Origin of the sequence: Streptomyces sp. NPDC006314 (assembly GCF_040613075.1) — a bacterium.
Classification (GTDB): Bacteria; Actinomycetota; Actinomycetes; order Streptomycetales; family Streptomycetaceae; genus Streptomyces.
In genome coordinates, this window is sequence record NZ_JBEXRL010000003.1 from 209,584 (window position 1) to 324,132 (window position 114,549).

101 protein-coding genes, 3 tRNA genes and 4 pseudogenes (2 of these 108 cut by a window edge) are annotated in these 114,549 nt (G+C 69.7%); 61 read left to right on the forward strand and 47 right to left on the reverse strand.

Annotated elements, in window-relative coordinates; translation table 11 throughout:
• From ABZ079_RS06625 to ABZ079_RS06635, 3 genes are all read right to left on the reverse strand, one after another.
• Window positions 1-834, reverse strand: the 5' portion of a protein-coding gene (locus tag ABZ079_RS06625) for a helix-turn-helix domain-containing protein (protein ID WP_356938301.1). Its footprint begins 105 nt before the window's first position; 834 of the gene's 939 nt are visible here — the first part of the coding sequence; it begins with the start codon at window positions 832-834; the stop codon falls past the left edge of the window.
• A 193-nt stretch (window positions 835-1,027) separates the two neighbouring features.
• The gene (locus ABZ079_RS06630) at window positions 1,028-1,240 is read right to left on the reverse strand and encodes a DUF5326 family protein (protein ID WP_356938302.1); all 213 of its coding nucleotides are present in this window, start codon (window positions 1,238-1,240) and stop codon (window positions 1,028-1,030) included.
• Window positions 1,241-1,376: 136 nt separating this feature from the next.
• Window positions 1,377-1,694 carry a cupin domain-containing protein gene (locus ABZ079_RS06635; protein WP_023548672.1) on the reverse strand — a complete coding sequence of 106 codons (318 nt, stop codon included), beginning with the start codon at window positions 1,692-1,694 and terminating at the stop codon, window positions 1,377-1,379.
• Window positions 1,695-1,754: 60 nt separating this feature from the next.
• On the opposite strand from ABZ079_RS06635, the gene ABZ079_RS06640 reads away from it, so the two are divergent.
• The 5 genes from ABZ079_RS06640 to ABZ079_RS06660 all read left to right on the forward strand — a co-directional run bounded on the left by ABZ079_RS06640 (window position 1,755) and on the right by ABZ079_RS06660 (window position 5,545).
• Complete coding sequence (locus ABZ079_RS06640; protein ID WP_356938303.1) at window positions 1,755-2,132, forward strand: phage holin family protein; 378 nt, start codon at window positions 1,755-1,757, stop codon at window positions 2,130-2,132.
• A 7-nt stretch (window positions 2,133-2,139) separates the two neighbouring features.
• Entirely contained in the window at window positions 2,140-2,682 is a 543-nt protein-coding gene (locus ABZ079_RS06645; RefSeq protein ID WP_356938304.1) for a low molecular weight protein-tyrosine-phosphatase, read from the forward strand.
• Window positions 2,679-3,827, forward strand: a complete 1,149-nt coding sequence (locus ABZ079_RS06650) for a cystathionine gamma-lyase (protein ID WP_356938305.1) — start codon at window positions 2,679-2,681, stop codon at window positions 3,825-3,827. The genes ABZ079_RS06645 and ABZ079_RS06650 overlap by 4 nt, the downstream gene beginning before the upstream one ends.
• A gap of 241 nt (window positions 3,828-4,068) precedes the next feature.
• A complete protein-coding gene (locus tag ABZ079_RS06655) occupies window positions 4,069-4,974 on the forward strand; it encodes a LysR family transcriptional regulator (protein ID WP_356938306.1) in 906 nt (301 codons plus the stop codon).
• Window positions 4,975-5,062: 88 nt separating this feature from the next.
• The gene (locus ABZ079_RS06660) at window positions 5,063-5,545 is read left to right on the forward strand and encodes an NUDIX hydrolase (protein WP_356938307.1); all 483 of its coding nucleotides are present in this window, start codon (window positions 5,063-5,065) and stop codon (window positions 5,543-5,545) included.
• A 5-nt stretch (window positions 5,546-5,550) separates the two neighbouring features.
• Here ABZ079_RS06660 and ABZ079_RS06665 read toward each other — a convergent pair whose 3' ends face one another.
• Window positions 5,551-6,996 carry a globin domain-containing protein gene (locus ABZ079_RS06665; RefSeq protein WP_356938308.1) on the reverse strand — a complete coding sequence of 482 codons (1,446 nt, stop codon included), beginning with the start codon at window positions 6,994-6,996 and terminating at the stop codon, window positions 5,551-5,553.
• A 243-nt stretch (window positions 6,997-7,239) separates the two neighbouring features.
• A pseudogene (locus ABZ079_RS06670) lies at window positions 7,240-7,874 on the reverse strand (HAD-IB family phosphatase).
• Between the two features lie 150 nt (window positions 7,875-8,024).
• On the opposite strand from ABZ079_RS06670, the gene ABZ079_RS06675 reads away from it, so the two are divergent.
• A complete protein-coding gene (locus ABZ079_RS06675) occupies window positions 8,025-8,891 on the forward strand; it encodes a GNAT family N-acetyltransferase (protein ID WP_356938309.1) in 867 nt (288 codons plus the stop codon).
• Window positions 8,892-9,028: 137 nt separating this feature from the next.
• Here ABZ079_RS06675 and ABZ079_RS06680 read toward each other — a convergent pair whose 3' ends face one another.
• On the reverse strand, window positions 9,029-10,237 hold the full coding sequence (locus ABZ079_RS06680) for an MFS transporter (protein ID WP_356938310.1): 1,209 nt from the start codon (window positions 10,235-10,237) through the stop codon (window positions 9,029-9,031).
• Window positions 10,238-10,378: 141 nt separating this feature from the next.
• On the opposite strand from ABZ079_RS06680, the gene ABZ079_RS06685 reads away from it, so the two are divergent.
• Together ABZ079_RS06685 and ABZ079_RS06690 are read left to right on the forward strand one after the other, a co-directional pair.
• Entirely contained in the window at window positions 10,379-10,837 is a 459-nt protein-coding gene (locus ABZ079_RS06685; protein WP_356938311.1) for a MarR family transcriptional regulator, read from the forward strand.
• 9 nt (window positions 10,838-10,846) lie between these two features.
• Window positions 10,847-11,299 (forward strand): GNAT family N-acetyltransferase, encoded by a 453-nt coding sequence (locus ABZ079_RS06690; RefSeq protein WP_356938312.1) that lies wholly within the window; start codon window positions 10,847-10,849, stop codon window positions 11,297-11,299.
• 70 nt (window positions 11,300-11,369) lie between these two features.
• Here the strand turns inward: ABZ079_RS06690 and ABZ079_RS06695 are convergent, their stop codons facing one another.
• Window positions 11,370-12,755 (reverse strand): serine hydrolase domain-containing protein, encoded by a 1,386-nt coding sequence (locus ABZ079_RS06695; RefSeq protein WP_356938313.1) that lies wholly within the window; start codon window positions 12,753-12,755, stop codon window positions 11,370-11,372.
• A gap of 343 nt (window positions 12,756-13,098) precedes the next feature.
• Between ABZ079_RS06695 and ABZ079_RS06700 the strand changes: the two genes are divergently transcribed.
• The gene (locus tag ABZ079_RS06700; protein WP_356938314.1) at window positions 13,099-13,854 is read left to right on the forward strand and encodes a 2-phosphosulfolactate phosphatase; all 756 of its coding nucleotides are present in this window, start codon (window positions 13,099-13,101) and stop codon (window positions 13,852-13,854) included.
• Between the two features lie 15 nt (window positions 13,855-13,869).
• On the opposite strand, the gene ABZ079_RS06705 is transcribed toward ABZ079_RS06700, so the two are convergent.
• Window positions 13,870-14,022, reverse strand: a complete 153-nt coding sequence (locus ABZ079_RS06705) for a LysR family transcriptional regulator (protein WP_356938584.1) — start codon at window positions 14,020-14,022, stop codon at window positions 13,870-13,872.
• On the opposite strand from ABZ079_RS06705, the gene ABZ079_RS06710 reads away from it, so the two are divergent.
• Window positions 13,963-14,142: a hypothetical protein gene (locus ABZ079_RS06710; RefSeq protein ID WP_356938595.1), complete on the forward strand. Its 180-nt coding sequence runs from the start codon at window positions 13,963-13,965 to the stop codon at window positions 14,140-14,142. The two genes, ABZ079_RS06705 and ABZ079_RS06710, sit on opposite strands and share 60 nt — an antisense overlap.
• 171 nt (window positions 14,143-14,313) lie before the next feature.
• Here ABZ079_RS06710 and dnaB read toward each other — a convergent pair whose 3' ends face one another.
• Window positions 14,314-15,792 carry a replicative DNA helicase gene (dnaB, locus tag ABZ079_RS06715; protein WP_356938315.1) on the reverse strand — a complete coding sequence of 493 codons (1,479 nt, stop codon included), beginning with the start codon at window positions 15,790-15,792 and terminating at the stop codon, window positions 14,314-14,316.
• Window positions 15,793-16,273: 481 nt separating this feature from the next.
• Between dnaB and ABZ079_RS06720 the strand changes: the two genes are divergently transcribed.
• On the forward strand, window positions 16,274-17,611 hold the full coding sequence (locus ABZ079_RS06720) for an MATE family efflux transporter (RefSeq protein ID WP_356938316.1): 1,338 nt from the start codon (window positions 16,274-16,276) through the stop codon (window positions 17,609-17,611).
• A 114-nt stretch (window positions 17,612-17,725) separates the two neighbouring features.
• Here ABZ079_RS06720 and rplI read toward each other — a convergent pair whose 3' ends face one another.
• The 4 genes from rplI to rpsF form a co-directional block, all read right to left on the reverse strand.
• Complete coding sequence (rplI, locus tag ABZ079_RS06725) at window positions 17,726-18,172, reverse strand: 50S ribosomal protein L9 (RefSeq protein WP_356938317.1); 447 nt, start codon at window positions 18,170-18,172, stop codon at window positions 17,726-17,728.
• A gap of 18 nt (window positions 18,173-18,190) precedes the next feature.
• Complete coding sequence (gene rpsR / locus ABZ079_RS06730) at window positions 18,191-18,427, reverse strand: 30S ribosomal protein S18 (protein ID WP_003949403.1); 237 nt, start codon at window positions 18,425-18,427, stop codon at window positions 18,191-18,193.
• A gap of 58 nt (window positions 18,428-18,485) precedes the next feature.
• The gene (locus tag ABZ079_RS06735) at window positions 18,486-19,067 is read right to left on the reverse strand and encodes a single-stranded DNA-binding protein (RefSeq protein WP_356938318.1); all 582 of its coding nucleotides are present in this window, start codon (window positions 19,065-19,067) and stop codon (window positions 18,486-18,488) included.
• 80 nt (window positions 19,068-19,147) lie between these two features.
• Window positions 19,148-19,438, reverse strand: a complete 291-nt coding sequence (gene rpsF / locus ABZ079_RS06740) for a 30S ribosomal protein S6 (RefSeq protein WP_030344396.1) — start codon at window positions 19,436-19,438, stop codon at window positions 19,148-19,150.
• 282 nt (window positions 19,439-19,720) lie between these two features.
• On the opposite strand from rpsF, the gene ABZ079_RS06745 reads away from it, so the two are divergent.
• The 3 genes from ABZ079_RS06745 to ABZ079_RS06755 all read left to right on the forward strand — a co-directional run bounded on the left by ABZ079_RS06745 (window position 19,721) and on the right by ABZ079_RS06755 (window position 22,380).
• On the forward strand, window positions 19,721-20,038 hold the full coding sequence (locus tag ABZ079_RS06745; RefSeq protein WP_356938319.1) for a hypothetical protein: 318 nt from the start codon (window positions 19,721-19,723) through the stop codon (window positions 20,036-20,038).
• 105 nt (window positions 20,039-20,143) lie between these two features.
• Window positions 20,144-21,265: a peptidoglycan bridge formation glycyltransferase FemX gene (femX, locus tag ABZ079_RS06750; protein WP_356938320.1), complete on the forward strand. Its 1,122-nt coding sequence runs from the start codon at window positions 20,144-20,146 to the stop codon at window positions 21,263-21,265.
• A gap of 83 nt (window positions 21,266-21,348) precedes the next feature.
• The gene (locus ABZ079_RS06755) at window positions 21,349-22,380 is read left to right on the forward strand and encodes an alanine racemase (RefSeq protein WP_356938321.1); all 1,032 of its coding nucleotides are present in this window, start codon (window positions 21,349-21,351) and stop codon (window positions 22,378-22,380) included.
• A 95-nt stretch (window positions 22,381-22,475) separates the two neighbouring features.
• On the opposite strand, the gene ABZ079_RS06760 is transcribed toward ABZ079_RS06755, so the two are convergent.
• Both ABZ079_RS06760 and ABZ079_RS06765 read right to left on the reverse strand, forming a co-directional pair.
• Window positions 22,476-24,029, reverse strand: coding sequence for a glycosyltransferase 87 family protein (locus tag ABZ079_RS06760; protein WP_356938322.1), 1,554 nt, complete (start codon window positions 24,027-24,029; stop codon window positions 22,476-22,478).
• 129 nt (window positions 24,030-24,158) lie between these two features.
• Window positions 24,159-26,444, reverse strand: coding sequence for a transglycosylase domain-containing protein (locus ABZ079_RS06765; protein WP_356938323.1), 2,286 nt, complete (start codon window positions 26,442-26,444; stop codon window positions 24,159-24,161).
• 770 nt (window positions 26,445-27,214) lie between these two features.
• Between ABZ079_RS06765 and ABZ079_RS06770 the strand changes: the two genes are divergently transcribed.
• From ABZ079_RS06770 to ABZ079_RS06780, 3 genes are all read left to right on the forward strand, one after another.
• Window positions 27,215-27,898, forward strand: a complete 684-nt coding sequence (locus tag ABZ079_RS06770) for a PadR family transcriptional regulator (RefSeq protein ID WP_356938324.1) — start codon at window positions 27,215-27,217, stop codon at window positions 27,896-27,898.
• Between the two features lie 44 nt (window positions 27,899-27,942).
• A complete protein-coding gene (locus tag ABZ079_RS06775) occupies window positions 27,943-29,025 on the forward strand; it encodes an inositol-3-phosphate synthase (RefSeq protein WP_356938325.1) in 1,083 nt (360 codons plus the stop codon).
• Between the two features lie 102 nt (window positions 29,026-29,127).
• Window positions 29,128-30,390, forward strand: a complete 1,263-nt coding sequence (locus ABZ079_RS06780) for an MFS transporter (RefSeq protein ID WP_356938326.1) — start codon at window positions 29,128-29,130, stop codon at window positions 30,388-30,390.
• 104 nt (window positions 30,391-30,494) lie between these two features.
• On the opposite strand, the gene ABZ079_RS06785 is transcribed toward ABZ079_RS06780, so the two are convergent.
• A complete protein-coding gene (locus ABZ079_RS06785) occupies window positions 30,495-31,961 on the reverse strand; it encodes a CCA tRNA nucleotidyltransferase (protein ID WP_356938327.1) in 1,467 nt (488 codons plus the stop codon).
• Between the two features lie 256 nt (window positions 31,962-32,217).
• Here ABZ079_RS06785 and ABZ079_RS06790 point away from each other — a divergent pair, with 256 nt between their 5' ends.
• The 7 genes from ABZ079_RS06790 to trxA all read left to right on the forward strand — a co-directional run bounded on the left by ABZ079_RS06790 (window position 32,218) and on the right by trxA (window position 42,005).
• Window positions 32,218-34,590, forward strand: a complete 2,373-nt coding sequence (locus ABZ079_RS06790) for a DUF6049 family protein (protein WP_356938328.1) — start codon at window positions 32,218-32,220, stop codon at window positions 34,588-34,590.
• A gap of 45 nt (window positions 34,591-34,635) precedes the next feature.
• Window positions 34,636-37,002 carry a murein biosynthesis integral membrane protein MurJ gene (murJ, locus tag ABZ079_RS06795; RefSeq protein ID WP_356938329.1) on the forward strand — a complete coding sequence of 789 codons (2,367 nt, stop codon included), beginning with the start codon at window positions 34,636-34,638 and terminating at the stop codon, window positions 37,000-37,002.
• 118 nt (window positions 37,003-37,120) lie between these two features.
• Window positions 37,121-38,824, forward strand: coding sequence for a protein kinase family protein (locus ABZ079_RS06800; RefSeq protein WP_356938330.1), 1,704 nt, complete (start codon window positions 37,121-37,123; stop codon window positions 38,822-38,824).
• Window positions 38,825-38,846: 22 nt separating this feature from the next.
• A complete protein-coding gene (sigM, locus tag ABZ079_RS06805) occupies window positions 38,847-39,572 on the forward strand; it encodes an RNA polymerase sigma factor SigM (protein WP_356938331.1) in 726 nt (241 codons plus the stop codon).
• A gap of 5 nt (window positions 39,573-39,577) precedes the next feature.
• Window positions 39,578-40,504, forward strand: coding sequence for a hypothetical protein (locus ABZ079_RS06810; RefSeq protein WP_356938332.1), 927 nt, complete (start codon window positions 39,578-39,580; stop codon window positions 40,502-40,504).
• Window positions 40,505-40,652: 148 nt separating this feature from the next.
• On the forward strand, window positions 40,653-41,624 hold the full coding sequence (gene trxB / locus ABZ079_RS06815) for a thioredoxin-disulfide reductase (RefSeq protein ID WP_356938333.1): 972 nt from the start codon (window positions 40,653-40,655) through the stop codon (window positions 41,622-41,624).
• 48 nt (window positions 41,625-41,672) lie between these two features.
• Window positions 41,673-42,005 (forward strand): thioredoxin, encoded by a 333-nt coding sequence (gene trxA / locus ABZ079_RS06820; protein ID WP_356938334.1) that lies wholly within the window; start codon window positions 41,673-41,675, stop codon window positions 42,003-42,005.
• Between the two features lie 121 nt (window positions 42,006-42,126).
• On the opposite strand, the gene ABZ079_RS06825 is transcribed toward trxA, so the two are convergent.
• The 9 genes from ABZ079_RS06825 to rpmH form a co-directional block, all read right to left on the reverse strand.
• Window positions 42,127-42,744, reverse strand: coding sequence for a GNAT family N-acetyltransferase (locus ABZ079_RS06825; protein WP_356938335.1), 618 nt, complete (start codon window positions 42,742-42,744; stop codon window positions 42,127-42,129).
• 319 nt (window positions 42,745-43,063) lie between these two features.
• Window positions 43,064-44,164 carry a ParB/RepB/Spo0J family partition protein gene (locus tag ABZ079_RS06830; RefSeq protein WP_356938336.1) on the reverse strand — a complete coding sequence of 367 codons (1,101 nt, stop codon included), beginning with the start codon at window positions 44,162-44,164 and terminating at the stop codon, window positions 43,064-43,066.
• Window positions 44,161-45,234 carry a ParA family protein gene (locus ABZ079_RS06835; protein WP_356938585.1) on the reverse strand — a complete coding sequence of 358 codons (1,074 nt, stop codon included), beginning with the start codon at window positions 45,232-45,234 and terminating at the stop codon, window positions 44,161-44,163. The genes ABZ079_RS06830 and ABZ079_RS06835 overlap by 4 nt, the downstream gene beginning before the upstream one ends.
• A gap of 344 nt (window positions 45,235-45,578) precedes the next feature.
• Complete coding sequence (gene rsmG / locus ABZ079_RS06840) at window positions 45,579-46,295, reverse strand: 16S rRNA (guanine(527)-N(7))-methyltransferase RsmG (RefSeq protein WP_356938337.1); 717 nt, start codon at window positions 46,293-46,295, stop codon at window positions 45,579-45,581.
• Between the two features lie 118 nt (window positions 46,296-46,413).
• The gene (locus ABZ079_RS06845; protein ID WP_356938338.1) at window positions 46,414-46,926 is read right to left on the reverse strand and encodes a R3H domain-containing nucleic acid-binding protein; all 513 of its coding nucleotides are present in this window, start codon (window positions 46,924-46,926) and stop codon (window positions 46,414-46,416) included.
• Window positions 46,927-46,941: 15 nt separating this feature from the next.
• On the reverse strand, window positions 46,942-48,210 hold the full coding sequence (gene yidC, locus ABZ079_RS06850; RefSeq protein WP_356938339.1) for a membrane protein insertase YidC: 1,269 nt from the start codon (window positions 48,208-48,210) through the stop codon (window positions 46,942-46,944).
• A 3-nt stretch (window positions 48,211-48,213) separates the two neighbouring features.
• Window positions 48,214-48,579: a membrane protein insertion efficiency factor YidD gene (gene yidD / locus ABZ079_RS06855; RefSeq protein ID WP_356938340.1), complete on the reverse strand. Its 366-nt coding sequence runs from the start codon at window positions 48,577-48,579 to the stop codon at window positions 48,214-48,216.
• Entirely contained in the window at window positions 48,576-48,947 is a 372-nt protein-coding gene (rnpA, locus tag ABZ079_RS06860) for a ribonuclease P protein component (RefSeq protein ID WP_356938341.1), read from the reverse strand. Before rnpA ends, yidD begins: the two co-directional genes overlap by 4 nt.
• Window positions 48,948-48,968: 21 nt before the next feature.
• Complete coding sequence (rpmH, locus tag ABZ079_RS06865) at window positions 48,969-49,106, reverse strand: 50S ribosomal protein L34 (protein ID WP_003956500.1); 138 nt, start codon at window positions 49,104-49,106, stop codon at window positions 48,969-48,971.
• A 395-nt stretch (window positions 49,107-49,501) separates the two neighbouring features.
• Between rpmH and dnaA the strand changes: the two genes are divergently transcribed.
• The 10 genes and pseudogenes from dnaA to ABZ079_RS06915 all read left to right on the forward strand — a co-directional run.
• Window positions 49,502-51,451, forward strand: a complete 1,950-nt coding sequence (dnaA, locus tag ABZ079_RS06870; RefSeq protein WP_356938342.1) for a chromosomal replication initiator protein DnaA — start codon at window positions 49,502-49,504, stop codon at window positions 51,449-51,451.
• A gap of 1,093 nt (window positions 51,452-52,544) precedes the next feature.
• The gene (gene dnaN / locus ABZ079_RS06875) at window positions 52,545-53,675 is read left to right on the forward strand and encodes a DNA polymerase III subunit beta (protein WP_356938343.1); all 1,131 of its coding nucleotides are present in this window, start codon (window positions 52,545-52,547) and stop codon (window positions 53,673-53,675) included.
• Window positions 53,676-53,854: 179 nt separating this feature from the next.
• The gene (gene gnd / locus ABZ079_RS06880; RefSeq protein ID WP_356938344.1) at window positions 53,855-54,730 is read left to right on the forward strand and encodes a phosphogluconate dehydrogenase (NAD(+)-dependent, decarboxylating); all 876 of its coding nucleotides are present in this window, start codon (window positions 53,855-53,857) and stop codon (window positions 54,728-54,730) included.
• 62 nt (window positions 54,731-54,792) lie between these two features.
• Window positions 54,793-55,914 carry a DNA replication/repair protein RecF gene (recF, locus tag ABZ079_RS06885; RefSeq protein WP_356938345.1) on the forward strand — a complete coding sequence of 374 codons (1,122 nt, stop codon included), beginning with the start codon at window positions 54,793-54,795 and terminating at the stop codon, window positions 55,912-55,914.
• Complete coding sequence (locus tag ABZ079_RS06890; RefSeq protein ID WP_356938346.1) at window positions 55,911-56,462, forward strand: DciA family protein; 552 nt, start codon at window positions 55,911-55,913, stop codon at window positions 56,460-56,462. Before recF ends, ABZ079_RS06890 begins: the two co-directional genes overlap by 4 nt.
• A 374-nt stretch (window positions 56,463-56,836) precedes the next feature.
• Window positions 56,837-58,903: a DNA topoisomerase (ATP-hydrolyzing) subunit B gene (gyrB, locus tag ABZ079_RS06895; RefSeq protein ID WP_356938347.1), complete on the forward strand. Its 2,067-nt coding sequence runs from the start codon at window positions 56,837-56,839 to the stop codon at window positions 58,901-58,903.
• Between the two features lie 42 nt (window positions 58,904-58,945).
• Window positions 58,946-61,540 carry a DNA gyrase subunit A gene (gene gyrA, locus ABZ079_RS06900; protein WP_356938348.1) on the forward strand — a complete coding sequence of 865 codons (2,595 nt, stop codon included), beginning with the start codon at window positions 58,946-58,948 and terminating at the stop codon, window positions 61,538-61,540.
• A gap of 18 nt (window positions 61,541-61,558) precedes the next feature.
• On the forward strand, window positions 61,559-62,284 hold the full coding sequence (locus tag ABZ079_RS06905) for a DUF3566 domain-containing protein (protein WP_356938349.1): 726 nt from the start codon (window positions 61,559-61,561) through the stop codon (window positions 62,282-62,284).
• Between the two features lie 112 nt (window positions 62,285-62,396).
• A tRNA-Ile gene (locus ABZ079_RS06910) sits at window positions 62,397-62,473 on the forward strand.
• 250 nt (window positions 62,474-62,723) lie between these two features.
• Window positions 62,724-63,133: pseudogene (locus ABZ079_RS06915) on the forward strand (MarR family transcriptional regulator); the annotation flags it as partial.
• A 165-nt stretch (window positions 63,134-63,298) separates the two neighbouring features.
• Here ABZ079_RS06915 and ABZ079_RS06920 read toward each other — a convergent pair.
• A complete protein-coding gene (locus tag ABZ079_RS06920; RefSeq protein WP_356938350.1) occupies window positions 63,299-67,459 on the reverse strand; it encodes a hypothetical protein in 4,161 nt (1,386 codons plus the stop codon).
• Between the two features lie 764 nt (window positions 67,460-68,223).
• On the opposite strand from ABZ079_RS06920, the gene ABZ079_RS06925 reads away from it, so the two are divergent.
• Window positions 68,224-68,646: a hypothetical protein gene (locus ABZ079_RS06925; RefSeq protein ID WP_356938351.1), complete on the forward strand. Its 423-nt coding sequence runs from the start codon at window positions 68,224-68,226 to the stop codon at window positions 68,644-68,646.
• Between the two features lie 130 nt (window positions 68,647-68,776).
• Window positions 68,777-68,965: a ferredoxin gene (locus ABZ079_RS06930; protein WP_356938352.1), complete on the forward strand. Its 189-nt coding sequence runs from the start codon at window positions 68,777-68,779 to the stop codon at window positions 68,963-68,965.
• Window positions 68,966-69,040: 75 nt separating this feature from the next.
• Here ABZ079_RS06930 and ABZ079_RS06935 read toward each other — a convergent pair whose 3' ends face one another.
• Together ABZ079_RS06935 and ABZ079_RS06940 are read right to left on the reverse strand one after the other, a co-directional pair.
• The gene (locus ABZ079_RS06935; protein WP_356938353.1) at window positions 69,041-69,799 is read right to left on the reverse strand and encodes a glycosyltransferase; all 759 of its coding nucleotides are present in this window, start codon (window positions 69,797-69,799) and stop codon (window positions 69,041-69,043) included.
• Between the two features lie 225 nt (window positions 69,800-70,024).
• Window positions 70,025-70,366, reverse strand: a complete 342-nt coding sequence (locus tag ABZ079_RS06940) for a DUF6344 domain-containing protein (RefSeq protein WP_356938354.1) — start codon at window positions 70,364-70,366, stop codon at window positions 70,025-70,027.
• Between the two features lie 350 nt (window positions 70,367-70,716).
• Between ABZ079_RS06940 and ABZ079_RS06945 the strand changes: the two genes are divergently transcribed.
• Window positions 70,717-70,845, forward strand: a complete 129-nt coding sequence (locus tag ABZ079_RS06945; protein WP_003999697.1) for a DLW-39 family protein — start codon at window positions 70,717-70,719, stop codon at window positions 70,843-70,845.
• Window positions 70,846-71,170: 325 nt separating this feature from the next.
• The gene (locus ABZ079_RS06950) at window positions 71,171-72,562 is read left to right on the forward strand and encodes a hypothetical protein (RefSeq protein ID WP_356938355.1); all 1,392 of its coding nucleotides are present in this window, start codon (window positions 71,171-71,173) and stop codon (window positions 72,560-72,562) included.
• Here ABZ079_RS06950 and ABZ079_RS06955 read toward each other — a convergent pair.
• Both ABZ079_RS06955 and ABZ079_RS06960 read right to left on the reverse strand, forming a co-directional pair.
• On the reverse strand, window positions 72,526-73,992 hold the full coding sequence (locus ABZ079_RS06955; RefSeq protein WP_356938356.1) for a protein kinase: 1,467 nt from the start codon (window positions 73,990-73,992) through the stop codon (window positions 72,526-72,528). The two genes, ABZ079_RS06950 and ABZ079_RS06955, sit on opposite strands and share 37 nt — an antisense overlap.
• Before the next feature lie 233 nt (window positions 73,993-74,225).
• A complete protein-coding gene (locus tag ABZ079_RS06960) occupies window positions 74,226-74,774 on the reverse strand; it encodes a DNA-binding protein (RefSeq protein WP_356938357.1) in 549 nt (182 codons plus the stop codon).
• A 182-nt stretch (window positions 74,775-74,956) separates the two neighbouring features.
• Between ABZ079_RS06960 and ABZ079_RS06965 the strand changes: the two genes are divergently transcribed.
• Window positions 74,957-75,029 (forward strand) — tRNA-Ala (locus ABZ079_RS06965).
• A 429-nt stretch (window positions 75,030-75,458) separates the two neighbouring features.
• Here the strand turns inward: ABZ079_RS06965 and ABZ079_RS06970 are convergent.
• The gene (locus ABZ079_RS06970) at window positions 75,459-76,157 is read right to left on the reverse strand and encodes a DUF5324 family protein (RefSeq protein WP_356938358.1); all 699 of its coding nucleotides are present in this window, start codon (window positions 76,155-76,157) and stop codon (window positions 75,459-75,461) included.
• 270 nt (window positions 76,158-76,427) lie between these two features.
• Here ABZ079_RS06970 and ABZ079_RS06975 point away from each other — a divergent pair, with 270 nt between their 5' ends.
• Both ABZ079_RS06975 and ABZ079_RS06980 read left to right on the forward strand, forming a co-directional pair.
• A complete protein-coding gene (locus ABZ079_RS06975; protein ID WP_356938359.1) occupies window positions 76,428-76,958 on the forward strand; it encodes a peptidylprolyl isomerase in 531 nt (176 codons plus the stop codon).
• Between the two features lie 110 nt (window positions 76,959-77,068).
• Window positions 77,069-77,959 (forward strand): rhomboid family intramembrane serine protease, encoded by an 891-nt coding sequence (locus tag ABZ079_RS06980; protein WP_356938360.1) that lies wholly within the window; start codon window positions 77,069-77,071, stop codon window positions 77,957-77,959.
• 269 nt (window positions 77,960-78,228) lie between these two features.
• Here the strand turns inward: ABZ079_RS06980 and crgA are convergent, their stop codons facing one another.
• Entirely contained in the window at window positions 78,229-78,483 is a 255-nt protein-coding gene (gene crgA, locus ABZ079_RS06985; RefSeq protein ID WP_356938361.1) for a cell division protein CrgA, read from the reverse strand.
• Between the two features lie 151 nt (window positions 78,484-78,634).
• Here crgA and ABZ079_RS06990 point away from each other — a divergent pair, with 151 nt between their 5' ends.
• The 6 genes from ABZ079_RS06990 to ABZ079_RS07015 are packed head-to-tail and all read left to right on the forward strand — an operon-like array spanning window position 78,635 to window position 82,878.
• Complete coding sequence (locus ABZ079_RS06990; RefSeq protein WP_356938362.1) at window positions 78,635-79,423, forward strand: DUF881 domain-containing protein; 789 nt, start codon at window positions 78,635-78,637, stop codon at window positions 79,421-79,423.
• A 25-nt stretch (window positions 79,424-79,448) separates the two neighbouring features.
• Window positions 79,449-80,147 carry a class E sortase gene (locus ABZ079_RS06995; RefSeq protein WP_356938363.1) on the forward strand — a complete coding sequence of 233 codons (699 nt, stop codon included), beginning with the start codon at window positions 79,449-79,451 and terminating at the stop codon, window positions 80,145-80,147.
• Window positions 80,148-80,177: 30 nt separating this feature from the next.
• Window positions 80,178-80,360: a hypothetical protein gene (locus ABZ079_RS07000; protein WP_356938596.1), complete on the forward strand. Its 183-nt coding sequence runs from the start codon at window positions 80,178-80,180 to the stop codon at window positions 80,358-80,360.
• Window positions 80,357-80,995: an aminodeoxychorismate/anthranilate synthase component II gene (locus tag ABZ079_RS07005; protein ID WP_356938364.1), complete on the forward strand. Its 639-nt coding sequence runs from the start codon at window positions 80,357-80,359 to the stop codon at window positions 80,993-80,995. Before ABZ079_RS07000 ends, ABZ079_RS07005 begins: the two co-directional genes overlap by 4 nt.
• The gene (locus ABZ079_RS07010) at window positions 80,992-82,098 is read left to right on the forward strand and encodes a class E sortase (RefSeq protein WP_356938365.1); all 1,107 of its coding nucleotides are present in this window, start codon (window positions 80,992-80,994) and stop codon (window positions 82,096-82,098) included. Before ABZ079_RS07005 ends, ABZ079_RS07010 begins: the two co-directional genes overlap by 4 nt.
• A 27-nt stretch (window positions 82,099-82,125) precedes the next feature.
• A complete protein-coding gene (locus tag ABZ079_RS07015) occupies window positions 82,126-82,878 on the forward strand; it encodes a class E sortase (RefSeq protein ID WP_356938366.1) in 753 nt (250 codons plus the stop codon).
• A 108-nt stretch (window positions 82,879-82,986) separates the two neighbouring features.
• Here ABZ079_RS07015 and pknB read toward each other — a convergent pair whose 3' ends face one another.
• The 7 genes from pknB to ABZ079_RS07050 all read right to left on the reverse strand — a co-directional run bounded on the left by pknB (window position 82,987) and on the right by ABZ079_RS07050 (window position 91,978).
• Window positions 82,987-84,990, reverse strand: coding sequence for a Stk1 family PASTA domain-containing Ser/Thr kinase (gene pknB / locus ABZ079_RS07020; RefSeq protein WP_356938367.1), 2,004 nt, complete (start codon window positions 84,988-84,990; stop codon window positions 82,987-82,989).
• A 213-nt stretch (window positions 84,991-85,203) separates the two neighbouring features.
• A complete protein-coding gene (locus ABZ079_RS07025; protein WP_356938369.1) occupies window positions 85,204-86,682 on the reverse strand; it encodes a penicillin-binding transpeptidase domain-containing protein in 1,479 nt (492 codons plus the stop codon).
• Window positions 86,683-86,931: 249 nt separating this feature from the next.
• Window positions 86,932-87,276 carry a hypothetical protein gene (locus tag ABZ079_RS07030; RefSeq protein WP_356938370.1) on the reverse strand — a complete coding sequence of 115 codons (345 nt, stop codon included), beginning with the start codon at window positions 87,274-87,276 and terminating at the stop codon, window positions 86,932-86,934.
• A gap of 116 nt (window positions 87,277-87,392) precedes the next feature.
• Window positions 87,393-88,865, reverse strand: a complete 1,473-nt coding sequence (locus ABZ079_RS07035; RefSeq protein WP_356938371.1) for an FtsW/RodA/SpoVE family cell cycle protein — start codon at window positions 88,863-88,865, stop codon at window positions 87,393-87,395.
• Between the two features lie 16 nt (window positions 88,866-88,881).
• Window positions 88,882-90,447: a Stp1/IreP family PP2C-type Ser/Thr phosphatase gene (locus ABZ079_RS07040; RefSeq protein WP_356938586.1), complete on the reverse strand. Its 1,566-nt coding sequence runs from the start codon at window positions 90,445-90,447 to the stop codon at window positions 88,882-88,884.
• Window positions 90,448-90,579: 132 nt separating this feature from the next.
• Window positions 90,580-91,113: an FHA domain-containing protein gene (locus ABZ079_RS07045; RefSeq protein WP_356938372.1), complete on the reverse strand. Its 534-nt coding sequence runs from the start codon at window positions 91,111-91,113 to the stop codon at window positions 90,580-90,582.
• A 10-nt stretch (window positions 91,114-91,123) separates the two neighbouring features.
• Entirely contained in the window at window positions 91,124-91,978 is an 855-nt protein-coding gene (locus tag ABZ079_RS07050) for a DUF3662 and FHA domain-containing protein (RefSeq protein WP_356938373.1), read from the reverse strand.
• A gap of 508 nt (window positions 91,979-92,486) precedes the next feature.
• Between ABZ079_RS07050 and ABZ079_RS07055 the strand changes: the two genes are divergently transcribed.
• The 4 genes from ABZ079_RS07055 (at window position 92,487) to ABZ079_RS07070 (ending at window position 95,941) form a co-directional block, all read left to right on the forward strand.
• Window positions 92,487-92,570, forward strand: a tRNA-Leu gene (locus tag ABZ079_RS07055).
• Between the two features lie 451 nt (window positions 92,571-93,021).
• A complete protein-coding gene (locus ABZ079_RS07060; protein ID WP_356938374.1) occupies window positions 93,022-94,452 on the forward strand; it encodes a DUF2252 domain-containing protein in 1,431 nt (476 codons plus the stop codon).
• Between the two features lie 297 nt (window positions 94,453-94,749).
• Window positions 94,750-95,562 carry a hypothetical protein gene (locus tag ABZ079_RS07065; protein WP_356938375.1) on the forward strand — a complete coding sequence of 271 codons (813 nt, stop codon included), beginning with the start codon at window positions 94,750-94,752 and terminating at the stop codon, window positions 95,560-95,562.
• A gap of 49 nt (window positions 95,563-95,611) precedes the next feature.
• Entirely contained in the window at window positions 95,612-95,941 is a 330-nt protein-coding gene (locus ABZ079_RS07070) for a rhodanese-like domain-containing protein (RefSeq protein WP_356938587.1), read from the forward strand.
• An 87-nt stretch (window positions 95,942-96,028) separates the two neighbouring features.
• On the opposite strand, the gene ABZ079_RS07075 is transcribed toward ABZ079_RS07070, so the two are convergent.
• The 6 genes from ABZ079_RS07075 to paaA form a co-directional block, all read right to left on the reverse strand.
• The gene (locus ABZ079_RS07075; RefSeq protein WP_356938376.1) at window positions 96,029-97,171 is read right to left on the reverse strand and encodes an acyl-CoA dehydrogenase family protein; all 1,143 of its coding nucleotides are present in this window, start codon (window positions 97,169-97,171) and stop codon (window positions 96,029-96,031) included.
• Between the two features lie 101 nt (window positions 97,172-97,272).
• Window positions 97,273-98,337, reverse strand: coding sequence for a 2Fe-2S iron-sulfur cluster-binding protein (locus ABZ079_RS07080; protein ID WP_356938377.1), 1,065 nt, complete (start codon window positions 98,335-98,337; stop codon window positions 97,273-97,275).
• Entirely contained in the window at window positions 98,337-98,864 is a 528-nt protein-coding gene (gene paaD / locus ABZ079_RS07085) for a 1,2-phenylacetyl-CoA epoxidase subunit PaaD (protein ID WP_356938378.1), read from the reverse strand. The genes ABZ079_RS07080 and paaD overlap by 1 nt, the downstream gene beginning before the upstream one ends.
• Window positions 98,858-99,577: a 1,2-phenylacetyl-CoA epoxidase subunit PaaC gene (gene paaC, locus ABZ079_RS07090; protein WP_356938379.1), complete on the reverse strand. Its 720-nt coding sequence runs from the start codon at window positions 99,575-99,577 to the stop codon at window positions 98,858-98,860. Before paaC ends, paaD begins: the two co-directional genes overlap by 7 nt.
• Window positions 99,574-99,861: a 1,2-phenylacetyl-CoA epoxidase subunit PaaB gene (paaB, locus tag ABZ079_RS07095; RefSeq protein WP_184967739.1), complete on the reverse strand. Its 288-nt coding sequence runs from the start codon at window positions 99,859-99,861 to the stop codon at window positions 99,574-99,576. Before paaB ends, paaC begins: the two co-directional genes overlap by 4 nt.
• Window positions 99,858-100,874 carry a 1,2-phenylacetyl-CoA epoxidase subunit PaaA gene (paaA, locus tag ABZ079_RS07100; RefSeq protein WP_356938380.1) on the reverse strand — a complete coding sequence of 339 codons (1,017 nt, stop codon included), beginning with the start codon at window positions 100,872-100,874 and terminating at the stop codon, window positions 99,858-99,860. Before paaA ends, paaB begins: the two co-directional genes overlap by 4 nt.
• A 393-nt stretch (window positions 100,875-101,267) precedes the next feature.
• Between paaA and ABZ079_RS07105 the strand changes: the two genes are divergently transcribed.
• The 3 genes from ABZ079_RS07105 to ABZ079_RS07115 are packed head-to-tail and all read left to right on the forward strand — an operon-like array spanning window position 101,268 to window position 104,279.
• Complete coding sequence (locus ABZ079_RS07105; protein WP_356938381.1) at window positions 101,268-102,308, forward strand: DUF5819 family protein; 1,041 nt, start codon at window positions 101,268-101,270, stop codon at window positions 102,306-102,308.
• Window positions 102,305-103,513 (forward strand): HTTM domain-containing protein, encoded by a 1,209-nt coding sequence (locus tag ABZ079_RS07110; RefSeq protein ID WP_356938382.1) that lies wholly within the window; start codon window positions 102,305-102,307, stop codon window positions 103,511-103,513. Before ABZ079_RS07105 ends, ABZ079_RS07110 begins: the two co-directional genes overlap by 4 nt.
• Before the next feature lie 10 nt (window positions 103,514-103,523).
• Window positions 103,524-104,279 carry a TrmH family RNA methyltransferase gene (locus ABZ079_RS07115; protein ID WP_356938383.1) on the forward strand — a complete coding sequence of 252 codons (756 nt, stop codon included), beginning with the start codon at window positions 103,524-103,526 and terminating at the stop codon, window positions 104,277-104,279.
• On the opposite strand, the gene paaN is transcribed toward ABZ079_RS07115, so the two are convergent.
• Window positions 104,276-105,967, reverse strand: a complete 1,692-nt coding sequence (paaN, locus tag ABZ079_RS07120; protein WP_356938384.1) for a phenylacetic acid degradation protein PaaN — start codon at window positions 105,965-105,967, stop codon at window positions 104,276-104,278. The genes ABZ079_RS07115 and paaN overlap by 4 nt on opposite strands.
• A 159-nt stretch (window positions 105,968-106,126) precedes the next feature.
• Between paaN and ABZ079_RS07125 the strand changes: the two genes are divergently transcribed.
• Window positions 106,127-107,641 carry a 3-hydroxyacyl-CoA dehydrogenase gene (locus ABZ079_RS07125; RefSeq protein ID WP_356938385.1) on the forward strand — a complete coding sequence of 505 codons (1,515 nt, stop codon included), beginning with the start codon at window positions 106,127-106,129 and terminating at the stop codon, window positions 107,639-107,641.
• Window positions 107,638-108,225, forward strand: coding sequence for a TetR/AcrR family transcriptional regulator (locus tag ABZ079_RS07130; RefSeq protein WP_356938386.1), 588 nt, complete (start codon window positions 107,638-107,640; stop codon window positions 108,223-108,225). Before ABZ079_RS07125 ends, ABZ079_RS07130 begins: the two co-directional genes overlap by 4 nt.
• A gap of 155 nt (window positions 108,226-108,380) precedes the next feature.
• Here the strand turns inward: ABZ079_RS07130 and ABZ079_RS07135 are convergent, their stop codons facing one another.
• Window positions 108,381-108,866 carry an Lrp/AsnC family transcriptional regulator gene (locus ABZ079_RS07135; RefSeq protein WP_356938387.1) on the reverse strand — a complete coding sequence of 162 codons (486 nt, stop codon included), beginning with the start codon at window positions 108,864-108,866 and terminating at the stop codon, window positions 108,381-108,383.
• Between the two features lie 190 nt (window positions 108,867-109,056).
• On the opposite strand from ABZ079_RS07135, the gene pdhA reads away from it, so the two are divergent.
• From pdhA to ABZ079_RS07160, 5 genes and pseudogenes are all read left to right on the forward strand, one after another.
• Window positions 109,057-110,211: a pyruvate dehydrogenase (acetyl-transferring) E1 component subunit alpha gene (gene pdhA, locus ABZ079_RS07140; RefSeq protein WP_356938388.1), complete on the forward strand. Its 1,155-nt coding sequence runs from the start codon at window positions 109,057-109,059 to the stop codon at window positions 110,209-110,211.
• The gene (locus tag ABZ079_RS07145) at window positions 110,208-111,212 is read left to right on the forward strand and encodes an alpha-ketoacid dehydrogenase subunit beta (RefSeq protein ID WP_356938389.1); all 1,005 of its coding nucleotides are present in this window, start codon (window positions 110,208-110,210) and stop codon (window positions 111,210-111,212) included. The genes pdhA and ABZ079_RS07145 overlap by 4 nt, the downstream gene beginning before the upstream one ends.
• Window positions 111,212-112,555, forward strand: coding sequence for a dihydrolipoamide acetyltransferase family protein (locus ABZ079_RS07150; protein WP_356938390.1), 1,344 nt, complete (start codon window positions 111,212-111,214; stop codon window positions 112,553-112,555). The genes ABZ079_RS07145 and ABZ079_RS07150 overlap by 1 nt, the downstream gene beginning before the upstream one ends.
• A gap of 163 nt (window positions 112,556-112,718) precedes the next feature.
• Window positions 112,719-113,129 (forward strand): annotated as a pseudogene (locus ABZ079_RS07155) (molybdenum cofactor guanylyltransferase); the annotation flags it as partial.
• 167 nt (window positions 113,130-113,296) lie between these two features.
• Window positions 113,297-114,549: pseudogene (locus ABZ079_RS07160) on the forward strand (molybdopterin-binding protein) (its annotated part continues 385 nt past the right edge of the window); the annotation flags it as partial.

Consider the following 114,549-nt stretch of genomic DNA (forward strand, 5'->3'; position numbering starts at 1 on the left):
AAGGGCCATGGTGGCCGCGGTGGTGCCGACCGTGATCGGCACCGCCGCGCAGACCGTGCCGAGCGCGTACTCCTGACGCTCCACCACCGCCTCCATGCGCCCCAGCCGGGTCAGCCGTCGCAGCAGGGCACCGTTGTCCCGCACGGTGTACGGCGTGATGGCCTGCACGGGATAGCGGGCGAGATGGTCGCGTCGGGCGTCCTCGTCCAGCTGGGAGAGCAGGCACTGACCGATCGCGTGCGCATGGCCGGTCTCGCGGAAGTCCGCCCATTCCTCGACCGCGGGGGCCTCCGGGGAGTCGGAGACGCACATGACCTCGATCTCGCCGTCTTGGTACATCGCGTAGTACACGGGCACACCGATGGAATCACGCCAGTGCGCGAGCGTGTCCGCCACCGTGCTGCGACGTTTCTGCTGCGCTCCGCTACTGCTCAGCCGCTCTACCGCGTCGCCGAGGAAGAACAGCCCTTTCTCGCGGCGCAGATAGCCCTCGTGCACCAGGGTGCGCAGCAGGTGGTAGGTCGTGGGCAGCGCCAGGCCGGTCTCGCGGGCGAGTTGCTTGGCGGTTGCCCCGTAGGCGTGCGCGGCGACGCTCTCCAGCAGCCGCATGGCTCGCTGCACGGATCCGATGAGGGTCGCAGTGGCCGGTGGCCCGGGATGCCCGGAGGCCGGTTGCTCCGGGAGGCCCGCTGACCGCTGACGTCCTGGGGGGTCCGCGGCGTGTGGTTGCCCGGGGACGGCCGCGGCGGGCGCCCGCTGGACGAGGGGCGGGCAGGAGCGCGATGGGGTGGGCGGTGCGTGGGGTTCTGCCGGTGCGGTGTCAACCGTGGCCAAGGGTCACTCCCGAAGCGCGAGGAGGCAGCCCGTGCGGGGGTAGAGCACGGAGGGGGATCTGCGCCACCACGGGCCGGATCCCGTGGCGAGTTCCGGACTCTAACCGTCAGCCACCGCACGCAGGTGGTCTCGCGGGGAAACTTCCCTCCCCCGAGGGAATCGGCCCCTCACCGTTCACCGGTCGCCGGACTCCTCACCAGTCGCTGCGCGATGAAGAGTTCGCCATGAACTTGCGTACGAGGTAAATCAGACCGCCGACCAGGGCGACGAAGATCAGCGCCTTGAACAGCAGGTTGATCACGAATCCGACCACGGTCACTATCAGGCCGCCGAACACGACCAGGGCGATGATCGGCACCGCGACCCACTTCACCCACCACGACAACCCCGCGAAGATCTCTCGCATCGCCCTCGTCCTTTGCGTTCTCGTGCCTCGTCGATGTCCTGCACTCGATGCTAGGGCTGCCGAGGCGGTCCGCGGGGACGCCGTGACCCTTGTCGTCCCCTGACCCGTCCCCTAGGGAACCCCGGGGGGGCCGGACTCAGGCCTCGGGCGGGGAGAAGACGACGAGCACCCTCAGGTCCTCGCTGATGTGGTGGAACTTGTGTGCGACCCCGGCGGGCACGTACACGACGCTGCCCCGCGCCACCTCGGTCGTCTCCAGACCGACCGTGATCGACGCCCGGCCGCTGACGACGAAGTACACCTCGTCCTGATTGTGCGGCTTCTGCGGGTCGTGCTCGCCCGCGTTGAGGGCGTACAGGCCGACCGACATGTTCCGCTCCCGCAGGAACTGAAGGTAGGCACCCTCATTGGCGGCACGCTCCGCCTCCAGTTCGTCCAGCCGGAATGCCTTCATCGCCGCTGCCGCCCTCGCATCACTGCCTCGCTTCCCGTCCGGTCTGCCACGATCAGACACATGAAGAATTTCGTAGTCAAGACGATCGCCAACGCGGGCGCCCTCGCGGTCGCCGTCTGGTTGCTCGACAAGATCACCCTGACGGGTGACAACACGGCCAAGAAGGCCGGCACGCTGATCGTCGTCGCGCTGGTCTTCGGCCTGGTGAACTGGCTGGTCAAGCCGATCGTGAAGGTGCTCACCTTCCCGCTGTTCATCCTGACGCTGGGGCTGATCACGCTGGTGGTGAACGCGCTGATGCTGCTGTTGACCTCCTGGGTGTGCGGCAAGCTCGACCTGAGCTTCCACGTGGAGGGCTTCTGGACGGCCGTCTTGGGCGGTCTGATCGTCTCCGTCGTCTCCTGGGCGCTCCACGTCGTCCTGCCCGACGAGGACTGAACGCGCCATGTCCTACCGCGTCTGCTTCGTGTGCACCGGCAACATCTGCCGCTCCCCGATGGCCGAATCCGTCTTCCGCGCGCGCGTGGCGGAGGCCGGGCTCGAGGGCCTGGTCGAGGTCGACAGCGCCGGTACCGGAGGCTGGCACGAGGGCGAGGCCGCCGACCCGCGCGCCGTCTCGGCTCTCGAGGAGCACGGCTACGACACCGAGCACGTCGCCCGCCAGTTCCAGCCGTCGTGGTTCGCCCGGCTCGACCTCGTGATCGCCCTCGACCACGGCCACCTCGAGACCCTGCGCCGGCTCGCCCCCACCGCGGAGGACGCGCGCAAGATCCACCTGCTGCGCTCCTACGTCCGCCCGTCACCGGGCCCCCACCCCTCGACGAGCACTTCGCCCGTACCGTCTGAATCCACCGGTGACGACCTCGACGTCCCGGACCCGTACTACGGGGGCCGGGACGGCTTCGAGGAGTGTCTTGAGATGGTGGAAGCGGCGAGCACCGGCCTGCTCGCCGCCGTACGGCAGCAACTGGAGGGACGGGCCGCATGAGCGACGCCACCGCGGACGAGGCGCGCACCGGCGACGGCACGCGCGCGGTACGGGCCGGGCTGCCCGAGCCGGTCAAGCACGAGCCGACCCTGCCGGGGCCCGTGTTCGCGGCGCACTTCCACCTGCCCGGCGAGGTGACGGGACCGTACTCCTACGGCCGTGACGACAACCCGACCTGGACGCTGCTGGAGCGCGCCATCGCCGAGCTGGAGGCTCCCGGGCAGGAGAACGTCGAGACGCTGGTGTTCGCCTCGGGCATGGCGGCGATCTCCGCGGTGCTCTTCTCCCAGTTGCGCGCCGGGGACGCGGTCGTGCTGCCCTCCGACGGTTACCAGGTGCTGCCGCTCGTCCGTGCCCAGCTGGAGTCCTATGGCATCGAGGTGCGCACCGCGCCCACCGCCGGCGACGCCCAGCTGGAGGTCCTCGAGGGCGCCCGGCTGCTGTGGATCGAGTCCCCGTCGAACCCCGGGCTCGACGTGTGCGACATCCGACGCCTGGTGGAGGCGGCGCACGCGGGCGGCACTCTGGTGGCCGTCGACAACACCCTCGCCACCCCGCTCGGACAGCGCCCACTGGAGCTGGGCGCCGACTTCTCCGTGGCCAGCGGCACCAAGCAGCTCACCGGGCACGGAGACGTCCTCCTGGGCTACGTCACCGGTCGCGACGCCGAGGCGATGGCCGCCGTACGCCGCTGGCGCAAGATCGTCGGGGCGATCTCCGGGCCCATGGAGGCCTGGCTCGCGCACCGGTCCATCGCCACGCTCCAGCTGCGCGTCGACCGGCAGGACACCAGCGCCCTGCGGGTCGCCGAGGCGTTGCGGCAGCGGCCCGAGGTGTCCGGCCTGCGTTACCCCGGCCTGCCCGACGACCCCTCGCACAAGATCGCCGCGCAGCAGATGAGCCGCTACGGCTGTGTGGTCTCCTTCACGCTGCCCACGCGCGCGCGTGCGGAGCGTTTCCTCGAGGCACTGCGCCTGGTGGAGGACGCGACGAGCTTCGGCGGGGTGCGCTCCACGGCCGAACGCCGCCGCCGCTGGGGCGGGGACGCGGTCCCGGAGGGCTTCATCCGCATGTCCGTCGGTGCCGAGGACCCCGAGGACTTGATCGCCGACCTGCTGCGTGCCCTGGGCGAGTCCGCCGAATGAGCCGGGACGCGTCCGCCGAGTGAGCCGGGACGCGTCGACCTGCTGATGCCGGAGGACGGTCCGAGCCTCCCCCCTTCGTGGCTCGGACCGTCTTCGGTTCCGCGCGCGAAGAACCGCGTCCACAAGGCTAGTTGACTCTCTGTCAGTGTCCAATCACGCTAACGACAGCGGCCTATCGACATATTTATAGTTGGTGCCTGCCCCGGGGGCCGGAGGAAGGCAGGGACAGGGGAGGGCATCCATGGATCTGGCCTTGCTGCGAACCTTCGTCACCGTGCACCGGGCCGGTTCCTTCACCCGCGCCGCCGCCCTGCTCGGGCTCTCCCAGCCCGCTGTCACCTCACAGATCCGCACGCTGGAACGCCAGCTGGGCAGACCTCTTTTCCTCCGGCAGGCCCGCGGGGTGACCCCGACGACCATCGGCGATGAGCTGGCGCACAAAGCCGCTCCGCACCTCGACGCCCTGGTGCAGATAGCCGAGAGCGGCCTGGACGACGAGTCGTCGTTACGGACGCTGCATCTCGCCGGCCCGCCTGAGTTCACCGCCGAACGCGCTCTGCCCGCCCTCACCGAGCTGACCGGCGACGACGGCCAGGGCTTCGCGTTGCGCGCCTCCTTCGGCACCGCGGAGGAAACGCTGGAGGGGCTGGCCGCCGGACACCATGATCTGACCATCAGCACGGCCCGGCCGCGCGGAGCACTGCTCACCGCCACACCTCTCTGCGACGAGGAACACGTGCTGGTCGCCGCCCCGCGCTGGGCGGAGCGGATCGGCTCGGACGTGCTGCGGCTGAAGGGACCGCCGGCCCTGGAGAACCTGCCCGTTGTCGAGGTCCACGAGTCGCTGCCCTTCGTCTCGCGCTACTGGGCCTCCGTCTTCGACTCCCGCCCGGCCGCCTCGGGCACGGTCATCGTCCCCGATCTGCGGGCCGTGCTCGCCTGTGCGATCGCGGGCGCCGGGCTGGCGGTCCTACCCCGCTATCTGTGCGCTTCGGCCCTCGACGACAGAACGATCGTCGGCCTGCACGACCCGGCGGTGCCGCCGCTGCGCACGTACTTCCTGGTGGTGCGCACCGGAACCCTCGCCATGCCCCATATCGCCCGGGCCCACGAGTGGCTCCAGCGGGCGGCCGCGGCCTGGTGCTGAAGGCCCCTTCCAGGGAGCGCACACCCTGCGGTCAGGCGGTGGCTCCTTGTGATGTTTCACGTGGAACCAGCCGGGCCACATTTCTCCCATGACCGTCCGACCCGTGGTCAAGCGCACCGCCCGTGCCGTCCTGCTGGACGGTGACGACCTGATCCTGATCAAGCGCACCAAGCCCGGTGTCGATCCCTACTGGATCACGCCCGGTGGCGGGGTCGAGCCCGACGATCCGACCGTCGTCCACGCCCTGCACCGAGAGGTGTACGAGGAACTCGGCGCCAAGATCACCGATGTGGTGCCGTGCTTCGTGGACACCGTGGAGCACATCGGTGAGGACGGCGGCGCCACCGGTGTGAAGGTGCAGCACTTCTTCGTCTGCCGGCTGGAATCCATGGATCCCTCCCTGCGCCACGGCCCCGAAGTGGACGAGCCGGCCGGTGAGTACGAGATCGTCCATGTCCCGTTCACCCGCGTCGGCATCGCCTCCGTCCATCTCGTCCCGCTGTCGCTACGCCACTACCTGGACGGCAATATCGAGGGGGTACGCGCCATGCACGCTCCCGACCTCGGATAGCGCGGTCAGCCCCCGACGGCGAGCAGTTCCTCCACCGCATCGTGCCGTATGCGGCTCGGCGGGATGCCGATGTTCCGGAGCACGTCGACTCCGCTGCGGATCATTCCGGGCGGGCCCGAGAGATAGGCCTCGTACTCGGTCCAGGGGCCGTACTCGCGCATGGCGTCGGGAAGCCGGAGCCGGGCCTGCTGATCTATGACCGCCCGGACCGACAGCCAGGGGTGGCTCTGCTGGAGCCTGAGCATGGTGTCGATGTCATACAGGTCGCGGTCGGTGCGTGCGCCGTAGAACACCTGGACCGATCGGCGCGCGCCGTGTTCCGCGATGTCCTCGACCAGAGCCTTGATGGGCGCGATGCCGGTGCCGCCACCCAGGCAGAGCAGACCCCTGTCGGTGGTGTGGTCGACGGTCATCGAGCCGACCGGAGGACCGAGGCGTATGACGTCTCCGGGGCGGGCGTGGTGAACCAGCGCGTTGGAGACCCAGCCGGCCGGGACGGCCTTCACATGGAATGTCAGCAGCCCGTCCGAGCGGGGCGCGGAGGCGAAGGAGTAGTGCCGCCACACCCGTGGCCACCAGGGCGTCTCGACGCTCGTGTACTGGCCTGCGAGGAAGGGGTAGGGCTGGTCGGGACGGACGGTGAGGACCGCGACATCGGGGGTCCTGAGGTCGTGCGTGACGATCTCGGCCTGCCACCAGGCAGGAGCCCGAAGTTCGTCCGCCGCCGCCGCGTCGATCATGACCTGGGAGAGCGTCGTGTACGCCCGCACCCAGGCCGCCTCGGTCTCCGGGTTCCAGACTGCGGCGGCGTACTTGCTCAACGCGCCGATCAGGCATTCGCCCACGGCCGGATAGTGCTCGGCGCGCGTCCCGTACTTGCGGTGTCCGCGGCCCAGATGCTGCAGGTAGTCAACGAGGAGGGCGGTGTCGTCCAAGTGCTCGGCCGCGGTGAGCAGGGCCTTCAGCAGACGGTCCCGCTGGGCGCCCATCGCAGCCGGGAACAGCGACCGCAGTTCGGGGTGGCGGACGAAGAGAAGTGTGTAGAAGTAGGAGGTGACCTTGTCGGCCACGGTGCCGATCTCGGCCATCGTGCGGCGAATGAGGACCGCGTCCGAAGACCCCTCCTCGACAACCGGCGCCGAGCGCTGCGCGGGCGCGTTCTGTGGGGCCGGAGCATCCGGGTGCCGGATGGGAACGTCCGCGGTGGAGCCGTCAGCGTTGGGCCGAGCGCCGATAGCCGCCGTGGGCCGCTGCGCGGGGACGCCCGTCAGGGGACGGGTGGTGCCTGGCGCGGCCGGGCGGCCCACCGGCCGCAGAACCGCGGGTCGGCGAACCTCGTCCATCTCCTGATCACCGTCCGGCGGAGGAGCCGATGGCGTGTTGCGCGGCATGAACCAGCCGCCCCCACCCGACATGCCGTTCTCCCCCGACGTGGTGGTCGGAGCGTCCATGGTGTGCCCTCGCCTCGAACGTCTTTCGGTCGGTCCCGATCGGATGCCTCGTTCGCGTACTCGGAAACGCGGGTCTGCGATCTCTCCGTCCCGTTCGGCTACTGCCCCTGCCCTCGGTCCCCACGGGATGCGTGCCCGTTCCGGACGTGAACCGGGGTCGACCCTACCGGGCGTTGCCGCGCAGACAAGTCCCTCCTGCCTTTCTCACGACGCAGGCAGAGGGCGAACCGCGAAGTCCGTCAACTACCGCGCGCCGCTAACCAATTCATAGGCATCCCACAGATCCTGCCCCCTGTAGGAATGGGTCGCGAGCCGGGCCAGGTGACCGTCCGCATTCACCGCTACAGAAACCGGTACGACAGCAAACAGCTCTTTGTCCGACGATGAGTCGCCGTACGCCACGCAGTCCGCCCGCGCAACGCCGAACTCGGCGCAGAGCCGGTCCGCGATGGTCACCTTGGCCGCGGCGCTCAGCACCCCGGAAGGGTCGACGGGCTCGGTGAACGGCACGGCCGGGAAACGGGATCCATGAGCCGCGTGAGCCCCCCCCAGTGCAGCAGGCGTTCCACGAAAAAGGAAGGCGAGAGAGACACCACCGCGCAGTATTCACCCGCGCTTCTGATCTGCGCCCACACCTCGCGGATCCGGGTCAGCCAGGGAGCCGCCTCGAAAGCGGCGTCCACATGCGCCTCGGTCAGGCCCGCCCACAGGTCGTACACCTGCGCCGCGTACTCCGGCGGTCCGATCCGTCCCTCCGCGATCGCCCGGTCCAGCGCCACCGTCTCCGCCTCCAGCCCCAACTGACGGGAAATCTCCACCGGTGCCGTGGTGCGGTGCAACAACGTGCCATCGAGATCGAAGAGATGAAGTCTCGCCATGGCCCTGAGGCTAATCGGCTGCCGATGTTTCACGTGAAACACTCCCACCTGTCTGCGGGCTGTACGCAGGGCTACGACATGGCCAAAAGCACGTATGTCTCCTTCGAAACGGGTGGACGCCGGGGGTGTCGGTCGGACAGCCTGACCTGCGTGCCGACTCCATCCCTCGCCGCTCTGCCCATCCGCCGACTGACGCTTCGCGATCTCACCGCCTGCGCCGACCTGTCCGAGAACCGGGGGTGGCCACGCGAAGAGCACAAGTGGGGCTTCCTCCTCACGGCCGGAAAGGGCTTCGGTATCGACGACCCCCAGGGGGGCCTCGTCGCCGCGTGCGTCGTCACCGAGTACGGCTCGTGGGAACGGCTCGAACTCGGTGCCATCGGCATGGTTCTGGTGGCCGAACGCCATGCCCGTCAGGGCGTCGGACGCCGTCTGATGCAGCACGTCGTGTCAGCCATGGGAACCACCCCACTGACCCTGCACGCCACCCCCTCTGGTCGTCCCCTGTATGAGGAACTGGGCTTCAAGGTGACGGGCCGGGCGGAAATGCTGACGGGCCGCTTCATCCCCGGCGAGCCGGAGTCCGGAGTGCTGACCCGTGCCGCGACCGCGGAGGACCTTCCCAGGATCCTGCGTCTCGACGAGGAAGGGTTCGGCGCCGACCGCACGCCCCTCATCACCCGCCTGCCCGCCTTCGCCGACCAGCTGCGGGTCGCCGAGGAGGACGGCCGGATCATCGGTTACGCGGCCGCGTGGCCCAACATGAACACCCATGTCATCGGCCCGCTGATCGCCCGGGACACGCAGACCGCCAAGGCTCTCATCGCCTCCCTGGCGGCCCATACGGACCGTCCGCTGCGCACCGACATCGACGTGCGCCATCAAGAGCTGCTGGAGTGGGCGAAGGAGCGGGGGCTGGCCTCCGTAGCCTTCAACGCCGTGATGACCTACGGCATCACGGACCTTCCGGGGGACTGGACGAAGCGGTTCGCCCCGCTGACGGTGGCTGCGGGCTGAGGCGTCGCACGACGAATGGTGAGCGGCGCGACGACAGTGGTGCTCATGGAGCTTGCTCCTTTTGCTGAAGTGGAGCTTGCCCGGTACCGGGGACCCCCGGGTGCGGGTGTCTGGCGGGTACCGGTAAGCCGGGCGACTCAGTGGTGGACGGGCGCCCGCTGCCCGGCGGACGTACCGGAGGCGGCCACGGCGCCGTGTGCACCGTCGCGGCGTTCCAGGGCCGCCGACAGGACGGCGAGGACCAGAGCGGCCGCGGCGAGGACGGCACCGACCCAGTTGGGGGCGGTGTAACCGAGGTCGGCCGCGATCACCACGCCGCCGAGCCAGGCGGACAGGGCGTTGCCCAGGTTGAAGGCGCCGATGTTCATGGCCGAGGCGAGCGTCGGTGCGCCGTGCGCCTGGTCGAGGACGCGCTTCTGCAACGGCGGGACGGTGGCGAAGCCCAGGGCGCCGATCAGGGCGATGGTCACGGCGGCCGCGATCTTGTTGTGGGCGGTCAGCGTGAAGAGTGCCAGGACGACGGCCAAAGTGCCCAGGGAGACGTACAGCATCGGCATCAGCGCGCGGTCGGCGAACTTGCCGCCGATGAGATTGCCGCCAACCATGCCGAGGCCGAACAGGACCAGCAGCCAGGTGACCGAGCCGTCGGCAAAGCCGGCGATGTGAGTCATCATCGGCGCGATGTAGGTGATGGCCGCGAAGACACCGCCGAAGCCGAGGACGGTCATCGCCATGGCGAGCAGGACCTGGGCGTTCTTGAAGGCGGCCAGCTCGTGCCGTAGGTGCACACCCTCCGGCCGCGGCACTTCGGGCACCAGCTTGGCGATGCCGGCCAGACCGGCCACCCCGAGGGCGGCGACGATGCCGAAGGTGACGCGCCAGCCGACGTTCTGCCCGATGAGCGTGCCCAGCGGAACACCGACCACATTGGCGACAGTCAGACCGGTGAACATCATCGCGATGGCGCCGGCCTTCTTGTCCGGCGCCACCAGCTCGGCCGCGACGACAGAGCCGATGCCGAAGAAGGCTCCGTGGGCGAGTGAGGCGATCACTCGGCCGATCAGCATGATCGCGAAGATCGGAGCCACCGCGGAGAGCAGGTTTCCGGCGATGAAGAGTCCCATCAGCAGCATCAGCATCCGCTTGCGCGGGACCTTGGTGCCGAGCACGGTCATCAGCGGGGCACCGGCGACCACGCCCAGCGCATAGCCGGTCACGAGCAGGCCCGCCGTAGGGATGGAGACCCCGAAGTCGTCCGCGACCTCGGGTAGCAAGCCCATGATCACGAACTCGGTCGTTCCGATTCCGAAGGCCCCGATCGCGAGGGCCAGAAGCGCGAGAGGCATGGGGAGTTACACCTTCTCAAACGATTGCAGGAGCGCTTTAGCTGCGTTCACAATAGTTGCATACGCGGGCTAAATGCAACCGCGCACAATTGCAGTTGTGCTCTACCCTTGTTTCAGCCGCTCCGGAACGGAGGAACGCCCATGACAGCGACGGACCCCGCGCTCACCGGCCTTGCCCAGGGCTGGTGCGCCCTCTCTGCGCTGCACGGAAAGATCGAGGCGCACATCGAGCGCGCTCTGCAGGCGACACACGACCTGAGCGTGCGCGAGTACTCCCTGCTCGACGTGCTCAGCCGACAGCACGACGGTGAGGGCGGACATCTGCAGATGAAACAGGTCGCCGACGCTGTCGTCCTCAGCCAGAGCGCCACCACGCGCCTGGTGACCCGCCTGGAGGACCGCGGTCTGCTGGAGCGCTACCTCTGCCCCACCGACCGGCGCGGCATCTACACCAACGTGACCGAGGCGGGCCTGCGGCTGCTGGAGGAGGCGCGACCCACCAATGACGCCGCCCTGCGCGAGGCCCTGGACGAGGCCTCCAGGAACCCCGAGCTGGCCCCGTTGGTCAGGGTCATCGAGTCACTGAACGTGCCCGCGTAGGGTGCGGGCATGGGAGATCTTGACATACGGCACGCAACCGCCGATGACTTGCCGGCGATCGTCGCGATGCTCGCCGACGATCCACTGGGCGCCCAACGCGAATCGCCTCACGACCTGACCCCGTACAAAGCTGCGCTGGAGCGCCTCGACGCCGACGCGAACCAGCATCTCGTCGTCGCCGTGCGCGAAGGCCGCGTGATCGGAACTCTGCAGCTCACGATCATTCCCGGGCTCTCCCATCAGGGCGCGACGCGCGCGCTCGTCGAGGCCGTGCGCATCCACGCCGATGAGCGGGGCAGCGGGCTCGGCAGCCTGCTTATCGAGTGGGCGATCGACATGTCCCGTCGGCTCGACTGCCGGATGGTGCAGCTGACGTCCGACAAGACACGTACCGACGCCCACCGTTTCTACGAGCGGCTGGGCTTCACGGCGTCACACGAAGGCTTCAAGCTGAAGTTGTGACGGCGCGGCAGGACGAACAGAACGAGGGCGGTGTGTTTCACGTGAAACACACCGCCCTCGTGTCTTGGGACTAGCGGATCCCCCGCCACCCCTCCGGGTCCACTCCGCCAGGTACGAGAGCCTCAGTGTCGTATGGCTGCCGCGTGAACACGAACGACCCCAGGTCGAGGTGGCTCACCGGCCCGTCCGGGCGTCGTACGGGCCGTAGCGACTCCCCGGCGTAATAACCCTCCAGGCCCGTCCAGGTCCCGTCGCCGTTCGAGCGGAAGCGCGCACGGCGTCCGCCGCCGGTCAGCGGCCCCAACGCGATCAGGCCGTCGGCGCTCACCCGCAGTACGAAGGCATGAGTCCCCCAGTACCACTGTCCCGCCAGCTCCAGGACCGCCGGGTCGACCTCGCGCAGCGGCCGCCAGGGCTCAGGGATCCGGGGCTCCGCCTCGGCGACGATCCGTACGAGGTCGGCGCCCAGCGCACCCAGCAGCGGTCCGCTGGTGCAGTTGGTGAGCACTACCGCTGCCACATCGTCCTCCACACTGATGGTGAGGTTCGCCAGGAAGCCCGGCAGTGAACCGGAGTGCCCGACAAGCAGCCTGCCGTCCCGGCGCAGGATCTGCATCCCCAAGCCATAGGTGGTCCCGTCCATCACGTCCGCAGCCTCGGCGGGCGCCGCCGGGGTCCGCATCTCCCGTACCGACTCCGCACTCAGTACCCGGTCGTCACCCCGGGCCAGAAACGCGGCGAACCGCGCCAAGTCCCCGGTGGTCGACCACAACTGCCCGGCTGGTGCCATCCGTCCGAGATCCTCCAGCGGCTCGGGCAGCATGGCGTCGGCCCACGGATGCACGGCCCATCCCTCCGCGTGCGGCGGCTGCGGCTGCGCGCTCGTCCGGTGCAAGCCGAGCGGCTCGAGGATCTCGCTGCGCAGGACCTCCTCCCAGGGTGCGCCGCGCAGCTCCTCCACCAGCGCGCCGAGCACCGTGTAGCCGGGGTTGGAGTAGTGATGCCGTCGACCGACGGGATGCAGAAGGGGCTGCTCACCAAGCACGTCGCTCAGCTCCGGGCGCAGAGAGCCCGGGGTCCGCTCCCACCAGGGCGCGGGTGACTCAGCCGCCAACCCGGCGGTGTGGGCGAGCAGTTCGGCGATCGTCGCCTCCCCCACGCCGGTGCCCGGCAGATGCTTCTCCAGCGGATCACCGAGATCGAGCAGACCCTCGTCGCGCAGCCGCATCACCAGTACGGCGGTGAAGGTCTTGGTGATGGACCCGATCCGATACTGCAGGTTTTCGTCCGGCGCGTGTCCCTGCACCGAGGCGCGCGCCCCGTGCCACACCACCTGTCCGTCCCGAACGACGGCGGCGACCAGCGACGGCGCCCGCCCTTCGGCCTGCGCGACGGCGATCCGGTGCAGCAAGGCACGCCGGGTGCCGGGGAGCAGCGCTCCATGAGATGTCGACATGAGCCCAGTCCACCGGCTGCTGCGGCGGGCGTCGAATCCATTTCCCGGGACACCGCTCCGTTGGTCCGGCAGGACTGCCATCGTCATGACACGGCCATCGTCATGACACGACAGCGGAGAAAATGACACGGAGCCTGAGAACCTACAACCGTGTAGGGAGCCGATTCTTCTGACCAACCTCGATGCTGTGAGCTGGAGTTCCAGCTCTCGTCCAAGTTGATGCCACCGGCAAATCGTCCAAGTGGCTTGACCATTCCGCAGCCGCATCGGGGTTTCCCAGCGTTGATGGAGACAGTCTCCGATCGGGGAGTCCGCCCGGGAGGCTCTGGCATGATCTCCATTCATGGGTGATTGGTTCGTGCAGGCAAACCACGGCGTGCGGTTCGAGTGGGGGCCAGTCGCCGCGGAACTTCTTGCGCAGGACACCGCCTGTCTTGTCGTCGTCGACGTGTTGTCGTTCACGACGTCGGTGACGGTTGCGGTCGAGGAGGGGACTCAGGTTTTCCCCTATCGCTGGCGTGACGAGACCGCTGAGACTTTCGCTGACGAGGTGGGGGCCCATCTGGCCGTGGGGCGGAGCATGGCCAGCGAGACGTCACCGTGGTCGTTGTCACCAGCTGCGCTGCGACGTGCTCCTTTCGCTCCGCGGCTGGTGCTCCCGTCGCCTAATGGATCCACCATCGCCGCCGCGGCCGGGGAGGCGACGGTAGTCGCTGGGGCACTGAGGAACGCAGCTGCTGTCGGCCGATGGCTGGCAGATCGAGGTTATGGAACGGCCGAGCAACCTGTACTGGTGATTGCCTCGGGTGAGCGCTGGCCCGACGGCAGTCTCAGGCCCGCCCTCGAAGACCTCCTCGGCGCTGGATCAGTGATCGCCGCACTGCGCCGATTCGGCCGGAGCAACCTCTCGCCGGAGGCGGCAACCGCGGCCGCGGTTTTCGACAGCGTGACGGACGTGGGCGCCACTGTCGCGGCCTGTGCATCGGGCCAAGAACTCATCAGCAGCGGTTATGCAGACGATGTCGCCATCGCGACAGAGCTAGACGCTTGCGATGTCGTCCCCGTCCTCGTCGAGGGAGCGTTCGTTGCCACTGTCTAGGCGGGGAGTCGTCACCTAGCCTTCCGCAGTCTGCAGTTCGGGCAGGACGTCGGCGAGAGCCTGGATTGCTTCAAGGACCTGTTCGCCGATCTCGGTCAGCCTCATGGCGTGCTTCCTCTGCGCTCGGTGGAAGAGCTGTGCCCCGAGGTCACGCTCAAGCCGATTGATCTGCTCATCAAGGACCCCGTCCGTACGCCGTACCTGCACCAGTACGGTGCCGACCTCACGATCCACGCTGTACCCCCGCGATCCAGGCGGGTCAGCTGTGCCCGCCAGACCTCCGTCTGACGCGAGTACGCTCTCCGGCAGACGGCACGGGATGCAGGAAGAAGCCCCAACCACCGCTTGGGGTGGCTAGGTTGGCGTGGAGTTGTCCAGGTCCGACGACCATTCCGTCAGACGGTGGTCACACCAATCTGGAATATGGCGTCAGAAATTGGACGCTACAAAACCGGGGGATCAGGTCTGGGCCATGTCCACGAAGCGGGAGTAGTGGCCCTGGAACGCGACCGTGATCGTGGCCGTCGGGCCGTTTCGGTGCTTGGCCACGATCAGATCGGCCTCGCCCGCACGCGGGGACTCCTTCTCATAGGCGTCCTCACGGTGCAGCAGGATGACCATGTCGGCGTCCTGCTCGATGGAGCCGGACTCTCGCAGGTCGGAGACCATCGGCTTCTTGTCGGTGCGCTGCTCGGGACCACGGTTGAGCTGGGAGAGCGCGATGACCGGGATCTCCAGCTCCTTCGCGAGCAGCTTGAGGTTACGGGACATGTCCGAGACCTCCTGCTGACGGCTCTCGGCGCGCTTGGAGCCGCCGGACTGCATCAGCTGGAGGTAGTCGATGACGACCAGCTTCAGGTCGTTGCGCTGCTTCAGCCTCCGGCACTTGGCGCGGATCTCCATCATCGACAGGTTCGGGGAGTCGTCGATGTAGAGCGGTGCAGCCGAGACGTCCGGCATGCGGCGGGCGAGCCGGGTCCAGTCCTCGTCGGTCATCGTGCCGGACCGCATGTGGTGCAGGGCGACCCGGGCCTCGGCGGACAGCAGACGCATCGCGATCTCGTTGCGGCCCATTTCGAGCGAGAAGATGACGCTCGGGAGATTGTTCTTGATCGAGGCGGCCCGCGCGAAGTCCAGGGCGAGGGTCGACTTACCCATGGCGGGTCGGGCCGCGATGACGATCATCTGGCCCGGGTGCAGACCGTTCGTCAGCGAGTCGAAGTCGGTGAAGCCCGTGGGCACGCCCGTCATCTCGCCGCTTCGTGAGCCGATCGCCTCGATCTCGTCGAGGGCGCCTTCCATGATGTCGCCGAGCGGCAGATAGTCCTCGCTGGTGCGCTGCTCGGTGACGGCGTAGATCTCGGCCTGGGCGCGGTTGACGATCTCGTCCACATCGCCGTCGGCCGCGTATCCCATCTGCGTAATGCGTGTACCGGCTTCTACCAGGCGACGCAGGACGGCCCGCTCGTGGACGATCTCCGCGTAGTACTCGGCGTTGGCGGCCGTCGGCACGGTCTGGACAAGGCTGTGCAGATACGCGGCGCCGCCGACCTTGTTGATCTCGCCGCGCTTGGTGAGTTCCGCGGCGATGGTGATGGGGTCGGCCGGCTCACCCTTGGCGTAGACGTCCAGGATCGCCTGGTAGATCGTCTCGTGCGCGGGCTTGTAGAAGTCGTGGCCCTTGAGGATCTCGACGACATCGGCGATGGCGTCCTTGGACAGCAGCATGCCGCCCAGCACCGACTGCTCGGCGTCCAGGTCCTGCGGCGGCACCCGCTCGAAGGACGACCCCCCGGCGTCCCAGCCGCCGTTCTCCCGGCCCCGGTCGTGTTGTTCGTCACGACCCCGGCCACCGTCGCTCCGCCGACGGGAGGCCGGCAGACGATCGCTGGGTCCGCTGTCGGCCCACGGATCGTCCAAGGGCTCGGAAATGCTCACCGAGGCACCTCCTCCCGTCCGCACAGCGGACCTCGCCGTGTCCTCTTTTGTACGGCACGACACTGACAAATAAGAGGCCCAACTCCGGTTCGCACGCGTCGGATGTGCGACGGTTCCAAGGCCGCGGGAAAGACGCTTCCCGGGGCCGGGAAAGGAGTGGGCGCCGCACCACGGTAGGCCCGTCGGCACCGTCAGCCAATCTGGTTATCCACAGGCCATGTGGACGACCGCCCCGATGCTGTGGAGAACTCGCCGAAACCTGTGCACGACGCGGTGGACAGCCCTGTGAACAAGCCCTCGATCCACCTCAGGAGACGCCGGTGACCTGCGCTTTTACCGTCCACCGGCTGTGCAGAAGAAAAACTTTCCCAGTCGGACCAAGATCACTTCGAACGGTACCCGAAAGGACACGACCCAAGAAGTGAAGTAAGGGGCAATGCCCAGTTGCATCTCTTACCTGTGGACGGTTAGATTACTGCTCATGACACAGGCTCCCGCGATACCGAAGGCCACCCGTCGGCGGCACGACCGAGAGATCGTCGCGCTGGCCATCCCGGCCTTCGGAGCCCTCATCGCCGAGCCTCTCTTCGTGATGGCGGACAGTGCGATCGTCGGCCACCTCGGCACCGCGCAACTCGCCGGCCTCGGCGTCGCCTCGGCCCTCCTCACCACCGCCGTGAGCGTCTTCGTCTTCCTTGCCTACGCCACCACAGCCGCCGTGGCCCGCCGCGTCGGCGCCGGTGATCTCCAGGCGGCCATCCGGCAGGGCATGGACGGCATCTGGCTGGCACTGCTGCTCGGCATCGCCGTCATCGCCGTCGTCCTTCCGCTGGCCCCCGGCATCGTGGACCTCATCGGCGCCTCCACAACCGCGGCCCCCTATGCCACGACGTATCTGCGCATCTCCTCGCTGGGTATCCCGGCCATGCTCATCGTCCTCGCCGCGACGGGGGTGCTGCGCGGCCTGCAGGACACCCGGACCCCGCTCTACGTCGCCGTCGCCGGCTTCATCGCCAACGGCGTACTCAACGGAGGACTCGTCTACGGTGCCGGACTGGGCATCGCCGGTTCGGCATGGGGCACGGTCATCGCACAGTGCGGCATGGCAGCCGTCTATCTGACCGTCGTCGTGCGCGGTGCCCACCGGCACGGCGCTTCCCTCCGCCCGGACGCCGCCGGAATCCGAGCCTCGGCCCAGGCCGGCGTTCCCCTCCTGGTCCGCACACTGTCCCTGCGGGCGATCCTCATGATCGCCACGGCGGTCGCGGCACGTCTCGGTGACGCCGACATCGCCGCCCACCAGATCATTCTGTCCCTGTGGAGCCTGCTGGCTTTCGCTCTCGACGCGATTGCGATCGCGGGTCAGGCGATCATCGGCCGCTACCTCGGCGCGAACGATACCCGGAGCGCGCGCGAGGCCTGCCGCCGCATGGTTCAGTGGGGCATTGCGACCGGTGTCGCACTCGGCCTGCTCGTGGTGGCCGCCCGACCACTCTTCCTGCCGCTGTTCACCAGCGACTCGGTGGTCAAAGGCGCGGCGCTGCCCGCACTGCTGATGGTGGCGCTGTCGCAGCCCATCTGCGGGATCGTCTTCGTCCTGGACGGCGTCCTGATGGGCGCGGGCGATGGGCCGTACCTTGCCTGGGCCATGGTCGTCACCCTGGCGGTGTTCGCACCCGTGGCTCTGCTCGTCCCCACGTTCGGCGGCGGCCTCACTGCCCTCTGGACAGCGATGACGCTGATGATGACCATCCGCATGCTGTCCCTATGGCTGCGCACTCGCTCCGGCCACTGGATCGTGACGGGCGCGACCCGCTGACCGTTTCACGTGAAACACGCCGCTGCCCCCCGGCCATGGTGCCCCGGCTATAGGGAAAGGGGCCGCATCCTGTACGGGTGCGGCCCCTTTCACCTGCTCAAGCGAGCGCGGCGATCACGCCGAGATGACCTCGATGTTGACCTTGGCGGCAACCTCGGGGTGCAGACGCACGGACGTCTCGTGGGCGCCCAGGGTCTTGATCGGAGCGGACAGCTCGATGCGGCGCTTGTCGACCTCGGGGCCACCGGAAGCCTTGATCGCGGAAGCGATGTCGGCCGGGGTGACGGAACCGAAGAGACGACCGGCGTCGCCGGAGCGGACGGCCAGACGGACCTTCACGCCCTCGAGCTGGCCCTTGACCTGGTTGGCCTGCTCGATGGTCTGGATCTCGTGGATCTTGCGAGCACGACGGATCTGCTCGACGTCCTTCTCGCCACCCTTGGTCCAGCGGATAGCGAACTTCCGCGGGATCAGGTAGTTGCGAGCGTAACCGTCCTTGACGTCGACGACGTCGCCGGCGGCACCGAGGCCAGAGACCTCGTGGGTGAGGATGATCTTCATGAGTCGGTCACCCTTCCCTTAGCGCGCGGTGGACGTGTAGGGCAGCAGCGCCATCTCACGGCTGTTCTTGACGGCCGTGGCGACGTCACGCTGGTGCTGCGTGCAGTTGCCGGTCACGCGGCGGGCACGGATCTTGCCGCGGTCGGAAATGAACTTCCGCAGCATGTTCGTGTCCTTGTAGTCCACGTACGTGACCTTGTCCTTGCAGAAAGCGCAGACCTTCTTCTTCGGCTTGCGCACAGGCGGCTTCGCCATGGTGTATCTCCTGTGTGATCAAGAAGTTGGGGTACGACCCCACCCTCGGCCCGAAGGCTTAGAAGGGGGGCTCGTCCGAGTAGCCGCCACCGCCGCCGGAGCCTCCGCCCCAGCCGCCGGCACCCTGGTTGCCACCGGCGGGAGCGCCGGTCGCCCACGGGTCGTCGGCCGGAGCGCCGCCGCCCTGCTGGCCGCCACCGGGGCTTCCGCCCCAGCCGCCGCCCTGCTGGCCGCCGCCACCGCCGCCGTAACCGCCCTGGCCACCGCGAGCACCACCGGCGGTCTTGGTGACCTTGGCCGTGGCGTTGCGCAGGCTGGGGCCGACTTCCTCGACGTCCAGCTCGTAGACCGTGCGCTTGACGCCCTCACGGTCCTCGTAGGACCGCTGCTTCAGCCGGCCCTGCACGATGACGCGCATGCCTCGCTGGAGCGACTCGGCGACGTTCTCCGCCGCCTGGCGCCAGACCGAGCAGGTCAGAAAGAGGCTCTCGCCGTCCTTCCACTCGTTCGTCTGGCGGTCGAAGGTGCGGGGAGTGGACGCGACGCGGAACTTCGCGACCGCCGCACCGGACGGGGTGAAGCGCAGCTCGGGGTCGTCGACAAGATTGCCGATGACCGTGATGACGGTCTCGCCTGCCATGGGGAACCTCTCGGCGGGTTTGCTGCTCTGGCTGCTTGGTTGCTGCTACTCGAATCCCGGGATCAGCTGAGCGGAAGAGCTCAGTGGGTCTCGGGGCGGAGGACCTTGGTCCGGAGGATCGACTCGTTCAGGTTCATCTGGCGGTCGAGCTCCTTGACGACCGCAGGCTCGGCCTGCAGGTCGATGACCGAGTAGATGCCCTCGGGCTTCTTCTTGATCTCGTAGGCGAGACGACGACGGCCCCAGGTGTCGACCTTCTCAACCTTGCCGCCACCGTCACGGACGACGGACAGGAAGTTCTCGATCAGCGGGGAGACAGCACGCTCCTCGAGATCGGGGTCGAGGATGACCATCACCTCGTAGTGACGCATGTGGAACCCACCTCCTTTGGACTCAGCGGCCACGGTCGTTCCGTGGCAGGAGGGTTGTGATGCGTACGCAACGGTATCGGCCGCCACTGACAATCGGGGTTCCCCTGGGGGTCCCGCAGCATGGCTCCAGTACGACTGGCAGGCCTGGGCAGACACCGGTGCAGAGGGTACAGACTACCCGCACACCCGCTTCCGGTTGAAATCCGGCCCTGAGGGCCGTCAATCTGTACACGTCGGGTGTGTACGGCGCTACGATGCGCCGCCTTCCGCAGGAGGTGCCCTATGGCACAGGCATTGCAGCCCAATACCGCCGGATCTCTCTTCGCCACGGACGGCAAACCCCATCCGCTCCAGGACGCCCTCATGGCGGTGACGCTGTTCCTGGGCCTGCTGTCCTTCATCACGTCGTTCTTCCACAGCCTTCATCTACTGACGTCCTGGGCCGGTCTGGTGGGGCTCGTCGTCGGCGTGTACGGGCAGTGGATCTCGGTGACCACGCGGGAGCGCTTCGGTCTGATCCTGGGTCTCGGTGCCGCGGGGGTCGGTTTCCTGATCGGCATGGCACACGGCGGACTGTTCGGCGGGCTCATCGGGGGCTAAGGCCCGTACGCACAGTCGGGGCGCTCACAAGGCGCAGTAGGCTTCGGCGCGAGAGCCGGAGCCCCTGTACCCATGGGGACACACCAGCCCGAGGAGCGCCCCGACATGAGCCTGACCCTGAGGACCATCAGCCGCGAGCAACATCTGGCCTACATCCAGAGCCTGCCGGCGGCGAGCCACATGCAGGTCCCGGCCTGGGCCGATGTCAAGGCGGAGTGGCGTTCGGAGAGCCTCGGCTGGTTCGACGACCGCACCGGCGAGATGGTCGGCGCGGGCCTGGTCCTCTACCGCCAGCTGCCCAAGATCAAGCGCTATCTCGCCTATCTTCCCGAAGGCCCCGTCATCAACTGGTTCGCGCCGAACCTGGACGACTGGATCCAGCCGATGCTGGCGCATCTGAAGCAGCAGGGTGCCTTCTCGGTGAAGATGGGTCCGCCGGTGATCATCCGGCGCTGGAACGCCGAGACCATCAAGAAGGGCATCCAGGACCCGGACATCAAGCGCCTGCGCGACCTGGAGGCCGACTTCATCGAGCCGCGCGCCTTCGAGGTGGCCGACAAGCTGCGCCGTATGGGCTGGCAGCAGGGTGAGGACGGCGGCGCCGGCTTCGGTGACGTGCAGCCCCGCTATGTCTTCCAGGTGCCGCTCGCCAACCGCTCCCTGGAAGAGGTCCACAAGAACTTCAACCAGCTGTGGCGCCGCAACATCAAGAAGGCCGAGAAGGCGGGCGTCGAGGTCGTCCAGGGCGGCTACCAGGACCTTCCCGAGTGGCAGCGGCTGTACGAGATCACGGCCGTGCGCGACCACTTCCGGCCCCGCCCGCTGTCGTACTTCCAGCGCATGTGGACGGCCCTCAACACCGAGGACCCCAACCGCATGCGGCTGTACTTCGCGCGCCACAATGGCGTGAACCTGTCCGCCGCGACGATGCTGATCGTCGGCGGGCACGTCTGGTACTCCTACGGGGCCTCCGACAACATCGGCCGCGAGGTCCGGCCCTCGAACGCGATGCAGTGGCGGATGCTGCGCGACGCCTACGCGCTCGGCGGCACCGTCTACGACCTGCGCGGCATCTCCGACTCGCTGGACGAGACGGACCACCTGTTCGGCCTGATCCAGTTCAAGGTCGGTACGGGCGGACAGGCCGCCGAATACCTCGGCGAGTGGGACTTCCCGCTGAACAAGTTGCTCCACAAGGCGCTCGACATCTACATGTCGCGCCGCTGAGCAGCGGGTGTTTGATTCCATAGCCTTCGCAGCTTTCCCCCCTCTGATACACCGCAGCCACGAGAAAGGTCCCGGGTCCGGCCATGGCGCTCACGCTTTACGTCGACACCGCGCGCTGGCGGGCGCACCACAAGCACGTGCAGGAGCAGTTCCCGGGTCTCGTCCCGGTCTGCAAGGGCAACGGCTACGGTTTCGGGCACGAGCGGCTGGCGGAGGAGGCCACGCGGCTCGGTGCGGACATGCTCGCCGTCGGCACGACCTACGAGGCCGCGCGCATCAAGGACTTCTTCGGCGGTGACCTGCTGGTGCTGACGCCGTACCGGCGCGGCGAGGAGCCCGTGCCGCTGCCCGACCGGGTGGTCCGCTCGGTGTCGTCGGTCGACGGCGTGTACGGCCTCGTCGGTGCCCGCGTCGTCATCGAGGTGATGTCCTCGATGAAGCGGCACGGGATCAGCGAGCAGGACCTGCCGCAGCTGCACCAGGCCATAGAGAACGTCCGCCTGGAGGGCTTCGCCATCCATCTGCCGCTGGACCGCACCGACGGCTCGGACGCCGTCGAGGAGGTCATCGGCTGGATGGACCGGCTGCGCGCGGCCCGGCTGCCGCTGCACACGATGTTCGTCAGCCACCTCAAGGCCGATGAACTCGCCCGACTCCAGCAGCAGTTCCCGCAGACCCGGTTCCGTGCCCGCATCGGCACGCGGTTGTGGCTGGGGGACCACGAGGCGACCGAGTACCGCGGTGCCGTCCTCGATGTCACGCGTGTGGCCAAGGGCGACCGGTTCGGCTACCGGCAGCAGAAGGCGGCCTCGGACGGCTTCCTGGTGGTCGTGGCGGGCGGTACGTCGCACGGGGTGGGCCTGGAGGCCCCGAAGGCCCTGCACGGCGTCATGCCGCGGGCCAAGGGCGTCGCGCGAGCCGGCCTCGCCACGGTCAACCGGAACCTCTCTCCGTTCGTCTGGGGCGGCAAGCAGCGTTGGTTCGCCGAGCCGCCGCACATGCAGGTGTCGATTCTGTTCGTGCCGTCGGACGCCCCGGAGCCCAAGGTCGGCGACGAGTTGGTGGCCCATCTGCGGCACACCACCACCCAGTTCGACCGCATCGTGGACCGCTAGGCCGGCACAGGCAACGCGGTACCGGGAAAGCGGGAAGGCCGTGCACGCATCACGCGTGTACGGCCTTCTCCATGGCCGGCCCAGGGGCCGTTCGCTCAGAGCGAACGATCGTCGTGAGACAACGGTTCAGGCCTGCCCCAGTCCACCTGAGGGCCGTCGAAGTGGGCGGCATGCCGCGGAGGATGGGCCGCCGCGCCGAGCACGAAGACGTCCTCCGCGCCGTCGAGGACCCCTCCCGAGGGGTCGTCGTCGCCCGAACGGCGCACCACATCGCGCTCCGGCATGAGGACGTCCCGTACGACGACGGCGCACAGGTACAGCGTGCCCACCAGGTGCAGCACGATCGCCCAGTGGTAGCCGTGCGTCGGCAGACCCTTGTGGGCGTCTCCGCTGGTCGTGTAGGCGAGGTACATCCAGATGCCCAGGAAGTACGCCACCTCACACGCCTGCCAGATCAGGAAGTCCCGCCACTTGGGCCGGGCCAGGGCCGCCAGCGGCACCAGCCACAGGACGTACTGCGGGGAGTAGACCTTGTTGGTGAGGATGAAGGCCGCCACCATCAGGAAGGCCAGCTGGGCGAAGCGCGGCCGGCGCGGGGCGGTGAACGTCAGCGCGCCGATGCCGAGGAAGCACAGCACCACCAGCACCGAGGCCATGGTGTTCACGAAGTCGATGGTGGGCGGGTGACTCGAGTTCTGCGCCCAGATCAGCCAGAAGGACCCGAAGTCGACGCCCCGCTCCTTGCTGAAGGTGTAGAACTTCGCCCAGCCCTCACGGATGTGGAAGCCCGTCGCGTCGTGCGTGAGCATCACCGGCAGGTTCACCGCAAGCCAGGCGGCCACCGTGCCGCCCACGGCCTGGAAGAACTCCCGCCATTTGCCGGCCCGCCAGCACAGCAGGAGCAGCGGGCCGAGCAGGAAGACCGGATAGAGCTTGGCGGCCGTGGCCAGACCCAGCAGGATGCCGAAGGCGAGCGCCCGGCCCCGTGACCACATGAGCATCGCGGCGGCGGTGAGGGCGACCGCGAAGAGGTCCCAGTTGATGGTGGCGGTCAGCGCGAAGGCGGGCGCGAGGGCGACCAGCAGGCCGTCCCAGGGGCGTCGGCGGTGGGTGCGGGCCACGCATACGGCGATGACGGCCGCGCACACCATCAGCATCGCGGCGTTGACGAACCAGTACCACTGCTCCTGGTGCTGGATGCTGCCGCTGTGCGGGGTCAGCCAGGAGGCCACCTCCATGAACACTCCGGTCAGCACCGGGTACTCGAGGTAGTCCATGTCGCCCGGGAGCTTGTCGAAGTACGGCACGAGATGGTCGGCGAAACCACGCCCCTGGTAGAGGTGCGGGATGTCCGAATAGCAGGCGTGGGTGTACTGGCTGCTCGCGCCGAAGAACCAGGCGCCGTCGTAGCAGGGCGCCTTCTGGACCAGCCCGAGGGCGAACATGCCGATCGCCACGAGGGCGACGACCCGTACCGGCGTCCACCAGGAGGTCCCGAGCAGGGCACGCCGCCCGAGGGGGCCCCCGATCAGCTCACTGCCGGCCGCGGCGACCTCGTCCTCCCTGGTCGGCTGCACCGGTTCTGCCGGGGCGTGCCGCACGGGCTCGGGCTCGTGCACGCTCGGGGGCGTCATCTCTGCACTGGGCATGGGCCACATCCTGCCGTACCTGTCTAGGAATACACCGAGGGCCGCCGCACCTCATCGGTGCGGCGGCCCATGTTTCACGTGAAACACTCGCGGCGGACCATAAGGCCGCCAATCGGTCAGATCCGGCGTTCAGCCGGTCTGACCTCCGAAGATGCCCCCGTTGCCGTTGCCTCGTGTGTTGCCGGTGTCGGACGTGTCCGTGACTGTGGGTGTCGGAGAGGTGCCTCCGTCGGTGCCGCCCGTATCCAAGCCGCCGTCGCCGTTACCACCGTTGTCACCGTCGCACTTGTTGCCCCACCCGAGCTGGCAGGTCTCGCTCGGTGTCGGGGACGGGGAGGTGGTCGTCACACTGGGCGTCGGGCTGGGCGAGTCGCTGGGCGTCGGGCTCGGCGTAATGGTGACGGACGGAGTCGGGGAGGGGGCCCCCGCCTCGTCCTGGATCTTGCCGATCTCGTTGGCCTCCGGGAAGCCAGGGTCGGACTTCCCCTTGAGTGCGGCCTTCATGTACTCGGTCCACACCAGGGTCGGGATGTCACCACCATGGATGGAGTCCTTGCCCGCCGTGCCGTTCATGGAGAGCAGCTTGTGGTCCTTGGGGTTCTCACGGAACATCGCCACCGAGGTCGACAGCTGCTGGGTGTAGCCGACGAACCAGGCCGACTTGTTCTTGTCGGTGGTACCCGTCTTGCCCGCCGCAGTACGACCGAGGACCTTGGCGTTGTAACCCGTACCGTTCTGGATCACGTTCTGCAGAACATCCGTGACGTTGTTGGCGATGTTCGGGTCCATCGCCTCCTTGGTGGTGCGCTTGGGCTTGATGAAGCTGGGCGCGTCACCGCCATTGACCTTGACGGCGGTCACGGAGTACGGCTCCGCCTGCTTGCCGGACGCGGCGAACGTGGCGTAGGCGTCCGCCATCCGGATCGCACTGGGTGTGGACGTACCGATGGCGAAGGACGGGTTGAGGTCCTGCGACATGCTCTGCTGGAGGATGCCGGCCGACCTGGCCACGTCCCGGACGTGCGTCATACCCACGTCGACACCGAGCTGCACGAACGGCGTGTTGATGGACTGCTCCATCGCCTTGCGCAGCGTGATGTAGCCCCAGGGGCGCGTACTCTCGTTCTTCTGATAGAAGGGCGAGTTGTCCTTGTTGAGGTAGAACGACCCATCCGGCTTGTAGACCTTGAGGTGATCGTTGCCGTTGTACTTGCTCAGCGGCGACACACCCTCGCCGGCCGACTTGTACGTTCCGTACTCCATGGCCGCGGCCAGCACGAAGGGCTTCCACGTCGAACCGACAGGGACACCGGAGGTGTCGGCGTTGTTGGTGAAGTGCCCGTTCTCGTATCCGTCACCGCCGTAGAGGGCGACGATCGCGCCATCGTTGGGCACCACCGAGGCCGCTCCGAACTGGACGTATTTGTCCAGGTCGCGCTTCGGGTCGAGGCGCGACTTCTGGACGTTCTTCACGGCCTTGGCCAGCGCGTTGACCTTGTCCTTCTGGAACGTCGTGTAGATCTGGTAGCCGCCCCGGTCGAACTGCGCCTCCGTGATGTCGGAGTGGGCGAGGACGTACTTCTTCGCCGTGTCGGCCAGATAGCTGATCTGGCCGGTCATTCCCTTGGTCGCCTTGCGGCCGTCGGGCACGGGGTACTTCGCGGTGGCTTCCTGGTACTCGGCGTCGGTGAGGTACTTGTCCTTGTGCATCTCGCCGAGGATCCAGGACCAGCGATCCTTCGAGCGCTTGGTGTTGGCCTCCTGGGTCGCCGACTTGTCGAGGTCCGCGTTTCCGGCCGGGTCGTAGTACGTCGGACCCTTGAGCAGGGCCGCGAGGACGGCGCACTCGCTCGGCTTGAGGTCGACCGCGTTCTTGCCGTAGTAGGTCTGTGCCGCCGCCTGGATGCCGTACGCGCCCCGGCCGAAGTAGGAGGTGTTCAGGTAGCCCTGCAGAATCGTGTTCTTGTCGAGCTTCGTGCCCACCTTTATGGAGATGAACATCTCCTTGAACTTGCGGGTGAGGGTCTGGTCCTGGCTGAGGTACGTGTTCTTCACGTACTGCTGGGTGATCGTCGAGCCGCCCTGCGTCTGACCGCCCCGCGCCATGTTGAGCACCGCACGCGCGATACCCATGGGATCGACACCGGAGTCCTTGTAGAAGGACTTGTTCTCGGCGGAGATCACCGCGTAGCGCATCGCTTCGGGGATCTGGTCGATGTTGACGTTCTGCCGGTTGACGCCCGTGCCCGTGGCCACCATCTGCGTGTGGTCGGCCCAGTAGTAGACGTTGTTCTGGGACTTGGCCGCGATGTTCTCGTTGGGGACCTGCACCATGGCGAAACCGATGCCGGCGATCGCCACCAGGCTGCCGACGAAGCCGATACACAGGCCGGAGACGAGCTTCCAGGAGGGCACCCATCGGCGCCAGCCGTACTTGCCAGCCCGGGGGTAGTCGATGAACCGCTTCCTGGCCGGTACTGCCGCCGCGCGGCCCCTGCCTCGCGGATCGGTCGGGCCGACCGGACCACCGCGACGGCCGCCCGAGCCTGCGTTGTCGGCCACTCTGCGTCGACCGGCCTTCTGCGCCGCCCGGCGGGCCTCGGCACGGCCACCGTAGGAGCGCTCTTCACCTCCCGATCCGTAGGAGTCCGACCCATAGGAGTCGGCAGGAGATCCGGTGGCGCCTCGCGGTGCCGCACGGCGGCCGGAGGACGAGCCGGGCTGGCCGCGTCGGGCCGCGGCACGTCCGCCTCCCTGCGGCTGCGGCGGTTTGCGACGGTGCTCGCTCATCGAACGATTACTCCTCGGGCAGGCGCACCCGTGCGCGCCTGGAACGGCGGCTGTTTTCCGGTCCCCCCGAAGTACGGATGTGGTCGGTTCTGCATTCACCCGTACTGCACCGGGGACGACGACGCTCCCCAGGCGCCACGTGGTTCCCGGTGGTGTGCATGCCGCACAGACTACGCACCACCAAAACCCGCCGAGCACCGAAGTTCACCCCAAAACAGGCAACTTGCCTCCTGCGAATCGGTGATGTGATCCCGTTCACCGCCTTCCCTCTTGTCGCTTACGGAAGGCCGTTCTATCGTCGTGATGTATCGAGTCGATACATCAGCGCGAGATAAGGCCGCTGGAAGGCACTGCGAGGCCTGCGGGATCGCCCTGCGGGACGAGGGGAGGCGACGATGAGCCGGCGCTCCGGCATCCTTGAGTTCGCCGTACTCGGCCTGCTCCGCGAGTCCCCGATGCACGGCTATGAGCTGCGCAAACGACTCAACACGTCACTGGGTGTGTTCCGTGCGTTCAGCTACGGGACCCTGTACCCCTGCCTCAAGACGCTGGTCGCCAACGGCTGGTTGATCGAGGAACCGGGCAGCACCCATGAGGACGCCCTCGCCGCTCCCCTCGCCGGTCGCCGCGCCAAGATCGTCTACCGGCTGACGGCGGAAGGTAAGGAGCACTTCGAGGAGCTGCTCTCGCAGACCGGCCCCGACGCGTACGAGGACGAGCACTTCGCCGCACGTTTCGCCTTCTTCGGGCAGACGTCGCGCGATGTGCGCATGCGCGTCCTGGAGGGCCGGCGCAGCCGCCTGGAGGAGCGCCTGGAGAAGATGCGCGCCTCCCTGGCGCGCACCCGGGAGCGCCTCGACGACTACACACTTGAGCTTCAGCGCCACGGGATGGAGTCCGTGGAGCGCGAAGTGCGCTGGCTGAACGAGCTCATCGAGAGCGAGCGGGCCGGACGGGACCTCAAGGATTCCGCCTCCGGGGAGTCCGCTCAGCAGAACACCACATTTGGAGCGACGGGCGGCCTGCCCCGCCCCGGGGACGCCCCCGGGGCGGATACGCCCGACGACACCGCCACGTGAGCGCCCAGTCAGGGCCTCACTCGTACACACAGGGAGCAACCGGAATGGGTTCGGTTCGCGTAGCCATCGTCGGCGTGGGCAACTGCGCGGCATCGCTGGTGCAGGGAGTCGAGTACTACAAGGACGCCGATGCGGCGGCCAAGGTCCCCGGCCTGATGCACGTGCAGTTCGGTGACTACCACGTGCGCGACATCGAGTTCGTCGCCGCGTTCGACGTCGACGCCAAGAAGGTCGGCCTCGACCTCGCGGACGCGATCGGCGCCTCCGAGAACAACACCATCAAGATCTGCGACGTGCCCAGCACCGGTGTCACCGTGCAGCGCGGCCACACCCTCGACGGTCTGGGTAAGTACTACCGCGAGACCATCGAGGAGTCCGACGCCGAGCCGGTCGACATCGTCCAGATCCTGAAGGACAAGCAGGTCGACGTCCTGGTCTGCTACCTCCCCGTGGGCTCCGAGGACGCCGCGAAGTTCTACGCCCAGGCCGCCATCGACGCCAAGGTCGCCTTCGTCAACGCCCTCCCGGTCTTCATCGCCGGCACCAAGGAGTGGGCGGACAAGTTCACCGAGGCGGGCGTCCCGATCGTCGGCGACGACATCAAGTCCCAGGTCGGCGCCACCATCACGCACCGCGTCATGGCGAAGCTGTTCGAGGACCGCGGTGTCATCCTCGACCGCACGATGCAGCTGAACGTCGGCGGCAACATGGACTTCAAGAACATGCTCGAGCGTGACCGCCTGGAGTCCAAGAAGATCTCCAAGACGCAGGCCGTCACCTCCCAGATCCCCGACCGGGACCTCGGCGAGAAGAACGTCCACATCGGCCCGTCCGACTACGTGGCCTGGCTGGACGACCGCAAGTGGGCCTACGTCCGCCTCGAGGGCCGCGCCTTCGGTGACGTCCCGCTGAACCTGGAGTACAAGCTCGAGGTCTGGGACTCGCCGAACTCCGCGGGTGTCATCATCGATGCCCTGCGCGCCGCGAAGATCGCCAAGGACCGCGGCATCGGTGGCCCGATCCTGTCGGCGTCCTCCTACTTCATGAAGTCCCCGCCGGTCCAGTACTTCGACGACGAGGCCCGCGAGAACGTCGAGAAGTTCATCCGCGGCGAGGTCGAGCGCTAAAGCGCGGAGAGCCGTCGCTCGCACGAGAACGCTCCTGCCAGGGCCGTGAAGATCCCCGGGTTTCTGACCCGGGGATCTTCCGCGTGTGTGAGGGTGTGATCCATGCCCGTCGTCCGTGACCTGCGCGTCCTGTTGGGCCTGCGGAACTTCCGGCGTCTGCTGTCCGTCCGCCTCCTGTCCCAGGGCGCCGACGGCGTCTACCAGGTCGCGCTCGCCGCGTACGTCGTCTTCTCCCCGGAGAAGCAGACATCGGCCACCGCGATCGCCTCGGCGATGGCGGTCCTGCTGCTCCCCTACTCGCTGGTCGGCCCGTTCGCGGGCGTTCTACTGGACCGCTGGCGGCGCCGGCAGGTCTTCGTGTACGGCAATCTCCTGCGCGCCCTGCTGGCCGCGGCCACAGCCGCCCTGATGATCAGCCACGTCCCGGACTGGCTCTTCTACGTCTCCGCGCTGTGCGTCACAGCCGTCAACCGCTTCATCCTCGCCGGTCTGTCCGCCGCCCTGCCCCGGGTGACCGACACCGAACGCCTGGTGCTGGCCAACTCCCTGTCCCCGACGGCCGGAACGCTCGCCGCGACCGCCGGCGGCGGTCTCGCCTTCCTCGTACGGCTCGTGGCATCGGGATCCGACGCCGCGGTGGTGCTCCTGGGCGCGTTCCTGTATCTGTGTGCGGGCCTCGCATCTCTCAGCATGGCTTCCGCGCTCCTCGGCCCCGACCGGCAGCCGTCACGGCCGCACCTGGGCGACGCGCTCGCCGGCACCGCACGCGATCTGCTCGCGGCCGTCCGCCACCTCGCCTCGCCGCGCCGCAGGGAAGCGGCCTGGGCGCTGGCCGCGATGACGTTGATGCGCTTCTGCTACGGCGCGCTCCTCGTCCTGCTGCTCATGCTGTGCCGCTACGCCCTCTCCAGCAGCGCCGAGGAGGGACTCCGGCTACTGGGAACAGCACTGGCATTGTCCGGTGCCGGATTCTTCGCGGCGGCCATGGTGACCCCATGGGCCGCGGGACGTCTCGGGCCCGGCCGCTGGATCCTGGTGTGCTCCGGCATGGCCGCAGTGCTGGAACCCGCCCTCGGCCTCCCGTTCGCCACCGGGCCGCTTCTCGCCGCGGCCTTCGTTCTGGGCCTGATCACCCAGGGCGCCAAGATCGCCACGGACACGATCGTGCAGGCCGCTGTCGATGACGGCTTCCGCGGCCGCATCTTCTCCGTGTACGACGTCCTCTTCAACGTGGCGTTCGTCGGCGCGGCAGGAGTCGCGGCCCTGATGCTTCCGCCGGATGGCCGCTCGGCCCTACTGGTGGTACTGGTCGCCGTGATCTACGGCGGGGTCACCGCGATGCTGACTCACTTCGAGCGACGGTGAGCCGACAAGAAACGAGGGGCGATGTTTCACGTGAAACCTCGCCCCTCGGCGCTGCCGGTACGGGCAGGTGTTTCACGTGAAACATCGCCCGATCCCGGATCGGCTCAGCTCTGCCCGGCCCACCATTCCTTGAGAGCCGCGACCGCACCATCGTGCTCCATGGGACCGTTCTCCAGGCGCAGCTCCAGCATGTACTGGTACGCCTTGCCGACGACTGGTCCCGGGCCAACACCCAGGATCTCCATGATCTGGTTGCCGTCGAGGTCCGGGCGGATCGAGTCCAGCTCCTCCTGCTCCTGAAGCTGGGCGATGCGCTCCTCCAAGCCGTCGTAGGCCCGGGACAGCGCGGCTGCCTTCCGCTTGTTGCGCGTGGTGCAGTCGGAGCGGGTCAGCTTGTGCAGGCGGTCCAGCAGTGGGCCTGCGTCACGGACGTAGCGTCGGACCGCCGAGTCCGTCCACTCTCCGGTGCCGTAACCGTGGAAGCGCAGGTGAAGTTCGACGAGCCGTGAGACGTCCTTCACCAGCTCGTTGGAGTACTTCAAAGCGGTCATGCGCTTCTTGGTCATCTTGGCGCCGACCACCTCGTGGTGATGGAACGAGACCCGGCCGTCCTTCTCGAAGCGGCGCGTGCGCGGCTTGCCGATGTCGTGCAGCAGGGCGGCCAGCCGGAGCGTAAGGTCCGCGCCGGCCTCCTCCAGCGCGATGGCCTGCTCCAGGACGATCAGCGTGTGCTCGTAGACGTCCTTGTGCCGGTGGTGCTCGTCACTTTCCAGACGCAGCGCCGGCAGCTCGGGCAGCACATGATCAGCGAGCCCGGTCTCGACGAGCAGGGTCAGCCCCTTACGCGGCTGCGTGGAGACGATCAGTTTGTTCAGCTCGTCCCGCACCCGCTCAGCAGAAACGATCTCGATACGCCCGGCCATATCCGTCATGGCGGCGACGACCTCGGGCGCGACCTCGAAGTCCAGCTGGGCGGCGAACCGTGCGGCCCGCATCATGCGCAGGGGGTCGTCCGAGAACGACTCCTCGGGCGTGCCCGGCGTGCGCAGGACACGCGCCGCGAGGTCCTCCAGGCCACCGTGGGGGTCGATGAACTCCTTCTCCGGCAGCGCCACGGCCATGGCGTTGACCGTGAAGTCGCGGCGGACCAGGTCCTCCTCGATGGAGTCGCCGTACGACACCTCGGGCTTGCGTGAGGTGCGGTCGTATGCCTCCGACCGGTAGGTGGTGATCTCGATCTGGAAGTGCCAGTCAGTGTCTCCGACACGGGCGCTCTTGTGCGCGCCGACGGTGCCGAAGGCGATCCCCACCTCCCAGACGGCGTCCGCCCAGGGCCGGACGATCTTCAGTACGTCCTCGGGGCGGGCGTCGGTGGTGAAGTCCAGGTCGTTGCCGAGCCGGCCGAGCAGCGCGTCGCGGACCGATCCGCCGACCAGAGCGAGGGAGAACCCGGCCTCCTGGAATCGGCGGGCGAGATCGTCGGCGACGGGGGCCACCCGCAGCAGCTCGGCGACCGCGCGCTGCTGCGCCTGGCTCAGGGCAGAGGGAGTGTCTTCGTTGGGGTTCGGCACAACAGAAGAGGGTACGTGCCCCGCCCGGCCACAGGCGCCTCCATTAGGGGCCGCGGACAGCTCCCGGCATACCCGCGCAAGCAATGCTCTTACGGCGTACTGCCGCTCTCCACTCGATACTGGATATAGAGGACGGGTCACCGTTGTCCTTCGATCTTGTGGAGGAGACCGCGGCACTTCCCCTCAGTGCACATCGTTACCATGCGTGGACGCACATTTCGACGACCACTGACGACGACGAGGGACGGGCGAGCGCGTGGCCGAGGCGGCTGACTTCCAGGGGACCAGTGCCTCACCTGCCCGCCGGTGGCTCCGGCGCACCGGGGCCCTGCTCGCCGGTGCGCCCCTGCTGGCCGGTCTGCTTCAGCTGCCCGCCGCGGGCCCCGCTCAGGCCGCGTCCTCGGACACGGTGTCCGTATCCCTGGACTCGCTCAGCCCCACCGCCCCCAGCGACGGGGACACGCTGACCGTCTCCGGCACGGTGATCAACAACGGCAAGCAGAGCGTCACCGGCGCTCATGTGGGCCTGCGGGTGGGCCCACTGCTGAACACCCGCTCGGCCATCGACGCCGTCGCCAGGCACTCCGACGAGCTGCACGGTGGAATCGGCTCCGAGGTCGGCGGCAAGTACGTGGAGAAGTTCGCCAAGCTGTCCCCGGGCGTCGCCGAGCACTTCACCATCTCGGTCCCCGTCGACAAGCTCGACCTCGACGAGGACGGCGTCTACGAGTTCGGTGTCTCCCTGTCCGGCCAGACCTCGGCCCGGCCCTGGGAGCAGGTCCTCGGCATCCAGCGGACATTCCTGCCGTGGCAGCCCTCCGAGGCCGACACGAAGACCAGGACGACGTTCCTGTGGCCGCTGCTCTCCACGGTCCACATGACGGCCAAGACGGGCGCCGGCGACCTGCAGACGCCGGTGTTCCTCGACGACGACCTGGCCAAGGAACTCGCGCCGGGCGGCCGGCTGGCGCAGATGGTGGACCTGGGTAAGGACCTGGACGTCACGTGGGTGATCGATCCGGACCTGCTGGCCTCCGTGGACGCGATGGCGACGGGAAACTACCGGCTCCAGGGCGACGGAGGCACCACCACGCCCGGATCCCGGGAACATCAGGCGCTCGCCAAGCAGTGGCTGGTGAACCTGCAGAAGGCCGTGACGGGCAAGGAGGTCGTCGCGTTGCCCTTCGCCGACCCGGACCTGGCGTCCCTCGCACACAACGGCACCAGGGTCACCGGTTCGCTCAGCCACCTCAAGGACGCCACCGACGTCGCCGCCACCACCGTCAGGACCGTGCTCCACGTCACTCCGGACACCGACTTCGCCTGGCCCGTGGACGGGGCGGTGGATCCTTCGATCATGAAGGTCGCGACCTCCGCCGGAGCCGACCGGGTGATCGCACGCAGCGACAGCCTCCAGGAGACCGCCGGGTTGTCGTACACGCCCTCCGCCGCACGCCCGGTCGGCGGAGGCACCACCGCGGTGGTTGCGGACGCCCGGCTGTCCACGGCCTTCGAGGGCGATCTGACGAAGGCGGGCTCGGCCACGCTCGCCGTGCAGCAGTTCCTGGCCCAGAGCCTCGAGGTGAACGCTCAGACCGACGAGCAGCGCAGCATCGTCGTGGCCCCCCAGCGCGTGCCCACGGCGAGCCAGGCACAGACGATGGCGGCGGCCCTGAAGACGCTCCAGGCAGGCACCTGGACCCAGTCCCAGACCCTCACCGCGGCGGCCAAGGCCAAGCCCGATCCCAACGCCACCACTCGGGTCCCGTCGACGTCCGCCTACCCCTCCTCATTGCGCAGGCAGGAGCTGCCGACGTCGGCCTTCGGGCAGATCGCGCGCACCCAGGACAAGCTCGACAACTTCCAGGTGATCCTCTCCGACCAGTCCCGCGTGGTCACTCCGTTCGGGCGGGCCATAAACCGCGAGATGTCCACGTCGTGGCGCGGCCGGACCAGGGACGCGGACGGCTACCGGGGCGGCGTGGAGGCGTGGCTCGACGACCTGGCCCACCAGGTGAAGCTGATCGACAAGTCGGAGACCAAGCTCTCCGGCCGCAGCGCCACCATCCCGGTGACCGTCCAGAACAACCTCGTCCAGCCCGTCGGCCATCTGGTCCTGCGCCTCACCTCGACCATGCCGACCCGTCTGAAGATCGGCGGCAAGGCCTACGACGAGCAGCCCGTGGAGGTCTCCGGCGGGCACAGCCAGTCCGTGAAGTTCACCACCTCGGCCAACGCCAACGGCCGGGTCACGGTCATCGCCCAGCTGTACACCGAGGACGGCCAGGAGTACGGCTCACCCGTCAGCTTCGATGTGAAGGTCACCGAGGTCACGCCTACCGTGATGCTGGTCATCGGCGGCGGTGTGCTCCTCCTCGTGCTCGCCGGCTTCCGCATGTACACCCAGCGCAAGCGCGCGGCCGGCCGCAGGGCCGAGGAGGACGGCCCCGACACGGCGGCGGAGGACACCGACGAACCCGGGAACCCCGAGGCACCTGGTGACCGTCTCCCGGAAGAGTCCGACTCCGCCTCCGGGGCAGACGACCCGGAGCAGCCGAGTGACCCTGCACCGGACACCGCACCGGAAAGCACCGACCCGTCCGGGACGGGTGAGAGAGTGGACCGTTGAGCGATGTCGTGGCCGGTGGGCCCGGGACGATGAGGTGGGGTAAGCATGAACGCGCCGTACGACGGTGAACACGGCCAGGGCGCGGCCGGCTCGGGCTACCCCGAGACGCCGCCCGAGCCGGGCCAGGTGCCGCCGCAGCAGGCGGCGGACATGTATCTCCAGGACGCCTACGAGCAGGACCCCTACCGGGCGCACGACCTGACCGCCCAGGACCCGGTCGCCGAGGCGCTCTACGACCGCGCCGCGCACCCGCCACCACCCCCGGGCGCCTATGACCGGCAGCAGCCGCTGTACGCCCCGCCCGCCCAGTCGCCGTACGCCCCGGACCCGCACGTGTGGGCACAGACCCCGGCGCCGGAGCCGGAGGCCGCGACCCAGTACCTGCCCTACGGCGACGACCCGCGCACGACCCAGTTCGTGGGCGTGGACGATCTGGTGACGCACTCCGGCGAGGAGTACCACGAGCCGGACGCCTTCGCCCACCTCTTCAAGGACCAGCAGCAGAGCGGCGGGCACGCGCCCATGGGCCCCCCGGGCGTCCCGGGACCGGCCGCCCCGTCGGGCTATGGACAGGCGAGCGCCGGTCACCACCCGCCGCCGTACGGCCAGGGCACGCAGCAGGGACACCCGTACGCCGAGGCCTCGTACGCGGCCGCTCCCCATGCTGCCGAAAACCCGGCTCAACCCCCGGTGCCCGCCCCCGCCGCGGCCCCGGACCCGACCGGTGTGGGCGTCGCCGAGCCCGAGACGCCCGTGGCTGCCACCGCTCCCCCCAAGAAGGGCGGCAAGGCTGCCGGGCTGCTCAAGTCCAGTGCCGTCATGGCGGCGGGCACGATGGTCTCCCGCCTCACCGGCTTCATCCGCTCCGCGCTGATCGCGGCCGCGCTGGGCCTCGGTTTCCTCGCCGACTCCTTCCAGGTGGCCTACCAGCTGCCGACGATGATCTACATCCTTACGGTCGGTGGCGGCCTCAACTCCGTTTTCGTGCCGCAGCTGGTGCGGTCCATGAAGGAGGACGAGGACGGCGGCGAGGCCTTCGCGAACCGTCTCCTGACCCTGGTGATGGTGGCGCTGGCCGCGCTCACCGGCCTCGCGATGTTCGCGGCGCCGTTCCTGGTGCGGGCACTGTCCCCCACCATCGCCGGCAACCCGGCGGCCAACGACGTCGCGGTCACCTTCACCCGATACTTCCTGCCCTCGATCTTCTTCATGGGCATCCACGTGGTGATGGGCCAGATCCTCAACGCGCGCGGGAAGTTCGGCGCGATGATGTGGACTCCGGTCCTGAACAACATCGTCATCATCATCTCGCTCGGCATGTTCATCTGGGTCTACGGCAACGCCGCCAACTCCCACATGGACGTCACCAACATCCCGCCGGAGGGGCAGCGGCTGCTCGGTGTCGGTGTGCTGCTCGGCCTGGTCGTCCAAGCGCTCGCGATGATCCCCTACCTGCGCGAGACCGGCTTCCGGATCCGGCCGCGGTTCGACTGGAAGGGCCACGGCCTGGGCAAGGCCGCGATGCTCGCCAAGTGGACGGTCCTGTTCGTCCTCGCCAACCAGGCGGGCGCGATGGTCGTCACCCAGCTGTCCACCGCCGCCGGCAAGGACTCCGGCGTCAAGGGCGCCGGCTTCGCCGCTTACGCCAACGCCCAGCTGATCTGGGGCCTTCCGCAGGCCATCATCACGGTGTCCCTCATGGCCGCCCTGCTGCCGCGTCTCTCGCGCTCGGCCGCCGAGGGCGACGCCGGGGCCGTTCGCGACGACATCTCCCAGGGCCTGCGCACCACCGCGGTCGCCATCGTGCCCATCGCCTTCGGCTTCCTCTCGCTCGGCATCCCGATGTGCACGCTGATCTTCGGCTCCGCGGGCACGAGCTCGGCCATCAACATGGGCTACATGCTGATGGCCTTCGGCCTGGGCCTGATCCCCTACTCCGTGCAGTACGTCGTCCTGCGTGCCTTCTACGCCTACGAGGACACCCGCACACCCTTCTACAACACTGTGATCGTGGCGGCGGTCAACGCGGGCGTCTCCGCGCTCTGCTACTTCCTGCTGCCCTCGCGCTGGGCGGTCGCCGGCATGGCCGCCGCTTACGGCCTGGCCTACGCGATCGGTGTGGGCGTCGCCTGGCAGCGGCTGCGCAAGCGGCTCGGCGGCGACCTGGACGGGACGCGGGTGCTGCGCACATACGCGCGGCTGGGCATCGCATCGGTGCCGGCGGCCCTGCTCAGCGGCGCGGCGTGCTACGGCATCGGGCACACCCTCGGCCAGGGCATCGTCGGCTCCTTCGCCGCCCTGATCGTCGGGGGTGCGGTCCTGTTCGGCGTCTTCTTCGTCGCCGCCCGCCGTATGCGGATCGATGAACTCAACTCGCTCGTGGGAATGGTCCGCGGGCGTCTGGGGCGCTGAGGCGGGGGTAGGCGCACAACCATCGTCCGCTGCTGTGTGTCGTGCATTGCGACGGACTGTGGGCACAATTGGTTTCGGCGTCGAACAGCGTGCAACGGATGGGGAGGCAGGGACGACGGTGGCGGAACGGAGCACGGCTGCCGTCGACGTGGCAGACAACAGCGGCGATCAACCGCTGACCGCCAAGGCGGACCAGTCCACGGCCGACGGGGTGGCCAAGAACCCGGAGCGGGACACGGACAGCGAAGAGGCGCAGGGGAGCGGCGGAATCGAGGGTCCCGGGCAGAAGGCCGCCCCACCCGAACTGCACAGCGGTCACAAGCTCGCCAGACGCTACCGGCTGGAGGAGTGCGTCACCCGTCTGGACGGATTCAGCAGTTGGCGTGCGGTCGACGAGAAACTCCGTCGCGCCGTCGGCGTTCACATCCTGCCCGCGGACCACGCGCGGGCCCGTTCCGTCCTGGCCGCCGCCCGTTCCTCCGCGCTGCTCGGCGATCCCCGATTCGTCCAGGTCCTCGACGCCGTCGAGGAGAACGACCTCGTCTACGTCGTGCACGAGTGGCTGCCCGACGCCACCGAGCTGACCACACTTCTCGCGGCCGGCCCGCTGGAGCCGCACGACGCCTACCAGATGGTCACTCAGATCGCCTCCGCCATGGCCGCCGCTCATCGCGAAGGCCTTGCCCATCTGCGGCTCAACCCGAACGCCGTTCTGCGCACGTCCACCGGCCAGTGGCGCATCCGCGGCCTCGCCGTGAACGCCGCGCTGCGGGGCATCAGCTCCGACACCCCACAGCGCACGGACACCGAGGCGATCGGCGCCTTGCTGTACGCGACGCTGACCCAGCGCTGGCCGTACGAGAACGACGCGTACGGTCTGTCCGGCCTTCCCAAGGACATCGGGCTCATCGCACCGGACCAGGTACGGGCGGGCGTCCACCGCGGCCTGTCCGAACTGGCCATGCGCGCACTGGTCAACGACGGGGCTACCGCGTCCCGTCACGAGGCTGCGTGCACCACGCCGGAGGAGCTGGTCAAGGCGATCGGTGAGATGCCGCGCATCCGCCCGCCGGAGCCGGCGTTCACCGCGCCGCCGGAGTACCAGCGCACGACGTACCAGCAGGGAACCTACGGCCGTCCGGCGCCGCACCCTGGCGTCACCCAGCCGATCACGCCTCCACCGCCCCCGCTGCAGAGCCGCACCGGCAAGGCCCTGAAGTGGGCGGTGTCGGCACTCCTCATCGCCGCCCTCGGCCTCGGCAGCTGGCAGTTGGCGGACGCGCTGATGGACCAGAGTGACAAGTCGAACGACACCAACAACACGCAGACGCAGGACGGCGGCGACAAGGGCCCGAAGAAGCCTGCCTCCGGCAAACCGATCGCCATCAAGGGCGCTCGTGACTTCGACCCGTTCAGCAGGGACCAGTCCGAAAAGCCGGGCGACATAGGGAAGGTCTACGACAACAGCACCGCGAGTTACTGGCAGACGGATTTCTATCTGAGCCCGGCGTTCGGCAACCTGAAGTCGGGCGTCGGCGTCATCCTCGATCTCGGCAAAGCCCAGCAGGTCGGGAAGGTGACGGTCACCTTCATGGGCGAGACCTCGGTCGAACTCCGCAGTGCGAGTGCCGACGCCGGATCGGAACCCACATCGTTCGGCGACTACACCAAGGTCGCCCGGGGCTCGGGGTCGAGTGTGGAACTCAAGCCCGGTAAAGCTTTCAAGACCCGGTACCTCCTCGTGTGGCTGACCAAACTGCCCTTGCAGCCGGACGACGGCAAATGGCGCGGCAGAGTGGCCGATATCAAGGTCACCAGCTAGGTTCCCCCCAGGGAGGGGCCCGATGGCAGATGGTGTCGGATACGGCGACGCACGAGACGAGGACCTGCTCGCCCGCCATGTGGAAGGCGACCCCGATGCCTTCGGTGAGATCGTGCGGCGGCATCGGGATCGGCTCTGGGCGGTTGCGCTGCGGACTCTGGGGGACCGTGAGGAGGCCGCTGACGCGGTTCAGGACGCTCTGGTGTCGGCCTACCGGGCCGCTCACACCTTTCGCGGGCAGTCGGCTGTCACCACATGGCTGCACCGCATCACGGTGAACGCCTGCCTGGACCGGGCCCGCAAGGCGGCTACGCGGAAAACCGCGCCGGTCGACGACACCGAGCGACTGGAGCAGCTGCTGGAGCCGCACGAGTCGGCCTCGGCGCCGGCCGAGCGGAACGATGTCCACCGCCAGCTCCTCGAAGCGCTCGGCACCCTCCCGCACGAGCAGCGGGCCGCTCTGGTGCTCGTGGACATGCATGGCTACCCCGTGGCAGAGGCCGCTCGGATCCTCGATGTGCCGACGGGGACGGTGAAGAGCCGCTGCTCCCGGGGCAGAGCCAGGTTGATGCCCCTGCTCACCCATCTACGACCCGAGGGTGCCGGAGGCGGAAAAGAATCCGGCCGGGGACGGAACCGGGCGACGGGGACATCCGTCCCACCGGCAACGGGGTCCCCGAGTGGAAGCCCCGGAGTCACGGGACCGAGCGATTCAGCCGTAGTGAAGGGCGGAGGTGGGCGAGCGTGACTTCCATGACAGACACGGCCGGGCACCCGGACGTCGCGGAGATCTCCGACCTCACCGAAGGCCTGCTCTCGCCGGACCGCAGCACGCACATACGGCGCCACCTGGAGACGTGCGAGCTGTGTGCGGACGTTCATGCCTCGCTGGAAGAGATCCGGGGCCTGCTGGGATCCGTACCGGAGGTGGAGGGCATGCCGGCTGACGTGGCCGGACGTATCGATGCCGCTCTCGCTGCCGAGGCACTGCTCGGTGCCTCGGCGCCGGACAGGGTGAACGCGTCGGTCTCCGGCCTGACCGAGTCGGCTCGCGAGGATGAGAAGGGTCATGTTTCACGTGAAACGCCGGCTCCCTCCGATCGGCCGTCCGGACGTCCGCAGGCGGCGACCGGTCCAGGACGCAAGGGGCGCGACCGCGGTCGGCGTCAGAGGCGCGTGGTCCTAGGTGCCGTCCTCACCGCAGCGGTTCTGGGGGCGGGGTCGCTGGTCCTGCAGTCGTTCGGTGACCACTCCGGCGACACTACTGCGCACGGGCAGCAGACACCTTCCGCTGGGCCCTTCTCGGGCAACAGCATCCAGAGCCAGATGAAGGATCTCCTCTCCGCCAAGAAGGACACTCGACGCGGCGCCGACAGCCAGTCGCCTCGAGGAGACAGCGGAACCGGGCAGAACACCCCGGGGGCAACCGAGAGCGCGAACACCCTCATTCAGACCGACCCCGCGGTCCCCGACTGTGTCCGGCAGTCACTCCGTCGGAGCGACGCTGTCCTCGCGGCCAAGACGGGAACGTACGAGGGGAAGCCCGCGTATCTGGTCGTCGTGCCGGACACTGAGAAGACCACGCGTGTCACTGTCTATGTCATCGACGCGGCCTGCGTCCGCCAGCAGCCCGCCTCCGCCGGCAAGGTTCTCCTGAAGCAGTCCTTCGCCCGGCCTTGATCCGCTGGATCCGTCAGTCGCGTGCGCCCACGCGTGTGCCCGGACACTTCGGGAATGCAGGCCCCGTAGGATCCGTTGGGTGGGGTGAGAGTCCCGAAAGGCGCTCCCACCGGTCGAATGACGCAGACCAGAGACGAGGAATCAAGCCGTGAGCGACGTCCGTAACGTGATCATCATCGGCTCCGGGCCCGCAGGCTACACGGCCGCGCTGTACACCGCGCGCGCGTCGCTGAAGCCCCTGGTGTTCGAGGGCGCTGTCACCGCCGGCGGTGCGCTGATGAACACCACCGAGGTGGAGAACTTCCCGGGCTTCCGCGACGGCATCATGGGCCCCGAGCTCATGGACAACATGCGCGCGCAGGCCGAGCGGTTCGGCGCCGAGCTGGTTCCGGACGACATCGTCTCCGTCGACCTGACCGGTGAGATCAAGACCGTTACCGACACCGCGGGCACGGTCCACCAGGCGAAGGCGGTCATCGTCACCACCGGCTCCCAGCACCGCAAGCTCGGCCTGCCGAACGAGGACGCACTCTCCGGCCGCGGCGTCTCCTGGTGTGCCACCTGCGACGGCTTCTTCTTCAAGGACCAGGACATCGCCGTGATCGGCGGCGGTGACACCGCAATGGAGGAGGCCACCTTCCTCTCGCGGTTCGCCAAGTCCGTGACGATCGTCCACCGCCGGGACACGCTGCGCGCCTCCAAGGCGATGCAGGAGCGCGCCTTTGGCGACCCGAAGATCAAGTTCGTCTGGGACAGCGAGGTCGCCGAGATCCAGGGCGAACAGAAGCTCTCCGGTCTGAAGCTGCGCAACCTCAAGACCGGCGAGCTGTCCGATCTGCCGGTTACCGGTCTGTTCATCGCGATCGGCCATGACCCGCGCACCGAGCTGTTCAAGAGCCAGCTGGACCTGGACGAGGAGGGCTACCTGAAGGTCGACTCCCCGTCCACCCGTACCAATGTGACGGGTGTCTTCGCCGCCGGTGACGTGGTCGACCACACCTACCGGCAGGCGATCACCGCGGCCGGCACCGGCTGCTCCGCCGCCCTGGACGCCGAGCGCTTCCTCGCCGCCCTCGCGGACGAGGACAAGGCGGAGCCCGAGAAGACCGCCGCCGTCTGACCTTCCCCTCCTCCCGCCCCACCACACGAACGAGACAAGGAGCCCGCCGTGGCCGGCACCCTGAAGAATGTGACCGACGATACCTTCGAGCAGGACGTCCTCAAGAGCGACAAGCCCGTCCTGGTGGACTTCTGGGCCGCCTGGTGCGGCCCGTGCCGCCAGATTGCCCCGTCCCTGGAGGCAATCGCGGCCGAGTACGGCGACAAGATCGAGGTCGTCAAGCTCAACATCGACGAGAACCCGGGCACTGCCGCCAAGTACGGCGTCATGTCCATCCCGACCCTGAACGTCTACCAGGGCGGTGAGGTCGCCAAGACCATCGTCGGCGCCAAGCCCAAGGCCGCGATCGTGCGCGACCTGGAGGAGTTCATCACCAAGTAAGGCGAAGAGCCGAACGGTGCCGTCGGCAGTCGGCTGCGCATGTTTCACGTGAAACACGAATGGGCCAACCCACCTAGGGTCGGCCCATTCGCTTGTTGTGGTTCTAGGATGCCGCCGACCGCTACAGCGGTCTCAGCGCCGGCTCCTTCTGAACTGCCCCCAAAAGCCGGTCGAGCGCCATCTCCACGTCTTCCTTCCAGGAGAGCGTCGACCGCAGTTCCAGCCGAAGCCGGGGGTACGTCGGATGCTGCCGCACCGTCTTGAAGCCCACGGCCAGAAGATGGTCGGCGGGCAGCAGGCAGGCGGGTTCCTTCCAGCGAGCGTCTCCGAAGGCCTCGATCGCCTTGAAGCCCCGACGCAGCAGATCCTTGGCAACCGTCTGCACGAGCACCCGGCCCAGCCCCTGCCCCTGATACCCGGGCATGATGAACGCTGTCATCAGCTGCACGGCATCTGGTGAGACCGGGCTCGTGGGAAAGGCCGTCGAGCGCGGGACATAGGCCGGCGGAGCGTAGAGCACGAAACCCACCGGCACATCATCGACGTACGCCACGCGGCCGCACGACCCCCAGTCCAGCAGGACGGCGGAGATCCAGGCCTCCTTCTCCAGCGCGGACGTGCCGGCCTTCACCGCCGCTTCGCCGCTGACGGGGTCCAGCTCCCAGAAGACACACGAACGACAACGCGTGGGAAGGTCCTGAAGGTTGTCCAGCGTGAGCGGCACGAGCCGACGCCCCATGAAGGCTGTTCCTCGCTTCCTTCGCCCGCCGCATCGCGAGCGGCTGTCAGAGCACTGCGTTCCCTGAGCAGGCTGCCGACGAATCCGCCGACCGCTCCAAGGCTCAGGCCCGCGCTCACCAGTCCGGTGCGGCTCATCGATCGCATGGCCCCGCTTCCGACTCAGAGATGCAGATGCTGTCCGGTGGATGCGCCATACCTGATCGCATCGTATCCACGATGCGATTCACTCGATACCGTCTCAAAGCAAAGAAGCGGGCTGTGTCCGGTGTGCACCGGACACAGCCCGCTTCTTTGAACACCTGGGCGGCACCGCCTGATCAGTCGTCCGTCTCCTCCGTGTCGTCCTCCCGTGAGGTCTTCTGAAGGGCCAGCCTCTCACCCGGAGCCAGGGTGCCGAGGATCCGCTCCAGGTCGTCCGGGGAGGCGAATTCGACGGTGATCTTGCCCTTCTTCTGGCCCAGCTCGACCTTCACCCGCGTCTCGAAGCGGTCCGAGAGCCGGGTCGCCAGCTCGCTCAGCGCCGGAGAGAGCACGGAACCGGCCCGCGGACCCTTGGAGCGCGAGGCCCTCTGAGGCCGCGAGCCCATCAGCGTCACGATCTCTTCCACAGACCGCACCGACAACCCCTCGGCCACGATGCGGTGCGCCAGCCGGTCCTGCTCCTCGGAGTCCTCGACGGACAGCAGCGCCCTGGCATGGCCGGCCGACAGCACTCCAGCGGCCACCCGCTTCTGGACGGTCGGCGAGAGCTTGAGCAGACGCAGGGTGTTGGAGACCTGTGGGCGGGAACGCCCGATCCGGTCGGCCAACTGATCATGGGTGCAGTTGAAGTCCTTCAGCAGCTGATCGTAGGCGGCTGCCTCTTCGATCGGGTTCAGCTGCGCGCGGTGCAGGTTCTCCAGCAGCGCGTCCAGGAGGAGCTTCTCGTCCTCGGTGGCCCGGACGATGGCCGGGATGGCCTCCAGACCTGCCTCGCGGCAGGCCCTCCAGCGCCGCTCGCCCATGATCAACTCATAGCGGGCGGGTCCCAGCTGCCGCACGACGACGGGCTGCAGGAGGCCGACTTCCTTGATGGAGGTCACCAGCTCCTGAAGGGCGTCCTCGTCGAACACCTCACGCGGCTGACGCGGGTTCGGCGTGATGGCGTCGAGGGGGATCTCGGCGAAGTGGGCGCCCATTGGAGAAGCGGGCGTCTCCACGACCGGGCCCGCCGAGGGTTCCTCGGTTTCCTGTGAGGCAGGCGGCAGGGTGGCCACCTTTGCCGCGGCCACACCACGGTCGGTCGTCAGCATCGGCACGGCCGCGGGGGAGGTGGACGCTCCGGCCCCCATCGCGGCAGAGGCCGGCGTCTTCTCGGCCGGGGCTGCGGGGATCAGTGCGCCGAGTCCACGGCCCAGCCCCCTCCGTCGCTCGCTCACTGGATCCCCTTCACCATGCTCGGGTCGTTCTGGGCGCCGATATGGGCCTGGCTAGCGTCATAGCCGATGCCGATGCCCTTCAGCGCGATTTCTCGGGCGGCCTCAAGGTAAGAGAGAGCACCACTCGATCCAGGATCGTAAGTCAGCACCGTCTGCCCGTAGCTAGGCGCCTCGGAGATACGGACCGAGCGGGGGATGCTCGTTCGCAGCACCTCGTCACCGAAGTGGGTGCGCACCTCTTCCGCGACCTGCGAGGCGAGACGCGTCCGGCCGTCATACATGGTGAGCAGGATGGTCGACACATGCAACGTGGGGTTGAGGTGCCCGCGCACCAGGTCCACATTGCGCAGCAGCTGACCGAGGCCCTCGAGCGCGTAGTACTCGCACTGGATCGGGATGAGGACCTCCTGCCCCGCGACCAGCGCGTTGACCGTCAACAGGCCCAGCGAGGGCGGACAGTCGATGAGGATGTAGTCCAGCGGCTGCTCGTACGCCTGGATCGCGCGTTGCAACCGGCTCTCCCGGGCCACGAGGGACACCAACTCGATCTCCGCACCGGCAAGATCGATGGTGGCGGGGGCGCAGAAGAGGCCCTCGACATCGGGGACGGGCTGGACGACCTCGGCGAGAGGTCTGCTCTCCACCAACACGTCGTAAACAGAGGGTACTTCGGCGTGATGGTCGATCCCCAGTGCCGTGGATGCGTTGCCCTGCGGGTCGAGGTCGATCACCAGGACACGGCCACCATGCAGAGCCAGTGAAGCGGCAAGGTTGACGGTCGTCGTCGTCTTGCCCACGCCGCCCTTCTGGTTGGCGACAACAATGACTCGGGTCTGCTCCGGCCGCGGCAGACCTTCGCCGGCGCGGCCGAGAGCCTCCACCGCCAGTTGGGCAGCACGACCGATGGGAGTGTCGTCCATCGGGGGCGGTGTTTCACGTGAAACATCCGCTCCCATCGATTCGGTACGGGGACCGGGGACCGGATCGGTCATCGGTCCCGCGATGTTGGCGTCGGACCGCAAGGATTCACTCTCCTCGACTTCAGGCTCGCAATGAACAGAGCCTCCCATGTCTTCGGGGTCGTGAACCAGTGAGGCCTGGTCTTCTGTGGAGAAATCCACCTCTGTGGACAACCCCGCGCCCCTCGCGGGGGCCCGAGTGCCCGGGGAAACGGTGTCCTCTCCGAGTGATCCGAGAGGTTTCCGGTCGCGCGGTTCGGCCGCAGCGCGGCCGCGACTGATGATGCCGTGCAGCAGTGAGCGACGTTTCACGTGAAACACGATGCACAGCGGGCGCGACCGAACCCTTGCGACACTCCGTCCTGCGTAGCTTTGGCAGCTTGTGTGGAGTACGTCTCGTCGTCAGGACGGATCAGTGCGGATGATTAATACGTCCGGCCCGGCACCGGGCCCGCTCAACGACGCCTGCGCGTCCGCCCCGTCCTGGCCGCCTTCGCTCGCTTCGCCGCGAAGCGCACACCACCCGGGCTCTCCCCGACCTCGACGCGAACGACAGTGGACAGCGGGTCCACGACGCCCTCACCCACATGCAGGATGGACGTCTTCACTGCGCCGAGCTTGCTGAGTGCGGTGGCCGCGGCCTTCAGCTCCTCCTCGGCGGTGTCGCCCTTGAGCGCGAGCATCTCGCCGTACGGGCGCAGCAACGGAATGCCCCATGTGGCCAGGCGGTCCAGCGGGGCCACGGCCCGGGCGGTCACCACATGGACGGGCGGCAGCTTGCCCAGAACCTCCTCGGCACGGCCACGCACCACGGTGACGTGGTCCAGGCCCAGCAGCTCGACGACCTCGGTGAGGAAGTTGGTGCGCCGCAGCAGGGGCTCCAGCAAGGTGATGTTCAGGTCCTCCCGGACCAGGGCCAGCGGGATCCCCGGCAGCCCGGCGCCGGAGCCCACGTCACAGACGGTCACTCCCTCGGGGACCGCCTCGGAGAGCACCGCACAGTTGAGCAGGTGCCGCTCCCACAGGCGGGGCACCTCTCGCGGGCCGATCAGCCCCCGCTTCACTCCCGCCTCGGCGAGCAGCTCCGCGTAGCGGACCGCATCGGCGAAGCGCTCACCGAACACTTCCCGCGCCTCTTCGGGCGCGGGGGGAAGCTCCGCTGCCTCCGTCACGGGGACCGTCCTTCCGTACAGCGCCGGTGCTTCGCGCACCGGCCACCAGAACTACCAGGCTGACAAAGTTCGGCCCCGTCTGCTCAACAGACGGGGCCGGTGGCACGTGGGGTGCCGATCAGGCGGGAAGCACGACGACGAAGCGCTGCGGCTCCTCGCCCTCGGACTCGCTGCGCAGTCCCGCGGCCTTGACCGCGTCGTGCACGACCTTGCGCTCGAACGGCGTCATCGGCTTGAGCTTCACGGACTCGCCGGTGCTCTTCACCTCGGCGGCGGCCTTGGCGCCCAGCTCGGACAGCTCGGCCCGCTTCTTGGCCCGGTAGCCCGCGATGTCCAGCATGAGCCGGCTGCGATCGCCGGTCTCCCGGTGCACGGCCAGGCGCGTCAGCTCCTGCAACGCCTCCAGCACCTCGCCGTCCCGGCCGACCAGCTTCTGCAGGTCACGAGTGCCGGTGTCGCTGATGATCGACACGGAGGCGCGATCGGCCTCGACGTCCATGTCGATGTCGCCGTCGAGGTCGGCGATGTCCAGCAGACCCTCCAGGTAGTCCGCCGCGATCTCACCCTCCTGCTCCAGGCGGGTGAGGGTGTCTGCACCCTCGGCAGCGGCGGAGGTGGTGCCTTCCGTCACGGGATGGGCTCCTTCTTACTTCTTGGACGGGGACTTGGGCCGCTGCGGGCCACCCTTGCGCTGGCCGGACTGGGCCTTGCTGCGGGTGCCGGAGCTGGGCTTCTGGGACTGCTTGGCGGCGGGCTTGGCGTCCTGCGGCTCGTCGGACTTCTCCAGCGAAAGGGAGTCGCCCGCCTGCTTGGGCCCGGACTGACGCTGGGCCTTGGACTGACGCTTGGGCTGTTGGCGCCGGGCAGCGGCGGCGGTGGCCGTCGTGGTGGTCGCGCCGTCCTCGGTCTGCACCGCGGCCTGGACCGTGCTCTTCACCACGGTGCCGTCGGCCTGGGCGGCGAGGCCGGCCTTGTTCAGGGCGTTGATGAACTTGCGCTCGAACTCGTTGCGGTCGCGGCCCTTGGCGACGATCGCCTTGACGATGGACTTCTCGCTCCGGCGACGGACCTTGCCGTGGTGCGTGACGTGCTTGGTCAGACGCTCCAGGTAGGCGGCCTGAGCCTTGGAACCCGGGGTCGGGTTGTTGCGGATGACGTACATCTGCTGGCCCATGGTCCACACGTTGGTGGTCAGCCAGTAGACCAGGACACCGACGGGGAAGTTGATGCCGAAGAAGGCGAACATCAGGGGGAAGACGTACATCAGCATCTTCTGCTGCTGCATGAACGGCGTCTTCACCGTCGTGTCGACGTTCTTCGTCATCAGCTGGCGCTGCGTGTAGAACTGCGATGCCGACATCAGGACGATCATGAGCACGGTCACGACGCGCACGTCGGTGACCGAGGCACCGAGCGCCTGGATCGTGTCGGAGCCGTCCCGGAACTTCGCGGCGAGCGGGGCCCCGAAGATGTGCGCCTGACGGGCGCTCTCCAGCAGCGAGTCGTTGATGACGCCGATCTTCTTGCCCGAGGCGATGCCGTTGAGCACGTGGTACAGGGCGAAGAAGAACGGGGACTGCGCCAGGATGGGAAGGCACGAGGAGAGCGGGTTGGTACCCGACTCCTTGTACAGCTTCATCATCTCTTCGGACTGACGCTGCTTGTCGTTCTTGTAGCGCTCCTGGATCTTCTTCATCTCGGGCTGGAGCGTCTGCATGGCCCGGGTCGCCTTGATCTGCTTCACGAAGAGCGGGATCAGGCAGATGCGGATCAGGATCACCAGGGACACGATGGCCAGGCCCCAGGCCCAACCGGTGTTAGGACCGAAGATGGCGCCGTACACCGCGTGGAACTGGACGATGACCCATGAAACGGGTGTCGTGATGAAGCTGAAGAGGCTGGCAATCGTGTCCACTAATCATGCTCCTTGGGCATGGGACGAAGTCTCTGCGGCCGGGCTCGGAGGAAGCTCGGAAGAGAGCTTCTCTTCGGTGGCCGGGTCGGCGGCGGAGGGCCCGCCCCTGCGTGCACGCCAAGCGTTGCGCAGCATTTCGTGCCACCGCGGGCGCTTGCGCGGCGGGACATGGTCCACACCGCCGAGCGACCACGGATTGCACCGGAGGATGCGCCAGGCGGTGAGTGCCGTTCCCTTGATCGCACCGTGCCGGTCGATGGCCGTGTAGCCGTAGTGGGAGCACGACGGGTAGTACTTGCACACCGGCCCGAGCAGTGGACTGATCGTCCACTGGTACAGCTTGATCAGAGCCAGTAGTGGGTACTTCATCGCGCACCCCCTCCCAGCAGCCGCTGAAGGGCGGCATCCAGGTCTCGGGCCAGCTGTGCGTGGTCTGCGTCGCCCGATCCGGGCAGCGCTCGTACGACTACCAGGCTACCGGGGGGAAATAGGGCGACTCGGTCACGCATCAGATGGCGCAGTCTGCGCTTCACTTTGTTGCGCACAACCGCACCACCCACGGCCTTGCTCACGACGAAACCCGCACGCGTCGGGGGAGCGCTCTCCCCTGGCGCGTGCGGGTCCGTGGCACCGCTACGAAGGTGGACAACGAGGGTCGGACGGCCAGTCCGACGACCTCGTCGTACCGCGGTCGCGAAGTCCTCGCGCCGCCTCAGCCGGTTCTCGGTGGGCAGCACGACGTCATGACCTGATCGGGATCAGGCGGACAGGCGGGCGCGACCCTTGCTGCGGCGGGACGCGAGAATCGCGCGGCCGGCACGGGTGCGCATACGCAGCCGGAAGCCGTGGGTCTTGGCGCGACGACGGTTGTTCGGCTGGAAGGTGCGCTTGCTCACTCGGGGGCTCCAGAAAGAATCGGTAGTGGCGGGGTGCCGTCCTGGCTGTCACCGTGCGCCCACGAGTAGCTCGCGTCACGCCCGAGTGCACCGCTTCCCGATCACCTGAAGTGATCTGTGCCCATCGGAGGCAGGCGGCAGCAGCCATCGACAACTCGACCTGGTTACGGTACGCGGGGCTACGCCATCCGGTCAAACCGGGGCTCACTCAGAGACACTATCCACAGGCTGGGGACAACAACTTGAACCGCACCCGCCGCGCTGACTACCGTGGCTGAACTCCGATTCGTTCCTTTGTCCCCGGCCGAGCGGGATCACCCCCGCCCGCCGACCCGGATTCATCCCGACCCGTCCCACTACCACACGTTCGTGGGACCTGTGAGAGAGCGTGCCCTGTGGCTGACGTACCTGCCGATCTTGCCGCAGTGTGGCCACGAGTACTCGAACAGCTCCTCGGTGAGGGCCGCGGACAGGGTGTCGAGGCGAAGGACGAGCACTGGATCCGCCGCTGCCAGCCGCTGGCGCTGGTCGCGGACACCGCCCTGCTCGCCGTACCGAACGAGTTTGCGAAGGGTGTACTCGAGGGCCGTCTCGCTCCGGTCGTCAGCGAGACTCTGAGCCGCGAGTGCGGCCGTCCCATCCGCATCGCGATCACTGTGGACGACTCCGCGGGTGAACCGCCGGCCCCGGCGGCGCCCCCCGTGCAGCAGGCCCCCAAGTCGCGCTACGAGGAGCCGGAGCCGCCTTCCGGACAGTACGAGGGCTACGGCCGTCACCGCGCAGCCGACCCGCTGCCGGGCACCGAGCCCCAGCCGCGCGCCGACCAGCTCCCCACGGCCCGGCCCGCGTACCCCTCCGAGTACCAGCGCCCCGAGCCCGGCGCCTGGCCGCGCCCCGCGCAGGACGAGTACGGCTGGCAGCAGCCGCGGCTCGGCTTCCCGGAGCGGGACCCCTACGCGTCGCCGTCGTCACAGGACACCTACGGCTCCGGACGGGACACCTACGGTTCGCCGTCCCAGGACTACCGCCCGCAGAGCATGGACCGCCCGCCGTACGAGCAGCGCGGCGACTACGACAGCCAGCGGACGGACTACGAACCCTCCCGCCGGGACTACGACTCGGGTCGCTCCGAGTACGAGCCGGCCCGGACCGAGTACGACCAGCGCGACCCCGTCCGCCGTGAGCTGCCCGAGCAGCCGGCGGGCGGCGGCCCGGCGCACCGGGGTGGCCCCGGCCGCCCGGACGTGCCCGCGACCGGCGCCCCCGGTCCGCTGGCCGCGCAGCCCGCCCCGGCGAGCGGCCCCGGTGAGCCGACGGCCCGCCTGAACCCGAAGTACCTCTTCGACACGTTCGTCATCGGCGCCTCCAACCGGTTCGCGCACGCGGCCGCGGTGGCCGTCGCCGAGGCGCCCGCGAAGGCGTACAACCCCCTGTTCATCTATGGGGAGTCGGGCCTCGGCAAGACGCACCTGCTGCACGCGATCGGGCACTACGCGCGCAGCCTCTACCCCGGCACGCGCGTGCGGTACGTCAGCTCGGAGGAGTTCACCAACGAGTTCATCAACTCCATCCGCGACGGCAAGGGCGACAGCTTCCGCAAGCGCTACCGCGAGATGGACATCCTGCTCGTCGACGACATCCAGTTCCTCGCGGACAAGGAGTCGACGCAGGAGGAGTTCTTCCACACCTTCAACACGCTCCACAACGCCAACAAGCAGATCGTGCTCTCCAGCGACCGGCCGCCCAAGCAGCTGGTCACACTGGAGGACCGGCTGCGGAACCGTTTCGAGTGGGGCCTGATCACCGACGTCCAGCCGCCCGAGCTGGAGACGCGCATCGCGATCCTGCGCAAGAAGGCGGTGCAGGAGCAGCTGAACGCGCCGCCGGAGGTGCTGGAGTTCATCGCCTCACGGATCTCGCGCAACATCCGTGAGCTCGAGGGTGCGCTGATCCGGGTGACGGCGTTCGCCTCGCTCAACCGGCAGCCGGTGGATCTGGGCCTCACCGAGATCGTGCTGAAGGACCTGATCCCCGGCGGCGAGGACAGTGCCCCCGAGATCACCGCGCCGGCCATCATGGCGGCCACCGCGGACTACTTCGGGCTCACGGTGGAGGACCTGTGCGGCACCTCACGCGGGCGCGCGCTGGTCACGGCCCGGCAGATCGCCATGTACCTGTGCCGTGAGCTGACCGACCTGTCCCTGCCGAAGATCGGCGCGCAGTTCGGCGGCCGCGACCACACGACCGTCATGCACGCCGACCGCAAGATCCGCGCGCTGATGGCCGAGCGGCGCTCGATCTACAACCAGGTGACCGAGCTGACGAACCGCATCAAGAACGGCTGACGCGGGCCGTACGACAGCGCTGAGGGCGCCCTCGGGAGCGGATCCCGGGGGCGCCTTCCGGCGTCATGGGGGCATTCTGCGACGCCCCGGCGGGATCCGCCCGCCCCCGAGACGACTTCCGCCACACCCGAGACGACTTCCGAAGTCCCGAGGCGTCCTCCGACGTCCCGAGGCGTCCTTCGGCGTTCCAGCGGCGGCCAAGCGGCCCCAGCGGTGCCGCCCGGCACCGGCACGCCCGCGGATGGGTGTGTCGGAACGGCGCTTACAGCTCTGCCCACAGCGCTGTGGAAGGCCCGCGCGGGCTGTGAGGTGTTTCCCGTTCGCCACCGAGTGTTCGATTACGTGCCTGGTTACGGCCACTCTCCACAGATTCGGTGACTTTCTGCCGTCCACATCCTGGGGACTGGGGAGTTGTCCCGAGCTGCGTCCACAGGGAGCCTGTTCATACAGCGTCCGCCCAGCTCAGCTGCCTGTGGAATCGTGGACGAGCGATCCCCACAGGCTGTGGACAGAGCGGAGATCCACAGGCTGTGCACGAAGTTGTCCACCGGCACCCCACAGGCTGGGGGCGGTTGTCCCCAGCGATCCCCGGCTTCTCCACATGCCTGTCCACTGTTCGGCAACCCGACGCTCCTGCTCACCGCGTCGAGTGAAAGGCGTCACACGAAGGTGCCGGGTTGGGGTGTGGGAAACGCGGGTAAACCTGGGGACACAGCTGGGGAGAACTGCCCTCGGGCTGTGGGCGGTGTGTGCAGAACTTTCTGTTCTCCACAGACACCCCTAGTTGTCCACCGCCTCCGCCCACAGGGCCAGTGGACAAAATTTGGGCTGTGAGCTGGGCAAACGAGGTTATCCACGGTATCCACAGGCCCTACTACTACTCCCGACTAGAGAGAGCTGGGAATCCGTTTCGAAGCGGGGCCTGTGCACAACTCGCCGTCTCGAGCCCGGCTGCCCCTCGGAGCGACTTGACCCCGACAGGCACCTACTGTCAGTGCGGTGCGTCAGACTGGTCCCCGGTGTCCTTCCCTTCGCAGTGGGCGGTGACACCGAGTCGGAGGACTCAGTAGCAACAAGCAGGAGGCGGCTTACGGTGAAGATCCGGGTGGAACGCGACGTACTCGCGGAGGCAGTGGCCTGGGCGGCACGCAGCCTCCCGGCCCGTCCGCCGGCGCCTGTCCTCGCCGGCCTTCTGCTCAAGGCCGAGGACGGCCAGCTGAGCCTGTCGAGCTTCGACTACGAGGTCTCCGCGCGCGTCAGCGTCGACGCGGAGGTCGAGGAGGACGGCACCGTCCTCGTCTCCGGCCGCCTGCTCGCCGACATCTCCCGCGCTCTTCCCAACCGGCCGGTGGAGATCTCCACAGACGGTGTACGGGCGACCGTGGTCTGCGGCTCCTCGCGCTTCACCCTCCACACCCTGCCTGTGGAGGAGTACCCGGCGCTGCCGCAGATGCCGAACGCGACCGGCACCGTCCCCGGTGAGGTCTTCGCCGCCGCCGTCTCCCAGGTGGCCATCGCCGCCGGCCGTGACGACACGCTCCCCGTCCTCACGGGTGTGCGCATCGAGATCGAGGGCGACACGGTCACCCTGGCCTCGACCGACCGTTACCGCTTCGCGGTCCGCGAGTTCCTGTGGAAGCCGGAGAACCCGGACGCCTCCGCCGTCGCCCTGGTCCCGGCGAAGACGCTCCTGGACACCGCCAAGTCGCTCGGTGCCGGTGACAGCGTCACGCTGGCGCTGGCCGGCTCGGGCGCGGGCGAGGGCCTGATCGGCTTCGAGGGCGCGGGCCGTCGTACGACCACGCGGCTGCTCGAGGGTGACCTGCCGAAGTACCGCACGCTGTTCCCGACCGAGTTCAACTCCGTCGCCGTGATCGAGACCGCGCCCTTCGTCGAGGCCGTCAAGCGTGTGGCCCTGGTCGCCGAGCGGAACACTCCGGTGCGGCTGAGCTTCGAGCAGGGTGTGCTGATCCTGGAGGCCGGCTCCAGCGACGACGCACAGGCTGTGGAAAGGGTCGACGCCCAGCTGGAGGGCGACGACATCTCGATCGCCTTCAACCCGACGTTCCTGCTGGACGGCCTGAGCGCGATCGACTCCCCGGTGGCCCAGCTGTCGTTCACCACGTCCACCAAGCCCGCGCTGCTCAGCGGCAAGCCGGCGCTGGACGCCGAGGCGGACGACGCGTACAAGTACCTGATCATGCCGGTGCGGCTGAGCGGCTGAGCCGCCGACGGTCGTCCACAGGCCGGTGGAGAACCGCCCCCGGCCTGTGGAGGGAATCCGCAGGTGAAGGGCTACGGATGAGCGCGTATGCCCACAGCTGTGCGTGAGCGTCCGGGTTTAGGCTCGGCTCGGCACGAAGGTGCCTCTCACGCCACACAGCGACCTAAGGAACACAACTGATGGAGCTCGGTCTCGTCGGCCTCGGCAAGATGGGCGGCAACATGCGCGAGCGGATCCGCCGCGCGGGCCACACCGTCATCGGATACGACCGCAACGCGGACCTCGCGGATGTCCACAGCCTGGAAGAGCTTGTGGGCAAGCTCAGCGCTCCGCGCGTGGTCTGGGTGATGGTCCCGGCCGGCGAGCCCACCCAGTCGACGATCGACCAGCTCGCCGAACTGCTGGAACCCGGCGACGTGGTCGTGGACGGCGGCAACTCGCGCTGGACCGACGACGAGAAGCACGCCGAGGAGCTGGCCGCCAAGGGCATAGGCTTCGTCGACTGCGGCGTCTCCGGCGGCGTCTGGGGCCTGGAGAACGGGTACGCGCTGATGTACGGCGGCGACGCCGAGAACGTCGCCAAGGTGCAGCCGGTCTTCGACGCGCTCAAGCCGGAGGGCGGATTCGGCTCGGTGCACGCCGGCAAGGTCGGCGCGGGCCACTTCGCGAAGATGGTCCACAACGGCATCGAGTACGCGATGATGCAGGCCTACGCCGAGGGCTGGGAGCTGCTGGAGAAGGTCGACTCCGTGGAGAACGTCCGCGAGGTCTTCCGCTCCTGGCAGCAGGGCACGGTCATCCGCTCCTGGCTGCTCGACCTCGCGGTCAACGCCCTCGACGACGACGAGCACCTAGAGGGCCTGCGCGGTTATGCACAGGACTCCGGTGAGGGACGCTGGACTGTGGAAGCCGCCATCGACAACGCGGTGCCGCTGCCGGCGATCACCGCGTCGCTGTTCGCGCGGTTCGCCTCCCGCCAGGAGGACTCGCCGCAGATGAAGATGATCGCCGCTCTGCGCAACCAGTTCGGCGGCCACGCCGTAGAGAAGAAGTAGTCCACAGGGTCGCCCCGCGATCCACAGCCATCACCACTCTGGGGGAGGTCGGCGGAACGACCATGCACGTCACGCATCTTTCGCTGGCCGACTTCCGCTCGTACGCCCGGGCCGAGGTCCCGCTCGACCCGGGCGTCACCGCCTTCGTCGGCCCCAACGGCCAGGGCAAGACCAACCTGGTCGAGGCGGTCGACTACCTGGCGACCCTGGGCAGCCACCGCGTGGCCTCCGACGCCCCGCTGGTCCGCATGGGCGCCGAGCGGGCGGTGATCCGGGCGCAGGTCCGGCAGGGCGAGCGGCAGCAGCTGGTCGAGCTGGAACTGAACCCGGGCAGGGCCAACCGCGCCCGCATCAACCGGTCCTCGCAGGTCAGGCCGAGGGACGTGCTGGGCATCGTACGGACCGTGCTGTTCGCGCCCGAGGACCTCGCGCTGGTCAAGGGCGACCCCGGTGAGCGGCGGCGGTTCCTGGACGAGCTGATCACCGCGCGCTCCCCGCGCATGGCGGGCGTGCGCTCCGACTACGAGCGGGTGCTCAAGCAGCGCAACACGCTCCTGAAGACGGCCGCACTGGCCCGTCGGCACGGCGGCCGGTCCATGGACCTGTCCACCCTCGACGTGTGGGACCAGCACCTCGCGGGCGTGGGTGCCGAGCTGCTCGCCCAGCGTCTGGACCTGATCGCCGCGCTGCAACCGCTGGCCGACAAGGCGTACGAGCAGCTGGCCCCCGGCGGCGGGCCCATCGCGCTGGAGTACAAGCCGTCCGCGCCCGGCGAGGCCCACACGCGCGAGGACCTCCACGCCCAGCTGTCGGCGGCTCTGGCGGAGGCGCGCAAGCAGGAGATCGAGCGGGGCGTCACGCTCGTGGGGCCTCACCGAGACGATGTGATGCTGAAACTCGGTCAGCTCCCCGCCAAGGGATACGCCTCGCACGGCGAGTGCTGGTCCTACGCCCTCGCGCTGCGCCTCGCCTCGTACGACCTGCTGCGCGCCGAGGGCAACGAGCCGGTACTGATCCTGGACGACGTGTTCGCCGAGCTGGACGCCCGCCGCCGTGAGCGGCTGGCCGAGCTGGTCGCGCCCGGCGAGCAGGTGCTGGTCACCGCCGCCGTGGACGACGACGTACCGCAGGTGCTGGCCGGTGCCCGGTACGCGGTGGCCGACGGGACGGTGGAGCGCGTATGAGCACCGAGGAACCCACCCCGGACCAGAAGCGACACTCCGGCACGAGGGAACCGTCCGGCGTCGACCTCGCGCGCGTGGCGTTGCGCGCCGCGAGGGAACAGGCGCGCGCGCGTGGGGACGCGGCGCGGCAGAAGAAGCAGGCGCGGCGCGGTGGTGGCCTGCGCTCCGGTGCCCGCGCCGACGGCCGCGATCCCATGGCACTGGGTTCCGCGATCAACCGGCTGATCAACGAGCGCGGTTGGGAGACCCCCGCGGCGGTGGGCGGGGTGATGGGCCGCTGGCCGCAGATCGTCGGCGAGGACCTGGCCAAGCACTGTGTGCCGCAGCGGTACGACGAGGACGAGCGGGTGCTGACCGTGCAGTGCGACTCGACGGCCTGGGCGACCCAGCTGCGGGTGCTCGCACCCACGCTGGTGGCCCGGCTCAACGAGGACCTCGGGCACGGCACCGTGCGGATGATCAAGGTGCTCAATCCGGGCGGCCCGGCCCGCCGCTACGGCCCGCTGCGGGCTCCGGGGAGCACCGGTCCCGGCGATACGTACGGGTGACGAACCTCACGTCCTGTGGTCGCGTCGGCGGGCCGCCGTGCCTCCGTACAACAGGTGCGGAGACCCACCGGATCACCGCCGGATCGCCATCTGACCCCCCAGTAGCCAAGGGTTGACGGCTCGAAGCGCTGAGTGCCGCTGTGAGCCCCTTGGAGCCCCCGTCTGCATATCGGGACCCGGCCGAGACCTGTTGAGGGCGGCACATGGGGGCTCAGGTACCGGCAAACCCCCATCGATGTCAGTGCTACCGGTAGACTGGAAGGCAATCCCGCCCCAACGTGGGGACCGCCCGGGAAACGCTGAGCAACGCTGATCAAGGCTTACCAACGCAACATGCCGCAGCCGCTCCGGCAACCTGCCGACGAGCCCGGCTCGTGCTGTGCCAGAAAGGGCGCTTCGTGGCCGATTCCGGCAACCCCAACGAGAACATCCCGTCCACCGACGCCGGCGTGAACGGCGAGGCCACAGCCTCCTCCTACGACGCCAGCGCCATCACCGTGCTCGAAGGGCTGGACGCGGTCCGCAAGCGGCCCGGCATGTACATCGGTTCCACCGGTGAGCGCGGTCTGCACCACCTGGTGTACGAGGTCGTCGACAACTCGGTCGACGAGGCGCTGGCCGGCTACGCGGACACCATCGACGTGACGGTCCTCGCCGACGGCGGTGTGCGCGTCGTCGACAACGGCCGTGGCATCCCGGTGGGCATCGTGCCCTCCGAGGGCAAGCCGGCCGTCGAGGTCGTGCTGACCGTGCTGCACGCGGGCGGCAAGTTCGGCGGCGGCGGGTACGCCGTCTCCGGTGGTCTGCACGGCGTCGGTGTCTCCGTCGTGAACGCCCTGTCGTCGAAGGTCTCCGTCGAGGTGAAGACCGACGGGCACCGCTGGACGCAGGACTACAAGATGGGCGTTCCGACGGCGCCGCTGGCCAAGCACGAGGCCACGGAGGAGACGGGCACCTCGGTCACCTTCTGGGCCGACACGGAGATCTTCGAGACCACCGAGTACTCCTTCGAGACGCTGTCGCGGCGCTTCCAGGAGATGGCGTTCCTCAACAAGGGTTTGACGATCAAACTCACTGACGAGCGCGAGTCGGCGAAGGCCACGGCCGGGGCGGACGAGGCGGGTGCGGACGAGAAGGACGAGGTCAAGACCGTCACGTACCACTACGAGGGTGGCATCGTCGACTTCGTGAAGTACCTCAACTCCCGCAAGGGAGACGCGGTGCACCCCACCGTCATCGACCTGGAGGCCGAGGACAAGGACAAGAGCCTGTCCCTCGAGGTCGCCATGCAGTGGAACAGCGGCTACAGCGAGGGCGTGTACTCCTTCGCGAACATCATCCACACCCACGAGGGCGGTACCCACGAAGAGGGTTTCCGGGCGGCGCTGACCTCGCTGATCAACAAGTACGCGCGCGACAAGAAGCTGCTGCGCGAGAAGGACGACAACCTCACCGGGGACGACATCCGTGAGGGCCTGACCGCGATCATCTCGGTCAAGCTGAGCGAGCCGCAGTTCGAGGGCCAGACGAAGACCAAGCTGGGCAACACGGAGGCCAAGACCTTCGTGCAGAAGGCGGTCTACGAGCACCTCAACGACTGGCTGGACCGCAACCCGGTCGAGGCGGCGGACATCATCCGCAAGGGCATCCAGGCGGCCACCGCGCGCGTGGCGGCCCGCAAGGCCCGCGACCTGACGCGCCGCAAGGGCCTGCTGGAGTCGGCGTCCCTGCCGGGCAAGCTCTCCGACTGCCAGTCGAACGACCCCACCAAGTGCGAGATCTTCATCGTCGAGGGTGACTCCGCCGGCGGCTCGGCCAAGTCCGGCCGGAACCCGCAGTACCAGGCGATCCTCCCGATCCGCGGCAAGATCCTGAACGTCGAGAAGGCCAGGATCGACAAGATCCTGCAGAACCAGGAGATCCAGGCGCTGATCTCCGCCTTCGGCACGGGCGTGCACGAGGACTTCGACATCGAGAAGCTCCGCTATCACAAGATCATCCTGATGGCGGACGCCGACGTCGACGGCCAGCACATCAGCACCCTGCTGCTCACCTTCCTGTTCCGCTTCATGCGGCCGCTGGTCGAGGCCGGGCACGTGTACCTCTCCCGTCCTCCGCTGTACAAGATCAAGTGGGGCCGGGACGACATCGAGTACGCGTACTCGGACCGCGAGCGCGACGCGCTGATCGAGATGGGCCGGCAGCGCGGCAAGCGCATCCGTGAGGACTCCATCCAGCGCTTCAAGGGTCTCGGCGAGATGAACGCCGAGGAGCTGCGCGTGACCACGATGGACCAGGAGCACCGCGTCCTCGGCCAGGTCACCCTCGACGACGCCGCCCAGGCCGACGACCTGTTCTCGGTCCTCATGGGCGAGGACGTCGAAGCTCGCCGCGCGTTCATCCAGCGCAACGCCAAGGACGTCCGCTTCCTCGACATCTGAGTCGGTCTCAGCTGACCGCACCAGGAAGGATCTTCACCAGCAATGGCCGACGAGAACACTCCCGTGACGCCTGAAGAGGGCGGCGAACTCGTGATGCGCGTCGAACCCGTCGGGCTCGAGACGGAGATGCAGCGCTCGTATCTGGACTACGCGATGTCCGTCATCGTGTCCCGTGCGCTGCCCGACGTCCGGGACGGCCTCAAGCCCGTCCACCGCCGCGTCCTGTACGCCATGTACGACGGCGGCTACCGCCCCGACCGCGGCTTCTACAAGTGCGCCCGTGTCGTCGGCGACGTCATGGGCAACTACCACCCCCACGGTGACTCCTCGATCTACGACGCCCTGGTGCGCCTCGCCCAGCCCTGGTCGATGCGGATGCCGCTGGTGGACTCCAACGGCAACTTCGGCTCCCCGGGTAACGACCCGGCCGCGGCGATGCGCTACACCGAGTGCAAGATGGCGCCGCTGTCGATGGAGATGGTCCGGGACATCGACGAGGAGACCGTCGACTTCACGGACAACTACGACGGCCGCTCCCAGGAGCCGACCGTCCTGCCCGCCCGCTTCCCGAACCTGCTGATCAACGGCTCGGCCGGTATCGCGGTCGGCATGGCGACCAACATTCCGCCGCACAACCTGCGCGAGGTCGCGGCCGGCGCTCAGTGGTATCTGGAGAACCCCGACGCGTCGCACGAGGAGCTGCTGGACGCGCTCATGGAGCGCATCAAGGGCCCCGACTTCCCGACCGGCGCGCTCGTCGTCGGCCGCAAGGGGATCGAGGAGGCGTACCGCACCGGGCGCGGCTCCATCACGATGCGCGCGGTGGTCGAGGTCGAGGAGATCCAGAACCGCCAGTGCCTGGTGGTCACCGAGCTGCCGTACCAGGTGAACCCCGACAACCTGGCGCAGAAGATCGCCGACCTGGTCAAGGACGGCAAGATCGGCGGCATCGCCGACGTCCGCGACGAGACGTCGTCCCGTACGGGCCAGCGCCTGGTGATCGTCCTCAAGCGGGACGCGGTCGCCAAGGTCGTCCTGAACAACCTGTACAAGCACACCGACCTGCAGACGAACTTCGGCGCCAACATGCTGGCGCTGGTCGACGGTGTCCCGCGCACCCTCTCGCTCGATGCCTTCATCCGCCACTGGGTGACGCACCAGATCGAGGTCATCGTGCGCCGGACGCGCTTCCGGCTGCGCAAGGCCGAGGAGCGCGCCCACATCCTGCGTGGTCTGCTGAAGGCCCTGGACGCCATCGACGAGGTCATCGCGCTGATCCGGCGCAGTGAGACCGTCGACGTCGCGCGCACCGGCCTGATGGGCCTGCTGGAGATCGACGAGATCCAGGCCAACGCGATCCTCGAGATGCAGCTGAGGCGTCTGGCCGCCCTGGAGCGGCAGAAGATCGTCCAGGAGCACGACGAACTCCAGACGAAGATCAACGAGTACAACGAGATCCTCGCCTCGCCGGTCCGCCAGCGCGGGATCGTCAGCCAGGAGCTGGCGGCCATCGTCGAGAAGTACGGCGACGACCGCCAGACCAAGCTGATCCCGTACGAGGGCGACATGTCCATCGAGGACCTGATCGCCGAGGAGGACATCGTCGTCACCGTCTCGCGCGGCGGCTACGTCAAGCGGACGAAGACGGACGACTACCGGGCGCAGAAGCGCGGCGGCAAGGGCGTACGCGGTACGAAGCTGAAGGAAGACGACATCGTCGACCACTTCTTCGTCTCCACCACGCACCACTGGCTGCTGTTCTTCACCAACAAGGGCCGGGTGTACCGGGCCAAGGCGTACGAGCTGCCCGAGGCCGGCCGGGAGGCGCGCGGCCAGCACGTGGCGAACCTGCTCGCCTTCCAGCCGGACGAGGCGATCGCCGAGATCCTCGCGATCCGTGACTACGAGGCGGCGCCGTACCTGGTCCTGGCGACCAAGTCCGGCCTGGTGAAGAAGACGCCGCTGAAGGATTACGACTCGCCGCGCTCCGGCGGTGTCATCGCGATCAACCTGCGGGAGCGCGAGGGCGGTTCCGACGACGAACTGATCGGTGCCGAACTCGTCTCGGCCGACGACGATCTCCTTCTGGTCAGCAGGAAGGCGCAGTCGATCCGGTTCACCGCCTCGGACGACACGCTGCGCCCGATGGGCCGCGCCACCTCCGGCGTCAAGGGGATGAGTTTCCGTGAGGGCGACGAGCTTCTCTCGATGAATGTCGTCCGACCCGGTACGTTCGTGTTCACTGCGACGGACGGTGGGTACGCGAAGCGGACCGCCGTCGACGAGTACCGCGTCCAGGGTCGCGGCGGCCTCGGCATCAAGGCCGCCAAGATCGTGGAAGACCGCGGCTCGCTCGTCGGCGCGCTGATTGTCGAGGAGAACGACGAGATCCTCGCCATCACCCTGTCGGGCGGTGTGATTCGTACGCGAGTCAACGAGGTCAGGGAGACGGGCCGTGACACCATGGGCGTCCAACTGATCAACCTGGGCAAGCGCGATGCCGTGGTCGGTATCGCACGTAACGCCGAGGCGGGGCGCGAGGCGGAGGAGGTCGACGGCGGGGACGTCGTCGACGAGACCGCCGAGGGTGCCACGACCACCGGCACGGACGAGGGTGAGGCGCCCTCGGCCGAGTAGCACGAGGAGTGAGTCATCGTGAGCGGAGCCACGGGCGCCGGATCGGCCGGTACCTCCACGGGTACGGAATCGGACGGCGGCGGTCGTGGCTCCGCCGCGCGTGCGGAGGCCGCGAACGACCCGCACACGACCAATCTGAGACCGGTGAAGGCTTCCGTGACGGACTCTGCCGGCACGCAGGAATCCCAAGGGGGAACGGTGACGGACACCCGAGGACCGGCCGCGGCCGGCGAGGCGCAGCCGGCGTCCCCGCTCCCCGGAGAGCGGCGTCAGGAGCAGCCTGCCGGGCCGTACCACCCGCCACAGGCCTATCCGGCGCAGGCCCCCGCCGGTGGCGTACGCCGGCCGCGCACCGGCGCGCGCACCGCGCCCCGCACCCGCAAGGCCCGGCTGCGGGTGGCCAAGGCCGACCCGTGGTCGGTGATGAAGGTCAGCTTCCTGCTCTCCATCGCGCTCGGTATCTGCACGATCGTCGCCTCGGCGGTGCTGTGGATGGTCATGGACGCGATGGGTGTCTTCTCGACGGTCGGTGGCACGATCTCCGAGGCGACCGGTTCCAACGAGGCGAACGGCTTCGACCTCCAGGCGTTCCTGTCGCTCCCCCACGTCCTGATGTTCACGACGATCATCGCGGTCATCGACGTGGTGCTGGCCACAGCGCTCGCGACCCTCGGCGCGTTCATCTACAACCTCTCCGCGGGCTTCGTGGGCGGCGTCGAGCTGACCCTGGCGGAGGACGAGTGACCGCCGACGGCTCCCTGACCTGACGGTCCCCCGACAACCGATTTTGGGACTGGCACGGTCGTGCGCTAATCTTCAGGAGTCAGCGCGCGGGACATACACCGCAGAGCGCGGCGGGGCTATAGCTCAGTTGGTTAGAGCGCATCCCTGATAAGGATGAGGCCACAGGTTCAAATCCTGTTAGCCCCACCAGCGAGAAGACCCCCAAGCCATACCGGCTGGGGGTCTTTTGACACCCACGGTTGACACCGCCAGCGACGGTCAGCCACGGGCGGGTCTTCGAGAAGATCGGCGAGTACCGCGACGGCCTGTCCCGCGCCTTCAGACCGCGGGTACGGGAAGGGCTCAGCCGCTCCTGCGGAAAATGACCTCGTGATCATGAAACCGTTGAGCAGCGGCGTCACCGAACCAGGCCCCGGCGGATCCGGCCGCCACCGACGAGATGCTGGCCAGCCGGCCCATCGGCCATGGGAGTGGCCTGGCGCACGCCACTGTCACCCGGCACCTGCGTGTACGCGATGGCCAGGATCGACGTCACGCAGCCGCGGTACCGGGTACTCGACTGTGTGAACGAGTGGCCCGCGGCGCCGAGCCGTGAGGAGGTGGCCACGCCACTCACGCCACTCGCAGGCGGGCCGCACGAATCCCGCGGGTCATCGACCAGCTCCTCGATCGCGACTGGCTTCACGCCGACGGCGGCAGCGTCTGCACCTCGCCGACGCGGGCGAAGCAGCAAGACTGCGGCTGCGTGATCTGGCCACCGGGCTGCGCGCCGTGGTCGACGGGGGCATCGGCGACGAGGAGTACGTGGCCGCGCTCAGGGCGCTGCGCACGATGATCGCCAACGTCGAAACGCGAGGGGGCTTCCCGCTAGAACGCGAGGAAGTCTTTCAGGGCATGAAAAAAGACCCGACCGCTGGCGACGGGGGATGCACCAGCGATCGGGCCATGGCCAAGGGTAACAAGGTTGGGCGGCTCGTGGGACCAAGTCCCCCGCGAATCAATCAGGTTGGCCGATCAACGTCCGCACGGAGGGTCGTAGGAGAGGCGGGGAAGGTACTCGTGCCACTTCCGCGGAGTCAGTACGCCCCGGGTGACCGAGCAGATGTGCCGGATCGCCGTGCCGGCGTCCAGCCGCCACAGGCGGACCGTGTCGGCACCGCTGGAGACGCCGAGGACATGGCTGTTGGGGCTGAAGGTCAGGAAGTTGCCCGTCTTGGCGTTGGGGCTCATCGACTGGCCGATCGCGGCCGCCCCGGCGGGGTCGGTGATGTTCCAGAGGCGGACCGTGTTGTCGTTGCCGCCGCTGGCCAGGATGTGGCCGCCCGCGCTGAGCGTCAGTGACGTCACCGCCTCGCTGTGGCCGGTGAGCGGTGCGCCCAGCGCGCTCGCCCCGGTGGGGTCGGTGACGTTCCAGAGGCGGACCGTGTCGTCGTCGCTGCCGCTGGCCAGGGTGTGCCCGTCCGGGGTGTAGGCGAGCGCGTTGACGGGACCGGAGTGCTCGTCGAGCGGTGTGCCGGCGTGGACCGCGTGGGCCGGGTCGGTGACGTTCCACAGCCGGATGGTGCTGTCCGCGCCGCCGCTGGCCAGGGTGCGGCCGTCGGGGCTGAAGACGAGGGCGTTGATGTAGCCCCGGTGGCCGGTGAGCGGCTTGCCGAGCGGGACGGGGCGCGAGGGGGAGGAGACGTCCCAGAGCCGGATGGTGCGGTCGTCGTAGGCCGTGGCCAGGGTGCGGCCGTCCGGGCTGTAGGCCAGCGCGTCGGGGCCCATGAAGCGGGTCCGCAGGGGGAGGGGCGGTCCGGCGGAGAGTGGGTGGGAGGGATCGGAGACGTCCCACAGGTACACGGCCCTGGCCCCCGTGAGGACGGCGAGGGTGCGGCCGTCGGGGGAGAACACCAGGGAACGCTGGTCGCCGTCCGCGCGCATGAAGGGTTTCCCCAGCGGCAACGGCCGGCCGGGACGCCCCACGTTCCACAACCGCAGCCTGCCGTCCCGCGCGGCGGTGGCGAGCACCCGCCCGTCCGGCCGGAATGCTCCGCTCCGACCGATCATGTCCGAGGTCGGTATCGACCACAGGCGCACCTTGCTGTCGCCGCTGCCGGTGGCGAGGGTCCGCCCGTCGGGGCTGAAGCCCAGAGCGTACATCTCCCCGCTGCTGCCCGTGAGCGGCTCCCCGACCTGCGAGGGGGACGCCGGATCGCTCACGTTCCACAGGCTCGCCGTGCTGTCCGCGCTCGCGGCGGCCAGCCGGCCGCCGTCGGGGCTGAACGCCACGGACCAGATGGGACCGGTGTGGCCGGTCAGCGGTGCGCCGAGCGCGGCCGGACGGCCGGTATCGGTCACGTCCCACAGCCGGATGGTGTCGTCCGCGCTGCCGCTGGCCAGGGTCCTGCCGTCGGGGCTGAAGGCCAGCGAGTGCACGATGTCCGTGTGGCCCTTGAGCACGGTGCGGATCGGCTCGGGCCGGCGCGGGTCGGCCGTGCGCCACAGCAGGACGGTGGCGTCGTCGCCGCCCGCCGCGAGCGTCCGCCCGTCCGGGCTGAACGCCACGGAGCGCACCGCGGCGGTGTGGCCGCGCAGCGCGGCCCGTGCCTTCGGCCGGCGCGGGTCGGCGACGTCCCACAGACGCACGGTGTGGTCCTCGCCGGCCGAGGCCAGGGTGCGGCCGTCGGGGCTGAAGGCGATCAGGTAGATCGTGCCCGTGTGGACGGTCAGGGGCCGGCCGAGGGGGGCCGGGTGGGCGGGGTCTGTCACGTCCCACAGGCGGACCGTGCCGTCGTCGCCCGCGCTGGCGAGGGTGTGCCCGTCCGGGCTGAAGACCGCGCTGCTCACCCAGCTGGTGTGGCCGGTGAGCGGCTTGCCGAGCGGCTTCGGGTGGCTGGGGTCGGCCACGTTCCACAGCCGGACCGTGCGGTCGTAGCTGGCCGTGGCCAGGGTCCTGCCGTCGGGGCTGAACGAGGTGAGGTACACGGCGCCGGTGTGGCCGGACAGGGCGGTGGCCAGCGGCGCGTTGACGATCGAGATCAGCCGGCTGTAGGTGCCCTCGTCGTCCGGGCGCAGATCGTGGGCGACCAGGTCGAGCTGCGCGGCCAGGGACGGGTCCGTGTGCTGGACCCGGTCGGCCTCGGCGAGCACCTGGGCGAACACGGCGTCGTCCCGCTGCTGCCAGGCGATCACCGCCGTACAGCCGGCGAGCAGGGCCAGCACGACCAGCGCCGCCACCGCGGTCCGGCTGAGCCACACCAAGCGCTTGCGCAGCCGGACGGAGGCGGCCAGGAACTCCACCGCGCTCCGGGTCAGATAGGTGTCCCCGGCCGACCTTGCCCAGTTGCGGGCCTGCTCCAGCCGGGAACCGCGGTACAGCAGCGAGTTGTCCCGGCCGGAGTCCTCCCAGGCCCGGCCGTCCTCCTCCAGCCGCTGCCGCAGCAGGTGGTCGTTGCGGTTGTCGTCTATCCAGTGCCGCAGCCGCGGCCAGGCGTGCAGCAGCGCCTCGTGGGTGATCTCGACGGTGTCCGCGTCCAGCGTCACCAGCCGGGCCCGCACCAGCGCCTCGAGGGACTCCTCGGTCTTGCCGGGGTCCGACGACTCGTCCGCCAGCTGCCGCCGGGTGCCCCGTCGCCGCGTGGCCTGGGTGTCCTCGCCCAGCCGGACCAGCCGCAGCAGGAGCAGCCGGGCCGCCGTACGGGCGGCGGGGTCGAGGCCGGACCAGGCGCGCTCGGCGGTCGCCGCCACGGCCCCCTGGATGCCGCCCGCCGCGCGGTAACCGGCCAGCGTCAGCCGCCCGGCCTTCCGGCGCTGCCAGGTGGCCAGCAGGGCGTGGGACAGCAGCGGCAGTACGCCCGCGTCGTGCGCCCCGCGCGGGCCGTCGGCGCTCACTTCCCGCACGATCAGCTCGGCGAGCCCCGGTTCCAGCTCGAGGCCTACCGCCTTGGCCGGACCGGTCACGGCGTCACGCAGCTCGCCGGTGGTGAGCGGGCCGAGCACCATGTGCCGGTGCTGCAGCGCGTTGGCCAGTTCCCGGTAGCCGAGGCACTGCTCGTAGAAGTCGGCGCGGATGCCGAGGACCACCAGCGCGGGGGCGGCCCCGCCCGAGCGGGCGGGCGGGGTGCAGGCGGCGGCCAGGAGCTGGATGAAGGTACGCCGGTCCGCCTCGTCGGCGCAGAGGGTGAACGCCTCCTCGAACTGGTCCACGATGACGACCGGCCGGGCATCCGGGGGCATCTCGCGGCGCGCCCATGCCGAGACGGCCTCGCGCGCCGCCCGGGCGAGCCGCGGGGCGTCGGAGCCCGGCGCCGCCGGGTTCTCCGTCGCCTCCTGCTCGGCCTTGCGCGCGTCGGCGGCGACGGGGGCGAGATCCGGGATACGGCGGACCAGCTCGCCGAGGGGGTCGGGACCGGGGACGAGCTGCAGCACCGGGCCGCAGGGCGCGGTGCCGTCGGCGGAGGCGTCGTCTTCGGCGGGGACGCCGGTGACGTCGCCGTCGGGAGTGCCGGCGGACGGAGGGGTGGCGGTATCCGAGGAGGTGGTACTCGCGGGGGCCGTGGTTCCGTCGGCCGCCCAGGCACCGAGGGCGCCGTCACGCAGCGCGGGGACCAGGCCTGCGTTCAGCAGGGACGACTTTCCCGCACCCGAGGCGCCCACCAGCATCACCAGGCCGCCCGTCCGCTCCGCGGCACGCAGCTGGGCGACGAGCGCGTTCGTGCTCCGCTCCCGGCCGAAGAACCAGCGCGCGTCCTCGTGCCGGTACGGGGCCAGCCCTCGGTACGGGCACACACCACCGGCGACGGGCGGGGCCTGGGCGGGGGGCCGTTGGTCCTCCTGCGCGGGCGGCGCGGGCCGGTCGCCGACCGGGTCGGCCAGCGCGCGCTCCCACATGCGCTGCCAGTGGGTGAGGTCGTACAGACCGCTGGAGACGGGCGCGGGCCGCAGGCGTCGTGCCTCCGGGATCAGGATGTGCAGGACCGCGGCGAGGGCGGCGAACTGGGCCGGCACGTTCCGGGCCCGGCGCCAGTCACTGATCCGCTGGGCCGAAACCCGTACGGGCCGGCCGCGCTCGTCGACCCGCTGCAACCGCACGACCGCCTCGGCGACGCTCTTGAGGGGAGGGTTTCCGGCCTCCTTGTACAGCAGCGCGAGGCGTTCCGCGAACGCTGTGCGTGCCCCTGAGTCGGAACTCAAGGTCCCACCCCTTACGCATCTGGACGTCCGGACCGGAAAACTCACCTTATAGGGCTGACCTGCGGATAAGGACGGGGGCGCGGACCGGAACCTCCTCGCCGGAGGCCACAGATGGCAGGATCCGGACCGGGTAGCGGACTGGTCACGCACCGTCTGGACAGGCCACCGGCTCAGTGCTCGGAGAGACAGCCCATGGCAGCGAACGTTCTCGGACAACTTCCGCCGCAAGCATGCGAGCGGGTGCCTTCGGAGGAAGAAAGCGGCGACGACGACCACGGCTGAACCCGCGAACGCCTGCGGGAACGGCTCCGTTCTTCGACCCGCGCCGATGCGCCGACGTGGCACGGGTCGACATCCCCTGCACCGTTCGGTACCGGTCCCCACGAGGGGAGGGACCGGTACCGGACGGGCAGGGGCTCTGCTTCGGGTGTGCCGGGCGGTGCCCGGCTCGTGCGGCTGGGTGGGCGGGCTCGCGTGAGCGGCCCCGCGCCGGGGTCCTTCGGCACGGCCGGGGTCCTTCGGCACGGCCTGGGCCGCGCCCCGGCCGACGCCGGCGCACCGGCACGCGGCGCGGTTCCGGCCGCCGCCTCGTCCCGTCCGCTCATTCCCGGCCTCCTCTGCCTCCTTCGTCCGGGCCGGACCCGTCCTGGAAACCTGACGATCCGTCAGCTACGGTCACTCCAATCGGCTGTTCCGAAGGGGTGATTGCCATGGAGAAGCGTCCCCGGTGCCCGCGACCGCCCGGTGCTCCACGCTGGGTCGCGATGTTCCACCAGCCCTCCCAGAGCTCCTGGACGGTGGCTGCCGAGTCCCCGCACCGATCGCCCGTGCTGTACGCCGCCGGGGACATGGCCCAGACCCTGCGGGCGCGCGGAGACGAGGTGACGGTCGCGCTGTGGGGCCCGAAGGACGGTACCTGGCACCTCTACGACGCCCCGGCCGCCCAGGCACCCGCACCCGCCGCCTCGGCGGGGCCGCCCCCGGAAGGCCCCGGCGAACCGGCCAAGCTGGCCGAACGCATGACGGACCGCCGGCACCAGGTGCTCATGGCCGGTCTGAGCAAGGCGGGCCTGTACGAGCTGGGTCCCGAGGACGGCGAGGCGGTCCGGGTACTGGCCGACCGGCTCGACGAGCCCACGGTCCGGCGGGTGGCCCACTGGCTGTCGGCCGCGGGCGGGCAGCGGTAGCGCCGCCGGCACGGCGGCCGCCGGCCGGCCGGTTCAGCGCCCGCCCCGCCGGGCAGTGACGTCCTGGAAGTCACCGAGCCGACCCCTGCCGGACGTCATGGCCGGGGGTCGCTGAACGGCTGGAGGACGTATGAGGGTCTCCGTGGAACGCAGCCTGTGCTACGGCTCCGCCGAGTGCGCGCACCGGGCACCGGCCGTGTTCGCCTTCGAGGACGGCTATGGCGTCGTACGGCCCGGCCGCGAGGAGTCCGCCGACGACCCGCAGGTCGCGGAGGCTGCCGAGAAGTGCCCCTCGCAGGCGATCCGGCTCACGGCATAGCGGTCTCGCGGGCAAGCCCACGCAACAACGGCGCAGCGGGCGGATCCCCGAAGCGCCGGGGCCGGCTGGACGCGCTCAGCGGTCGGCCGGATACGTCCATCCGAACTCCGCCAGCGCGCGGGCCCTGGCCTCCGCGACGGCCATGCGCGCCGCGCGTTCGGCGGGGTCCAGATGGGACGCCTGGCCCGTGGCCTGGCCCTCCCACTTGCGGTACAGCAGGCCGACCTCGGCCGAGAACCAGCCGCGGCTCACCGCGTTCAGCGCCAGCAGCAGGCCCGTGTCCTCGGAGGCCGGCAGGGCCATCCAGCCGCCCAGGGCGGTCAGCAGGTCCCGTCGGACGCACAGGGTCGCCGGGTGGACCGGCGCGCGGAAGTCGTTCCGTTTCCAGTGGCCGAGCACGACACCGCGTTCGACCGGGCCGGCGTCCGGATCGCCGGGGAAGCCGGCCGTGGAGCCGTCGGGCAGCAGATCGAGCACCCGGGACGTGGTCCACCCCACGGTGCGGTCCGCCTCCAGCACGGTCAGGTCGCGGGCCAGTGCGCCCGGGGTGAGCTGGTCGTCGGCGTCGAGGACCTTGACATACGCGCCCTCTGCGCGCGCCAGCGCGATCGTCCGGGCGACACCGGGACCGCCCGGCCGGCCCTGGCGGAAGACCACCCGCTCGTCCTCCGGGACGTAGGGGCGGACGTCGTCCGTCCCGCCGTCCTCCTGGATCAGCCACTGCCAGTCCCAGCCGCCGGGAAGCCGCTGTGCGCACAGGGACGCGTAGGCGTCCGGCAGGAATCGGGCGGACGGGCCGTGGACAGCGGTGACAACGGTGACGCGCCGGCTCACGGCAGCACTCACCACCTTTCCGGGCGAGGTCGTCGTACGAGGATCGTGGGTCGTTGCCGTACGAGGATGACGTATGCGCACACAGCGCGAGACCCCCGGCCGAGCCCGGCCGGGGGTCTTTCCGTGTCGACTGATGCGTACGCAAGTCGCCTGGTGTCGAGACGTCTGCGGTGCTGCGTGCCGTTCCTGCCGCGGGTGGCCGGCGGAGCGGCGGGTCGAGCGGGATCAGCAGTCGAGCGCTGCCGGATCCTGGCCGGGGGCCGTGGCCTCCGCGTTCTCCGCTTGCGTCTCGGTGAGGGGCCGGTGCCGGCAGCTCGGGGACTTTCCGTGGGCCTCGGCCCGGATGCGCTGCTTCATCGTGGGGGGCAGGGCCCCGGCATGGGACCAGAGCCAGCGGTGTGTCGCCGGGATCGTCGGGGACGTGCGGTGCGTGGCGCCGGTGCGGGGGCTCTCGGCCTGGGGAGCGGCCGTCGCGGGGGCCGCGGTGACGAGTCCGAGCGCCGTGCACAGCGCGAGGAAGGCGGTGACGATGGCGGTCCACAGCTTCATGACCTTGTTCTGGGTCATGGCCCCTCACTTTCGGGTTGGGCGATTTGCGTACTTTCCTCATGATGTGTATGAGGGTCGCGAAGTGGTGGACCGACGCCCGTGGCGCGTCGATGTTCAGATGAACACCACCCGGTTGGGTGCAAGAAGGTCGCAAGGCTCCCAAATCGTGGCGAAGACGAGCGAAGGGGGAGCAAAGTAACGCTGTGTGGAGGTGTGATCACCCTCCGATCCGAACGGTGCCCGCTCTTGTGATTGCACTGCCGGAGGCGGGAGTTGAGCCCCGACGCAGGTCACCGATCGATATCGGCCGGTGTGTATAGTCGGGCGCCAGAAAGGTCCCCTACGTCAAGGAAAGACGAGGTCGCGCGGTGAAGAAGCTGCTCCTGGTCGCACTGGCCGCCATCGGCGGGCTCCTCGTGTACCGCCAGATCCAGGCGGATCGCGCCGAGCAGGATCTGTGGACGGAGGCGACTGACTCCGTGCCCACGGGTTCGTGAGTCCCGACACCGGAATCTGAACAGACCCCGGCCGCCCTCGCGGTCGGGGTTTTGCGTTGCCCCGTGTTGCGGGGCCGCGGCGGGTGAGGTACCCGTTCCGGGGCGCCGTACGGGGATCCGACGGGCGTTGCCGGACGTTTCGGACGGCCGTACGCGTTGCCCGGATGGCGCACGGGCGCTCGGGGCAGGATGGGCCACGGTCCGGAGCGGTCGCGCGAAGCGTCCGAGGGGCGCGGGTTGCGGAGCGGCAGGGGGGTGGCACGTGCGGCGGCGGCGAGAGCGTACGGCGTGGTGGCGGGGCGGCCGGTCTGCGCAACCGCGTGCGGTGGTCGTCCGGCCGGGGCTGTGTGCGGCGGTCGTCCTGCCCGGGCCGCGTGCCGTCGTCCGCCCCCCGCGGCCGCGTGCCGGCGTCCGCCTGCTGGGACTGCGCGCCCTCGTCCTCCTGTTGGGGCTGTGTGCCCCGGTCACCGTGCCCGGCGGACTCGCGGTCGCCGCCGACGCGCGGCCGGGGGCGTACGACTTCGCGCCCGGCGCCCGTACGGTCGTGGGTGCGGCGGGCATGGCGGGGGCCGAACCGCTGGAGCCCGGCCGTATGTACCGCAGCTCGCTCCCGAAGAACGGCAGGCTCTACTACCGCCTCCGCCTCACCGCCCCGGACACGGCGTACGTCCCCGTCACCGCCGTACCGCCCCCGAACGCCACGGTCTCCGCCACCGACGGCATCCGCGTGTCCGTCCGGGACGCCGACGGCACTCCCTGCTCCTACGCCGCCGCCCGCTTCGGCGCCGGGCTCAGCCCACGCCCGGTCACGGCCCTGGGGCAGCGCGAGACCGGCAAGGCACTGTGCCAGGGCACGGGGACGTACTACCTGCTCGTCGAACGCCTCGACGCCGGGGGCTCCGGTACGGCGGCCCCGGCACAGGGCTGGGACCTGGAGATCGCGCCTGTCACGGAACCCGGCCCGGCACAGGCCGGTTCCACCACCGCGCCGCGGACCTGGGACTCCGCCACGCCCGAACCGCTCACCGGCGAGCCCCGCGACCGGTCCGGCGGCAGCGGCTTCGCTTCGGCCGAGCCGGTGGGCCAGGGGGTCTGGCGGACCGCCCTCGTGCCCGGCGAGACCCGGTTCTACAAGGTGCCGCTCGACTGGGGCCGCCAGCTGCACGCCTCCGCTGAACTGGTCCCTTCTCCCGGCCACGGCTATGTCGGCGGGGCCCTGAACCTCTCCCTCCACAACCCTGTCCGGGGCCTCGTCGACGACGCGTCCCTCGGTTACACGGGCACCCGGAAGTCCGTCGCCCTCGACCCGCTCCCGCCGGTCGAGTACACCAACCGCCACGCCGTCCCCGCCGGGGTCACCTCCGTCCGCTTCGCCGGCGAGTACTACCTGGTCCTGCACCTCAGCGAGCAGATGGCCGGCACCTTCGGCCGGGGCCCGTTCGGCGTGACACTGCGGATACGGGTGGACGGGCGGGCGCACGCCGGACCGGAGTACGCCGGAAGGCCCGAGCCGGCGGACGTCTTCACCGTCACGGAACAGGACCGGGAGGCCGCGGCGCCGGCCGGGAGCACCGGAGGCCGGAACGGCACGGTGATGAAACTGGTCGCGGTCGGCGGGATCGGCCTGGGCACCGCGCTGCTGCTGGTGCTCGGCGGGTGGACGGCGGCGGCCCGGCGGACTCAGACGCGGGTCAGCGCCCAGAAGCCCACCGCGTAGCAGGCCAGCGCCAGCAACAGGATCGGTACCGCGACCTTGGCTGGGGGCCCGGGGCGGCGGCGGTGCGCGCGCCGCGCCCGACGGCCCTGCCCGGGGGGCGCCGCCGAAATCGGCGGGGCGTGCGGTGGAACCTGCGGGTCCCGAGCGGTGTACGAAGCGGTAGAGGCATCACCGCGATGCGCCGGCACCGAGATCGGGTTCGGGACGGCGCCCCATGGTGCGGATGGCGGGGAGGTGGGGGAGAGGGCGTACGTCGGATCGTGGGAGGGACGCTCCGGGACCTGGGGTGTGTGCTGCGGGCCGTACTCGCTCTGCTCCTCGGCCTGCCGGCGTGCCGGCCGGGGGTGCGGACCGGCGTCCAAGGCGCTCTGGGGCGGAGGGAGTCGGAAACTCCCGGTGTCCGACATGGAGCCGGTGTGTACGTGCGCCCCGGCGCTCGGGCGGGAGGGGGTGCCCGCGGGGGAGTCCGTGCGGGAGGCGGTGTCGGCGCCGGAGGGGATGTCCGTGCCGTAGGAGGTCGTCTTCGCGCCCGAGGACCTCTCGGCCTTCTCGAGGGGCCCGCCGGGGCCGAAGCCGGGTGGCAGTGGGCCGAGTTGGTCGAAGATCTCGATCAGCTCGTCGTCGGGTCCGGGCTCCGGCAGGAGTTCCGCGGCGGAGGCGAGCGCCTTGCGCGCACCCGTGGCGGTGCGGAAACGGGCCGCCGGATCGGGCTGGAGCAGCGTGGCGACGACCTGCCACAGCGGTTCGGGGATGCCCTTGGGCGCCCTCGGGGTGCCGTGCTCCATGAAGTGCCGCACAAGCGCCTTCGCGTCGGGCTTCGCGCCTTCGAGGAGATACAGGGCGACCAGGCCGACGGCGAACAGGTCGGCGGGGTAGTCGGGTTCGGCGCCGAGTATCTGCTCGGGGGCGAGGTAACCGGGCGTACCCACCACGAGGTTGGTCTCGGTCAGCCGCGGTTCGCCGAGCCGCATGGCGATTCCGAAGTCGGAAAGGCGCAGCCGGGGCCGGCCCGTACCGGTGGCTTCGAGGAGCACGTTGGCGGGCTTGATGTCCCGGTGGACGACGCCTTCCGCGTGGACGGCGGCGAGACCGGACAGGAGCTGGTCGAGCAGCGTGCACACGAAGCCCGGAGGGAGGGGGCCGTAGTCGCCGACGAGGTGGACGAGGGAGCCGCCGGCGACCAGATCCATGGTGAACAGGACCTTGTCGTCGTCGGCGGCCCAGCTGGCCGGGGCGAGCACATGGGGGTGGTCGATCCGCAGCGCCTGCTCCCGTACGAAGCGCAGCAGGGAGTGGGCGTCCCGCTGTTGGAGCACCTTGGCGGCCACATAGCGTCGTCGGCGATGGTCCCAGGCACGCCAGACGGCGCCCACACCTCCGCGCCCGATCGGGTCGGCCAGCTCGTACCGGCCGGCGAAGACCTCACCCATGACCGTCCGCCGCTCCTCCCCCTAGCACCGCGTTCCCCCTCGGCCCGTGCTTCCCCTCTACCCCTGCTCCCCCACTTGCTCCCCTCGTGCCTGCTTCCCCCGGGAGGAGTGACACGTCCGTGCCTCGCCTTACTCCCTGCCCGACTCCCTGCCCGCGCCGGCAGCGCGGCCAGTGCCCTCGGACCCTGCCCTTGGCCCGGCCCCCCACCCCCTCCGGGGAACCGGGCCCGGGGTCAGTTCTGGTGGGACTGGTAGTGCGCGACCGCGTCGGAGGTGCGGCCGGCGCCGTAGACCCGGAGGAACTCGGCCAGCTCGGGGTGGGTCGGGGCAAGACTGTCCGCGGCGTCGATGATGTCGCCCGCGGCGGCCACCGAGCGCAGCAGTGACTGGATCTCGCGGACCACCCGCTTGACCGTGGGCGCCCCGGAACCGCTCGTGGTCTGGGTGGTGTTGCTCAGCACGGAACCCCCCTGCGACTTCTTGATCTCGTCCATGCGCTCGGTCGCCTCGGCGGCGCTGACGCTGCCGTCCGCCACCTGGGCCGCCAGGTCCCGCAACAGCTGCACCCGCTGGACCACAGCAGGATTGCCGATCTTCGCGCGCTGGCCGCTCATCAGCTGCGAGAGCATCGGCGCGGACAGGCCCAGGACCCCCGCGAGACGGGCCTGGTTGAGCCCGAGATCGTCGATGAGCTTACGGAAGAGTGCCCCCAGCGGCTCCCCGTACCAGTTCCGCTGCAGCTCCCGCGCTCTGGCGGTGGCTTCCTGCTGTGCGGCGTCCATTGCGTCTCCCCATCGCTTCCCCTGAAAACCGCGGTTCGCTGTAGCGAACCACGTCGAGCATCTTACGGAGAGTGGTCATCCGCGGGGACCCCCAATCTTTTTGCGGGATATGGGGGGTGACCCGGTACTCTGGTCTGCGGCGCCCGCCGGAACGCGTTTCATCCGGCCGGTCGTTCATTCGCGGGGCCTTAGCTCAGTTGGTAGAGCGCCGTCTTTGCATGGCGGATGTCAGGGGTTCGACTCCCCTAGGCTCCACCCCGTACACCCCTTCTCACCTGCGGAAACGCGGTTTGAGGGGGTGTTCTGCGTGGGGGGGGGCGTCACCACGGCGGTGTCGCCGAAGGGCGGCTGGGGCCGTCTGCCCACCGGGCTCCCCGGCGGCTCGTGAACACCGGACTCCACGCCCGCGAAACCGGAAACCGTGGAAGGCCAGGGTCCACCGGGGGCCCCGGAGGGGCGGCTGCGGCCGGTCGGCGACAGCAGGTTCGCTCGGAGACCTCGAAGACCTCGAAGAGCGCTCTGCGTGTCCCCCCTCACAGGAGCCCGTCGGCTCCCTCGTCCTCGCGCTCTGACGCTCCGGAAGGAACGCGGGTGCAGTCGGTTTCACGTGAAACGGGCCGTGGGACCGGTGAGTTGGTGCTCACCGGTCCCACGGCCCGTTCGGCTTGTGCGAACCCGACCGTCTCATCCCTGGTCGTCGCGGTCCGTCTCCTCCTCTGCCTGCTTCGCCTGTACCTCGGGGTCCAGGACCGAGGTGCCGCTGCCGTCCACGGTGCTGAGCCGACCTGTCTCGGGCACCTCCGTCGCGGCGGGCGGCTCGACCAGCCAGTCCGGGTTGGCCTGCTTGTCCCACCACTTCCAGGCCGCGAAGGCACCGCCGGCCAGCGCGGTCAGCAGCGCCACCACCTTCACGGTCCGGCCGGCCTTGGACCGCCGCTGGTTCCTGCGAGCCAGCTTCTGGATCTTCTGCGCCGGGACCTGCCCGCGCAGCGCGACCAGGGCGGCGGCACTCCGGGCCGCGGCCTCGTCGCGTACCGGAGCGGTCGCGGCCACGGCCTGCTCGATCTTCGGACGTGAGTACTCGGCGGCCTGCCGGGCGGCCTTGCGGGTACGGATGGCGGCTTCCTGCGCGGCAAGGTCCACCTTCGGCGGCACATGCGCACGAGCCTGCTCCAGACGCGGGGCGAGCCGGGCGTCGTACTGCTCGCGGGCCTGTTCGGCGGCCTGCGACACCACGGGCGCCAGCCGTACGCGTGCCTCCTGCGCGTAATACGCGGCACGCTCCTTGGCCGTGTCGGCGTAGGGCGCCACCACTTCCGCGGCGTGCAGCACGCTGTCCTTCGCCGAGCCGGTCGCGGCGCGCACGCTGTCGATGCGGGTCACGGGTTCCTCCTCCTCGGTGGCGTACGGTAATCGACTTTCCACCCTTTTACGGATCATGCCTGTCAACGGTCCGTCCGGCATGCGAGGGCGGGCATATGGGTGCTGATCGCTCTCTTCGGCTCGATTGCGGGCAACAGGAGCTTCTTGTCGACCCTGCCAGAAATCGGCGGCGGGCGCTGCTTTCCCGGCACAAGTCGTGGCCGCCGGGCGACGTGGGGCCCCGGCCGTGCGAGGATCGGGGAGTCACAGGAAGACAACGGAAGGCAGATCGTGGCTGAGCAGCTTTACGCCACCCTGAAGACCAACCACGGCGACATCGAGGTCCGGCTGTTCCCGAACCACGCGCCCGTCACGGTCAAGAACTTTGTCGAGCTGGCCCAGGGCGAGCGCGAGTGGACGCACCCCGGCACGGGTGAGAAGAGCACGAACCGGCTCTACGACGGCACGATCTTCCACCGTGTCATCAGCGGTTTCATGATCCAGGGCGGCGACCCGCTGGGCAGCGGCATCGGCGGCCCCGGCTACAAGTTCGAGGACGAGTTCCACCCGGACCTGTCCTTCAACAAGCCGTATCTCCTGGCCATGGCCAACGCCGGCCCCGGCACCAACGGCTCGCAGTTCTTCATCACGGTCGCCCCGACCACGTGGCTGAACCGCAAGCACACCATCTTCGGCGAGGTCACCGACCCGGCCAGCCAGAAGGTCGTCGACGCCATCGCCGGCTTGCCCACCGGCCGCAACGACCGTCCGGCCAAGGACGTCGTCATCGAGTCGGTCGTCATCGAGCAGCGTGAGGGCTGAGCCCACCGCTCTCCACAACCTCCCGCAGGGAACCAAACGCCCCGCTCGTCCGTAAGGATGAGCGGGGCGGGGTATTCGCCGGGCAGTGCCATGACGAGCAAGGGGATCTGATGGACCAGGCCGCAGGCAGCGGCAGCGCGCAGGACGCCCGCAGCGTGCCCGTGTGCTATCGGCACCCGGACCGCGAGACCGGCGTGCGCTGCACCCGCTGTGAACGCCCCATCTGCCCCGAGTGCATGGTCAGCGCCTCGGTCGGCTTCCAGTGCCCCGACTGCGTCCGCGGTGGTTCCGGGACGGGGCACGCTCCCGGCGCGTCCCGGCCGCGTACGGTCGCCGGTGGCACGGTGACGGCCGACCCGCGCCTGCTCACCAAGATCCTCATCGGGATCAACATCGCGGTCTTCATCGCCGTCCAGGCCGACGAACACCTGCTGGAGCACCTGGTCCTGTACGGCGCCTGGCCGCTGAAGCCGTTCGCGCCGACCTCGGGCGTCGCCGGGGGCGAGTGGTACCGCTTCGTGACGTCGATGTTCGCGCACCAGGAGTACTGGCACATCGGCTTCAACATGCTGAGCCTGTGGTGGATCGGCGGTCCTCTTGAGGCGGCCCTCGGCCGGGCCCGCTATCTGGCGGTCTACTTCGTCTCCGGGCTGGCCGGCGGTGCGCTGACCTATCTGATCGCCTCCCCGACGGAGGCCTCGCTCGGTGCCTCCGGGGCGATCTTCGGCCTCTTCGGGGCCACCGCGGTGCTGATGCGCCGCCTCAACTACGACATGCGGCCGGTCATCGCGCTGCTGGTGATCAACCTCATCTTCACCTTCGGATTCAGCAACATCTCGTGGCAGGCCCATATCGGAGGTCTTGTCGCCGGTGTCGTGACCGGCTACGCGATGGTCCACGCCCCGCGCCGGAAGCGGGCGCTGATCCAGTACGGCACCTGTGCGTCGGTCCTGCTCGTCTCGGTGGTCCTCGTGCTCGTCAGGACCGCTCAGCTCACCTGATACCGAACCGTTGTCCACAGCGGGTGGCGGATCTTGTGCATACGGTGCGGGCACACCTGTGTCCCCGGTCGCTCGAATGTGTTTGCCCAGGTCGGCAGGGGCCGAAAAGGTGTACGAGGGCTTGTGCGGCAGTCACACCGGCGTCAACCCTCGATGAGTTATCCACAGATCGTAGTCTTTTCCCCAGGTGGGTGTGGATACCCCTGCGGACCTGTGGATAACTCAGTGGATAGCCGTGGGCAGAGCTGCCACGACGGTGCTGGTGAGGGCTATTTCCACTGCGTGGAGACGGCGAAGCCGGCGGCGATGAAGCCGAAGCCGACGACGATGTTCCAGTTGTCCAGCGCGTCGATGGGCAACGAGCCGTCGGTTACGTAGAAGACGACGATCCAGGCCAGGCCGATGAGGAACATGGCCAGCATCACGGGAGCAACCCACCCGCGGCTGTTCAGCTTGATCGCCTGCGCCTGCTTCGCCGGCGGCGGCGTGAAGTCCGCCTTCTTGCGGATACGTGACTTCGGCACGAGGGTCTCTCCTGTCGATGCGCTGCGTGGCCGCGCAGGGAACTGGGGCAAGCTCGGGGCAGCGTACAAGGGTCAACATCACGACTCTGTGTGCTCCCCCGGGCGTCCGTTAGCGTAGTGCTTCCGTGGCGCCGAAGGAGATAAGGGTACGTTGAGCAATTCTGCCGACTCCCCCGGGACGGGATCAACGGGTCCGGGACCCGGCCGCAGGCTGCGTGTCCGGCCGGTGCGGATGCTCACGGCGGCCGTGTTCGCCCTCGCGGGGCTCATCTTCTTCACCAGCTTCGACACGGCCAAGGGCACCGACATCCGGCAGGACGCCTCCCTGCTCAAGCTGTCGGACCTGATTCAGGAGCGCAGCCGCAAGAACAAGGAGCTGGACGAGTCCAACGCGACCCTGCGCGACAACGTGGAGTCGCTCGCCGAGAGCGACGACGGCAGCACCAAGGCGCAGGACGAGAAGCTCAGCGGGCTGGAGAGGAACGCGGGCACCGAGAAGCTGACCGGCAAGGCGATCACCGTCACCCTGAACGACGCCCCGCCCAACGCCACCGCCAAGCTGCCCGGCTATCCCGAGCCGCAGCCCGACTACCTGGTCATCCACCAGCAGGACCTGCAGGCCGTGGTGAACGCCCTGTGGCAGGGCGGCGCCAAGGGCATCAAGGTCATGGACCAGCGGCTGATCTCCACGAGTGCCGTGCGCTGCGTCGGCAACACCCTGATCCTCCAGGGCCGCGTCTACTCACCGCCGTACAAGATCACCGCGGTCGGCGACCCGGGCAGGCTTCAGCAGGCGCTCGCGCAGAGCAGGGCGATCCAGACCTACATGGTGTACGTCAACGTCTACGGCCTCGGCTGGAAAGTCACCGAGGACGGGGCGGTGACTCTTCCCGGCTACTCCGGCACAGTGGATCTGCACTACGCGAAGCCAGTGGAGTAGGTAGGTCCTCTGTCAGGAGCCGCCGGTGCGCGTGATCGTCAGGACCGTCAGCGAACTGTGCATCACCGTCGGCGCCCTGATCGTGCTCTTCGTCGTCCACGTCCTGTTCTGGACGGGTGTACAGGCCGACAGCGCCATGAGCGACCAGATCGAGCAGCTGCACCGCCAGTGGTCGACGGGGACCATGCGGCCGGCGGACGCCCCGGGTGAGCGGAGGGTGTCCGCCGAGAAGCCGCAGAAGCCGGTGCCGTACCGCTACGGAAAGGCCTTCGCGATCATGTACGTCCCGCGGCTCGGTTCCACGTGGAACAAGCCGGTGCTGGAGGGTACCGGCCGGGACGTGCTGGCGAAGGGCCTCGCCCACTACCCGCGAACCGCCCGGCTCGGCCGGGAGGGCAACGTCGCGGTGGCCGGGCACCGGCGCACCTATGGAGACCCGTTCAAGGACTTCCCGCGGCTGCGGCCGGGGGACGCGGTGGTGCTCACGGACGGAACTACCTGGTTCACGTATCGGATCGACAAAGGGCCTTACAAAACCGTTCCGGCGGACGTTGAGGTGATCGACCCTGTCCCACGTAAGTCCGGGTACACGCGTCCGGGCCGGTATCTGACGCTGACCACGTGCGATCCGGAATGGGGGCACAGTCATCGGCTGATCGTCTGGGCGCACCTGGCCTCCACACAGCCTGTGGAGGCAGGCGAACCGAAGGCTCTGCGCCGCTAGTCTGGTGGCGTACGGCGGGAGTCTGGTGCCGTGGGATACGAAAGGGACGGCATGTACGGCTGGATCTGGCGGCATCTGCCGGGGAACGCGTGGGTGAGGGCACTGATCTCACTCGTACTGGTCCTGGCCTTGGTCTACGTCCTCTTCCAGTACGTCTTCCCGTGGGCCGAACCGCTGCTGCCCTTCAACGATGTGACGGTGGACAACCAGTGAGTGCGCGGATTCTCGTCGTCGACAATTACGACAGCTTCGTCTTCAACCTCGTCCAGTACCTGTACCAGCTGGGCGCCGAGTGCGAGGTGCTCCGCAACGACGAGGTGTCGACGGCGCACGCCCAGGACGGCTTCGACGGGGTACTGCTCTCGCCCGGGCCCGGGACGCCGGAGGAGGCGGGCGTGTGCGTGGACATGGTCCGCCACTGCGCCTCGACCGGGGTGCCGGTCTTCGGCGTGTGCCTCGGGATGCAGTCGATGCAGGTGGCGTACGGCGGCGTGGTCGACCGGGCGCCGGAGCTGCTGCACGGTAAGACCTCGCCGGTCGAGCACGAGGGCAAGGGCGTCTTCGCGGGCCTGCCCTCCCCCTTCACGGCGACCCGCTACCACTCCCTGGCCGCGGAACCGGCCACGGTCCCGGCCGAGCTGGAAGTGACCGCCCGTACACACGACGGCATCATCATGGGCCTGCGCCACCGTGAACTCCCGGTCGAGGGCGTGCAGTTCCACCCCGAGTCGGTGCTGACCGAGCACGGGCACCGGATGCTGGCCAACTGGCTGGCGGAGTGCGGCGACCAGGGTGCCGTGGCGAGGTCGGCGGGGCTCGCCCCGGTGGTGGGCAGGGCCACGGCGTGACCGCGCTGCGCCCCGAGCGTGAGGACTTGTACGGCGAGGGCCCGTACGAGTCCCACGGCGGTGCGCCGAACGCCGGTCGCGGTGCGGGTCGCCATGGCGGCCGCCATGCCGGGCGCCAGGACGATCCGCCGACGGCGCCGATGCCCGCCGTGGGCCCCATGCCTGCCGCCAATGACGAGACGATGGCGCTGCGGAGGATTTCCGGTCCGCTGCCCCCTGGCCCGCGGAACGAGCCCCTGCGCGTCTCTGGAGCCTCCGCAGCCTCCCCTGCCGGTGGAATCACGCCGGGCGGCCGTGCGGCCCGCAGAAAGGCGGCCAAGCGCCGCGGTGGCCGTCATAGCGGGAACCGGGATACGCCACCCCCGTCGACACCACCGTCCGGCCGGCCGCTGTCCCGGGTGGAGGCCCGGCGGCAGGCCCGGCTGCGCAAACCGGGCCCGGCCGTCATCGTGAGCCGGGTGATCGGCGAGGTGTTCATCACCACCGGCGTGCTGATGCTGCTGTTCGTCACCTACCAGCTGTGGTGGACCAACGTCCGCGCGCACGCCCAGGCGGGCAGCGAGACCCACCAGCTGCAGGACGACTGGGCCAGCGGCAAGCGCAACCCGGGCGCCTTCGCGCCGGGACAGGGTTTCGCCATCCTGCACATCCCCGCGCTGGACGTCGTCGCCCCGATCGCGGAGGGCGTCAGCAACAAGAAGGTGCTCGACAAGGGCATGGTCGGGCATTACGGCGAGGGCCCGCTCAAGACGGCGATGCCCGAGGCCAAGACGGGCAACTTCGGTCTCGCGGCGCACCGCAACACGCACGGTGAGCCGTTCCGGTACATCAACAGGCTCACGCGTGGCGACGCGGTCGTGGTCGAGACGCAGGACGAATACTTCGTCTACAAGGTGGCGGCGACGCTCCCGGTGACACCGCCGTCCAACACGAGCGTGCTGGACCCCGTTCCCCCGGGCTCGGGCTTCACCGAGCCCGGCCGTTACATCACCCTCACCACCTGTACGCCGGAGTTCACCAGCAAGTACCGGCTGATCGTCTGGGGCAAGATGGTCGAGGAACGCCCGCGCGGCAAGGGCAAGCCGGACGCGCTCATCGACTAGGGCTCATCGAGTAAGGGCAGAGGAACTGTGGCAGCGACCGCCGACGAGACCGAAGAACACACGGACGCGTCCGCCCCGGAGCCCGGCCCGCGCCGGCGTCCCGGCCCGATCGCCCTGGCGGTCAGCGTCTTCGGGGAACTCCTCATCACGACAGGTGTGTTGCTGGGCCTGTTCGTCGTCTACTCCCTGTGGTGGACGAACGTGATAGCGGACCGCAAGGCCGACCGGCAGGCCGACAGGGTCCGTGATCACTGGGCCCACGCCACGGACTCCGGCCCCGGTGCGCTGGACACCATGGACGGCATCGGCTTCCTGCACGTGCCGGCGATGAAGAACGGCGAGGTGCTGGTCGAGAAGGGCACGGACGAGGACGTCCTGAACAACGGCGTGGCCGGCTATTACACGGACCCGGTCAAGGCCACGCTTCCCACCGCCGGGCGGGACGGCAACTTCACCCTCGCCGCCCACCGCGACGGGCACGGCGCGAAGTTCCACAACATCGACAAGGTGAAGAAGGGCGACCCGATCGTCTTCGAGACGAAGGACGACTGGTACGTCTACAAGGTCTACTCCGTCCTCCCCGAGACCTCGAAGTACAACGTCAAGGTCCTGTCGTCGGTCCCGAAGGAGTCCGGAAAGGACAGGGCCGGCCACTACATCACCCTGACGACCTGCACGCCGGTGTACACGAGCCGCTACCGGTACGTGGTGTGGGGCGAACTGGTCCGGGTGGAGAAGGTGGACGGCGCACGCACACCGCCGAAGGAACTGCGCGGCTGACCCGTGGCCTGCCAGGGGAGCTGGTGGTGGTCTGAAAAAAATGGGTTGCAGTACGAAAAGGGGCCCCCGGCGTCCGGAGAGCCGGGGGCCTTTTTCGTGGGAGATCCGTCAGCCGCCTATGCCGCCGAAGATCCCACCGTTGCCGTTGTCGCCACCGTTGTTGCCGCCGTTGTTGCCGAAGCCCACGGTCGTCAGGGTGATCGTGGTGCTGCCGGGGTCGTCGACCTCCTGGCCCTGCTGCGGGTCCTGGGAGGCGACGAGCGCGTTGTCGCCGCCGTCGCTGCCAGGGGCGAACTGGATGTTGGTGAAGCCCGCCGCAGTCAGTATCTGCTTGGCCACGGCGACCGTCCGGCCGCGGACGTCCGGAACCTTTGTCTTCTGCTGCTGGACCTTGCCGACGTTGACCGCGATGGGCGTGTTCTTGGCGACCTGCTGGCCCGGCGCCGGGTTGGTCGAGAGGACCTTGCCGTTGTCGGCGGGGTTGGTGCTGGGGGTGTCGTTGCAGGTGGCCACCAGACCCAGCCCCTGCAGCTCGGCCTTCGCGTCCTCACAGGACTTGCCGATGACGTCGTCGGGCACGGTGACCTTCTCCTCGGCCTTGGCGACCGTGAGGGTGATCGTGGAGCCCTTCTCGACCTCCGCACCGAGCTTCGGGTTCTGCTTCAGGACGGTGCCCGCCTGTTCCGTGGCCGAGATCTCGTCTTTGCGCACGACCCTGAAGTCGTCCTCCAGCGCAGCCTTGGCCTCGGCGAAGCTCTGGCCGAGAACGCTGGGCACCGCGACCTTCGGCGCGCCGGTCGACACCACCAGGTTGATCGTGTCGCCCTTGTTCACCTCCGAGCCCGCCGGGGGGTTCTGGGAGCACACGCTGCCCCTCGGCTGGTTCTCGCACGGCTTCCGCGTGGGCGGGGCCAGCTTCAGGTCGGAGTTCACCGCCATCTTCTGGGCTTGGGCATAGGTGCGATCGACGAAGTTCGGAGCCTTGAAGGACTCGTCCGGGTTGCCTCCGCCGAAGGCCCACTTCCCGATGAGAATCGCGCCGATCAGGACCAGCACGCCCGCGACCACCAAAAGGATCGTGGAAGTGCTGGACTTCTTCTGCTGGCGGCGGCGGTCGCCGCGGTCGTCGTAGCCGTAGCCGTCGTCCGGGTTCATCGGCGGGAGCATGGTGGTCGCTCCCGCGCCGGCGTCCGAGCGCAGGGCCGTGGTCGGCTGGTCGTCGGGGTAGCCGCCGTAGCCCGCCGCGCCCAGGGCGGCCGTGGCCGCGACCGGCTGGCCGTCGAGGCAGGCCTCGATGTCGGCGCGCATCTCGTCGGCCGACTGGTAGCGGTAGTCCGGGTCCTTGACCAGCGCCTTCAGGACGATGGCGTCCATCTCGGGCGTGATCTCGGGGTCGAAGACCGAAGGAGACTGCGGTTCCTCGCGGACGTGCTGGTAGGCCACCGCCACGGGGGAGTCGCCCACGAAGGGCGGCCGGACCGTCAACAGCTCGTAGAGGAGGCAGCCGGTCGAGTACAGGTCCGAGCGGGCGTCGACCTGCTCGCCCTTGGCCTGCTCCGGCGAGAGGTACTGGGCGGTGCCGATGACCGCCGCCGTCTGCGTCATCGTCATGCCGGAGTCGCCCATCGCGCGGGCGATGCCGAAGTCCATCACCTTGACCTGGCCGTTGCGGGTCAGCATGACGTTGGCCGGCTTGATGTCACGGTGGACGATGCCGTTGCGGTGGGCGTACTCCAGGCCCTGGAGGATGCCGATGGTCATCTCCATCGCGCGCTCGGGCAGCAGCTTGCGGCCGGAGTGCAGCAGCTCACGGAGCGTGGAACCGTCGACGTACTCCATGACGATGTACGGGATGGAGACCCCGTCGATGTAGTCCTCGCCCGTGTCGTAGACCGCGACGATCGCGGGATGGTTGAGCGAGGCGGCCGACTGGGCCTCCCGGCGGAACCGGGCCTGGAAGGACGGATCACGCGCGAGGTCAGCGCGCAGCGTCTTCACCGCCACGGTGCGGCCGAGGCGGGTGTCATGCGCGAGGTAGACCTCCGCCATGCCACCACGGCCGAGCACATGGCCCAGCTCGTACCGGCCGCCGAGGCGACGCGGCTCTTCCATAGCTACCTACCAGCCCTCTCCGTCGTCTCGGCCGTCACATCCGTGTACGTCCGAGGCTGCCGTCCGGGCCTACGGTACCCGGCTCGCTTTGTATGACCTGGCCAAGCCCGGAACCCGATACAGGACCGGTATCGCAACGTGCGTCGATGTGAAGGGGATGTGAGCGGACTCACTGCGGTGAGCCGGTTGTCCCACGTCCATGGGCCGGCGGACTCACTTCTTGGAGTTGATGACCGCCTCCATCACGCTCTTCGCGATCGGCGCGGCCAGGCCGCCGCCGGAGATGTCGTCGCGGTTGGCGTTCTCGTCCTCGACGACGACGGCCACGGCGACCGGCGAGCTGTTGTCGCTGAGCTTGGCGTACGAGATGAACCACGCGTACGGGTTGGCGCTGTTCGCCACGCCGTGCTGGGCGGTACCGGTCTTGCCGCCGACGGTCACCCCGCCGCCGATCAGCGCCTTCTTACCGGTGCCGTCCTTGACGACCGTCTCCATCATCGACTGCAGGATCTGCGCGTTCTCCGGCGACAGCGGCCGGCTCAGCTCCTCCGGCTGGGTCTTGGCGACCGGGTCGACGTTGGAGGACTGCAGCTCATCGACCATGTACGGCTTCATCAGCTTGCCGTCGTTGGCGACCGCCGAGGCGACCATGGCCATCTGCAGCGGGGTGGCCGCGGTGTTGAACTGGCCGATGGAGGACAGCGCGGTCTGCGACGGGTTCATGTTGTCGGAGAACACCGAGGCGTTCGAGCGGACCGGGGTGAACTGCTCGGAGTCGAAGCCGAACTTCTTCGCCTCGGCCAGCATCTTGTCGTTGCCGAGGTCGGCGCCGATCTTGCCGAAGACGGTGTTGCAGGACACGCGCAGCGCCTCACGCATGGTCGCGTTCTCGCAGGGGATGTCGCCCTCGTTCTTCAGCTGGGTCGTGGTACCGGGCATGATCCACGGCAGCGGCGACTTCGTCTTGGCGTCGGCCGACGTGTACAGCCCGTTCTCCAGCGCGGCCGCCGCCGTGACCACCTTGAACGTGGAGCCCGGCGGGTAGGTCTCGCGCAGCGCCCGGTTCAGCATCGGGTCGGCCGGGTTGTTCTTCTTCTGCAGCTTGTTCCAGGCCTTGCCGTCCGCGTCGGTGTTCCCCGCGAAGGACGAGGGATCGTACGACGGGTACGAGGCCAGTGCCAGGATCTTGCCGGTGGACGGCTCCAGGGCCACGACGGCACCCTTGCCGCCACGGGACGTCAGACCGTCCCACGCGGCCTTCTGCGCGGAGGCGTTGAGCGTGGTGACGACGTTGCCGCCCTGCTGCTCCTTGCCGGTGATCATGTCCAGGGTCTTGCGGAAGAACAGCCGGTCGTCGTTGCCGGTGAGGATGCCGTCCTCCACCTTCTCGAGGAAGCTGCCGTCGAAGGCCTGGGAGGAGTAACCGGTGACCGGTGCCCACATGGGACCGTTCTTGTAGGTGCGCTTGTACCGGAAGTCACCGTGCTTGGTCTTCGCCGAGCCGGTTATGGGGTCGCCGTCGACGATGATGTCGCCCCGCGGGTTCGCGTACCGCTCGATGGTCACGCGGCGGTTGTGCGGGTCGGCGCGCAGTCCGTCGGCCTTGACGTACTGCAACCAGTTGTCACGGATCAACAGCGCCAGGACGAGGAGTCCGCAGAAGATCGCGATGCGGCGCAGTGGCTTGTTCACGTCCGGCCTTTCCACAAGCTAACAGGGGCGCCTGTCGCTTCAGTCTCTCGGTGCCGATGGTGCTGGCGCTCATCCTTGGCCGCCCACAGTCTAGAGGCAGTGGCCGTGCCTCCAGGGCGGGGCCGTCGACAAGGACTGATCATTAGACGCATGGCAGGCGTGGCGGGTTCCGGAAAACCGCGGACGGCTTCCGGTTCCGGCGGATGCCGGGGCCGGAAGCCGTCCGTCAGGAGTGCGCCGGGGCGCCGTTCAGCACTTGGGCGGGTTGCCGCTGGCCACGTTGAAGTAGTGCGCGGAGGTGTAGCCCCAGACGTTCTTGCTGGAGTTGACGTTCTTCACGTAGTACCAGGTGTCGTTGCCGTACACGCCCTCACCCCGGACCCAGCACTTCACGGCGGCGCCGTCATGCTTGTAGCCGCGGTCCACGATCGCCATGTCCGTGCTCGGCCCCTTGCGGATCTTCACGTCGTCGGTGTTCCAGTTGCCCCCGTACAGCCCGGCCGCCTGCGCGCTCGTCGCGCTGGTCGCCGTGAGCAGTGCGGCGCCGAGTACGGCGGCCGCCCCCACCACGACGCGCTTGCCGCGCGAGTTCATGCGAAGCATGACATCCCCCAATGTGTCGGTCGTCCCGTGGTCGCGGGACACAGATGGTCGCCTGTGACTCTAGTGGACGACCCGACGTTGAACGATCTTGCTGAGGATGATCCCGGTCACTGGACGACCGGACCGGCGCCGCCGGGGCGGACCACCTGGGTCATCTCGGCGTCGGGGTTGCTGGCAGGCGTGGGCGCCGGGCGGCGGGCGGTGTCGCTGATGCGGATGAGGATGCCGATCAGGGCCCAGTTGGCCAGCACGGAGGAACCGCCGTAGGCCATGAACGGCATGGTCATACCGGTCAGCGGGATGAGGCCCATGACACCGCCGGCCACCACGAAGACCTGCAGCGCGAAGGCGCCGGACAGGCCGATGGCGAGCAGCTTGCCGAACGGGTCGCGGGCGGCGAGGGCGGTGCGCACGCCGCGTTCCACGATCAGGCCGTAGACCAGCAGGATCGCCATGATGCCCGCCAGGCCCAGCTCCTCGCCGAAGGTGGCGAGGATGAAGTCGGAGTTGGCGGCGAACTTGATCAGGTCGGAGTGGCCCTGGCCCCAGCCGGTGCCGAGGGTGCCGCCGGAGCCGAACGCCCAGAGGGCCTGCATGGCCTGCTCGGAGTGGAGGGTGCCGTCATGGACCCCGGCCTGGCTCAGCTTGTACTCGCGCATCGGGTCGAGCCAGGCCTGGACACGGGTCTGGATGTGCGGTTCGAAGCTCGCCACACCGACGGCGCCGACCGCGGACATCAGCAGACCGAAGACGATCCAGCTGGTCCGCTCGGTGGCGACGTACAGCATGATGACGAACATTCCGAAGAACAGCAGCGAGGTGCCCAGGTCGGTCTCGAAGACCAGGATGAGGATCGAGATCGCCCAGACGACCAGGATCGGGCCCAGGTCCCGGCCGCGCGGCAGGTACAGGCCCATGAAGCGGCGGCTGGCGAGGGCCAGGGCGTCACGCTTCACCATCAGGTAGCCGGCGAAGAAGACGGCGAGGACGATCTTCGCGAACTCGCCGGGCTGCAGCGAGCCCAGTCCGGGGACCCGGATCCAGATCTTGGCGCCGTAGATGTCGGCTCCGAGACCGGGTACCAGCGGCAGGATGAGCAGGACCAGGGCGCCGAACATGGAGATATAGGTGTAGCGCTGCAGGACGCGGTGGTCCTTCAGGAAGATCAGCACGACGACGAACAGGGCGATGCCCAGCGCGGTGTACAGCAGCTGGCGTGGCGCGGCCGTGACGAAGTTGGGCAGCGACTGGAGCAGCTTGGACTGGTCCAGCCGCCAGATGCCCACCAGCCCGAGCCCGTTCAGCAGGGTGGCCAGGGGCAGCAGCAGCGGGTCGGCGTACGGGGCGAACTTCCGTACGCCGAGGTGGCCGACGCCGGCCAGCAGGCCGAGACCGAGTCCATAGCTCAGCAGTCCCCTGGGTACCTGGTTGTTGACGGCCAGGCCCACGTTGGCGTACGCGAACACCGGGATGGCCACGGCGAAGACCAGCAGGGCCAGCTCGGTGTTGCGGCGGCTGGGCGCCCCGATCGCGCCGATCGTGGACGTGTGGTGCGTCGGCGAATTGGAAGTACTGCTCATCGTGTGACGGGGCCTCTCACGGCGTGCTCTCCTGCTTGCCGCACTGATCGACGACCTTCTGCTCATCCTCGGAGAGGCTCGGGCCGGGGTGGGGAGTGGTGGTCGTGGACGGGTGCGGAGACTTCGAGGGCGAGCTCGGGGACGTCGTCGACGACGTCGGCTTCGACGGGTTCGGCGTCGGTGATGCCTTGGACGTGAAGGAGATACGGGTGGTTCCCGTGGTGCCTCCGGCCTCGCCCTGGCCCGTCTTGGCGTTCTTCTCGCTCTCGGCGGCCGCGCGTTCCGCCTGCTTCCTGCACGCGGAGGCCTGCACGGACAGTGCCTCGATCTTCGTCTGGGCCTGGTTCAGACCGCCCGCCGCGATCGTGTTCTTGACCTGCTTCTGCTGGTAGGGCGGCAGGTACTTGAGTTCGATCTCGGGGTGGTCCTTCTCCACCTTCGACAGCGAGACCCACGCCAGGTCCTGGCTGATCCCGCGGTACAGCGCGACGTGCTCGCCTTTGGCGCCGACGTAGTACTGCGTCTGTGTCCAGCGGTAACCGCCGTACAGGCCGCCGCCGATGACGGCGAGGGCGAGGCCGCCGTAGAGGGACTTCTTCAGCCACGTGCGCTGTTTGCGCGGCTTGGTGAAGTCGTCGTCGGCGTAGTCGCCGAAGCCGCCGGCCGGGATGTAACCGGTGGTGTCGGCGGAGCCGGGCGGGCCGAACTCGCCGCCCCCGTGGCCCTGGCGGCCCAGGTGGGAGGCGCGGCCGGCCGGGGTCTGCATGATGCCGTTGTCGTGCAGGTGGTGCTGGTTCTCGGCGACGGCGCCGACCACGACCGGCTGGTCGGACAGCTGCCCGGCGAGGGTGTCACCGGTGTCCAGGTCGAGGACGTCGGCGACGATGACGGTGATGTTGTCGGGGCCGCCGCCGCGCAGCGCCAGCTGGATCAGCTCCTGCACGGTCTCCTGCGGGCCCTGGTAGCTGGCGAGGGTCTCCTCCATCGTCTGGTGGGAGACGACACCGGACAGGCCGTCGGAGCAGATCAGGTAGCGGTCACCGGCCCGGACCTCGCGGATGGACAGGTCGGGCTCGACATGCTCGCCGCTGCCGAGCGCACGCATCAGCAGGGAGCGCTGCGGGTGAGTGGTGGCCTCCTCCTCGGTGATCCGGCCCTCGTCCACGAGCCGCTGCACCCAGGTGTGGTCCTGCGTGATCTGAGTCAGCACGCCGTCCCGGAGCAGGTACGCGCGCGAGTCGCCGACGTGCACGAGACCGAGCCGCTGCCCGGTCCACAGCAGGGCGGTGAGGGTCGTCCCCATGCCCTCCAGCTGGGGGTCCTCCTCGACCAGGGCGCGCAGCTGGTCGTTGGCGCGCTGCACGGCCGTGCCGAGGGAGGTGAGGATGTCGGAGCCGGGCACGTCGTCGTCGAGCGTGACCAGGGTGGAGATGACCTCGGAGGAGGCGACCTCGCCGGCCGCCTGGCCGCCCATGCCGTCCGCGATCGCGAGCAGGCGGGGACCGGCGTAACCGGAGTCCTCGTTGCCCTCCCGGATCATGCCTTTGTGCGATCCGGCGGCAAAGCGCAGTGACAGACTCATGCGCACCTCGCCCGTCGGCTCCGGGTACAGCCGGTCGTGTCGAGCCACACTGCCCACCCTCCGGTCGGGAGCGCGCCGGAGACCGGGTGGCGGCCTGCCGCTGCGTGCTCGCTCCGCTCGCTCATTGTCGTACTACTTCCGCAGCTCGATGACGGTCTTGCCGATGCGGATCGGCGCGCCCAGCGGGATCGGCGTGGGAGTCGTCAGCCGGGACCGGTCCAGGTAGGTGCCGTTGGTGGAGCCGAGATCCTCGACGATCCACTGGCCGTCGCGGTCCGGGTAGATCCTGGCATGGCGGCTGGAGGCGTAGTCGTCGTCCAGCACGATCGTGGAGTCGTGCGCCCGGCCCAGCGTGATCGTCTGGCCCTGCAGCGCGACCGTGGTGCCGGTCAGGGTGCCCTCGGTCACGACCAGTTTGGTGGGTGCGTTGCGGCCGCGCCGGCCGCCGCCGGCCTGCTGGCCGCGCTGCTGTGGGGGCGCGGCCTGCTGCCGCGGCGCCTGCTGCCGGGCCGCCTGCTGCTGGCGCCCGGCCTCCCTACGCGACCCGCGCTGGGTGACGCGCGTTCCGAACAGGTCGCTCCGGATGACCTGCACGGCCACGATCACGAACAGCCACAGTACGGCCAGGAAACCCAGCCGCATGACCGTGAGGGTCAGCTCTGACATTGCCCCCGCTTCACCCTTCGGCTTGCCTATAGATAACGGTGGTGCTGCCCACGACGATCCGCGAGCCGTCGCGGAGCGTAGCGCGGGTGGTGTGCTGCCCGTCCACCACGATGCCGTTCGTGGAGCCGAGATCCTGGATCGTCGAGGGCGTTCCGGTCCGGATCTCGCAGTGCCGGCGGGAGACGCCGGGGTCGTCGATCCGCACGTCGGCCTCGGTGCTGCGGCCCAGCACCAGCGTCCCGCGGGAGATCTGATGGCGGGTGCCGTTGATCTCGATCCAGTAGCGGGTGCGCGCGCCGCTCATCGGGGCGGCCGCGGGCCGCTGGGTGGCGGGCTGGGGGTAGCCGTAGCCGCCGGGGCGGGTGCCGGGCGGCGGCGCGGCCGGCATCGGGGGCGCTCCGGCGGGCGCGGCCGGCGGGTAGCCGTAGCCGCCCGGGGCGCCCGGGCCGGGGCGGCCGGCCGCAGGGGCGGCGGGGGCCGGCTGGCTGCTGGAGGAGGCGAGGGTGCGCGAGCGCACCCGGTACAGGCCGGTGTCGAGGTCGTCGGCCTTCTCCAGGTGGACCTTGATCGGACCCATGAAGGTGTAACGCTGCTGCTTGGCGTATTCGCGCACCATCCCGGCCAGCTCGTCGCCGAGCTGCCCGGAGTAGGGGCTGAGGCGCTCGTGGTCCGGCGCGCTCAGCTCCACGATGAAGTCGTTGGGTACGACGGTGCGGTCACGGTTCCAGATGGTGGCGTTGTTGTCGCACTCCCGCTGGAGCGCACCGGCGATCTCCACAGGCTGGACCTCGGACTTGAAGACCTTGGCGAAGGTGCCGTTCACCAGACCTTCGAGACGCTGCTCGAATTTCTTCAGGACTCCCATGGGGCACCTCCTCCGTCGCTGCCGTTGCCTTGCCCTGCTGTGTGCCGCTGCCCTGCCGGGTACTGCCGGTACTGCCGGTACTGCTCACTGATCGTATCTACGCGCCCGGCAATCAGCCGGTTCCCCCTGCGGCTCCCCTTCGAACTCCTGGTGCGCGTCCTGCTGCCATGGATCGTAGAGGCGGGCGAAGTCCAGTGTCCCGCACCTGGCTGTGCACCCGGTCCGCCTCCTGGGGAGATGGCCGGGACCGGTACGAGGTTGATACGTGAACCGTGTCTCCTTGATACGCGTGTTGCCGCGGGGCGAGGGGTGCGCGGGGGCGGATGCCGGGCCGGATACCGGGGCCGGACGCCCGGACCCGAAGGCGCAGGCCTGGGGGTGCGGGTGGGGAGCGGGGCCGGGAGGGGGCGGGCGGGAAGCGATGTGAATCCACCCGCTACGACGTGCTAATGTTCTGCGTGTCGGAAGGGGCCAGCCCGAAGAGGCCGGACCGGAAGACACACCCAATGCGCGGGTGGCGGAATAGGCAGACGCGCTGGATTCAGGTTCCAGTGCCCGCAAGGGCGTGGGGGTTCAACTCCCCCCTCGCGCACAGAGAAACCGATGAAACGGGTCTCGGCCGGTGACGGAAGTCACGGCGGGGCCCGTTTCTCGTTTTCCGGTGGTTGTGAGGCATCCCACAGCCTTGTCGGGACATGCGGTGGATGCGGTGGGTCCCGACTCGTGAGCTATCTCATGGGTGGGGGCCGTCTGAAGACACCGTGAAGTCGCCCTTCCGCGAGATGCTCTGGCCGACGAACAGGTCGGTGACCACCCTCCACAGCAGTAGCGGCGGCATGAGGATGCCGGTCTCCAGGGTGGCGAGGAACTCTGAGGCAGGGGCCCACGGGAGGCGGGGGTGGGGCACCCGTGGGTTTCCACAGGTAGTGAGTCGTCCACAGGGTCTGACGCGTTTCGGCCACCCGCTGTACGGTCTCCCCGAGTTGATGTTCGTGCGGGCGCCTGGTCGGGGGCGTGCGGGGTAGTTCGGGAAGGCGGCCGCGGTGACCGGAACCGGTGGGGGCGTGGTGGACGGGGTGGGCCGGGAGGCCGGCCGGCTGCCCCAGGTGCGCGGATTCGCCCAGTGGCCGGCGCAGGGCTCCCCCAAGAAGGAAGGCAAGGCGCTCCGCGCGAGCGTGCCGCGCAGTGCGCACCGCACCCTCGACCTGGACGCCGCCCGACCCGACGCGGTGAGCGCGGTCGAGGAGTCCAGCGCCGGCCGCATCCCCGAGCTGACGCCGCTGAGGGTGGGCCGGATGGCGGCCACCCCGTTCGCCTTCCTGCGCGGTTCCGCCGGGCTCATGGCATACGACCTGGCCCGCACCCCCATCACCGGGATCGGCGCCCAGATATGCGGTGACGCGCATGCGGCCAACTTCGGCCTGTACGGCGACGCCCGCGGAGACCTGGTCATCGATCTCAACGACTTCGACGAGACCGTGCACGGCCCCTGGGAGTGGGACGTCAAGAGGCTCGCGGCCTCTCTGGTGCTCGCCGGACGGGAGACGGGCGCCGACGAGGACACCTGCCGTGCGGCGGCACGGGACGCGGTCGGCGCCTACCGGCGCACCATGCGCCTGCTGGCCAAGCTGCCCGTGCTGGACGCCTGGAACGCCATCGCCGACGAGGAGCTGGTCTCCCACACCGACGCCCACGACCTGCTGGGCACACTGCAGCGGGTCTCGGAGAAGGCCCGGGCCAACACGAGCGGCCGGTTCGCGGCGAAGTCGACCGAGGCGGTGGAGGACGGCGGACGCCGGTTCGTGGACGCCCCGCCGGTGCTGCGCAGGGTCCCGGACGCCGAGGCCGCCGCGGTCGCCGCCTCCCTGGAGGCGTATGTGCACACCCTCAGCGAGGACCGGCACCCCCTTCTCGCCCGGCACGCGGTGCACGACGTGGCCTTCCGGGTGGTCGGCACCGGCAGCGTCGGCACTCGGTCCTATGTCGTGCTGCTCCTCGACCACCGTGAGCAGCCGCTGGTGCTCCAGGTGAAGGAGGCTCGCCCCTCGGCACTGGTCCCGCACCTGGTCACGGCCGGTTTCGAAGCGCCGCCCGGGGAGCACGAGGGCCGCCGGGTGGTCCTCGGGCAGAAGAGGATGCAGGTGGTCAGCGACATCCTGCTGGGCTGGACCACGGTCGACGGCCGCCCCTTCCAGGTGCGGCAGTTCCGCAACCGCAAGGGCAGCGTCGACCCGGCCGCCCTCGCCGCCGACCAGGTCGACGACTACGGCCGGATGACCGGCGCCCTGCTGGCCCGCGCCCACTCCCACAGCGCCGACCCGCGGCTGATCGCCGGCTACTGCGGCAAGAACGAGGAACTGGACGAGGCGATGGCCGATTTCGCCGTCGCCTACGCCGACCGCACCGAGGCGGACCACGCGGAGCTGGTCGCGGGCGTGCGGGCGGGGCGGATCGCGGCCGAGCCGGGCGTGTGAGGAGGCCGACGGCGGGTGCGAGGGGGCCGACGGTGTGCCCAGCCCTGCGCGGGCCCGCTCCCACGGTGCTACCGGCGGAACCGCAGCTCCCTGACGGCGGCGCGGGCGGGCTGCGGTTCTTCAGGGGCGCGGGGAACTGCGCGACCCGCCACGACGGAGCCGCAGCCGGCGGATGCCCCGGTAACCCCTACGGCGGGACACTGCACCGGTCACCGATGTCCCGGCGCCGATGTCCCGGCTCCCCGGTGTGACCTGGTCCGAGCCGAGCGCAGCGGCTCCGTGGCCTACGCTGGTCGGGTGACGACCCCGGAAGCCGATCAGTCCCAGGCACCGCGGCCCGAGGAACGGCTCGAGCAGGCCGTCCGGGCCGCCGAACAGGCGTTGATCGAGTACGAGATCGCGGTGGAGACCTTCCGCGTCGAAGTCGAGAACTTCTCCCGGCTGCACGAGCAGCGGCTCGGCCCGCTCTATCTCCGCATCGAGGAACTGGACGCCGAGATCGCCGAGGCGAAGGCCGCCCGCACCGGTGACCCCGAGGACATCCGGGCGGCCGAGGAGGCCCGCGCCCGGGTACTGCCGATGCCCGGTGTCGAGGAACTGCTGCATGGCTGGATGGACGGCGACGGCCTGTTCCCGGAGGCCGCCGCCATGCTCACCGACCAGGCGGTACGGCCCCCGCAGCGGGTGCGGCCCAGCGAGGAGGCCCGCAAGCTCTACCGGGACCTGGCCCGCAAGGCCCACCCCGACCTGGCGCAGGAGGAAGAGGAGCGGAAGCGGCGCGAGGAATTCATCACCCGCGTCAACGCCGCCTACGCCCGCGGCGACGAGACGCTGCTCCAGGAACTGGCGGAGGAGTGGGCGGCCGGCCCGGTGCCGCCCCAACGCCGCCCGAGCCCTGCCGAGGAGCTGTACGCCCGCCTCGAATGGCTCTCCCAGCGCAAGGAACTGCTCACCCTCGTCGCCCGGGAACTGGAGGAGAGCGCCATCGCCGGCATGCTCCGCCTCGCCCCCGACGATCCCGACGGGCTGCTCGACGAGATCGCCGACAGGCTGCGCGCCGACGTCGCCCAGCGCGAGGCCGAGCTGGCGGACCTGCTGGGACAGGGCTGAGCTTCATGCTGCTTCGGGTAGCGTCGGAGACATGAATTTCGGAGCTGGTGTGCCCACGGTCGAGGTCACGGACCTCAAGGACGGCGACTTCCTGCTGGACGTCCGCGAGGACGACGAGTGGCAGGCGGGCCACGCCGACGGGGCGCTGCACATCCCCATCAGCGAGTTCGTGGCCCGCTACGGCGAGCTGACCGAGGCCGCCCCGCAGGACGGCCGTGTCCACGTCATCTGCCGCTCGGGCGGCCGTTCGGCCCAGGTCACCATGTATCTGGTCCAGCAGGGCATCGACGCGGTGAACGTCGACGGCGGCATGCAGGTCTGGCAGGCCGCGGGCCGCCCGGTGATCACGGACGAAGGCAAGCCGGGCTTCGTGCTGTAGACCGGCTGCACGCCGGTCGCAGATCCGTACCGACCGGTGGGGACCCACGGGCCGGTCGCCGACCGGTTGCTTTCGCAGGCCGTGCGATCAGCCGAGCGGGTGGGCCGCCAGCAGATCTCCGAGTCTCTCCTCGTACGCCGCAGCCGGGCCGAGGGACAGCTCCAGGTGCTTGGCCCAGGCGTGATACCGGTGCAGCGAGTAGTCGGTGTCGGCGCCGAATCCGCCGTGCAGATGCTGCGCCGTCTGCACCACCCGGCGTACGCCCTCCGCCGCCCAGACCTTCGCCACCGCGACGTCACCGGCGGCGGGCAGTGCCCCCGGTGCCCGCGAGGCGATCCGCCACGCGGCCTGCCACAGGGTGGCCTCCATGGCGCGCAGGTCGATGTACCGGTCCGCGGCCTGCACGGCCACGGCCTGGAAGGTCGCGATCGGATACCCGAACTGCTCGCGTCTGCCGGTGTACTCACTGGTCATCCGCAGCACCCGCTCGCCCAGCCCGAGCGCCAGTGCGCAGGTACCGGTCGCGAGCAGCGCGTGCAGCCATTCCCACGCGCCGTCGGCCTCGATGACATCCGCCGCGTCGATTCGCGCGGACTCCAGCCGCAGCTCGGCGAGCCGCTCCCCGCTGGTGGACACCTGCTCGGCCAGGGCCACCCCGTCCCCCTCGCGCGCCACGAGCGCGAGTACCGTCCGGTCCGGGCCGGTGCCCTGGACGTGTGCCGGCACGAGGACGAGATCCGCGTCGTACGCCCAGGGCACCGCCGTCTGCACCCCGTCCAGCACCCAGGCCGGGCCCTCCCGCCGTGCGGTGACGGCCAGCTCTGCCGGGTCATGGCCGCTCCGTCCGTTCGCCGCCACCGTCAGCACCAGCTCTCCGCGGCCGGCCCGCCCCAGCAGCCGCCCTGCGGACTCCGCCCCGCCATAGGCCTGTACGGCCGCGGCGGCGGCGCTGTGCTCCAGCAGCGGCACCCGCGCGAGAACCTTGGCGGACTCGCGGAGCACCAGGCACAGCGCGATCGCGTCGAGGCCCGCCCCGCCGTGCGCCTCGTCCAGGAGCAGACTCAGCAGGTCGGCGCCGGCGAGCCGGGCCCACAGCTCCCGGTCGAAACCCTCGGCCACGGCCCCGGCGGTGAGCGCCGGGCTGGGTACCGCGTCCGGTACGACGCCGGCGAACACCCCGCGCGCCGCCTCGGCCGCCGCCCGCTGCTCCTCGGTGAAGGTGAAGTCCACGGCCTGTCCTCCCGGCGGATCCGGTCATCTGACGGTTGGTCCGGCAGTTCGCCTGACGGGCCGTCAAGATAGAACAGGTTCTAGAAGAAGGGAACGGTGCGTCAGCGGTCGAAGTCCAGCTCGACCTTCTCCGTCACCGGATGCGACTGGCAGGCCAGCACATACCCGGCCTCCGTCTCCTCCGACTCCAGCGCGAAGTTGCGGTCCATGCGCACCTCGCCCGAGACCAGGAAGGCCCGGCAGGTCCCGCAGACCCCGCCCTTGCAGGCGTAGGGCGCGTCGGAGCGGTTGCGCAGGACGGTCTCCAGCAGCGACTCCCCCTCCCGCACCGGCCAGGTGCCGCCGCGTCCGTCGAGCCGGGCGGTGACGGTGCTGTGCGCAGGCGCCGGGACGACGGCCGCCGGAGGCGACCCCGCGTCCACGTGGAAGATCTCCTGGTGGATCCGGTCCCGGCCCACGCCCAGCCCGCGCAGCGCCTTCTCCGCCCCCTGCACCAGCCCGTACGGACCGCACAGGAACCAGCCCACCACCCGCTCCACCGGCAGCAGCGCGGGCAGTAGCTCCGCAAGCCGCTCCCGGTCGAGCCGGCCGGAGGGCAGGCCCGCCTGCTGCTCCTCCCGGGAGAGCACGGTCACCAGCTGCAGCCGCTCCGGGTAGCGGTCCTTCAGGTCGGCGACCTCCTCCAGGAACATGGTGGAGGCAGCCGTGCGATCGCTGCGTATCAGGCAGAACCGGGCCTCCGGTTCGCGTGCCAGCAGGGTCGACACGATGGACAGCACCGGCGTGATGCCGCTGCCGCCGACGACCGCCGCGTACAGGCCCGGCGCCGGCCGGAGGGTGAAGCGACCGGCCGGGGTCATCACCTCCAGCTCGTCGCCGACGTTGATCTCCTTCAGCGCGTAGGCGGAGAAGGCTCCGCCCTCGACCAGCCGCACACCCACCCGCAGGCTGCTCGGTCCCTCGCCGGCCGGGTCGGGGGCGGGCGAGCAGATCGAGTACGTGCGCCGGATCTCCGTGCCGTCGACGCGGCGGCGCAGCGCGAGGTGCTGGCCGGGTGCGTGCCGGTACTCCTCGCGCAGCTCGGGCGGGACGGTGAGGGTGAGGGCGACGGAGTCGTCGGTGAGCCGGTCGACCGCGGCCACCGGGAGCGGGTGGAAGCGCGCCATCACAACTCCTTGAAGTGGTCGAACGGTTCGCGGCAGGCCAGGCAGCGGCGCAGCGCCTTGCAGGCGGTGGAGGAGAACCGGCTCAGCAGCTCGGTGCCGGCGGAGCCGCAGTGCGGGCAGCGGACCGGCTCGGTCTCCGTGTCCTGCGTCCGGGTCGCGCCGAGGGCCAGCGGGACCGGACCCGCGGCGTGGTGCACGCGCGGGGGAGCGATGCCGAACTCCTGGAGCTTCCGGCGTCCCTCGGGCGTGATGTCGTCGGTCGACCAGGCGGGCGCGAGCACCGTACGGACGGTGACCTCACGCATGCCGTGGGCACGCAGCACCCGTTCTATGTCGAGGGTCATCGCCTCGATGGCCGGGCAGCCGGTGTAGGTGGGTGTCAGGTCGACCTCGACCGTGTCCGGGCCGTCCATGCGCACCGCGCGCACCACGCCCAGCTCCTGGAGGGTGAGCACGGGCAGTTCGGGGTCGGGCACCGAGCCGGCCAGCTCCAGCAGCTGCGCCTCCAGGGCGGTGGCGGTCACCATGACGCCCCCGGGTGACTGCGGTGCAGGTGCTGCATCTCGGCGAGCATCCGCCCGAACGGCTCGGTGTGCAGGCCCTGCCGGCCGGCACCCGCCGACCAGGCCCCGGTGCGCGGCCCCTCGGGGAGGGTGAGGGTGGCACGGCCGAGGACGTCTCGGACGGACTCCAGCCAACGCTCCGCCATGAGCGCCCAGTCGGCCTCCAGGCCCTCCACCGGCTGGAACATCTCCCCGGTGAACCGCCACAGCGCGTCGCAGGCACGCTGCATCCGCTCGTGGCTGGTCCCGGTGCCGTCGCCGAGCCGCAGCGTCCACTGCTCGGCGTGGTCGCGGTGGTAGGCGACCTCCTTGACCGCCTTGGCGGCGAGCGGCGCGAACGGGCCGTCCGTGGCCGCCAGTTCGGTGTAGAGGAGCTGCTGGTAGGTGGAGAAGTACAGCTGGCGGGCGATCGTGTGGGCGAAGTCGCCGTTCGGCTGCTCGACCAGCTGGAGGTTGCGGAAGGCCCGCTCCTCGCGCAGATAGGCCAGTTCGTCCTCGTCGCCGGCCAGGGACAGCAGCACGCGGGCCTGGCCGAGCAGATCGAGGGCGATGTTGGCGAGAGCGACCTCCTCCTCCAGGACGGGGGCGTGTCCGGCCCACTCGCCGAGGCGGTGGGAGAGCACCAGGGCGTCGTCACCGAGGGCGAGCGCGGCGGTCGCGGGAACGGTCGCGGTCACAGGTGCTTCACCCCTTCCGGGATCTCGTAGAAGGTCGGGTGCCGGTAGGGCTTGTCGGCGGACGGCTCGAAGAACGGGTCCTTCTCGTCCGGCGAGGAGGCGGTGATCGCGGCGGCCGGGACGACCCAGATCGAGACGCCCTCGCCGCGCCGGGTGTAGAGGTCGCGGGCGTTGCGCAGGGCCAGCTCCGCGTCGGGTGCGTGCAGGCTGCCGGCGTGGGTGTGGGAGAGGCCCCGCCGGGAGCGTACGAAGACCTCCCACAGGGGCCAGTCGGTGGTGCTCATGCTCGCTCCGCTCCCGTCTCACCGGCGCCGCCGGTGTGCTTGGCCGCGTACGCCGCGGCCGCTTCCCGTACCCACGCGCCCTCGTCGTGTGCGCGTTTGCGCTGGGTGATGCGCTGCTCGTTGCACGGGCCGTTGCCCTTGAGGACCTCCCAGAACTCCGTCCAGTCGATCGGACCGAAGTCGTAGTGCCCCCGCTCCTCGTTCCACCTCAACTCAGGGTCGGGCAGGGTGAGACCCAGGGACTCGGCCTGGGGGACGCAGATGTCGACGAAGCGCTGGCGCAGTTCGTCGTTGGAGTGGCGCTTGATCTTCCACTCCATGGACTGCGCGGAGTGCTGGGACTCGTCGTCGGGCGGGCCGAACATCATCAGCGAGGGCCACCACCAGCGGTCCACCGCGTCCTGGGCCATCGCGTGCTGTTCCGGGGTGCCCTTGCTGAGGGCCAGCAGCAGCTCGTAGCCCTGGCGCTGATGGAAGGACTCCTCCTTGCAGATCCGCACCATGGCCCGCGCGTACGGGCCGTAGGAGCAGCGGCACAGGGGAACCTGGTTGGTGATCGCGGCGCCGTCCACCAGCCAGCCGATCGCACCGACGTCGGCCCAGGTCAGCGTCGGGTAGTTGAAGATCGAGGAGTACTTCTGGCGGCCACTGTGCAGCTTGTCCAGCAACTCGTCGCGGCCGGTGCCGAGGGTCTCGGCCGCGCTGTACAGGTACAGGCCGTGACCGGCCTCGTCCTGGACCTTGGCCATCAGGATGGCCTTGCGCCGCAGGGAGGGCGCGCGGGTGATCCAGTTGGCCTCCGGTTGCATCCCGATGATCTCGGAGTGCGCGTGCTGGGCGATCTGCCGGACCAGGGTCGCGCGGTAGGCGTCGGGCATCCAGTCGCGCGGTTCGATGCGTTCGTCGGCGGCCACGGCCGCGTCGAAGGCGCGCTGATAGGCCGTCGTTTCGACGGTGCCCTGCGCGCCGTCCGCCTGCGTACGGGCCGTGCGCTGCGCGGCTGCTGTGGCCATGCGGTCCCCCTGACCTCGGGCTCTGCGGTGGATTCTGTCCCGACCGATCGTTCGGTCCGTGCGCTATCAATGGTGTGCCGGGCCGCCGGAGGGTGTCAACCACTGTGGAAAACTCCGCGGGCTTCCTGTGGACAACGCGCCGGAGAGCCGGCCCGCGACAGGTCAAGGGACCGGGTGGGGGCCGGGGCTGGGCGTGCGGCGTGGCGAGGGCCACGGCCATAGGCCCGTACCCGGGGCTGCGCCCGGTGGTCCCGGCTGAGTACCGTTCCGTGCGAGCGCCGGTGCGGCGCTCATGCATCGTGCGGCGCCCGTGGCAGGTGCCGCCCGCCGAGCTGACCCACTCAGCCGAAGCGATCAGCGGAACGAATGAGCCGAAACGGGGGACGGGGCGCAATGGACGCGTACGACGAGGACTCGGGGGCCCGGCAGGGACCGGGTGCCTTCGAGCCCTTGGAACCGCCCAAGCCGTTCAGGCCGCTGGAGTCTGGCGGGTCCGGCGGGTCCGGCGGGTCCGGCGGGTCCGGCGGGTCCGGCGGGTCCGGACGGTCCGGTGGGTCCGGTGGGTCCGGTGGGTCCGGTGGGTCCGGTGGGTCCGGTGGGTCCGGCGGGTCCGGTGGGTCCGGCGGGTCCGGCGGATCCGTTGGGTCCGACGAGTCGGGCCGGTCGTCGGAGGCGGTCCCGCCCACCTCGGCACCGACTGTACCGACGGCATCGAGGGTGCCGGCATCGACTGTCCCCTCAGCATCGACTGCCTCGCCATCCTCGTCGGCGTCGTCGGCTTCCACCCGTACCGGTGTCGCCGCTCTCTCCCCCCGCTACCAGGTCGGCGCCGCGCTGGCCTTCGCGGTGGTCGCCGTCGCCGCCTGTGTGCATCTGGCGATGGTGTTCCTCAGCCTCGCGCCCGCGAACACGGTGACGAAGCAGCACGGCAAGGCGATCGAGGAGTGGATCTATCCGGAGTTCGAACAGAACTGGAAGCTGTTCGCCCCGAACCCGCTGCAGCAGAACATCGCCGTCCAGGTGCGCGCCGAGGTGCGGTTGAAGGACGGCGGACTGCGCACCACCGGCTGGACCGACCTCTCCGCCCAGGACGGCGCCGCGATCGAGGGCAATCTGGTGCCCAGCCACACCCAGCAGAACGAGCTGCGCCGGGCCTGGGACTTCTTCGTCACCACGCACAGCGCCGACAACCGTCCCGTGGCCCTGCGCGGCGCCCTCTCCGAGCAGTATCTGCGCCGGATCGTCGTGATGAGGCTGTACCGGGACGATCCGACCAGCAAGGAGGGCGTCATCCAGCGCGTGCAGGTCCGCTCCAGCACCACCAATGTGCAGCCGCCGAAGTGGAGCCGTGAGCGGGTGTCCGACAAGCCCGTCTACCGCCTGCTGCCCTGGTGGTCCGTGACAGCCGCCGAGGCCGCGGGAGGCGTGCGGTGAACCGTCTCTCGCTGACCCTCTCGCGCGGCATCGCCCGTGTCACCGAGGCCGCCCTCGGCCCGTACCAGAGCGCCGTGATCCGGATCGGGTTCGCCGGGACCTGGCTGCTGTTCCTGCTGCGCGAGTTCCCGCACCGCCGGGAGCTGTACGGCCCCTCCGGCCCCTGGGGCTGGCAGCTTGCCAAGGATCTGACCGCCGACAACCACGCCTTCTCGGCGCTGTTGTGGTCGGACGGGCGGGCCTGGTTCGAGTGCTTCTACCTGCTGGCGGTCCTGGCCAGTGCGGCGCTGCTGCTCGGCTGGCGCACCCGGACCGCGTCGGTGCTGTTCATGGTGGGCGTGCTGTCGCTGCAGAACCGCAGCGTCTTCATGGGGGACGGCGGCGACAACGTCCTGCACCTGATGTCCTTCTATCTGCTGTTCACGCGCTGCGGTCGGGTGTGGTCCCTCGACGCGCGGCGGACAGCGCGCCACGAGGCGGCACGCGCGCGTGGCGAGCGGGTTTCCGCAGACCGGGTGGGACCGGTGCTGTGGGCGGTGTTCGGCCTGGCGCTCGTCACCGTGACGCTGACCGGCCGGTTCGACAACGGCTGGCTGATCCCCGCACTGCTGTGGACGGTGTGGGTGGTGCTCGGCGTGTGGGGGCTCGTCGAGCGCCGGACGAAGCCGGCCGAGCCGCGGATCCTGCTGGATGTGATCGCCAACGTCCTGCACAACGGCGCCCTGTTCGTGATCATGGCGGAGGCGTGCCTGATCTACGCCACCGCCGGCTGGTACAAGATCCAGGGCTCGCGCTGGCAGGACGGCACCGCCGTCTACTACCCGCTCCACCTGCACTACTTCTCGCCCTGGCCAGGACTCGCCGACCTGATGTCCACCAGCGGCACGATCATGATGCTTGTGACCTACGGGACGGTCATGGTGCAGGTCGCCTTCCCGTTCACTCTGTTCAACCGACGGGTCAAGAACGTTCTGCTGGTGCTGATGATGACCGAGCACGCGGTGATAGCCGTCGTCCTCGGCCTGCCCTTCTTCTCGCTGGCGATGATCACCGCGGACGCCGTGTTCCTGCCGACGTCCTTCCTGCGGCGGCTGGGTGATCTGGCGGCACGCGCACGAGGGCGGATCATCCGGCGCGGCGTCCTTGACGTGCCACCGCCGCGTTCCCCGGAGGAGAGCACTCCGGGACGTGTGGGAGCCGCGTAGGGTTCACCGCATGACCGACCCGCTGACCCGCTGGCGCGAGCACGCCGGTGCCGCCGTGCTGCTCGACGGCTTCCACGCCCTCAAGCACGCGCTGCGCTTCGGCGCGGAGGTGCCGGTGGCGGTCACCACCGACCGGCGGGCCGCGCTCGCCCTCGCCGACGAGCTGGCCGGGGACGTACGGGACGCACTGGACGCGCTGCTGACGGAGGTGCCCGAGAAGACGTATGCCGCCCTCGTCCCGCGGCCGCATCCGACGGGGGTGGCGGCGCTCGCCGTACGGCCGTCCCGCGAGGCCAATCTGCGGGTGCTGGGCCGCACGTCCCGCACCGCCCCCATCGTGGTCCTGGACAACCCGCGCAACCTCGGCAACGCCGGGGCCGTGATCCGGCTGGCCGCCGGTTTCGGAGCGATCGGGGTGGTCACCACGGGGACGCTCGACCCCTGGCATCCCACGGTGGTGCGCGGCGGCGCGGGCCTGCACTTCGCGACCGCCGTGGAGCGGCTCGGGGTCGACGAGCTGCCTTCCGGGCCGCTGTTCGCCCTCGATCCGGAGGGCGAGGACATCCGGGGCACCAAGCTGCCCGACGACGCCGTGCTGGCGTTCGGCTCGGAGCGCAGCGGACTGTCGGCGGAGCTACGCGCACGTGCCGGCCATCTGCTGCGGCTGCCGATGCGCCCCCAGGTCTCCAGCTACAACCTCGCCACGAGTGTGGCTATGACGCTGTACCACTGGAGTGCCACCGGGGGCGCGCCCTCGGCTTCCTAGGCCTCCCGGCGGACCTCCACCACCCGGAAGCGGTTCGCCACGAACGCTCCGTCCGTGAGGGCCGCGTTCGCCGCCGGGTTGCCGCCCGAGCCGTGGAAGTCGGAGAAGGCGGCGGTCTGGTTCACGTACACCCCGCCGGTCAGATTGAGCGACAGCTGGGCGGCCTCCTCCAGGCACACCTCCTCGACGGCCTGCTCGACGTCGGTGTCGGTGGTGTAGGCGCCGACCGTCATCGCGCCCTTCTCACGGACCGTGCGGCGCAGCAGGTCCAGCGCACCGGAGACCGAGTCGACCGCCACGGCGAAGGAGACGGGGCCGAAGCACTCGCTCATGTAGGCCGCCTCGTCGTCCGGCTTGGCGCCGTCCAGCTTGACGATGACGGGAGTGCGGACGACCGCGCCCGGGAAGTCCGGGTTGCTGATCTCGCGGGAGCCGAGGGCGACTTCGCCGAGTCCGGCCGCGGCCTCGAGACGGGCCTTGACGTCCGGGTTGACGATCGCGCCGAGCAGGGCGTTCGCGCGCGCGTCGTCACCGAGGAGGCCGTCGACCGCGCGGGCGAGGTCGGCGGTGACCTCGTCGAAGGTCCTGGGGCCCTCTTCGGTGCGGATGCCGTCCCGGGGGATCAGCAGGTTCTGCGGGGTGGTGCACATCTGGCCGCTGTACAGGGACAGCGAGAACGCCAGGTTGGACAGCATGCCCTTGTAGTCGTCCGTGGAGTGCACGATCACCGTGTTGACGCCGGCCTTCTCCGTGTAGACCTGCGCCTGTCGGGCGTTGGCCTCCAGCCAGTCGCCGAAGGACGTCGAGCCGGTGTAGTCGATGATCCGGATCTCGGGACGGGTGGCGAGGGTCTTGGCGACGCCCTCATCGGGGCGCTCGGCGGCCAGCGCCACCAGGTTCGGGTCGAAGCCCGCCTCGGCGAGCACGTCCCGGGCGACCTGCACGGTCAGCGCGAGCGGCAGGACCGCGCGCGGGTGCGGCTTGACCAATACCGCGTTGCCGGTGGCCAGGGAGGCGAACAGGCCCGGGTAGCCGTTCCACGTCGGGAACGTGTTGCAGCCGATGACCAGACCGATGCCACGCGGGACCGGCGTGAACCGCTTGGTGAGGGCCAGCGGGTCCCGCTTGCCCTGGGGCTTGGTCCACTCGGCCGTGTCGGGCGTGCGGACCTGCTCCACGTACGCGTACGCCACCGCCTCCAGGCCGCGGTCCTGGGCGTGCGGGCCGCCCGCCTGGAACGCCATCATGAAGGCCTGGCCGCTGGTGTGCATGACCGCGTGCGCGAACTCGTGGGTGCGGTCGCTGATGCGCTTGAGGATCTCCAGACAGACCACCGCACGGGTCTCCGCGCCCGCGTCGCGCCAGGCGCGCTGACCGGCCTTCATCGCGGGCAGCAGTACGTCGATGTCCGCATGCGGGTAGCTCACGCCCAGCTCGATGCCGTACGGCGAGATCTCGCCGCCCACCCAGTCGTCCGTGCCGGGCTGGCCGAGGTCGAGTCGGGTGCCCAGCAGGGCGTCGAAGGCGGCCTTGCCCGCCGCCGCGTCCAGGCTGCCGTTCTCGCCGTACGCCTTCGGGTGCTCGGGGTGCGGTGACCAGTACGCGCGGGTGCGGATCGCCTCCAGGGCCTGGTCGAGAGTGGGCCGGTGCTTCGCGATCAGCTCGTGCGCGGTCAGTTCGGCGGCCATGCGGGACCAACTCCTCGTCTGGAGAACTCTTCGTCGAGTTCACGACCTGGCAGAAAGAGCAGCGGGGCGGTGCAGTCAGAGCTAGAGTAACCGAACGATCGGTCGGGACAAGGGGGACCGCCGCATCTGTGGAAAACCCCGTGCGGGAGGATCGCGCACATGACAGCACTCGACCTCAGCAGCCCCGTGGCCGTCGTCGGCACCGGCACCATGGGACAGGGCATCGCCCAGGTCGCGTTGGTCGCCGGCCACCCCGTGCGGCTCTACGACGCCCTCGCCGGGCGGGCCCGCGACGCGGCCGAAGCGATCGGCGTCCGCCTCGACCGTCTCGTGGAGAAGGGCCGGCTCAGCGGCATCGACCGGGACGCGGCCCGCGCCCGTCTGAAGCCCGTGGACAGCCTCGCGGAGCTGGCCGACTGTGCGCTGGTGGTCGAGGCCGTCCTGGAGCGGCTGGACATCAAACAGCAGCTCTTCGCGGAGCTGGAGGAGGTCGTCGCCGAAAACTGCCTGCTCGCCACCAACACCTCCTCGCTGTCGGTGACGGCCATCGCCGGCCCGCTGCGCCACCCGGGCCGCTTCGTGGGCCTGCACTTCTTCAACCCGGCCCCGCTGCTGCCGCTGGTCGAGGTCGTCTCCGGGTTCGCCACCGACGTCACGTCGGCCACGCGCGCGTACGAGACCGCCCGCGCCTGGGGCAAGACGCCGGTGGCCTGTGCGGACACCCCCGGCTTCATCGTCAACCGCATCGCCCGGCCCTTCTACGCCGAGGCGTTCGCCGTCTATGAGGGGCAGGCCGCCGACCCGGCCACCATCGACGCCGTCCTGCGCGAGTCCGGCGGCTTCAAGATGGGCGCCTTCGAGCTGACCGACCTGATCGGGCAGGACGTCAACGAGTCGGTCACCCATTCGGTGTGGCAGTCCTTCTTCCAGGATGTGCGTTTCACGCCCTCCCTCGCCCAGCGCCGGCTGGTCGAGTCCGGGCGGCTCGGCCGCAAGTCCGGGCGCGGCTGGTACGACTACACCGCCGCCGCCGAGCGCCCGGGGCCGCACACCGCCGGCAGGGAGCGGCCGCCCGCGCACGTCACCGCCGAGGGCGGCCTGGGGCCCGCCGCCGAGCTGCTCACGTTGATCCGCGAGGCGGGCATCCAGCTCCGTGAAGAGGACGAGAACGAGGGCACGCGCCTGGTACTGCCGAGCGGCGGTCAGCTGGCCCTCGCCGACGGCCAGACCTCGGTGGAGTTCCGCGACGTCGTCTACTTCGACCTCGCCCTCGACTACCGCAAGGCCACCCGCATCGCCCTGTCCGCCTCCCAGGACACCTCACCGCGGACCCTCGCGGAGGCCACCGGCCTCTTCCAGGCGCTCGGCAAGGACGTCAGTGTCATCGGCGACGTCCCCGGCATGATCGTCGCGCGCACGGTCGCCCGGCTCATCGACCTCGCCCATGACGCCGTCGCCAAGGGCGCGGCCACCGAGGAGGACATCGACACGGCGATGCGCCTGGGTGTCAACTACCCGCTCGGCCCCTTCGAGTGGTGCCGCAGGCTCCCCCGAGGCTGGGCCCACGACCTGCTGGAGGAACTGCACGAGCGCGACCCCTCCGGCCGGTACGCGCCCTCCCTCGCCCTCTACCGGCACTCGTACGCCACCGACCAGCGGGAGGGCACCTCATGACCACCGCCAAGCGCGACACGTACACCCCGGAGACGCTGCTGTCCGTCGCCGTGCGGGTCTTCAACGAACGCGGCTACGACGGCACCTCCATGGAGCACCTGTCCAAGGCGGCCGGTATCTCCAAGTCGTCGATCTACCACCACGTCAGCGGTAAGGAAGAGCTGCTGCGCCGGGCGGTCAGCCGCGCGCTGGACGGCCTGTTCGCCATCCTGGACGAGGAGCACGCGCGCGTGGGGCGGCCCGTCGACCGCCTCGAGCACGTCGTGCGGCGCATGGTCGAGGTGCTCATAGCCGAGCTGCCGTACGTGACCCTGCTGCTGCGGGTGCGCGGCAACACCGCCACCGAGCGGTGGGCGCTGGAGCGGCGCCGCGACTTCGACCACCGGGTCGCCGAACTGCTGGGGGCGGCCGCCGCCGACGGGGACGTACGCGGCGACGTGCAGGTCCGGCTGGCCACCCGGCTGGTCTTCGGAATGATCAACTCCATCGTGGAGTGGTACCGGCCGGAGGTGCGCGGCGCCAGCGGCCGCGAGGTGGCCGACGCGGTGGTCCGGCTGGTCTTCGCCGGCCTGCGGCAGGCCTGACCGCGACCGTCTGTGCAAGGCCTGACCTCGACCGTCTGCGTCAGGCCCGGCCAGGACTCTCGACCAGCTACGTCGGGCCTGACCTCGACAGTCTGCGTCAGCCCGGCCAGGACCGTCCGGCTCCGGCGCGGCCCGGCCCCGTCCCGGAACCGGCCTCAGCCGTCCGGCTCCAGGTCCTCCTCCTCGAACACCAGCAGCGTGCGGGTGCTGAGCACCTCGGGGATCGCCTGGAGCCGCGTCAGCACCAGTTCGCGCAGCGCCTTGTTGTCGGGCGTGTGCACCAGCAGCAGCACGTCGAAGTCGCCGCCCATGAGGGCGATGTGGGAGGCACCGGGCAGCTGCCTGAGCTGCTCGCGGACCGTGCGCCAAGTGTTCTGGACGATCTTCAGCGTGACGTACGCCGACGTGCCGTGCCCCGCGCGCTCGTGGTCCACACGCGCGCTGAACCCCCGGATCACGCCGTCCTCGACGAGACGGTTGATGCGTGCGTAGGCGTTGGCGCGCGAGACGTGGACGCGTTCGGCCACGGACCGTATCGAGGCACGGCCGTCCGCCTGGAGGATCTTCAGGATGTCCTGGTCGATGGCGTCCAGCGGGCGCGGCGGTGGCTGAACGGTGGCGTACTGCGGACCGTCGGCCATTTGTTCAGTTCCCATGTCCCCCCGCTCTGCCGCCGTGGACGTCCTGCATTCATTCCAGGCTGTGGAGAACCGTTTGTCCACAGCCTGAAGGCGCCTGTAGCCAAAATGTGCCGGCGACCGAACAATCGGTAGGTGAGGCGGGTCACAGCCGACACGCCTCCCGTAGTCGCTCCCACGAGGAGGTGCCGTCATGACGGTTCTGGAGCAGCGGGGCGCGTACCGGCCATCGCCGCCGCCCGCCTGGCAGCCCCGTATGGACCCCGCGCCGCTGCTGCCCGACGCCGAGCCCTACCGCGTCCTCGGCACGGAGGCGGCCGCCAAGGCCGACCCGGACCTGCTGCGCAGGCTGTACGCGCAGCTGGTGCGCGGGCGCCGCTACAACACGCAGGCCACCGCGCTGACCAAGCAGGGCCGTCTCGCCGTCTACCCCTCCAGCACCGGCCAGGAGGCCTGCGAGGTCGCCGCCGCCCTGGCCCTCGAAGAGCGCGACTGGCTCTTCCCCAGCTACCGCGACACCCTCGCCGTCGTCGCCCGGGGCGTCGACCCGGTCGAGACCCTCACCCTGCTGCGCGGCGACTGGCACAGCGGCTACGACCCCTATGCCCACCGCGTGGCCCCCCTCAGCACCCCGCTGGCCACCCAGCTCCCGCACGCCGTCGGCCTCGCCCACGCCGCCCGCCTCAAGGGCGACGACGTGGTGGCGCTCGCCATGGTCGGCGACGGAGGCACCAGCGAGGGTGACTTCCACGAGGCCCTGAACTTCGCCGCCGTCTGGCAGGCGCCGGTGGTCTTCCTGGTGCAGAACAACGGCTTCGCCATCTCCGTCCCGCTCGCCAAGCAGACGGCCGCGCCCTCCCTGGCCCACAAGGCCGTCGGGTACGGCATGCCGGGCCGGCTGGTCGACGGCAACGACGCGGCGGCCGTGCACGAGGTCCTCAGCGACGCCGTACGGCACGCACGCGCGGGCGGCGGTCCGACCCTGGTGGAGGCGGTGACGTACCGCATCGAGGCCCACACCAACGCCGACGACGCCACCCGTTACCGCGGCGACGCCGAGGTCGAGGCCTGGCGCGCACACGACCCGATCCAGCTGCTGGAGCAGGAGCTGACCTCACGCGGGCTGCTCGACGAGGCCGGTGTCGAGGCCGCTCGGCAGGACGCCGAGACGATGGCCGCCGACCTGCGCGAGCGCATGAACCGCGACGCCGAGCCCGACCCCATGGACCTCTTCGACCACGTCTACGCCGAGACCACCGCCCAGCTGCGCGAACAGCGCGCCCTGTTGCGGGCCGAGCTGGAAGCCGAGCAGGAGCAGCACGGCGAGCAGGAAGGCGACGCCCGATGACCACCGTCGCCGTCAAGCCCGCCACCATGGCGCAGGCCCTCACCCGCGCGCTGCGCGACGCGATGGCCGCCGACCCCACCGTGCACGTCATGGGCGAGGACGTCGGCGCCCTCGGTGGTGTCTTCCGCGTCACCGACGGCCTCGCCAAGGAGTTCGGCGAGGACCGCTGCACCGACACCCCGCTCGCCGAGGCCGGCATCCTCGGCACCGCCGTCGGCATGGCCATGTACGGCCTGCGCCCGGTGGTGGAGATGCAGTTCGACGCCTTCGCCTACCCGGCGTTCGAGCAGCTGATCAGCCATGTCTCCCGGATGCGCAACCGCACGCGCGGCAGGATGCCCCTGCCGATCACCGTCCGCGTCCCCTACGGCGGCGGCATCGGCGGCGTGGAGCACCACAGCGACTCCTCCGAGGCCTACTACATGGCCACCCCGGGCCTGCACGTCGTCACACCGGCGACGGTCGCCGACGCCTACGGGCTGTTGCGCCAGGCCATCGCCTCCGACGATCCGGTCGTCTTCCTGGAACCCAAACGGCTGTACTGGTCGAAGGACTCCTGGAACCCGGAGCACCCGACGGACGTGGAGCCGATCGGCCGGGCGGTCGTGCGGCGTCCCGGCCGCAGCGCCACGCTCATCACCTACGGCCCGTCCGTGCCGGTCTGCCTGGAGGCCGCTGAGGCCGCGCAGGCGGAGGGCTGGGACCTGGAGGTCGTCGACCTGCGTTCCCTGGTGCCGTTCGACGACGAGACGGTCTGCGCGGCCGTACGGCGCACCGGACGTGCGGTCGTCGTCCACGAGGCCACCGGGTTCGGCGGGCCGGGCGGCGAGATCGCGGCCCGCATCACCGAGCGCTGCTTCCACCATCTGGAGGCGCCGGTGCTGCGCGTGGCCGGCTTCGACATCCCCTACCCGCCGCCCATGCTGGAGCGGCACCACCTGCCCGGCGTCGACCGCATCCTGGACGCCGTGGCGCGGCTGCAGTGGGAGGCCGAGGGCTGATGGCACAGGTGCTGGAGTTCAAGCTCCCCGACCTCGGCGAAGGACTCACCGAGGCCGAGATCGTCCGCTGGCTGGTGCAGGTCGGTGACGTCGTCGCCGTCGACCAGCCGGTCGTCGAGGTGGAGACGGCCAAGGCGATGGTCGAGGTCCCCTGCCCCTACGGCGGTGTGGTCACCGCCCGCTTCGGCGAGGAGGGCACGGAACTGCCCGTCGGGGCTCCCTTGCTGACGGTGGCCGTGGGCGAACCGGCGGCGGCGCCGGAGGGCTCGGGCAACGTCCTGGTCGGCTACGGCACCCAGGCCCCGGCGGCCCGGCGGCGCCGGGTGCGGTCCGCGGCGGGCACGGCAGCCCGCAACGGGCAGGCCAGGCAGCCCGAACCCGCCCCCGCCGCGCGCGCCGCGGCTGCGGCGCCTGCCCTCGTCGACGGCCCGGTCCCGGTGATCTCTCCGCTGGTGCGCAGGCTCGCCCGCGACAACGGTGTGGACCTGCGGCAACTGGCCGGCTCTGGACCCGACGGGCTGATCCTGCGGGCCGATGTCGAGGGCGTGCTGCGAGCCAAGGCCGCGCCGACCCGCACGGTCGAGGAGCCGGCCGCACGGACCGCCACGGTCGAGGAACGTCTCGTACCGGCCCCCGGGGCGTCTCCTTCCCGAGAGGGCGTCCGTATCCCGCTCAAGGGCGTCCGCGGTGCCGTCGCCGACAAGCTCTCCCGCAGCCGCCGGGAGATCCCGGACGCGACCTGCTGGGTCGACGCCGACGCCACCGGGCTCATGCACGCGCGGGCCGCGATGAACGCGGCCGGAGGACCCAAGATCTCCCTCCTCGCGCTGCTCGCCCGCATCTGCACCGCCGCCCTCGCCCGGTTCCCCGAACTGAACTCCTACGTCGACACCGAGGCCCGCGAGGTCGTCCGACTCGAGCACGTACACCTCGGATTCGCCGCGCAGACCGAGCGCGGGCTGGTCGTGCCGGTCGTCCGGGACGCCCACGCGCGCGACGCCGAGTCGCTGACCACCGAGTTCGCCCGGCTCACGGAGGCCGCCCGCACCGGGACGCTCACACCCGGGGAACTCACCGGAGGCACCTTCACGTTGAACAACTACGGCGTCTTCGGCGTCGACGGGTCCACGCCGATCATCAACCACCCGGAGGCGGCCATGCTCGGCGTCGGCCGCATCGTCCCCAAACCCTGGGTGCACGAGGGCGAGCTGGCGGTGCGCCAGGTCGTGCAGCTCTCGCTCACATTCGACCACCGGGTGTGCGACGGCGGTACCGCGGGCGGTTTCCTCCGGTACGTGGCGGACTGCGTGGAACAGCCGGCGGTGCTCCTGCGCACGCTGTGATCATGAAGGCAGGTGGTCCTGCGCGAGCCGCGACCGTGAAGGCCGGTGCTCCTGCGCACCTTGTGACGCACCGGTCCGCACGGAGGGGCCGACAGGACATACTCGGAGGGTGACCGACAACGCCCCCGCCGCACCCGGGACCGCCGTGCCGTACGACGCCGTCGTGCTGGCCGGTGGTGCCGCCCGGCGGCTCGGCGGGGCCGACAAGCCCGGCGTGCGGGTCGGGGGCCGCGCGCTGCTCGACCGGGTGCTCGCGGCCTGCGGGGGCGCCCGTACGACCGTCGTCGTGGCCGCGCCCCGGCCCACCGCGCGGCCGGTGCGCTGGGCGCGCGAGGAGCCGCCCGGCGCCGGACCGGTGGCCGCGCTGGAGGCAGGGCTGCGGCACACCACGGCCGAGTACGCCGTTGTCCTCTCCGCCGACCTCCCCTTCCTCGAACAGGCCGCCGTCAGGCGCCTACTGGGGACCCTGCTGGACTCCGGAGCCGATGGTGCGCTACTCACCGACGCGGGGGGCCGCGACCAGCCGCTCGTGGCCGCCTACCGCAGCGCCGCGCTGCGCCGCGAGCTGACCTCCCTCGCCGCCGCGCACGACGGCCTGACCGGACTGCCCCTGCGCCGCCTGACCGGCGCCCTCCGCCTCATCCGCGTCCCGGACCCGCTGGCATCCTTCGACTGCGACACCTGGGACGACATCGCCGACGCCAGGGCACGCATCAGGGAGCATGGGCACGTGTTGGATGAATGGATCTCCGCAGTCAAGGACGAACTGGGCATCGACCTGGACGTCGACACCGACGTCCTGCTCGACCTGGCACGGGACGCCGCGCACGGCGTGGCCCGGCCCGCCGCCCCGCTGACCACCTTCCTCGTCGGCTACGCCGCGGCCCAGGGCAAGGGAGGTCCCGAGGCCGTCGCCGAGGCCGCCCGCCGAGCCGCCGCGCTGGCCCTGCGGTGGGAAGAGGAGAACAGCGTGGGCGCGGAAGACGAGAGCGGGGGCCCGAGCGCCCCGGACGCCGGATGACCGCCCCCGGAACCCGGTCCGGGGCGCCCGCCGTGGACAGCGACGACCTCGACGTCGAGGAGGCCCTGGCCCTGGTGAGGAAACCCGAGGACGGCAGCACCGCCCCCGCCCCCCGGCGCCGACCGCCGGCGGACGGAGCCGGCCGGCACGAGCGGCACCGGGCCACCCCCTGGCCGCGGGCCCGCGAGATCGCCTCCCGCGCCGCGCGGTCCGGCGCCCGCCGCGCCACCGTCTCCGTGCCGCTCGGCGACGCCCTCGGGCTGGTCCTGGCCGCCCCCCTCGACGCGCTCACCGACCTGCCGTCCTTCGACACCTCCGCGATGGACGGCTGGGCGGTCGCCGGGCCCGGCCCCTGGGAGGTGCGCGACGAGGGCGTACTCGCCGGGCACGCGCACCCCGGGCCGCTCACCGACGGCGAAGCGGTGCGGATCGCGACCGGCGCCCGCATCCCCCCCGACACCACCGCCGTCCTGCGTACCGAGCACGGCCGCACGGACGCCCAGGGCCGCCTGCACGCCACGCGCGACATCGTGCACGGCCACGACATCCGCCCCCGTGGCCAGGAGTGCCGCGACGGCGACCAGCTGCTGCCCGTCGGCACCCTGGTCACCCCGGCCGTACTGGGCCTCGCCGCGGCGGCCGGATACGACACCGTCACCGCCGTTCCCCGGCCCCGCGTCGACGTCCTCGTCCTCGGCGACGAGTTGCTGACCGAGGGCCTTCCGCACGACGGGCTGATCCGGGACGCGCTCGGACCCATGCTGCCGCCCTGGCTGCGCGGGCTCGGCGCCGAGGTCGTCGCGGTGCGCCGGATCGGTGATGACGCCCAAGCCCTGCGCAAGGCGGTCACCGGTTCCGACGCCGACCTGATCGTCACCACGGGCGGCACCGCCGCCGGACCCGTCGACCACGTCCATCCCGTCCTGGAACGGATCGGCGCCGAGCTCCTCGTCGACGGCGTGGAGGTGCGCCC

Bases quoted from the DNA above. Each gene is read 5' to 3' on its own strand.
- ABZ079_RS06835 (WP_356938585.1), bottom strand. From the start codon at position 45,234: ATGGGAGGCTCTGTTCATTGCGAGCCTGAAGTCGAGGAGAGTGAATCC.
- ABZ079_RS06680 (WP_356938310.1), bottom strand. From the start codon at position 10,237: ATGCCTCTCGCGCTTCTGGCCCTCGCGATCGGGGCCTTCGGAATCGGA.
- ABZ079_RS06635 (WP_023548672.1), bottom strand. From the start codon at position 1,694: ATGAAGGCATTCCGGCTGGACGAACTGGAGGCGGAGCGTGCCGCCAAT.
- ABZ079_RS07030 (WP_356938370.1), bottom strand. From the start codon at position 87,276: ATGAACTCGCGCGGCAAGCGCGTCGTGGTGGGGGCGGCCGCCGTACTC.
- ABZ079_RS06760 (WP_356938322.1), bottom strand. From the start codon at position 24,029: ATGCCCAGTGCAGAGATGACGCCCCCGAGCGTGCACGAGCCCGAGCCC.
- ABZ079_RS07050 (WP_356938373.1), bottom strand. From the start codon at position 91,978: ATGGGAGTCCTGAAGAAATTCGAGCAGCGTCTCGAAGGTCTGGTGAAC.
- ABZ079_RS06930 (WP_356938352.1), top strand. From the start codon at position 68,777: ATGAGGGTCTCCGTGGAACGCAGCCTGTGCTACGGCTCCGCCGAGTGC.
- ABZ079_RS06630 (WP_356938302.1), bottom strand. From the start codon at position 1,240: ATGCGAGAGATCTTCGCGGGGTTGTCGTGGTGGGTGAAGTGGGTCGCG.
- ABZ079_RS06755 (WP_356938321.1), top strand. From the start codon at position 21,349: ATGGCGCTCACGCTTTACGTCGACACCGCGCGCTGGCGGGCGCACCAC.
- recF (WP_356938345.1), top strand. From the start codon at position 54,793: ATGCACGTCACGCATCTTTCGCTGGCCGACTTCCGCTCGTACGCCCGG.
- ABZ079_RS06695 (WP_356938313.1), bottom strand. From the start codon at position 12,755: ATGTCGACATCTCATGGAGCGCTGCTCCCCGGCACCCGGCGTGCCTTG.
- paaA (WP_356938380.1), bottom strand. From the start codon at position 100,874: ATGGCCACAGCAGCCGCGCAGCGCACGGCCCGTACGCAGGCGGACGGC.
- murJ (WP_356938329.1), top strand. From the start codon at position 34,636: ATGAACGCGCCGTACGACGGTGAACACGGCCAGGGCGCGGCCGGCTCG.
- ABZ079_RS06690 (WP_356938312.1), top strand. From the start codon at position 10,847: ATGGGAGATCTTGACATACGGCACGCAACCGCCGATGACTTGCCGGCG.
- ABZ079_RS07135 (WP_356938387.1), bottom strand. From the start codon at position 108,866: ATGGCCGACGGTCCGCAGTACGCCACCGTTCAGCCACCGCCGCGCCCG.
- ABZ079_RS06960 (WP_356938357.1), bottom strand. From the start codon at position 74,774: ATGGACGCCGCACAGCAGGAAGCCACCGCCAGAGCGCGGGAGCTGCAG.
- ABZ079_RS06745 (WP_356938319.1), top strand. From the start codon at position 19,721: ATGGCACAGGCATTGCAGCCCAATACCGCCGGATCTCTCTTCGCCACG.
- ABZ079_RS07105 (WP_356938381.1), top strand. From the start codon at position 101,268: ATGGACGCGTACGACGAGGACTCGGGGGCCCGGCAGGGACCGGGTGCC.
- ABZ079_RS07125 (WP_356938385.1), top strand. From the start codon at position 106,127: ATGACAGCACTCGACCTCAGCAGCCCCGTGGCCGTCGTCGGCACCGGC.
- ABZ079_RS06780 (WP_356938326.1), top strand. From the start codon at position 29,128: ATGCCCGTCGTCCGTGACCTGCGCGTCCTGTTGGGCCTGCGGAACTTC.
- rpsF (WP_030344396.1), bottom strand. From the start codon at position 19,438: ATGCGTCACTACGAGGTGATGGTCATCCTCGACCCCGATCTCGAGGAG.
- ABZ079_RS06980 (WP_356938360.1), top strand. From the start codon at position 77,069: ATGGACCAGGCCGCAGGCAGCGGCAGCGCGCAGGACGCCCGCAGCGTG.
- yidD (WP_356938340.1), bottom strand. From the start codon at position 48,579: ATGAAGTACCCACTACTGGCTCTGATCAAGCTGTACCAGTGGACGATC.
- ABZ079_RS06735 (WP_356938318.1), bottom strand. From the start codon at position 19,067: ATGGCAGGCGAGACCGTCATCACGGTCATCGGCAATCTTGTCGACGAC.
- pdhA (WP_356938388.1), top strand. From the start codon at position 109,057: ATGACGGTTCTGGAGCAGCGGGGCGCGTACCGGCCATCGCCGCCGCCC.
- paaN (WP_356938384.1), bottom strand. From the start codon at position 105,967: ATGGCCGCCGAACTGACCGCGCACGAGCTGATCGCGAAGCACCGGCCC.
- ABZ079_RS06655 (WP_356938306.1), top strand. From the start codon at position 4,069: ATGGATCTGGCCTTGCTGCGAACCTTCGTCACCGTGCACCGGGCCGGT.
- rpsR (WP_003949403.1), bottom strand. From the start codon at position 18,427: ATGGCGAAGCCGCCTGTGCGCAAGCCGAAGAAGAAGGTCTGCGCTTTC.
- ABZ079_RS07045 (WP_356938372.1), bottom strand. From the start codon at position 91,113: ATGTCAGAGCTGACCCTCACGGTCATGCGGCTGGGTTTCCTGGCCGTA.
- ABZ079_RS06665 (WP_356938308.1), bottom strand. From the start codon at position 6,996: ATGGACGCTCCGACCACCACGTCGGGGGAGAACGGCATGTCGGGTGGG.
- ABZ079_RS07115 (WP_356938383.1), top strand. From the start codon at position 103,524: ATGACCGACCCGCTGACCCGCTGGCGCGAGCACGCCGGTGCCGCCGTG.
- ABZ079_RS06940 (WP_356938354.1), bottom strand. From the start codon at position 70,366: ATGACCCAGAACAAGGTCATGAAGCTGTGGACCGCCATCGTCACCGCC.
- ABZ079_RS07145 (WP_356938389.1), top strand. From the start codon at position 110,208: ATGACCACCGTCGCCGTCAAGCCCGCCACCATGGCGCAGGCCCTCACC.
- gnd (WP_356938344.1), top strand. From the start codon at position 53,855: ATGGAGCTCGGTCTCGTCGGCCTCGGCAAGATGGGCGGCAACATGCGC.
- ABZ079_RS07130 (WP_356938386.1), top strand. From the start codon at position 107,638: ATGACCACCGCCAAGCGCGACACGTACACCCCGGAGACGCTGCTGTCC.
- sigM (WP_356938331.1), top strand. From the start codon at position 38,847: ATGGCAGATGGTGTCGGATACGGCGACGCACGAGACGAGGACCTGCTC.
- ABZ079_RS07040 (WP_356938586.1), bottom strand. From the start codon at position 90,447: ATGAGTCTGTCACTGCGCTTTGCCGCCGGATCGCACAAAGGCATGATC.
- ABZ079_RS06640 (WP_356938303.1), top strand. From the start codon at position 1,755: ATGAAGAATTTCGTAGTCAAGACGATCGCCAACGCGGGCGCCCTCGCG.
- ABZ079_RS06925 (WP_356938351.1), top strand. From the start codon at position 68,224: ATGTTCCACCAGCCCTCCCAGAGCTCCTGGACGGTGGCTGCCGAGTCC.
- ABZ079_RS06650 (WP_356938305.1), top strand. From the start codon at position 2,679: ATGAGCGACGCCACCGCGGACGAGGCGCGCACCGGCGACGGCACGCGC.
- ABZ079_RS06720 (WP_356938316.1), top strand. From the start codon at position 16,274: ATGACACAGGCTCCCGCGATACCGAAGGCCACCCGTCGGCGGCACGAC.
- ABZ079_RS07150 (WP_356938390.1), top strand. From the start codon at position 111,212: ATGGCACAGGTGCTGGAGTTCAAGCTCCCCGACCTCGGCGAAGGACTC.
- ABZ079_RS06770 (WP_356938324.1), top strand. From the start codon at position 27,215: ATGAGCCGGCGCTCCGGCATCCTTGAGTTCGCCGTACTCGGCCTGCTC.
- pknB (WP_356938367.1), bottom strand. From the start codon at position 84,990: ATGGAAGAGCCGCGTCGCCTCGGCGGCCGGTACGAGCTGGGCCATGTG.
- ABZ079_RS07080 (WP_356938377.1), bottom strand. From the start codon at position 98,337: ATGGCGCGCTTCCACCCGCTCCCGGTGGCCGCGGTCGACCGGCTCACC.
- ABZ079_RS06890 (WP_356938346.1), top strand. From the start codon at position 55,911: ATGAGCACCGAGGAACCCACCCCGGACCAGAAGCGACACTCCGGCACG.
- femX (WP_356938320.1), top strand. From the start codon at position 20,144: ATGAGCCTGACCCTGAGGACCATCAGCCGCGAGCAACATCTGGCCTAC.
- ABZ079_RS06700 (WP_356938314.1), top strand. From the start codon at position 13,099: ATGGGTGATTGGTTCGTGCAGGCAAACCACGGCGTGCGGTTCGAGTGG.
- ABZ079_RS06775 (WP_356938325.1), top strand. From the start codon at position 27,943: ATGGGTTCGGTTCGCGTAGCCATCGTCGGCGTGGGCAACTGCGCGGCA.
- paaB (WP_184967739.1), bottom strand. From the start codon at position 99,861: ATGAGCACCACCGACTGGCCCCTGTGGGAGGTCTTCGTACGCTCCCGG.
- gyrA (WP_356938348.1), top strand. From the start codon at position 58,946: ATGGCCGACGAGAACACTCCCGTGACGCCTGAAGAGGGCGGCGAACTC.
- ABZ079_RS06660 (WP_356938307.1), top strand. From the start codon at position 5,063: ATGACCGTCCGACCCGTGGTCAAGCGCACCGCCCGTGCCGTCCTGCTG.
- ABZ079_RS06810 (WP_356938332.1), top strand. From the start codon at position 39,578: ATGACAGACACGGCCGGGCACCCGGACGTCGCGGAGATCTCCGACCTC.
- ABZ079_RS06645 (WP_356938304.1), top strand. From the start codon at position 2,140: ATGTCCTACCGCGTCTGCTTCGTGTGCACCGGCAACATCTGCCGCTCC.
- paaD (WP_356938378.1), bottom strand. From the start codon at position 98,864: ATGGTGACCGCCACCGCCCTGGAGGCGCAGCTGCTGGAGCTGGCCGGC.
- ABZ079_RS06955 (WP_356938356.1), bottom strand. From the start codon at position 73,992: ATGGGTGAGGTCTTCGCCGGCCGGTACGAGCTGGCCGACCCGATCGGG.
- ABZ079_RS07035 (WP_356938371.1), bottom strand. From the start codon at position 88,865: ATGAGCAGTACTTCCAATTCGCCGACGCACCACACGTCCACGATCGGC.
- ABZ079_RS06825 (WP_356938335.1), bottom strand. From the start codon at position 42,744: ATGGGGCGTCGGCTCGTGCCGCTCACGCTGGACAACCTTCAGGACCTT.
- ABZ079_RS06685 (WP_356938311.1), top strand. From the start codon at position 10,379: ATGACAGCGACGGACCCCGCGCTCACCGGCCTTGCCCAGGGCTGGTGC.
- rplI (WP_356938317.1), bottom strand. From the start codon at position 18,172: ATGAAGATCATCCTCACCCACGAGGTCTCTGGCCTCGGTGCCGCCGGC.